This window comes from Ruminococcus sp. (assembly GCF_017549005.1).
In the GTDB taxonomy this organism is placed as follows: Bacteria; Bacillota; Clostridia; order Oscillospirales; family Ruminococcaceae; genus Ruminococcus.
In genome coordinates, this window is sequence record NZ_JAFYYT010000002.1 from 57,672 (window position 1) to 147,972 (window position 90,301).

The window sequence follows — 90,301 nt, forward strand, 5'->3', positions numbered from 1 at the left end:
CTCCTATCGTAATGGAAAAGGTCGAGATGATCGAGCCCGACGAGAGCGGCGAGCCGAGAGTAAAGATCACCATGAACGACTTCCTCGGCGGTAAAGAATAATATGTTTGATACATCGAAGCTGCCGACTCCCTGCTATATCGCAGACGAGCCGGCACTTGTTCACAATCTGGAGATACTGCGCGGCGTTTCACAGCGCACAGGCGCAAAGATACTCCTTGCACAGAAGGCTTTCTCATGCTATCATCTCTATCCCCTCATCGGGGAATACCTGGCAGGTACGGCTTGCAGCGGACTTTTCGAGGCAAAGCTGGGACACGATGAAATGGGAAAGGAAAATCACGTTTTTTCCGCAGCTTACCGCGAGAGTGAGATAGACGAGATAATATCATACTGCGGACATATCATATTCAACTCATTCACGCAGCTGGATAAGTACCGCGACCGTGTCCTTGCGGCAGGGAAGAAGATAGGTCTCCGCATAAATCCCGAGTGTTCCACACAGGAGGGGCATGAGATATACGACCCCTGCTCGCCGAAGTCGAGACTTGGCATAACACGCAGTAACTTCCGCACAGACGACCTCCGCGGAGTTACTGGCATACATTTCCACACTCTCTGCGAGCAGAACTCCGACGACCTTGAAACTACCCTTGACACAGTCGAGGAAAAGTTCGGAGATGTACTTCCGCAGCTTGAATGGATAAACTTCGGCGGCGGTCATCACATAACCCGTGAGGATTACGATATACCGCGTCTTGAAAGGTGTATACGCCGTATGCAGGAGAAGTACGGGCTGGAGGTCTTTCTCGAACCCGGAGAGGCAATAGCTCTCAATGCAGGCTGGCTCGTTACGGAGGTGCTCGACCTCACGGAGAACGATATGCCTATAGCTATCCTCGATACCTCGGCTGCCTGTCATATGCCCGATGTGCTGGAAATGCCCTATCGTCCGCCGCTTATGGGGGCCGGTGAAAAGGGGGAGAAGAAGTACAGCTACCGTCTCGGTTCGCAGACCTGTCTTGCAGGCGACGTTATAGGGGAGTACTCCTTCGACGAGCCGCTTCATATCGGCGACAGGCTCGTATTCGGCGATATGGCCATATACTCAATGGTCAAGAACAATACATTCAACGGTATGCCCCTGCCTGCGATACTGCTCCTGAAAAGGGACGGAAGCTTTGAAACGCTCCGCAGCTTCGGGTATGACGATTTTAAAGAGAGGCTGTGATAACGGTATGAGCAGTCAGCTTGCAAACGAGCTTTTTGAATACGGCAGGACTCTGTGTCAGATGGAAAGATACTCCGAAGCAAAGGAGCAGCTGCTGCTTTCTGAGGAGCTTGAACATCTTCAGTACACGTACTACTGGCTTTACCGCGCCTGCAAGGGACTCGGGCAGGAGGATGAGGCTTTGAAATATATGACTCTCTGCTACAATGAAAACGATATGGACAAACGGTGTTCCATGACCTATGCCGAAGAGCTCGCACAGCACGGAAAGCGCAGAGAGGCTTTGAAGGTGCTGAAAAAGCTCATGGATATCCACGGCTATGACGAGTATGCAGACGAGCTTATGGACGATATAAAGGAGAAAAGGATATGACAAACATATACTTTGTCCGTCATGCACAGCCCGATTACAGCTGTACAAACGCGGAGCTCAGGCCTCTTACTGAGGAGGGGCAGAGGGATACTCTCAGGGTAGTTGAAGCCATGAGGGATATACACCTTGATTTCGCTGTTTCAAGCCCTTACAAGCGCAGCTATGATACAATAAAGCAGACCGCCGACGAGCATGGGCTGACAATAGCCATAGACGAGCGGCTCCATGAGCGTATCAGCGGAGCGAACAGCAATAATCCCGAGATGTTCCGCAGACGCTGGGCAGACCTTGATTTCTGCGAGAGCGACGGCGAGTGCCTGCGCTCGGTAATGGACAGGAATATTGCGGCTCTTGGTGATATCCTCGATACACACAGGGACGAGAGCGTAATGGTGGGAACTCACGGAACGGCTCTCAGTACCATACTCCACTACTATGACAACAGCTTCGGAGCTGACGATTTCATGCGTATCATCGACTTCATGCCCTATATCATAAGGCTTGGCTTTGAAGGCAGGGAACTCGTTGAGAAAGAGGAGATACTTATAGTAAAGAAAGAGTTCAAGGGCGGAAATAATCATTAAAAAGCAAAAGGACAGCGAAAGCTGTCCTTTTTCAGTGTTCCTGTTATTCAGCAAACTCCGCAATATACGGCAGATTGCGGTAGAATTCGCCATAGTCGAGACCGTAGCCGATAACGAAATAATCTGGGATAGTAAAAAGTGAGTAGTCCGTTTTCAGCTCTACAACGCGGCGGTCGGGCTTGTCGAGAAGAGTCATTATCCTGAGAGAGAGGGGAGCTCTTACTCCGAGTATCTTCTTTATCTCATTGAGGGTTCGTCCCGTATCCACGATATCCTCGACGATAACGACATGATAATTGCTGATATCGTGCTTCAGGTCCATAGTTATCTCAACGTGTCCTGAGGATTCCGTGCCCTCAAAGTAGCTTTTTGCCGCCATAAAGGCTATCTCGCAGGGAACTGTGACTGCGCGGCAGAGGTCAGCCATAAAGACGAAAGCTCCCTTGAGTATGCTTACAAGGAGAATAGGAGAGCCGTCGTACAGGGAGTCGATATATGCTCCCGCTTTTTTTATTTCTGCGCGTATCTCATCTTCAGAGATGACTACGCGCTTTATTTTGCTTTTCCATTCTTCGGTGCTGCTGAATTTCATAAAAACTCCTCCAATGCTGATATCTGCGTAAAATAACGATACTTTTATTATACCATTCTCCGCCGCAATGTCAAGTTAAGGTACGTTCATTCAGTGCCGAAATGCGTTCAGGAGTTAAAATAAAGCGGAAAGCTTAAAAAATCGGGAGAAAATGGAAATATATCCAAAGAGAGGAAAACACCGTTGTATAATCTGCCAAATTAAAAAGCTCTTACCAAATAAATATTTACAACTATAACCAACCATGTTATAATTATGGTGTATAGGTGTATATTCTGACGTTTCTCTGCGCTGTGAGGAACAGGATATCCGCCGCGGAGGGAAAACGGCTTCGCTTTAGGCAGCGGAGTTACAAAATGAAAAGGAGTAAAATACAATGGTTAGTAAAACAAAAAAGCTTGCTCTGCAGCTTTTTGCCTTTGCAGCCGCTGTGTTTGTGCTGCTTGCGTATATGTCGGTATTCCCGACCATGAAGACATACGCCGCAGGCACAGACCTCTATGTGGGCTATTCGGGCAGAAACAACAACTTCTCGACAGTGCAGGCGGCTGTCGACAAGGCTGCATCTCTTAATCCGTCATCAGAATCCACAAGAGTAACGATACACATCGCTCCCGGTACATACCGTCAGCAGGTCATCGTTCAGACACCCTACATAACATTTGTTAACGACGAGCCCGAAAAGGGCGACGCAGTGCTCACATGGTACTACGGCATAGGCTATAAGTATTACAGCGCGAACTCAAAGGGCTATTACGACGCAAACCTTGCGGCTTCAAAGAGCAGCAAGAACGTAGCAAACTACCGCTGGGGCGCAACAGTCCAGCTCTGGCCGAAGGCTACCAACTTCAAGGCGAAGAATATCGTCTTTGAGAATTCATTCAACCGCTATATCACTCAGGAGGAGCTCAACGACGGCGTGGAGCTCACAGGTGATACCTCTGTTACAAAGATAACTCAGGTGAGAAACAACTGGACAGACGCAAAGTCCAAGGCTGCAACAGAGCGTGCGGCTGCTCTCTCGGTAGATACGGGCTATGCTGAGTTCCTGGGCTGCAAGTTCCTGTCAAGCCAGGATACTCTTTACACAGGCGGTTCGCCCCAGTACTACAAGAACTGTCTCATCGAGGGACAGACAGACTACATCTTCGGCGGCAGCAACGCTGTATTCGACAGCTGTGAGCTCCGCTGGAAGGGCTACAGCAGCGGCTCCGTCGGCGGTTACATCACAGCCGCAAGAGAACAGGGAAGCCCATACACAGGCTATCTCTTCAAGGACTGCAAGGTAACTGCAAGCTCAGACCTTACAGTAAGCGCAGGTTATCTCGGAAGACCCTGGGGTCAGACTGCAAAGGTGCTCTTCGTGAATACAACTCTCCAGAACGGCAATATGATAACTGCCGCAGGCTGGACATCCATGAGCGGAGTTGAGCCAGAGAGCGTTGACGGCTTCAAGGAGAACGGCACGAAGCTCTCAAACGGTCAGAGAGTCGACCTTTCACAGCGCAGGGGACATACTGTCTCCGACAGCGACGCTGCGAATATCAACATAAAGAACTATATGAACAACTGGACTCCTTCATACCTGAACGGAGACAGCAGCTCAGGCAGCAGCGGCGATAATAACGGTCAGACATCCTCAAACGTTGAGGGAGCTGTAAAGACCTGCGGCGGCTGGTTCGAGACAGCCTTTGTTGAGTGGGACAGCTCAAAGATAGGCAATAATGTTAAGGTAAGCTATGCCCTTGCAGGCACATCTGATTATACAGCTGTTGACTCTCAGCTCATACGCGGTTCGAGAGTGGATATCCCCGGACTCAAGGGAAATACGACTTATACTGTAAACATTCAGGGCTCGAACGGTTCTGCAAGCTGTGACGTAAAGCCTATGGCTTACGACAGGAGCGGTTACGCCCACTGGAACACAACAGAGGCAGTAGGCGCCTATAATAACGACGGTACGCTGAAATCAGGCATTACGGTCATCTATGTTACAAACTCCACTAAGGATACTGTAACATGGGGCGGAAAGACAGGCCTTTTCAATATCTTCAATGCGGGACCGAGCAATGTCTGCTTCAGACTTATCGGCACTATCGACGTTCCCTCGGGAGCAAAGGCAAATAACGGTCAGCAGAATGACGGTTCCAATATGCTCTATATGAACGGCGGAAAGAACGTGACCGTTGAGGGTATCGGCTATGACTGCAATCTCAACAAGTGGGGCTTTGATATGAAGCACAGCACAAGCTGTGAGGTAAGGAACCTCTGGCTCGGACAGTATCCCGACGACGGTATCTCGATGTCGGGCGGCAGTTCTTCAAAGTCATACCACATATGGGTACATAACAACACTATCGAAAAGGGCTACAACGCTTACGCAGGCAACGGTATCGTCGATGACGACAAGGCTGACGGCGACGGCTCCCTCGATATCAAGTGGGCTGAGTACGTAACAGTTTCCTACAACGTATTCAAGGACGCTCACAAGACCTCTCTCGTAGGCGGCGGAACGAGCCACGAGCAGGACTGGATAACCTACCACCACAACTGGTTCAATAATACCGAGTCACGTAACCCCCGTGCAAGAGTGGCACACGTTCACAGCTACAACAACTATTTCTACAACAACAAGCAGTACGGAATAGCTGCTTCACACAATTCAAAGATATTCTCAGAATGTAATTACTTCGAGAATACAAAGCTCCCTCTTGACGCTGTAAATATGGGAAGCGATCCGTATTCGGGAACTATCAAGTCCTACGGCGACAAGTTCGTAAGCTGCGATATGGGCAGCGGACTTGCTTATCAGATAGTAAATTCACGCAGTGACAAGGCTTATGTGAACAATCTCAAGGGCGGCGGCGACAGTTATGACAACTTCGACACCGACTCCTCAAAGATCTACGGAAGCTACAGCGTGACCTCAGCAGACGCTGCAAAGGCTGATGTAACAGCTTACGCAGGCAGAATGCAGAACAAGGCATACAACGCAGGAACAGTTTCCAGCGGCAGCGGCGATGTTCCGCAGATAATAAACGAGTACATGAGAAGCACTCTCATTGCACGCCTTGATATCAAGGACGCAAGCTACGGCGCACAGTGGTCTATCGTTGAGAACTACTCCGCAGGCGACAAGGCGTTCGGCGACCGCGATCACGTTATCGCTTCTGTTCCGTGGAGTACAAGCGGCAGCGAGCTTATCCGCACAGCCTGCAACTCAAAGAATACCGACTCCGACCTTGCCGTACTCACAGCGGCAAAGGATATCACGGTATATGTGGCTCTTGACCAGAGAGTTACCACACCGCCGTCATGGCTCGGCAGTTTCAAGCATATGAGTGAAGTTGTGGAGATAAACGACAGCGAGGCTGTAAGACCATTTGAGGTCTATGCAAAGGAAATAAAGGCAGGAGAAGCTCTTACTCTCGGTACAAACGGCATGAGCGGAGCCTGCATGAACTACATTGCATTCGTAAGGGAAACACCTGCGGTTACGACTACAACAACTACCACTACTACCACCACAACCACTACTACGACGACCACCACAACAACTACAACATCAGGCAAGCCTGTACAGGTCCGCCCGGGAGATGCCAACAACGACGGCGGAGTTGATCTTGCAGACGCAGTTCTTATCATGCAGAGCCTTGCAAATCCGAATAAGTACGGTGTGAACGGCACAGCTGAGACACACATCACAGAACAGGGCTTAGCCAACGGCGACGTAGAGGGGAACGGCAACGGTATAACTTCCAATGACGCTCTTGCTATCCAGCAGTATATGCTGAAGCTGATACCATCGCTTCCTGTATGATAAATACGATGAAAACTCCTGAAAGAGTAAGACAGATACAAACATAAAAGTTTTGCCCCGAAGCATTTTAAAGCGCTTCGGGGCATTGTATTTTATATAGCTGATAAGATAGATCAGAATCTGCAGATTTCAAATTAGATCTTTCTGACTAAATCTGTTTACCGCTTGATAGACTAATTCTTTTATTGACCCAGCCACCCGGTGGATCCATTTCACAAGATACAACAATTGAATCACCTTCAATTTCCTTTAAAATCACTCCATCGACTGCTATATCTTTACTTGTCCATTTTTCGTTCATGCATGAGTCAAACGCAGTAATGTTATTACACCCCAAAACATACAGGTTATCATCTATGATCTCAAAGTATCCAAAATAGCCTGAAATATCTTTATGTATTACTTTTAAATCAAGCATATTGATTATATATACACCTTCATAATAATTCCCGATAACAAAATGATCATGAAAGAAAACAGTATCCGAAAAACATTCAAACAAGCGTACCTCGATAATCACATATGGTTTATCATCCCGATATATATAATAAGAACGATCAGAGCCAAGTACTATACGTTTTATGTTCTCAAATTCCTCATTATATGTTTCTTCACATCTATAGTTCATATCATTGTCCCCTCATGATTTATGTTAATAAAAATTATAACACGACATCACTGTATTGGCAATAGAAACGCCATAGTACTTCTGAATGTATATCAGAAATACTATGGCTTAGATCTTCTATATAGGTATTCGTACTATTCTTTCGGGAGTTTTTTATCAGTAATCATAATAATTGTTCTTGCTTTTTGCGTGGACTTCGTTCACTACAAATCCAAGCAGATCGGCATTTGCAAATTTTATCCTTTCAACGCATTCCGAGACCTTGTCATATGTGGTGGAAGCATGGCGAACGACCAGTATGATACCGTCAACAGCGTCCTTCATGGCAGCTGCGTCGCTGACCACGCTGAGAGGCGGCGTATCAATGATGATGTGGTCGTAATCCTGCGATAAGCGTTCCATGACCTTTCTGAAGTTTTCGGAACCGAGGAGCTCCGAGGGATTTGGCGGTATAGGACCTGATGGGAGCAGATCGAGATTTTTCAGTACATCGGAGTGTATGGAGATTATATCCGATGAGCGCTTGATTATCAGAGTCGAAAGACCTGTATTGTTACTTACGTCGAAGGTCTTATGCAGAGTGGGAACTCTCATATCTCCGTCTACAAGAAGCACCTTGCTGCCTGCCTCTGCAAGGGCAATGGAAATATTTGCAGCTGTCATGGTTTTTCCCTCGCCGTGTTCAGCACTTGAAACTGCGATCACCTTTTTCCCGGAATCAGCAATGGTGAAGAGGAGATTTGCGCGCAGCAGCTTGTAGCTCTCAACGACCTCGAACGGTAATTTCTGTCCCGAAATGAGAGAGTCTGGCTTCAAGAAGCTGCCTGAGTCGGCCTTTTTGTCGCCGAAATGTTTTATTTCGCCGATAATGGGTGTGCTGAAAGCCTGTTCCAGCTCTTCTGTATTCTTTATGGAATTGTTGAGGTAGTCTCTTATGAGAATTATCATGAACATCGCAAGTACGGCAGATATCATTGCGATTATAGTATTCTTGGGAATATCAGGGCCAACAGGGTCGGGGTAAACCTTTGCGATATCAGTAACGCTGACCGAGCCTACTCCTACTGCACTCTGAACATAGGTGGAAGCTGACTTTGCTATAGCGTTGCATATATCGGCGGCTAAAAGAGCGTCATTGCAGTTGACCGTTATCTTTATTACCGAAGTAAGCGGCGAATACTTTATAGCCATGAGATTCCTTATAGTCGAAGCTGGTATTACGCCGTATTCATTGACATAAATCTTTTCTTTCAGGTCGCTGGCATCATACTTGCTGATAAGAGCATCTCCAACTGCGTTCAAGACAGCGTCATCGTTCAGCAGCTCTACGTAGGTGGTAACAAGCTGCTTTGATATCATGATATCGTTCACTTTTCGGCTGCTGCCCGAGCTTTCGGAGCAGTTCTTGACATAAAGTGATATATGTGAAGAATATTCCGGCGGAAGCATATACTTTGAAAAAGCGAATACTGCTATTCCGCTGAGCAGCGCAACCGCAGCTATCAGTCTGATATGTTCTCTCATAAGCCTGAGCAGTTCACTGACTGTGTATGTTTTCTTCATTTTTGGCTATTGTCCTTTCAGATTTCAATAGATAACCAGTGACGGGGGAGGATCAGCCTTTTTTCAACAGGCTTTCGGGGATGTTAAAGGTGAATAGCACCCAAACTGATATGTATGCTATCAGATATGCCCAGCTTGAAAGAAGGTCTCCTCTTAGCATAAAGAAGAACATCATGAGTGAAATTGCATATAATATGTCGAACTTTGTATTTACTGTCGATTTTTTTTCCCAGTAGAATTTGTCCATGATCTTTGATAAAAAGCCGAAGCCGGCACCGAACAGGATTATTCCGAAAGTGCCGAAGTTGATATATGCTTCCCCCGGTAGAGGACAGGATACATTGGTAAATGTCCAGCCCAGGCTCTGACCCATATAAGCTCCGCTTCCGATCGGCTTGTTCGGCCACATATCACGGGGAACGAAGAAAAAGAATACGCCTAATAATTGACGCCCCATAGTTGCTCCTGCTGCTTTCACGCTGTCAAAGGTAAGCGAAAAGGTGGCGTATGCGTCATAATCTCCGGCAAGCCAGCCTGTTTTTATGCCTTCTAAGGTGTTTGAAAGGGCTTTGATCGTATCAACGTCTGCGTAATCAGCGTGTCGGAAATTGTTGAGAAACGGAAACAATATCGTATAAGCAAGGACGAAAAACAGTATGAACACTCTGTTTTTCTTGAAGCTGTCAAACATAAGTATGAATATCGAGCCGTAAATTGTTGCCACTGCGTATCTTGAGATCATTCCCGGGGGATATGTACACGCGAGACAGCCTAAGCATATGATAAAGAATATTGATTTTTTGTAGTTCTTTTTTGCGGCCATAAGCGTTACAAGCGCCGCAATACTCTGTAAAGCCATAAGTAACTGCTTTACAAGCATGGTTATAGCTGAGCTTTCGCTGTATTCTACTGTTCCTCTTACGGTCAGTCGCGAGAAAAGGCCTGCAAATCCTACCATTCTTACCTTGTTTATGAAAACCGCGAGACTGATAAGAGTGATGATGACCAGTCTTGCATTGGTAATATTGAATTCTTTAAGAACGAGTCCCTTAGTGTTTAGTTTCATTTCAGAAACTATTTGCGAACCGAATTCATAACTTACAGTAAACAGGAAGAGAAGACAGTTTGCTTTCAGAACCGTTTCGTTGTCGCGGTAGACTATCCACGGGAACCTGCCTGCGATATATTGTATCAGTCCCGCAAAGTAAAAGAAGAACAGACTGAATGTATAGAAAATGATCTTCATTGAGTATGGGCGTTCCCATAACTCTTTTACCAGCAGGAAAAGCCATAAAGCACCGTTTATAAAAAATGTGAGGTAGATAAATATATTTTCGCGGTCAAATGTTCCGAAGGAAATGGTTATTCCGTGTAAAACGAGGAAAACGATTGCCAGGAGCCAAATGCCGACTATATTTTTAAAGGATAACTCCTTATTCACAAAGTTCACCACCTGTATGAAACTTGATAAGCGGAAAAGATCGCAGCGCTTTAGTTTTCAAGCGCAAGAGCAGAAAAAGAATGACCGTGATGTAACTGATCTTAACCGATAGGGGAATGATACGGTCTTGGGTGTATGCCTTTCGGATATAAGAAGCAAGGGTTAGTGAAGCTGCAGAACAGGATAAATACTGTAAAAATAGACAATACACTAAGTTTAATTATACTCCAAACAGCACGGAATTTCAAGAGCAATCGCCAAAGAAATCGGTAAATCGGCATTTTTGACAAAAAGCCGCAGGGGATATTTCACCTTGTGCAACACTTTCCATGAGATGGGAACGGTCTGAAAAAAGGCATATTTACGGGCAAAATAAAAAGGGCTGTACTTTAGTACAGCCCTTGATAATAACTGATTATTCAGCATCCTCAGCAGGAGTTTCCTCAGCGTCAGCTTCCTCGTCGGAATTCTCAAGAAGAGCACGCATAGAAATGCTGATTCTCTTTGACTCTTCGTCGATGTCGATGATCTTTACGTCAACAACGTCGCCTACGCTGAGTACGTCCTTAACGTTCTCAACCTTCTGATCTGCGATCTGTGAGATGTGGATAAGTCCGTCAACTCCGTCAACAATCTGAGCGAAAGCGCCGAAGCTTGTGATAGAAACGATAGTAGCCTTAACTACGTCGCCTACCTGATACTGAGACTTGAAGATCTCCCACGGATTGTCCTCAGCCTTCTTGAAGCCGAGTGAGATCCTGTTGGCCTCTCTGTCGAGATCCTTGATGTAGACCTCAAGAGTATCGCCAACGTTAACAACTTCGCTTGGGTGCTTGATCCTCTTCCATGAGAGCTCTGAGATATGTACCATACCGTCGATGCCGCCGAGGTCAACGAAAGCGCCGAAGCTTGTGAGTGACTTGACCTTACCTGTGTAAGTCTTGCCGACTTCTGCTGTTTCCCAGAATCTTGCCTTAGCTTCTTCCTTCTTAGCGTTCTGAACAGCCTTGATGGAACCAACGGCTCTCTTTCTGCCACCTTCTGAAACCTCGATGATGATGAACTCTACCTTCTTCTTGAGAAGCTGCTCGAGCTCAGCGCCTCTTGGGAGACCTGTGAGAGAAGCAGGGATAAATACTCTTACACCCATAACTGTGAGTGTGATACCCTTGTTAACAACGCTCTGAACAACGCCTTCGAGAACAGTGCCTTCTTCCTTAGCCTGTACGATCTTCTCGTAACCAGCCTGTTCGTCGACCTTTCTCTTAGAGAGAGCAGCTGTACCCTCTGCGTCATTTACCTTGATTACAACAAGATCGATCTCGTCGCCGACGCTGACGATGTCAGAAGGCTTCTTTGAAGGATCGTCTGTAAGGTCGTCGAGAGCAACATAGCCGGTGTGCTTTGTGCCGAGGTCTACGATAGCCTCTGTATTGTTTACGGCGATAACAATGCCTTTAACTTTCTCTCCTGTATGTATTTTTTTGAATGACTCGTCGATAGCCTGAGCGAAATCAAACTCCTCATTCTGATTAGCTGCAAGAATTTCATTTTCTGCCATTTTGGTTTGTACCTCCTTGATTATATAGGCGGGGGTTGATGCCCCAGCGGTAATGCCGATATTAGTGGCATTTGGAAGCTTTAATGACCGAAGCTCGTCCGAATTCTCGATATGATATGTTTTACAGTAACGGCTGCAAACCTCAAAAAGCTTAACGGTATTTGAACTGTGTCTTCCCCCGACCACAAGCATTATGTCAGAGTTCTTGGCAAGTTCGGCAGCGTCGGACTGACGCGCGTCGGTAGCGTTGCATATCGTATCGTATATAACAATATTTGGATCGTCCTTCGGGATCACGTTTAAACACTCACCCCATACTACTATATTATACGTCGTTTGCGCCACAATTGCAAGCTTTTTTTGCAAATTTTTATAATTTTTTTCAAAAAAGTCTTTTAGCTCAAAGTTGTCCTTGAAAACCATGCAATTTTCGTCACAATGACCAACTATCCCCTGCACCTCAGGATGATTTCGGTCACCTGCTATAAGGATATAGTACCCTTCTGCGGACTTTTCAGCTACTATCTTATGGATACGCGACACAAAAGGGCAGGTGGCGTCCAGCATTCTGTTTCCCTTTGCCTTTATCTGGTCGTAGATATCCCTGCCTACGCCGTGTGAGCGGATAACTACGGTCTCATCGGGCTTCAGCTCGTCAACGTTCTCGATTATCCTTGCGCCCTTTGCCTGCATATCGTTGACGACGTCCTGATTGTGTATGATAGGGCCGAGAGTAGCCACATGAGTGTTGTTTTCAAGCTCTCCGTAGACCATTTTTACGGCTCTGTCGACTCCGAAGCAGAAGCCTGCGGATTTTGCGACTGTGACCTTACTCATCGGCATTTTCCTCCTTTTTGTCCTCATTTGCCTGCGGCTCGCCCTCAACGAGTAGCTTTATATCCGCCATGTAGCGGTTCTTGAGCTTTACCAGCTGACGGGGATTGGGGTTGTCGCTTATTTCGCAGTATTCCTCGGGATATATAGGCTTGCCGTACTTTACCGTGAGGGGAGTGCGGAATTTCAGCTTTTCACCGTAGCAGATGCCGACCGGGATTATGGGCTTGTCAGACCTGACCGCAATGAGAGCGGCTCCCGTGTGACCTTTTCCCACCTTGCCGTCCTTTGAGCGCGTTCCCTCGGGGAATATCATAAGGCTTCTGCCGCTGTTCAGTCTTTCAACAGCGGTGTCGATAACTCCCGTATCGCCCTTTCCGCGGGCAACGGGGAAGGCTCCAAGTGAACGTATGAGCCATGCAAACAGCTTGTTGCGGAAGAGCTCTTCCTTTGCCATAAAGGCGAATTTGCCCCGTCCGCCAGCGCCGAGAAGCGGCGGGTCAGCGTTGCTGCGGTGGTTGCAGGCGTATATTACGGTTGTATCCTTGGGGATATTTTCCCTGCCCTCAAAGTGCAGGCCGTACAATATCTTAAAGAACACCTTTACAACAAATTTTGCGATATAATACATATCAGTCTCACCTCTGGATCTGTTTTTCCATTCTGGAGCGGTTCCCTCGTCATCACAAGCGGACCGCTTTCCTGCAGGTTATATCGGTCACTTTATCTTTTCGTTTATTATCTTTACGATAGCAGCAGCCGACTCCTCTAAGTTAAGCTTTGTGGTGTCCACAAGAACTGCGTCCTCAGCCTGTTTCAGCGGAGCTGTCTCGCGGTGCATATCCTGATAGTCGCGCTTGATTATATCGTCGAGTATCTCCTGGTATGTGGGACAGTCCGGCTTCTCAAGGAGCTCCTTGTAGCGGCGGTTTGCACGTTCCTCTGCGGAGGCTGTGAGGAATATCTTCACGTCTGCATTGGGGAGGACCACCGTGCCGATGTCTCTTCCGTCCATGAGAACGTTGTTCTCACGGGCTATCTTCTGCTGAGTTTCAAAGAGGTAGGCCCTTACCGCAGGGATAGCCGATGTGCGTGAAGCCGCCATGGATATCTCGGGAGTCCTGATAAGGTCGGAAACGTCCCTCTTACCGAGGAAAACTCTCTGTGCGCCGTCGATAAACCTGAGCGATACCTCCGCTTTTTCGAGAGAAGCCTCGATATCCTCGTCAGCTATCTTGTTTTCGGTTATGTAAAGGGCGATAGTACGGTACAGAGCTCCTGTATCAACGTAGATATAGCCCAGCTGTTTTGACACCATTTTTGCGATAGTGCTTTTTCCTGCGCCTGCAGGTCCGTCGATTGCGATGTTGATGGTCTTCATGTTAAAACTCCTTTATTTATGGGCGAAAGCCCTTTATTTGCCAAGATTTTCGGCAAAGGATATCACCGTATCGGTAAGTATCCCTGCCGTCAGGAAAAGTCCCGTGCCGAAGCATACTTCTTCGGGCAGTTTGTCGCTCAGCTTCTTTGACAGGGGGTGAAGCATATAGAAATATCCCACAGCCATAACGCCGAATATTGCGCTGGAAATGAGGCTCGACCTGTCAAGTATGGAAAAATACCATGTTCTGTACGTCCAGAACTGCTTGTGGAAGATGAATTCCAGCAGATATGAAGTTCCCAGCTCGAAAGCCGTGGTTATCACGGTCGCCGCTGCGAAAATAAAAAGAGGATCTCGCTTTTTACGCAGTATTGCAAGGAGCATGAATGCTCCGAACGAGTATATGGGGATTATGGGCAGGTGGAGCATTCCGCGGTTGTCAAAGCGGCAGAACATTATCCATACCGTTACTACCTCATATATCCAGCCAGCAAAGCCTGCGGCCGTGAATTCAAATACATAGCGGAAGAATGTCCGCGGAAAATTCTTTTTCATGGTACATATTCAGTATTACTTCACCTTTGCGCCGAAGGGCATGAGTGAGAGCTTTGCAAGCTTGAACATCTGCAGGCCGAATGGTATGCCTATTATGCTTATGCATAGCAGCAGACCGAATACTGCGAATTCCGCAGCCATTTCAATTCCGCCGAAGATGAGCCACAGTATATTTACCAGCAGACGGACAGGGCCGCCTCCGTATTCTACCGTCTTTCCGAACGGAGCAAAGGTCAGCTTTGCCATTTTGAAGCACTGCTTTCCTATTGGTATGCCGACTATGGTTATGCACCACAGCAGTCCGATGAGCAGCCAGCTGAGACCTGCGAAGAATCCGCCGAATATCAGCCATAATAAATTACCTAAACACCCCATATTTATACCTTCCTTATATCATATTTACAGCCATTGGCCCTTGGTTCTCAGAGCCTGGTCCTTAGCTCCTGATTCACATATTCAGTGCGGCTGTATAAGCCGTTGAGAATGCTATCTGCAGATTGAAGCCGCCTGTGTAGGCGTCAACGTCTATGACCTCTCCTGCAAAGAAAAGTCCGCTGACAAGCTTTGATTCCATAGTTTTCGGGTTTATCTCCTTCGTTGAGACTCCGCCGCTGGTGATTATCGCCTCGTCTATCGGACGGAAGCCCGATATCCTCACGGGAAATGCCTTCAGCAGCTCCCCGAATCTGCGGCGTTCTTCCTTGGTTATCCCGTTTATCTTCTGCTCGGGAGCGATCCCCGAAAGCCTTACCGCAACAGGTATGAGCTTTGCAGGAAGGAGCTTCCTTATGCCATTCTGAAAGTCGCGGTTGAGATTTTCTGCGAAGTCGCGCTGTATACGGGCGTCAAGCTGCTCGGGTGACAGTGCAGGCTTCAGGTCGATGAGGAGACTGTACCTGTTTGGCTGCATATCCCGTATGTGTGAGCTTGCGCTGAGGACGAGAGGTCCCGAAACGCCGAAGTGGGTGAAGAGCATTTCGCCCAGCTCGCTGTATATGCACTTGTTACCGTCCATGAGGTTGAGAGTTACATTCCGCAGGGAAAGCCCCATCATCTCAGCACAGTATTTATCGGGAGAAACAAGGGGCACAAGACTGGGTTTCAGCTCCGTGACCGTATGCCCGAGAGCCTGTGCGAGGGTATATCCGTCGCCCGTCGAACCCGTTGCAGGGTAGGACTTTCCGCCGCAGGCAATAAGCACCGACTGTGAACGGTATTCCTCACCGCCTGCGGAAACTCCGCAGACAGCGCCGTTTTCTGCAAGTATCTTCGTTACCCGCTTGTTTATGACCCTTACGCCAAGCTTTTTCATCTCCGCTGCAAGAGCGTCCGCGATGTCGTCCGCCTTGTCGCTTACGGGGAAAACTCTGTTTCCGCGCTCTGTTTTAAGCGGCACTCCCAGCTCTTCAAAGAAGCTCATGGTGCTCTCCGCGTCGAAGCCTGCAAAGGAGCTGTACATGAACCGCGGATTTACGGGGATATTCTTCATATGCTCCTCGGCGGAGCTGTTATTGGTGACGTTGCAGCGGCCTTTGCCAGTTATGCGGAGCTTTCTGCCGAGTTTTTCGTTCTTTTCAAAGAGCAGCACGGTCTTGCCGTACCTTGCCGCGTAGACTGCCGCAAAGCAGCCTGCAGCTCCGCCGCCAATTATAATAGTATCGGTCATCGTTTATCTTCCTTTATGAGCCTTTGCAGTCTTTCGCGTACCTGTTTCCGCTTTTTTTCGGTGGCTTTCCTGTCAGTGACATATCTGCCGCCTCTGAGCAGCACCACATCTCCCTCCGCTGCTTCGGGGGGGAGCTCGCTTTCCGGGACGCTGACTGAGCCCTTTTCGTTCACAAGGACGGCATATCCGTTCTCAAATCTGTCTATTACCGTCATTTTCCGTTCCTTTCGGTGCGTACCGACAGCTTGCTGCCATCGGACTCGAAAACTATATTTCCGCATATATCTGTGCGGTATATCTTGTCTGTGTATTCATGAAGCCTTTGCAGGGTGATATCCGAGGGGTGTCCGTATGGGTTATCGGCTCCGCAGGATATTACCGCGGTCTGCGGACGTATCATGTCAAGAAACTCCGCAGTCGATGAACGTGAGCTGCCGTGATGTCCTGCCTTGTACAGCGTGACTTTCTGCAGTCTGTCGCTGGTGAGCATGGCGTATTCGGCTTCTGACTCGGAGTCGCCCGTGAGGAGAAAGCTGTTATCGCCATGCCTTATGAGCAGGCTTACGGAGTAATTGTTCATGTCCTCGAAAACAGCGTCGTCAGGGGAGACTATCTCCGAAACGGCTTTGCCTATACTGAGCGTATCGCCTGTTCTGGCTGTGCGTATATTCAGCTTTTTCGCCTCGCAGCTCTCAAGAAACCTGTCAAAAAATACCGCTGTGGGGAGCTGCTCGTCGGGGATACTTGGTATCAGGACCTCCCCGATGTCGAATGTGTCGATGATACGCGCCATTCCGCCCATGTGGTCGGAATGGGGATGAGTTCCAATGAGGTAGTCCAGTCTTCCCACGCCGAGATCTTTCAGGTAGCTGACCACATCGGAGGATACAGCGTATTCGCCGCAGTCCACCAGCATTGTTACGCCGTTTGCGGCGATGAATGTGCAGTCGCCCTGTCCAACGTCGATGAAGTGCATGACCAGCTTGTCCTCATCTGGGAACGTATGGCGCGGCTTGCGGAAGAACCACCAGCCTGCAAAGATCATAACTGCCGCAATGAGCAGCAGACCAATGTTTTTCAGTGCTTTCTTTTTCCGTTCTGCCCGTTCTTTTTTCCGCTTTTCTGCGAGTTCCCGAAGGAGCTGCTTCTGGTATGAGGTGAGTTTGTATTTCTCTCCTGCGGCCTGAACGAAGCTTTCCGTGTCTTTGAAGTATTTTGACGTGACTTGTCACCGCCCTTTCGGGAAGTATTGCTCTGTCCGTGTGAGTCGCCCTCTATAAGGCATTTAGGCGACGAACCGATAAGGTCGCGCCGCCCTGCGGCTTTGAGGGCTTCAAGGACTATCTCCCTGTTCTGGGGACGGAAGTACTGGAGCAGAGCCCGCTGCATAGCCTTTTCTTTGGGAGTTTTCGGAACGTAGACCTTTTCAAGTGTATAGGGGTCGAGCTCTGTGTAGAACATAGCCGTGGAAATAGTTCCGGGGGTGGGATAGAAGTCCTGCACCTGTTCGGGGCGTATCTTGTTTTCTTTCAGGAAAACGGCAAGGTCTATAGCCTCGTTAAGGGTGCTGCCAGGGTGTGAGGACATAAGATAGGGAACGAGATACTGCTCTTTTCCCATGCCCTTGGTTATTTCGTAAAAGCGCTTCTGGAAACGCTTGTAGGCTTCGATATGGGGCTTGCCCATTTTGTCGAGGACTACCGCGGAGCAGTGCTCGGGGGCAACTTTCAGCTGACCGCTTACGTGGTGCATTATGAGCTCCTTCATGAATTCGTCGTCCTTGTCCTCGATGAGATAGTCGTATCGTATTCCCGAGCGTATGAAAACCTTTTTCACGCCCTTGACCTTGCGTATTCTGCGAAGCATGGACAGATACTCGGTATGATCGACTTTGAGGGCGGGGCAGGGGTTCGGAGCAAGACATTTCTTGCCCATACAAAGTCCCTTTGTGAGCTGCTTGTCGCAGGAGGGGCGGCGGAAGTCCGCCGTAGGACCGCCTACGTCGTGTATGTATCCCTTGAAATCGGGCATTTTCGTGATACGCTCCGCCTCGGCAAGCACCGACTCCACACTTCTGACGGTGATACGTCTGCCCTGATGAAGAGCTATTGAGCAGAAATTGCAGTAGCCGAAGCAGCCGCGGTTATGGGTTATGGAAAATCGTACTTCCTCGATACCGGGTACTCCCCCGAGAGCCTCATAGGACGGGTGTATCGCCCTTGTGTAGGGGAAGGAATAGATATGGTCGAGCTCCTCTGTGGTAAGGCTGTAGGCAGGGGGCAGCTGCACCAGCATGAGCTTGCCGTGGCGCTGTATTATGGTCTTTCCGTAGACCTCGTCCTGCCAGTCGTACTGTATCTTTACTGCCTTTGCGTACTCCACCTTGTTGTCGCGCACCTGTTCAAAGGAGGGGCACTGAGCGGCTCCTATAGGAGTGTTCACAGGCTCTGTGAGATAGCAGGTGCCGCGTATATCGTGGATATCACGTATATTCTCACCGTTTGCGAGCCGTGTGCATAGCTCCTGTACCTGATGCTCGCCCATGCCGTACATGAGGAGGTCGGCTCCGCTGTCGAGGAGCACCGAGGGGCGGACTGCGTCGTCCCAGTAGTCATAATGGGCGAAACGGCGCAGAGAAGCCTCCAGTCCGCCTATAGCTATGGGAACGTCACCGAAGTACTCGCGGAGCTTCTGACAGTAGACTATCACCGCGCGGTCGGGACGCTTGCCTGCAACACCGCCTGCTGTGTAGGCGTCGTCGGAGCGCTTGCGCTTTGCGGCTGTGTAGTGAGCCACCATTGAGTCGATATTGCCTGCGGTAACGAAAAAGGCGTACTTGGGAGCACCGAAGCGGCGGAAATCGCGGTCGGTATGCCAGTCGGGCTGTGAGATGATACCCACTGTGAAGCCCATACTCTCAATAAGACGGGTAACGATAGCCGCTCCGAAGCTTGGGTGGTCAACGTAGGCGTCGCCTGTTATGTATATGAAATCGAACTGCTCTATTCCCAGCTCGTCCATTTCTTTTTTTGTGGTAGGCAGAAAGCCTTCGTACATGGTAACACCTCTTTTTCAGCCCTTAGCCCTTAGCTGATGCAGGGATCGCCCCTGATGGTCACTATTCACTAATTACTTGTCACTGATTTTTATTCGTCCATACGGCGGAGTCTCCACTCGTCGTACTGCATTTTCGACATGAGCACCTTTCGTGGCTTTGCACCCTCGCTCTGTCCGATAACTCCGCGTTCTTCCAGCTCGTCCATTATTCTTGCGGCTCTAGCATAGCCAAGCTTGAGCTTTCTCTGGAGCATTGATGTGGAGAGCTGTCCTGCGTCCACGGCTACCTTTATAGCCGCTTCCACTATATCCTCGTCGCTGCCGCCTCCTGCTGAAGTGCTGCTGTCAGCTGCCGCGGAGCCGTTCTGCGACTGTGTGGAATAGATCTCCACGTCCTTTGTGATGTTCGGATCGTATTTTACTTCGCCCTGTGCCTTTATAAAGCGTACTGTCTCGGCGATATCCTCGTTTGAGGAGAAGCAGCCCTGTACGCGGACGGGTTTTCCTGCGCCTATGGGCATATACAGCATATCGCCGTTTCCCAGGAGCTTGTCAGCTCCGCCCATATCGATGATAGTACGGGAATCTATCTGCGATTTTACTGAAAGCGCGATACGGCTCGGTATATTGGCTTTGATAAGACCTGTGATAACATCGGTGGTAGGACGCTGAGTTGCAACTACCAGGTGCATACCTGCGGCACGTCCCATTTGTGCGAGACGGCAGATGTAGTCTTCGACGTCCTTGCCTGCGACTAACATCATATCCGCAAGCTCGTCGATGAATACCACTATCTGCGGCATGGGGGAGAGGTCGCCGTCAACGGCTGCAAGGTCGTTGTAGGAGCGAAGATCGTTGGCTCCTGCCTCTGCAAATAGGTTGTAGCGGCGCATCATTTCGTTCACTGCCCAGCAGAGCGCTCCTGCGGCACGCTTACAGTCGGTGACTATAGGGATGAGCAGGTGCGGTATGTTCTCGAATATCTTGAATTCGACTATCTTAGGGTCGATGAGTATGAGCTTGACCTCGTCGGGAGTCGCATTGTACAGGATACTCATTATAATGGAACGGGTGCAGACTGACTTACCCGAGCCGGTAGTACCTGCAATGATGACGTGGGGCATTTTTGCGATATCGCCGAGTATGATATTTCCGGTGATATCCTTTCCGACAGCAAAAGTCAGCTTGCTCTTTGAGTCCCTGAACTCGGGGGAGGCTATCATTTCGCGGAGAGTTACCATGTCCTTTGCAGTATTCGGTATCTCTATGCCTACAGCAGCTTTACCCGGTACGGGAGCTTCTATACGGACGCCCTGCGCCGCAAGACTGAGGGCGATATCGTCCTCGAGTCCCTTTATCTTCGAGACTTTTATTCCGGGACCGGGCTGTATCTCGTAACGTGTGATGGACGGTCCGCGGAAGATATCCTTTATCCTTACCTCAACGCCGAAGCTCTGGAGAGTATTCTTGATGACCTCTGCCTTTTCGCGCATTTCCTCAACGGCTTCCGCGCGGTTGGAGCGTATCTCGGGACGGGTGAGTATGTCGATAGGGGGGAGTATGTACACGGGCTTTTCCTCGGCAGGCTCTTCCTCCTCTTCCTCGGGGAGCTCTTCCTCGGGAGTATCGGGCTTGCCGTCGGCAGCCTTGCTTATGAGCTCCTCGAGTGCCTCGTCGGACATCTCTTCCTCTTCCGCAGTTTCGGTTTCAGCTTCGTTTTCCTCTATGATAGGAGCTTTTCTGCGTTCGGCTACAGGCTTGGGCGCAGGAGCTGCGGTCGGCTCTATGTCTATGTCAATAGCGCTGCCGTCGTCGTCGCCGTAGCTGTCATGAACTATAAGATGGTCTGTGGGGAGCGGTATATCGAGGAAAAATCCGTCGGGGAGCGACTCAACGGCTTTCTTGTTCTGAGCCTTGCGCTCCGATGGCTTCTGCGGAGACTTCCGTGTATTTGCGATATTTATAGCTTCAAGGTCTGCGTCAAAGTCGCGCTTTTCCTTGTCGTCGTCCAGGTCGTCGTCAAAGGCGTCAACGAATTCGCCTCCTACAAGCATATTCTGCAAGCCGTTCACACATCTGCCGATGAATACGAAGGGAGTTGCAAGGAGCTTGAGGAACTCCATAAGTCCGCGCCCCGAAAGGAGCATTCCGAATACGAAGAAAAGCACAAGTGAAATGAGCCTTGCACCAAGCTTGCCGAAGAATTTGAGGAGAGGTCCTGCGATGACCATGCTTGAAACACCGCCGCTTTTCAGCTTGGTTCCCTCCTCGTAGAGTATCCTGAAATGACCGCCTATGGTACTTCCCGGGATACGTCCCACAGCGAATATCTGATATGCAGCGCTTGCAAGGAATATCATGGCGATACACCATACGGTTCTGCCGCTGATGTCCTTTTTGCTCTGCTCGCTGCCCAGCTTGAGGGCTGTGTATATTAGGATAACGGGTATGAGAAATGCCGCTATGCCGAAGCAGCCCAGCAGCAGGTCGTGGAGCTTCAGCCAGCCCTTTGTTCCCTTGACAAGCACCATGAGGGCTGTGAGTATTCCTGCCGCAAAGAGCAGTATCGACCAGAGCTGATTGCTCTCGTTCTGTGGAGCTGCCTTTGCAGGCGCTTTTATGGGCTCCCTTTTGGGAGCTTCGGGCTTCTTTGCCTTAGAAGCCGTGGATTTTTTTCTGGTTTCTGCCATATATGCCTCCGTTTGTTCTTCACTGTAGCTGTACCATTATAATAGCAGATACTTCGCGCAAAAAAGCGCGTTTCGGCACAGCTGCGGTCAGTCCGCATATCTTTTTTCTGTATTTTCTATCATATTGTAAAGACAGTCCATAGCGTCGCCGAGACTGCCGATACTGTCGATGAGTCCGAGCTCCACGGCTTTTTCGCCCTCAACCACGCTGCCCACATCGAGTACGAGCTCCTCCGTGTTCATAAGCAGGGTGCGGAAGTCCTTCTCGGTGATGCTGCTGTTTTTCGTAACGAATCTCACTATCCTGTCCTGCATCTTGTCAAAGTAGGAGAGAGTCTGTGGTACTCCGAGGACTGTTCCGTTCATGCGGACGGGGTGTATCGTCATTGAGGCTGTGGGTACTATGAATGAGCGTTTCGCGCTTACCGCGAGGGGAACGCCTATGGAATGTCCGCCGCCGACTACCAGCGATACTGTGGGAGTCTTCATGCCTGCGATAAGCTCCGCAAGGGCAAGACCTGCCTCCACGTCGCCGCCGGCGGTGTTCAGTATGATGAGCAGTCCCTCAACGCTCCTGTCCTGTTCGATAGCCACGAGAGCGGGGATTATATGCTCGTATTTTGTGGTCTTGTTCTGCTCGGCGAGCACATAGTGCCCCTCTATCTGCCCGATCACTGAGAGACAGTGTATCAGGTGTTTGGAGTTACGCGTTACGGCACGTCCGCTCTCGCGGATAAGCTCGGCTTCGTCAAGCATTTCCTCGGCATTATTGCCGCCTTTGAGTTCATCCGACAATGTATACACCTCCGAAGCTATTCTGTGCAGCTTTCGCAAGCATATACATTTTTATTATATACCTTTGCCGCTCTAAAGTCAAGCAAATTAAGAACTAAGAGCTAAGAACTAAGAACTGAGAGCTGTGATCTTAGAATGGAGGCGGCGGCGTTTCCTGAACTGCTTACCCCTGCTGATAACTGTTCACTAATTGCTGATTACTAAAAACTTGAAAAAAGGGCTTGACTTTTATAATAATATGTGTTATAATATCAGTACCTCGTTGGGGGTTTATTTTTTTGTCCCCGTGCGAGGGAGGCAAACAACCTACCTTCGGTAACGAAGGAAGTAATAATTCAGGAGGTGCCGATATGAGAGTAAAGGTTACTTTAGCTTGTACAGAGTGCAAGCAGCGCAACTATGTTTCCAAGAAAAACAAGAAGAATGACCCTGACAGAATCGAAATGATGAAGCATTGCAAGTTCTGCAGAAAGCATACTCTTCATAAGGAAACAAAGTGATCGGAAGGAGTATTTTCTATGGCTAAGAATACGTCTTCTGAAAAGAAGTCCGAGAAAAAAGAAGTCGGAAAGATCCGCAAGTGGTTCAAGGACCTCAAAATCGAATTCAAAAAGGTGGTCTGGCCAACCAAGAAGACAGTTATGACTAATACCTCAGTCGTTCTGAGCGTTATCGTTGCTGCCGCTATTCTTGTTGGTTTGATAGATCAGGGCTTTTACGCAGCACTGCGTTCGATCTATAACGCAGGCTAATTCTATAGGAGATCAGGAGGAGCAATATGTCAGAAGCAGCTAAGTGGTATGTTATCCACACCTATTCAGGCTATGAAAATAAGGTAGCCCAGAATATTGAAAAGGTAGTAGAAAACCGCAAGCTTCATGAACTTATCCAAGAGGTCAGAGTTCCTACAGAAAAAGCTACTGAGATCACAGACGGAAAAACTAAGGAAGTAGAGCGTAAGACCTATCCGGGCTACGTTCTCGTAAAGATGATAATGAACGACGATTCATGGTATGTCGTAAGAAATACCAGAGGCTGTACAGGCTTCGTCGGTCCCGCTTCAGAGCCCACTCCTCTTTCTGATGAGGAAGTTCAGAAGCTCTTCGGCGTTGATACCGATACCGTTACCGTCAACTTCAAGGTGGGCGATAATGTTCGTATCTCGGGTACCGCTATGGACGGCTTTATCGGCGTTGTTCAGAGCATCAATCTCGACGACCGCACCGTTGATCTTCTTGTCTCGATGTTCGGTCGTGAAACCCCCACTACATTGCCTATCAATCAGGTAATAAAGGTGGAGGACTAATTCAGGTCAAAAAAGAATCCGCAGTATGGATTCAGTGGGAGAGGTAAAATAATTCTTGCCTCGCCATTTACCACATTTATGGAGGTGCGAATTACATGGCACAGAAAGTAGTTGGCTACATTAAGCTTCAGATCGCAGCAGGAAAGGCTACTCCTGCACCGCCTGTTGGACCGGCTCTCGGTCAGCACGGCGTTAATATCATGGCATTCACAAAGGAATTCAACGAGAGAACCAAGAACGACATCGGTATGATTATCCCTGTTGTTATCACTGTTTATGCAGACCGTTCATTCTCGTTCATCACTAAGACTCCCCCTGCAGCAGTTCTCATCAAGAAGGCTTGCAACATCAACAGCGGTTCGGGAGTTCCCAATAAGACTAAGGTCGCAAACATCACTAAGGAACAGGTACAGAAGATCGCTGAGACCAAGATGCCTGACCTCAACGCAGGTTCACTCGAGGCAGCTATGAGCATGATCGCTGGTACTGCTCGTTCAATGGGCGTTGTAGTTGTTGACTAATCAATTTTTTGAATGATGAAGTGGGATACAGATGATCCCGTTCAGAGTTCTATTGGTGGGAGGAAAATTCCGCTAATCGGGTAAGCTATAAGCTCCCCGGTATTACCACTTAAATAGGAGGAAATATAATGAAACACGGCAAAAAATATGTCGACAGCGCAAAGGCTGTTGATTATGCAAAGCAGTATGATTCCACAGAGGCTCTTGACCTCGTTTGCAAGAATGCAAAGGCTAAGTTCGATGAGACTATCGAGGCTCACATCCGTCTCGGCGTTGACTCAAGACACGCTGACCAGCAGGTAAGAGGCGCTGTTGTTCTCCCTAACGGTACAGGTAAGACTGTTCGTGTATGCGTATTCTGCAAGGAAGACAAGTATGAGGCAGCTCAGGGCGCAGGCGCTGAGTTCGTTGGCGGTCAGGATCTCGTTGACAAGATCATGAAGGAAAACTGGATGGACTTCGACGTTGTTATCGCTTCACCTGATATGATGGGACTCGTTGGTCGTCTCGGTAAGGTCCTCGGACCCCGTGGCCTTATGCCAAACCCGAAGGCAGGTACTGTAACTCCTGACGTTGCAAAGGCTGTTACAGAGGCTAAGGCTGGTAAGATCGAGTATCGTCTCGACAAGACAAACATCATTCACTGTCCTATCGGTAAGGCTTCATTCGGCGCTGCTAAGCTCGAAGAGAACTTCAATACACTTATGGAAGCTGTTGTTAAGGCAAAGCCTGCTGCTGCTAAGGGTACTTACCTCAAGAGCTGCACAGTTACTTCAACAATGGGCCCTGGTGTTCCTGTTGCTACAGCTAAGTACGGCGTTTGATCGTTAATAGTTAAATCAAAGGCTTCACGGTTATTCCGTGAAGCCTTTTTCGTTATGGCAAACGTCCGACAGCTGTCGGACGTTAATGGGATCATTTGAAAAATGCGCCCTTGCCGTTCTGGGCAATCTTTCGGAAAGCCTCTTTCATTACAGCCTGCTGTTCGGGCCTGAGCTTTGAGATCGCTTTAATTATGGACGGATATGAACGAAGCTTGTTCAGCTCCTTGAGAGTTTCCTTGTCGGGAGCCTGCAATATCTCAAACAGTGATTCCGTGAATATTTCACGTTCGCTATCGCTGAAATCGTCGAGCATTCCTGATATCGCCTTATTTATGACATCTCCCGATTTTTTCAGCTTGTCAGTGAGAAGAAAGCGGTTTCGCTTCAGCTCCCAGTTATAAGCGAAGTGCTGCTTGATGCCTATTGCGGAGTTCTTGACTATTTTCGGCTCTGAGCTGCTTCCAAGCAGCATTCCCACTATCGAAACCTGCGGTATGAAGCATTTTATCTTCGGCAGCATATTCTTGTAGACCTCCGACTCTATGACCTCATCCCTGAATCCGGGACCATCATAGGAGTAGATGTTTACTATTCTGTCGCGTATCGCCTCATTGCAGTAGAGAGAGCTGAATATAGCGAAGTTTCCGCCCTTTGAGTGCCCACCGAGCCTTATGGGCTGGTTGTCGCTGTCAAAAGCGGTGTTGAGATAGTTTATAGCGCGTTCCTGTCCTGCGGTCTGCTGCATAAAGCTGAGATTGAAGTCCTCTTTCCAGCCTACGACTGTACCGTCAGTGCCTCTGAAAGCGAGAAATCCGCTGCCGTCGCCAAGTCGGTAGGTGAGTGCTGAGAACTGCATATCTTCGTCGGATTCGACGCTGCATACAAATCCGCGCAGAGTGGTTCCGCGAAATCTTCTTGACTCGGCAAGCTTCCTGAAAAGGATATTGTCCTGTTCAAAAGTCAGGATACGCTTGTTCACGTCCACTTCGTCAGGTCTGTACCTACGGTAGGCGTCGGGGATAGATATCTCCTCGTCGAAGCTCTCGGGGACAACTCCGCCGAGATGAGCGTAGCAAAGCTGCGACAATACCATTCCGTCTATCTCGTTGAAGGGATCGGCAGAGAAGGGGACATCGCCGCGCCAGTCAAGATAATCAAGTATATTAGCCAGAATACCGCCTCCTGAAAAACAAAGCGACGCCGAAGCGCCGCTTTATTTTATTATAAATGTGTACTAAGAATTACTTAGTAGGATCAAGAGTAGAGATCTTCTTGAGGAGGAACTCCTGAATGCGGAGTGCGTCGTTAGAAGTAAGACCCTTGCTGCTCTGATCAACGTCAGCGTTAGCCTTGCCCTGCTCTGTGATAGCCTTGGAGTCTGTACCGCCAACACCGTACTTGTTCGGGTTAGCAAGTGACTGCATGATAAGAACAGCGTCAGCCATATCTACATCACCATCGCAGTTAGCGTCGCCCCACTTAGTAACCTTGACATCACCGTTACCCTTTGTGGTAGCAGTTGTTGTTGTCTCGACCTGCTTAGGAGCTGTTGTTGTGGTTGTTGTAGTTGTATTTTCGTTGCCGCTTGGAGTCTGCTCGAAATCATACTTAACGTCCTTATCCTGGAGGAACTCAGCGATCCAAGCAAGAGGAGCGTTCCAGTTGATTGTAACCTCGTTTGTAGACCATGCTTCGATAGAGTCAACGAAACATCTCTGTGACGGGTTGTCTTCCTTACCGGGAACGAATCCGAGAGCACGTACATATGGATCCTGGAGACCTGCGTTAGGACCGCCTGAGAGAACTCCGTCAGGAGCCATAGGCAGAGTCTTATCAAGCTCGTAAGACCAATATCTGTGGTGAGGATTCTTTTCCTTGTATGTACCGTAACCTGTTACATATGAGAATGAAAGCGGGTTGTTTCCGAGGAGGTAGTCCATACCTGTCAGAACACCGTTCATGTACTGATCATCGCCTGTCATGTCGTAAGCATAAGCCATAACCATGAGGTTGTTGATAACCATTGAGTTTGAACCCCACTCATAGCCGTGGATTACGATGCTCTCATCAAGGTTGTTAGGATCTGTGTATCCGGGTCCGTCATACTTGTACGGGATACCATAACCCTGCTTCTTCTCTTCCTTGATGTACTCGTCAGCAGCTTCAGTGATAGAATCGTTAAGGATCTTCTTCTGATCGTCTGAGAGATACTGCTTATTGAGAGCGAGTGAAAGTGAACCAGCAGAAGCTGTATTACCCCAGTTAAATGTGGTGAATGAGCCTTCGCCTGTTGCGTTCTCACCGCCAGTGATTCTTGTTGTTACCTTGAAAGCGTTCTTATAGTCAGAAAGCTTCTTGAGGTATGTATCAGCGTCTGAATCGCCGAGTGCACTTGCAGATACGAAAATTTCGCAAGCTGCCCAGTACATATCGTCCTTAACCTCGTTATCACCGTAAGGTCCGCCGCCCTTTGCCTGATACATAGGAGCGTAGAGTGACTTTTCGTTATCTTCTTCGTCCTTAGCAGCTTCATACCAGTTCTTCTCAGCAGCCTCATAAGCAGCCTTAGCTTCCTTGAGGTAGAATGCAGACTTCTCAGAATCGTATGGTTCGATAAGTCTTGCTGTCTGAGCAGCACAAGCAGCGTAGTTGAGTGTAGCAGCGAACGTAGGTGGCTTAACTATACGCTCTGTACCCCACTCTTCCTCGTAATCCCAAGGCTTTGTAGCAAGACCTGTCCACTTGTGGTCGTGGAGCTTGTGGTAAACCATTCCTGCATACTTGCCCCATGTAGGCTCTGAAGAATCAACCTTCATAGCTGTCATGAACTCGAGCTCATAGAGACACTCGTCGATGATATCAGGAATCTTCTTTGAGTCGCCGCTCTCAGGGATATTTACTGTGCCTGAACCGTCAGCGAACTTAGCCTTTGTATCTTCGTTGTGTAAAGCTCTCTCGTACATATTCTGGAGAGTCCATACAGAGATACCGCCGTTAACAACATACTTACCGTGGTCACCAGCATCGTACCAGCCCTTGTTAGCTGTGATGGATGATGAAGCGTATGTGCTTGTAGCCTCTGTCTTCTCTAAGTACTCGTTCTTCCAGATCTTCTGAACGTAAGCCTTATCTGTCTTATGACCGCCCTTATGAGCAAGAGTCTTTGTATCACCTGATGTGATGTACTGTGACTCGATATCGAGACCTGAACGGTTCTGATAGAAGTAGTTCAGAGCGTTCTTGAGGAGGTCGTGTGACTTATCTGTATAGATGTCGTCGCCGATATTGAACTCGAATGATCTCCAGTCCTTACCGTCGATCTGGAGGTAATATCTACCGGGTGTCTTGAAGCTTGAGAAGTCGATCTTAGCAACAGAGTCAGCTGAATCGGGATCCTTTGTTACTGCGCCTGTTGTACCTGTCTCAACAACCTTGCCTGACTTAGCGTCAACGAGGTTCCATGTATATGTACCTGAAAGGTCGATAGTTGTGGCACCGTAAAGGATATCGCCCTTGTTATCGCCGAGTGTAGCGACCTTAGCGTAATTTGTGAAGTAACCTATCTGGTTTACAGAAATGAAGTTAACGGTCTTGCCGCCCTTCTTGAGGTTCTCATCAAAGTTAGCAGCGTAGTCACGGTTTGTAGCACCGTATGACTCGTTAGGATCTGAGTTGCAGCAGCCTTCGCCGGCAGCCTTGTCGCCGCAGGTTACACAATCGATAACCATGTCGTCGAACCAGATCTCGTCGCCTTCCTCTGCATTACCCTGATACTTAGTACCCTTTGCATAGTGGAAGCACCACTCGCAAGCCTCGAGGTCCTGAGTAGGAGTGAATGTACCCTCGAATTCCTGCCAGTCGGTTGTGAGCTTTACAGCAGCATTCGGCCACTTACCACCCATGTGAGGACCCATGTGCATATCATTTGACTGACCGTCGAGCTCGAAGTACTCCTCGTCACCCTTGATATTACCGATCTTAGAGCAGAGCTCCATACCGTCTCTCTTAGCCTTAGCTCTGAAGCTAACCTTGTACTCGTGACCCTTCTTGAAGTTGAGGTTTCTGTGTCTTACCTGAAGGTCCCACTTTTCCTTGTCGGCACCCTGAGCAACCTTAACTACTACATGGAATGCGCCGTCAGAAATGTCGAAATCCTGCTTAGCCGGTGATGACTCACAAGTATGCCATGGCAGAGCTTTGTGATCGAATGTGCTCTCACCAACTACGAGACCAGCAGAAGCTGTCATAGGGGTGATCATAGCAACTGTTGAAGGAACAAGAGTTGCCATTGCCATAACGCTTGCAAGAATCTTCTTTGTTTTCTTGTGCATTTTAAATACCCTCCCTGATATTTTAAATATACTTTTTATAACGCAATGCCAGTGCAAACATTGCGGTTATACCTGTTGTAATCCGCGAAAAATAGGCTCTCCCAACGGGAGCTTGCACCGTTGCCCATTCATCAATCATATTATATTATATCGAAAAAAAAAAGTAAATAGTTTTCTGGAATTTCGTGTATTTTCCTAATGGGGTTCTTCATACTTTGTACACATTTCACAAAAAAGTAAAAAAAATAAGAGGGAACGATTTCCCTCTTATTTCTTAATTATGAATTAATTATTTATTTTTCAGGAAGCTCTTTAATGAGTTTCAGACAGTACTTCTGAATGGCAAGCGCGTCGTTGTTTGTGAGCTTTGTTCCGTTCTCATAAACGTCGCCGTTGAGAATGCCCTGGTTTGTGATGTGCTTCTCGTCAGTACCTGTGATTCCGTACTTATTCGGGTTTGCGAGGGACTGGAGAATGATTACTGCGTCTGCCATGTCAACGCCGCCGTCACAGTTAGCGTCACCCCATTTGGTAACACTATCAGAGGCCTCTCCTCCGTTGGTTGAAGTACTTGTTGTAGTCTGCTTATCATTTGTTGTAGTACTTGTAGTAGTTGTTGTTGATGTTGTTGTAGTTGTTGAAGTAGTTGTTGTAGTTGTAGTTGTAGTGGTTGTTGTTGCTGAAGTTGTTGTCGTTGTGGTTCCGGGAGTTGGTGTGACGCTACTCCCGTTCTTTGTGCAGGGCTTTACAACGAACTTTGTGCCGTCAGGCTCTTCGCCCCATGCGATCTCGCCGTCAACGTACATAGGCATATGCTCGTTGAGAGAATCAGCCTTCTTGAGGTCTGAAGCCTTGTCGAGTCCGCCGAGGTACGACCAGTCGTTTGAAGTATCCCATGCGCCTGCTGTGGACTTGCCGTCGATAGCGTCGGGGATAGAGATCCTGAACTGAACTTCATCTCTGTGCTCGCTCTGACCTGTAGGCTGGATAGCTCTTCCGTCGTCGAACTTTATGCTTGCATAGTATGTATTTCCTGTAGGATCGCCCTCATACTTGTGAGGACCGGTAACTGTAGCGTGGCCCTGTCCGCTCTCATACTGCTGTGACTTGCCCTCTACCTTGATATCGTCAACTGAGAGACCTGCATCAATGACTTCGGATACGTCGAAGAAGTATCTGTACTCAACGTCCTTTGCAACTCTTGCAGGCCATGCTGTGTGGTTCATAGCCCATGCCTTTATCTCGGTGTATGTCTTGGCCGGAGTTCCGTTGATGATAGCGGCAACTTCCCACTCAGCCCACTTAGGAGTCTCGGCAGGAGGGAATGCAGCGTCGATGTTTCCGCCGTAGTCGTCGATCATAGCACAGAGACAAGCTGTGTAGCCTGCGTTGTAGTCGATAGCGACTTCTGAATACTGATACTGTGAAACATCGTTTACGTACTTGCCCGACTTGTCAGGACCGCCTACGAGAGCGCCGTAGAGAGTATGAGCATACTCAGTCTGCCAGCCCTCGGAGCCGCCCGACTTCTGACCGAGGTCGTTCCAGTGGTCGTCGTGTATACCGGAAGCTGTTCTGTGGTGGAATGCGGTAGGCTGATTGTCGCCCATTCCGAGAACGTAGCTCATCTTTAAACCGTTATCGCCGAAGCAGTAGTCCATCTGACCCTTTGCCCACTCGTCGTACTTCTTGGAGAGCGAAGCGTCGTCCTTGAATAATGTATCGCTTGCGAGCTTAGCAAGGAAAGCGGTAGTTGTAGCGTGACGTGCGCTGCCCCAGTTGAAGAGCCATGCGAGACCGTCAGGAGTGTAGTCGACCTTCTTTCCGCCGTAACCCTGCGGGCTCCAGTAATCGAGGTGATGGGAAACGTGTTCCTTCCACTCAGCGCTGTCTGTGTTGAGAGCATAGAGGAAAGCTGCTGCCTGTGAAGTATCGTCCCAGCAGAGACCCCATGTGTACTTGCGGTCTGTGGACTGGTTCTCAAGCGGGAAGTCGGGGATATAGTCCTTCTCGATCTTGTCGAGGTAGCTCTTGTCGCCTGTAGCCATGTAGAGCCAGTTTGCTGCATACATACAGTCGTCTAGCCATGAAGATGAATCATACATTCCGCTCATGCCGCCGATATCCTTGCAGGCTCTTATCTTGTCAGCGCCCTCAAAAAGATCCTTTGCGTGCTTGAGGTACTGAGCAGCCTTGTCAGGCTGAGTATCCTTGAATATAATGTAGCCCTCTGCGAGACAAGCTGCGGAAAGAGCTGCAACGGAAGCATTCTTTATAGTATCGTAAGGTCTCTTCCAGTCCTTGTTGTTGAGGTGGTGCTTGCGGAGATATACTTCTGCGCTGCACCAGATGTTATGGTCTGTGGAGCCACCCTTGAAGTCGCCGATAGTACCGATCATCTCGCCGCCGCCCTTGTCGCAGGCCATAACGTAGTCCATACCCCACTGGATATTGTTGCGGTAAGTCTCGCCGAGACCTGCCTTGTCAACAGCGTCCTTGTACTGGATATAGCCCCATGCCATAATGGAAGCGGAATAAGCGTTCGTCAGTGTGAACTTGAAGTGGTCGCCTGCGTCGAACCAGCCGCCGGGAACTACATCTGTCTCGTTTCCGTCCTCGTCGACCATTGAGTCAGCACGCCATGCAACGCTGTTCCATTCAGGGAGCTTGCCCGACTGCTGCACCTCATAGAAGAACATCGACTTCTGGAGAGCTTCTGCGTAGTTATAGCCCGAAGCTGCCTTTGCAGTCGACACTGTATCCTGCTGAACTGCTGTGGGGGCGTAGGAAAGTACGCCTAACGACATAGCAAGAGCAGAAGCTGCTGCTGTGATTTTTTTGATTATCATTTTTAATACCCCTCTCGTATTAAATATTTTTTTCGGCGCGGAAGCGCTCCGTACCTACTCACCTTAAATATACAATAAAACCGCAGATTTGTCAAGCCAAAAAAGACATTTTTCATAAAAAGCCTGAGCTTTGCACTGCTGCGGCAGGGCGAAGGGGTATATAAAAATATTATTTAAGTTTCAACATGATTTATGATGATATATTATTTAAAGTGCTTATCATTTGTTGCTGAGAGTGTTGAGAGCCGATTGTGAACACAGTTTATATTTTTAACGTGTAATTTGCACAAAAAACAAGGTTGATAAATAGTTATTGAGAACATTTGTAGAAACTGTCCGAAAGAATTTATTTTCGCATTTTTTCAGATGTGGAATGTTGAAATAACGGTATACAGGGAATATATTTTTTTCAGAATATAAATGTAATTATTAAATATAGTATTAAAAGCTAAAAACTATTGACTGGTAGTAAAAAAAGTGGTATAATTTAGTCGAAAAGTGAACAGACCACAGGGGAAGGAAGTTCATAATGTCAAATAATATAACGGTCTCGATAGTCATTCCTGCACACAATGAAGAAAAGTACGTAGTACGGTGCATTGACAATGCAAAAATTGCTGCTTCAAAGGTCAGGTGCGGTGTCGAGATTATTGTTGTTTGCAACAGATGTACAGACCATACGGCAGAGCTTGCAGCTGCAAACGGTGCGAGAGTACTGACAGATGAGAGCAGATGCATAGCTGCTGTGAGGAATAAAGGGATAAAAGCCGCAAGGGGCAGAGTCGTTATCACCATTGACTGCGACAACCGCATGACCGAGGGCACTATCCGCGAAGTCCTGGGGAGACTCAACAGCGGAAAGTATATCGGCGGCGGAGCTCCGATAAGGTTTGAACGTTATTCGTTCCCCATATGGGCGAATGACGTATTGTGTCGTTTAGGATTTTGGATCACAGGAGCATACTGCGGTATTTTCTGGGCTGAAAAGTCGACATTTGACGCCATAGGCGGATTTGTGGACAAGAAAGCGGCAGAGGATATCGCTACTGCCATGAGATTACGCCGTTACGGCAAAAAGGAGGGAAAGAAATACGGCTGTCTGAAGAAGAACTGCCTTATCAATTCTACAAGGAAGTATGACAAACTTGGTGATTGGTTGTATTTCAGGCTCGCGTTCAGGAATGCGCGCGCACTGATAAAGGCTGCACTCGGAGACAGAGGCGACTATGATAAGCTCATAGATGAAATGTTTTACGACTACAATAATTGAGAAAAGGAAAGAATGATTCTGATAGATAGGTTCAGAGTTGAATCCGAACGTTCAGTTCAGAAATAATATTGATATAACATAACCGCATAAGTAAGATCAAATATTTTCAGCTCTCCACTGTCAACATTACATTATAGTATGGAGTGATGATGTGAAACTTGCAGAAGCACTACAAGAAAGAGCAGACCTAAACAAAAGCATAGAACAGCTCAGGAGCAGACTCGCCAACAATGTTATAGTACAGGAAAACGAGAAGCCTGCGGAGGATCCGCAGACCCTGATAAAAGAGCTCGACTCGGCTGTTTCACGGCTCGAGGAGCTTATGAAGCGTATCAATCAGACAAATTGTATGACTATTTCCGAAGGAAAAAGCATTACAGAGCTTATTGCCGCGAGGGATGCCCTCAAGGTAAAGATCGCTGTATATAAAGATATCGTTTCCAATGCCAGTCAGACGGCTCGGCGCGCGAGAATGAGCGAGATCAGGATACTCAGCGCCGTGGACGTCAGGAAGCTCCAGAAAAAGATCGACGATATGTCGAAGGAGTTTCGTGTAACCGACAATAAAATACAGGCACTCAACTGGTCCACCGAGCTTATGTGAGCTCATAATGGTGTAGTCATGGCAGGGCGAATGCAAAAAAAGTCTTTCCGCAAGGAAAGCATTTCGCTGGGAATGCCGGGAGCGGCAGAGGAGTTCAAATCTCTATGATCGTTATGCTCGGACACCGCACAAAAGCATCGTTATCGCTTACAGTTCTAACCGCGCATTGACTGAAATGACGAGGGCGTGGATCGAGGGAGAAAAAGGAAAAGAAGCTGTAATGATCTGCAGCGTGATCATTTTTATTTTTTATTTTTTCGGAGGTATTTATGAAAGCCACTAAAATTGCAGCTGTTTGTCTGTCTGCACTGATGTTATTCGGGAACCTTGCTTCGGTAGGGACATATGACGTCAGAGCAGCAGAAGAAGAAACAACAGCAGATTTTATCGAGATCACTGAAGGCACAAGAATTGCTGATAATAAAATAGTTTACGGTGACGTTACCTATGAGATAGTCGGCGGAAACCACCTTGAGGTATTGACAGGAAAAACAGCTCAGGGATTTGTTTATATCCCGCTGTTTATTTCTGGACTTCCCGTAACAGCTATAAAACCGAGCGCTTTCAAGAGCTCTGCTATAACAAGTGTTAAAATTGAAAGAAATGTAACATTCATAGGTGAATATGCCTTCAGAAACTGTAAGGATCTGAAGGAGATCCAGATAGAAAATCCCGATTGTGTTATCGAAGGCGGCAGGGATACAATATGCAACGTTAAGCTCGGTCCCGAATATAACGGTGTTATAAGCGGATACGAGGGCTCAACTGCAGAGAAGCTTGCTGTCGGCGATCCTTCAAAACCATATTGTGAATTCCATAGTCTCGGTCTGCCTTTTGAGGTAGATGAGAAGGATATACCCAAAAAGCCCGTTGTTACAACGACAGCAGCTCCTACAACAACAACTACTACCACCACCACCACAACAACTACCACTTCAACAAAGGCTGCTGCAACAACAACTTCTACAAAGGCGACCACTAAAACAACTAAGGCAACTACGACTACAAAAGCAGCAGTTCAGACAACCAGGACGACTGCTAAAGCTGCCACAACTTCTTCATCGTCTGCAGCCACAACTACAAAGGCTGCAACGACAGCCACCACCACCACAACATCAGCCGCTGTGACTATGTTCGGCGGAACAGGCAAGAACATGAGCAGGATCACTGTTCAGGCGCAGGAGGTCACAACTACTACCGTATCGTATCCCAGCGCTGTACAGGGCAAGCCTGTTTTCCACCTCAGCAGCACAGAGGTATGCCTTGATGACGCTCGTTCCAAGAACGTACACGTCGAGCTTATGGTAGACGGTGCAAACGGTCTTTACTGCAATACCCTCGTTTATCTCTACTTCGACAGCAGAATGAAGGTTGGCGAGGCTTACTGCGGTCCTGCTATCCAGAAGCTTGCAAACGGTCAGGCTACCGGCGATACAGGCGACTTCCTCGTACTTGTAACCGCAGGTCGTGATAACGACGGTAAGGACGGCGTAATGTGGGAGATCGAATTTACGCTTCCAAAGGACTGTCAGGTAGGCGATGAGTTCAAGTATGAGATAGGACCTACAAAGTACGGCGAAATGCCGCTCTTCACCAATATCCTTTATGATGAAAAGGGCGACGCAATGACAGAGCACATCTTTACAAAGGGTGTTGCAAGCGGTACTATAAAGGTAATTGACAATCCGCCATATGCACTTGGCGACGTTAACAATGACAAGTTCATCGACGCAGCTGACGCTTCAAGGATACTTGCCGAGTATGCAGCACGTTCAAGCGGAAACAACCGTATATTCAACAATTTCCAGCAGCAGATAGCAGCTGACGTAAATGTCAACGGTATAATTGACGCAGTTGACGCTTCACTTGTTCTCAGCTACTATGCATATGCTTCCGGAAGTGAGGGAGTAGGTTCGCTTACGGAATATTTAGCCGAAAGAATGCGAAGATAGAAAAACTCCCACGGAAACATACCTTGATACTTATATAGGAACTTATACTTTATATCGGGGAAGAACCTTTCTGAGGAAAGGTTCTTCCCCGAACTCTTTTCCAAAAGGATTTTCATCAATATAAGGTATAAAACTCCTGTATAAATAACAGTGTCAGTTTTTGTGGGAGTTTGTTTTACAGCAGCAGGCGCAGCGTACAGAGGCTGCTCCTGCCTTTTTTATTGCAGCAGTTATCTCACGGAGAGTGCTGCCTGTTGTGCAAATATCATCAACTAAAAGTACACGTTTGCCCCTGAGGTCATCGGAAGCTGCAAATGCGCTGCGAAGATTTACGGCTCTTCCGACTTTGCCGAGACCTTTCTGAGTATGGGTGTGCCGCGTCTTTGTGACCGACTTGTTATCTGTCGGGATATTGAGTATCCGACCGAGTTCTTTTGCAATGATCGCCGACTGGTTGAAGCCACGTCGTCTGACGTCCCTGCGGTGCATAGGTGCAGGAACTATAACATCTATATCCTTGACGATACCCTCGGCGTTCAGCCTGTCCGCAAGTTCGCCTCCGAGGGCGTAGCCGGCGTTTCCGCAGATGCCGTCCTTGAGCAGGAAGACTGCAGACTTTACCTTGTCGTCGTAGACAAAGGCAGCCGTGAAGCTCTCAGCGCCCTCGATACTGAAGCTGTCCTCATACCGCGTGAGCTTTTTCGCACATTCGCCGCAGAAGCGTTCCATAGCGCCGATATATCCGCCGCATACAGGACATCGCGTCGGGAAGAACAAGTGAAGCAGCTTCCTTTTTAATAAGTATGTCATATTCCACCGCCTTTTATATTAAAAGCTCCGTATAACTGTGATACTCGTATGGCAGTTTTGTGCCTTATATTGAGGGAAACCCTTTTGAAAAAAGGTTCCTCTGACGGAGGCGAGTCCCCTCTGTCACTGCGTGACATCTCCCCACACTGTGGGGAGTCACCCTCAAACTCCCTTCCTAAAACTTCCAGCTTAAATTTTCCTAAACGCCCACTGTAAGATGTACAGAACGTGTTATTTTTTCAGTGGGCGTCCTGTTTAGGAAAATTTGGGTTAAAAGTCTTTGGAAAGGGGTTCGGGGAAGAACCTTTCCTCAGAAATGTTTTCCCCGATATAAAGTATAAATTGCTATATAAATACCACGGTTATATGGAGCTTTTAATTTAAAAATACATATAAAGCTGACATTTTATCATGCCGTTATAGAGCTTTCTGCGTTTATGCGCCTCTGCGCCGAAGAACTTCTCGAACTCCTCATGAGGGGAGATGATATAGCTCTGTCTGCTGCCGCCCTTGCCGAGAACTTTGCCCATTTTACGGTAGATATCCTCAGCCTCCCTGAGCTCGAGAAGTCTCTCGCCATAGGGGGGATTGCAAATGACGATAGAATCTGCGGGCTGAACGAACTTTGTAATATCAGCCTGTTCGATAGTAAGACGGGACTTAATACCTGCCTTATGCGCGTTATCAAGAGTGAGAGCAACTGCGGCGTCGTCTATATCGGCGCCAATACCGTGAAATTCTGCGGACTTGTCCACATTGTCGATAGCTCTTTTGCGCTCCTCGCGCCATACCTTGTCGCTGAGGCTGCTCCATTTTTCAGCTGCAAATCTTCTGTTTATGCCGGGAGCTATCCTCAGAGCCTTGAGAGCAGCTTCGATAAGAAGAGTGCCGCTTCCGCAGAACGGGTCGCAGACTATTGAATCAGGACGTACACGGGCAAGGTCTATTATTCCTGCCGCAAGAGTTTCCTTTATAGGCGCTGCGTTGGAGTTTTTTCTGTAGCCGCGCTTGTGGAGGCCTACTCCGCTTGTATCGAGGTAAAGTGAAACAACGTCCTTGAATATGCTGAACTTTATCTGCACCGTAGGACCTGATTCGTCGAACCACTCTATACCGTACTTTGATTTCAGGCGTTCCACGGCAGCCTTTTTGACTATGGACTGACAGTCGGGAACGCTGTGAAGAGCGGAATTGAGGGAATTGCCCTTGACGGGAAATGCGTCGTTTGGACCGATGTACCTTTCAAGTTCCACAGCTCTTACTCCCTGGAAAAGCTCCTCGAAGGTAGTCGCCCTGAACTCGATGAGCTCGATAAGGACTCTTTCCGCAGTGGAGAGGCATATATTGGCACGGGCGAGGATATTCTCGTCGCCCGTGAAGCTTATTTTTCCGTCGCTGACCTTCAGGTCGGTTCCGCCGATTTTTTGTATTTCGTATTTAAGCACGCTTTCCAGACCGAAATGGCATGGACAGCATAATCTGATGTTATTGCTCAAAGTATCACCTTTTTATATTATTCAGCTGCGGGAGCGTCGCCGCCTGCCGGTGCTGCACCGCCGCCTGCGTCACCGCCTGCCGCTGCACCGCCGCCTGCGTCACCGCCTGCAACTGCACCGCCGCCTGCGTCACCGCCTGCCGCTGCACCGCCGCCGGCATCTCCACCTGCGACTGCACCGCCGCCTGCGTTTCCGCCTGCCGCTGCACCGCCGCCTGAAGCACCGCCGTCAGCTGCGGCTGTAGTAGCCTGTGTCGTAGACTGATATGAATGTGCTCCGCTGCAATACGGTGGCTTGTAATCTGCATTGTCCTTGCATATGGACTTCCAGTAGCCTATAGCCCCCCTCGCGCAGTTCGCACCTGCTATATTGCCTGTGTTTGAACATATGGGAGCTTCGATAACGGTGCTGACCTTTTCAAAGTCCGAAGGAGTATCGTTATAGTTGTTGATAATGTAATCGCCGATCACAGTACGCCAAACCTTTGCGGAAACGATCCTGTCCCAGGTAAGCTGTACATCGAATGATTTGTAACCTACAGTTATTCCGCTTGCAAAATCAGGAGTAAGACCTACGAAGCACTCATCAACGAAGTCCTGAGTTGTACCTGTCTTTCCGACAACGGTCTTATTGTAGATCTTAGCGTCGGTACCTGTACCGCTCTCGATAACAATTTTCATGAGACGGTTCATAACGTATGCAGTCTCGTCCTCCACAGCACGTTTCGGATTTCCGTCGCACTGATAGATTATCTGCTGATTGCTGTCCTTTATCATTGTGATGAGGTGAGCGTCGTAATGCATACCCTGATTGCCGTAAGGGATATAGGCGTTTACAAGGTTTTCCAGTGTAACGCCGTTTGTAAGAGCTCCGAGGGTAAGCGGAGATTCAAAGCCCTCTCCTCTTTCGCCCTTTGAAAGCTCAAGTCCGAGCTTGTCGTGAGCGTAGTCGAAAACATTTTCCTGACCGCCCTGAACGACGAGCTGTGCAGAGATAGTGTTCATCGAGTCTCTGAGACCCATCCAGAGCTGAACAGGACCGCCGTTGCCTGATACGCCGCCGTAGTTCTTTGGCCACCACTGACCGTCGTCAAGTCTTCTTACAGGTGAATTCTTTAGGACTGAGCCCCAGTGGAACTTACCGGAATCAATGCCATAGCCGTAGCCTGCAAGAGGCTTGATGGTCGAACCGACCTGACGGGGCTCCTTGACAGCATAGTTAGTTACGAGAGAGTCTTTCTTTTCGCCTACAGTACCTACTGCACAGAGGACTTCGCCTCTGTAGTTTATAGCGCAGAATGCAACGTGGGGGAGAGCTTCCTCCTCGTCAACTGTTCCGTCGCCGTTGATATCAACGTATCTTCTGTAGCTGTACTCAGGAAGAACGTACTGGAAGGTGCTGAAGTCACGGAGCTGATTCTCAACGTAGTCCTGCATCTTCTTGTCGTACTTGATATATACCTGATATCCGCCTCTCTGTATCTTGGAGAGAGCTTCTTCTTCGGTTATATCGTACATATCCATGAATACTTTTTCCGCCTCAAAGAAAGCGGCGTCGAGTATCCAGCTGTAGGTCTTTGCCTTTGCTTCGAGCTCCTTGAGCTCTTCCTCGGGGTGATTTCTCTTGTATTCCTCGGAATCCGTGTAAATTATAGGAGTTACAAGGTATTCCTGATATTCGTCGTAGGTGATATAGCCGTTTTCATAGAGCTTGTAGAGAACGTACTCCTGACGGGGCTTGTTGTTTGCCTTACCGTCCACGACTATGGGAGAATTGGGATCGGTGTCGTCCTGACGGTAGATAACGAATGGACCGTAGTCCTCAGGGCTCTTGGGGATAGCTGCAAGAACAGCCGCCTCGGGAGTGGTGAGCTCGGAAACGTCCTTTCCGAAATAGTCGATAGAAGCCTTCTGTATACCGTTTCTCGGGCCGCCGAATGCGATATAGTTGAGGTATTCTTCAAGTATCTCGTCCTTTGTGTAGCTCTTTTCGAGCTGCATAGCCGCAAAGATCTCGCGTATCTTACGCTCTGTGGTGTGCTGGTCGTTTCCTGACAGGTTCTTTACGAGCTGCTGAGTGATAGTCGAACCGCCCTGCTCGGTATTGTAGAAGTGCAGGAACATATTCAGGAATGCCGAGAATGTACGCTTGTAGTCGACACCCTCGTGAGCGTAGAAACGCTCGTCCTCGGTGCAGATGAAAGCCTGTCTTACGTGCTGGGGTATCTTGTCGATGGATACGGGGATACGCTGCACCTTATTCGGATTGTGGTACAGCTGCTCCAGCTCGGGATTGCCCTGCTCGTCCAGCACCAGTTCACCGTACTCGTTGATATGGTTGGCGTAGAAGAAAGTATCGCTTCCCGATTCAAGCTCCTGCAGCGTAACAGTTGTGGAGTCGTCCATGAATTTGAGGACGTAGACCGTGAGAGCGGTACTTACGATAGTACCGGTGATGATGATGACAAGGATAAGAGAAAGCAGGGTAGTCGCAATGACTGTCATCAGCTTTTTGAATATTTTAAAGACCTTGCTGTGCTTCTTCTTTTTCTTTTTATGGGGATTTTTATGCACTTCCATATCTGCGGCTTCAAGATGGCGGGAAGCGTGAAGATTTTTAGAATTCATTTTGTCAGAATAGCCGTCGGTGACGGCAAAGCTCCTTTCAAAGATTTTAGTTTCTATACATAAACATACATTATACATTATAGCACGTTTCAGCAGAAATGTTAAGACTTTTTAAGAAAAATCGGCAATTTGTATAATATAGAAAAATAGGGCAATAATATTTACGGATATTTCGGCAAGGGAGTGATAAAATGACGTACAGGAACGCAAAAAGGATATATTTCACACTTGTTGCGGCAGCTGCCGTATCGTGCTTTCTCATAGTCTGTACCCTCGGTCGGACAGTGCATGATAGCAGGGTTGAAACACGTCTTGCTGCGGCTTCCGTAAGTGAAAAAGTCCACGGATTTGTGGTCCGCGAAAGCGGAGGCAGGGCGGCAGTATTCAGGAATGGCGAGGAGAAGCCCTATCTCCTTATAGATATAGACCTTGCGCTCATGTCTGATTTTGACAGGAAAGAGCTTGCAAAGGGGATATATCTTGAAAACGACAGGGAGCTGAAACGCTTTATCGAGGATATATCGTCATGACTTCTGAGGCGGCTTGCGGTGCTTTTTCTTCTTTCTGACGGAGAAGCCGAAGTCGCCAAGCTTTCTGCCCAGAGCGAAGTACTCCCCGTGAGCGAAAGCCATTAGACCGCACTGCTGTAAATTGAGCTTGCCCTTGCTGTCTATGAACCTTTCGTCGGCGTCGATACCGACTATCTCCGCAAGGAACATGGTGTGCGAGCCGAGAATCTTTTCCTCTGTCACCCTGCATTCAAGACTGAGAGGACATTCCTCGATAAGGGGCGGAGCCACCTTCTGCGCGGGAGCTGTATGCAGTCCGCAAAGAGCGAATTTGTCCGTATCCCTGCCGCTTTTTACGCCGCAGATATCAGTTTCGCGGCACATGGCGGATGTGGTGAGGTTTATGACGAATTCCCCAGACTTCCTGATGATATCGTGGGAATAGCGCTCGGGGCGCACGGAAATATATGTCATAGGAGGACGGGTGCATACTATTCCTGTCCAGCCTATAGTGAGTACGTTCGGTTCGTCCATAGTGCCGCAGGTCACGAGGGCGGCAGGTACGGGAGCGAGCAGAGTGCTGCCCTTCCAGAATTGTTTAGCCATTTTTTCTCCTTTTTGCCGACTGTGCGGCAGAGCTGTTGTTTATGCCTGATGAAGCGGTATTTCCGCTGATGAGGTACTTGTAGTCCTTGAAGTTGTATTTGCCCTTTTCACGGGTGACGGTGCCGTATTCGATGGCTCCTGTGGGACAGTTGCCTATACACGCCATACAGTGTGTGCAGCTGTTGCCCCATACGGGCTTTCTGTCGCGTATGGAGATGTTGTTGAGGGGGCATACCTGTTCGCATTTTCCGCAGCTTACGCATTTGCTGTCCGCGAAGAACTCCTTTGCGGACATCTTGTACCTTGACCAGACGGGATTGAACGGTATGGTTATGAGCTTTTCAAACATAAAAACGTATCTTGCGCGGAGCTTTTCGCCTTTTTCTATAGTCCCGGCTATCTCGCCGAGCTGCTTGCAGGCGCTCATAAGACGTGACTTTATCTCGTCGTTCGTCTGAGGCGGATAGTGGCTTATGAAGTAGTTCCTCGGCATTACCACCTCGGAGTAGCCCATGAACTCCATTTTCTTTCTTCTGAACAGTTTTTTTGCGAGATATCCCGTAATACCGCCGTAGCCTGCGCTGTCGGCAATGAAGTAGACCTTCCTGCTGCCCGAGAGCTTCACGTTTTTCAGGTATTTGCTGAGAAACCTCGGCATTTCGCAGACATATACGGGAGTACATATTATGAACGGTCTTTCGGAGCGTATCTCCGAGAGATCATTTTTTTTGACCCTGCCGAGCAGATCAACGCATTCGTCGCCGAGCTTCTCAGCGAGCTCCGTAGCGAGAAAGCGGGTGTTGCCCGTTGCGGAAAAATAAAGTACCATAAGAATCTCCTTCCGGGTGATGTGAGCGTTACAAGAACAATTATACCATTATTACGCGGCTATTTCAATCATTATGCTGAAATTTCAGCGCGATTGCAGAATATGACATTTTTCACGGGAGCGGAGTGGTATAATCAGGCGTGAAAAAGCTTCACATGGCAAAGAAAAGGAGGAAAAGCAATGAAAATAGACATAAAAAACGAAAACGGCACAGCCGTGGCGACTCTCAGCGGAGATCTCGACCACCACAATGCAAAGGAGCTCCGCGCAGAGCTTGACCGCTTCATAGTAACTGCCCAGCCGAGGGAGCTTGCCATAGATTTCGGCGGCATCACCTTTATGGACAGCTCGGGCATAGGGCTGATCATGGGCAGGAGCAAGCTCATGAAGGAGTGCGGCGGCAGGCTTGAGGTCATCAATCCGCAGCCCTATATCAGGCGCGTGATGAAGCTTGCAGGCATAGAGCGAATAGTAAAAATACGGTAAAGGAGAATGAAAATGGAAATACTCAACGAGATAAAGTTTAAAATGCCGTCCCTCTCAGTGAACGAAGCGGCAGCCCGTGCAGTGGTATCGTCCTTTCTGATACAGGCAGACCCCACGGTGGAGGAGCTGTCCGATATACGCACGGCTGTTTCTGAAGCCGTAACAAACGCAGTAGTACACGGCTACAGGCACAAAAAGGGAGACATCGAGCTGACAGTGCGTCTGCTGCCCGAAAGGGAGGTCTACATAAGGATAAAGGACAAGGGCTGCGGCATTGCGGACATAGAACAGGCTATGGAGCCGCTTTTCACCACAGCTCCCGAGGAAGAGCGCTCGGGGCTCGGCTTTTCGGTCATGCAGTCCTTCATGGACAGGCTGAAAGTGAAGAGCGCTCCCGAAAAGGGCACGACAGTCACCATGAGAAAGAGGCTCTCAGAGCATGGCGTCTGATATCAGAAAGCCTGCCGCCGAGGAAAATCTCGGGCTTGTCCATCTTTGCGCCAACCGTTTCCGCGGACGGGGGATAGAGTACGACGACCTGTATTCCGCAGGCTGCATAGGGCTGCTGAAAGCTGTGAAAGCCTTTGACAGCGGCAGGGGAGTGAAGTTCTCCACCTACGCCGTCCCTGTCATACTCGGCGAGATAAAGCGCCTTTTCCGTGACGGCGGCTCGGTCCGCGTCAGCCGCAGCTTAAAGGAGCTCTCACTCCGTTTGCAGCGCTTGTGCGAGGAATTCAGGCAGCGTGAGATGAGAGAGCCGACAGTTGCAGAACTTGCAGCGCTTTCGGGCGAGAGCGAAGCTGCCGTTTCCGAAGCACTCTGCGTGAGTCAGCCTGTGATATCCCTCACCTCTGGCGACGATGATGAAGGACAGACGGATATCCCTGTGGAAGCTCCCGACGAGAGCATAACCGACCTCCTTGCCCTGCGGCAGATAATGGCAGAGCTTGACGAAAAAGACCGTGCATTGCTGAAACTTCGCTATTTCAGGGGGCTTACCCAGTCAAAGACAGCGGCGGTGCTGGGAATGACGCAGGTACAGGTATCGCGCCGTGAGAAGAAACTGCTCAAAGCTATGCGTGAAGAGCTCCTCAGCTGAACATCTTGGTAAAATGTATAATTTATTGCTGAAATCTTCCAACAGCGTTGACATTTCCGAAAAAAGGCGTTATAATGATAGTACCAATATTTTTGTTAAAAGAGAGGGATTTTAACATGGCAAAACATATTTTAACAAGGCTGCTGGCAGGTATGGCAGCGACGGTCATGCTTGTTCCCACACTGAACAACGGTATGACTGAGGAAAAAACTGTAAAGAAGGCGCTCGCTGCCGACACAAGCGGCGACGACTGGCTCCATGTCAACGATAAGGCACAGATCGTGGACAAAGACGGCAAAGAGGTCTGGCTGACAGGTGTAAACTGGTTCGGCTACAACGCAGGACGTCAGGTATTCGACGGCGTATGGTCGAAGAATATGCATAGTATGCTCAATCAGATCGCAGACCACGGCTTCAACCTTCTCCGTGTGCCTATGTCCACACAGATCATTCTCCAGTGGAAGAACAAGGGCTCTGACAAGGGCTCGGGCGTCGGTGAAGTAAACATGATGGTCAATGCTTATGAGAACCCCGAACTTACTGTTGAGGGCGGAGTAAGCGGCGAAGGTCAGTACACTCTCATGTACAGCTTCGACATCTGGAACAAGGCTGTAGAGTGGTGCAAGGAAAACGGTATGAAGATCATGATCGACATACACAGTGCCACATCAGCTTCCATGGGACATCAGAAGCCTCTCTGGTACGATGAGAACTTCTCAGAGGACGACTGGCTCGAGGCTCTGGAGTGGTTCACAGAGTACTACAAGGACGACGATACTATCATCGCTATCGACCTCAAGAACGAGCCTCACGGCAAGCCCGAGGAGGGTACCTTTGCCAAGTGGGACGACTCGAAGGACAAGAACAACTGGAAGTATGCAGCAGAAAAGGGCGCAATGGCTTGTCTCAAGCACAACCCGAACCTGCTTATCATGATTGAGGGCATCGAGTGCTACCCTGACTTTGAAAAGGGCGCAGACTGGACAACTCCTGCCGTTGACTATGCTCACTATGACGAGCCGTCAAAGATTTTCGGCGCATGGTGGGGCGGAAATCTCCGCGGCGTAAAGGATCACCCCGTTGATATCGGCGAGTACAAGAAGCAGATAGTTTATTCACCTCATGATTACGGTCCGCTGGTATGGTCACAGAAGTGGTTCTACATGGACGACGATTCCAAGACCTTCGACCGTCAGTCGCTCCTTGACGACTACTGGTACGATACATGGGCTTACCTTATCGAGGAGCAGCAGTATCCTCTCCTCATGGGCGAGTGGGGCGGCTTCATCGACAAGGAGCACGATCCGACAGGCGAGAACAAGCACTGGATGCAGGAGCTCCGCGACTATATGATCGACAAGCATATCCACCATACTTTCTGGTGCTTCAATGAGAATTCGGGCGATACAGGCGGACTTGTATACGACGATTTTGGCAAGTGGGACGAGGAAAAGTACGCTTTCGTAAAGGAAGCTCTCTGGCAGACAGACGGCGGCAAGTTCATCGGACTTGACCACTCTATCCCGCTGGGTCAGTCGGGCAACGGTATCTCGCTTTCCGATTACTATTCGGGCAATACGAATCCTACCCCCAAGACCACAACTACCACAACATCAGCTACAACAACAACTACTACTTCCGCAGCTACTACAACAACTTCATCTTCAACAACAACTACTACTTCAACAACAACTACAACCACAACAACTGCACCTGATCCTTCAGTGACAACTACTACATGGATTCCTCAGACTCCTGATCTTGTACTGACAGGACTGAGCGGTCAGAATACAAGCGTGTACTCATTCGATAAGGTTGAGACATATCCTACAAAGACAGTATATACACAGGGGGCTTCCCTTGATCTTAGCGGTATCAGCTTCAAGGCAGGAAGTAAAACCTTCGACGAAACATTCCTTTCAGAGATCTCAGATCAGGGAAGTTTCAACAAAACGTGCTATATAGTTGGCAAGGACGGCAAGGTTATTTCAGAAAACTCCGATATTTCTGATCTTCCTGAAGGCAAGTATACAGTAATGTTTGTTCCGAGACTTACTAACCTGAATAGACTTTCGATTATAACAAATGTCAAGATAGCGTATGAGATAACGATAGAAAAGAAATCGGACGTTGAGACTACTGAGATTGGAAACAATTCCGATAACTCAACAGCATGGGGCGACGCAAACTGCGACGGCAGTGTAGATATGGCGGACGCAGTTCTCATCATGCAGAGTCTTGCAAATCCTAACAAGTACGGCGTAGGCGGTACAGACGCAAAGGCTATCACGGTACAGGGCAAGGAGAATGCAGACGTTGATACAAGTACAAAGGGACTTACATCAAACGACGCTCTCCGCATACAGCTCTATCTTCTCAAAAAGATAGCAACTCTCGATCCTAACGGCTGAGAGAAAAACTGAATAACACTAAGGCACGGTACAGGAGACTGTACCGTGTTTTTTTGCGGCAGAGTTCATATGCCCTTGCCTTTTCCGTGAAGAAACCTCTTTACAAACAACGGACTTTCTGATATAATTATACTGAGTAAATATGTTTTGAAAAGAGGTAAAACTTTGGCTAACGATAAGATCAGAAACTTTTGTATCATAGCGCATATAGATCACGGCAAGTCCACACTTGCCGACCGTATCCTTGAAAAGACCGAAACAGTCGCTATCCGTGACATGGAGGATCAGCTCCTTGACAATATGGACATCGAGCGAGAGAGAGGAATAACCATAAAAGCCCGTGCAGTCCGCCTGAAGTATACGGCACAGGACGGTGAGGACTATATCTTCAACCTCATAGACACTCCGGGTCACGTTGACTTCAACTATGAGGTATCCCGTTCACTTGCAGCCTGCGAGGGAGCTATACTTGTAGTTGACGCTTCGCAGGGAATCGAGGCTCAGACCCTTGCAAACACCTACCTCGCCATCGAGCATGACCTTGAGGTGGTTCCTGTTGTGAACAAGATAGATCTCCCATCGGCAGACCCTGAGAGAGTTTGCAGCGAGGTGGAGAACGTAATAGGCATACCTGCAATGGACGCTCCCCGTATTTCGGCTAAAATGGGCACTAATATCGAGGCAGTCCTCGAAAAGATCGTCACTGATATCCCTGCACCTCAGGGTGATCCCGAAAAGCCACTGAAAGCTCTTATTTTCGACAGCTATTACGACTCATACAAGGGCGTTATCATCTATGTCCGCGTAAAAGAGGGAAGAGTAAAGGTCGGCGACAATATCCGCCTCATGGCTACGGGAGCTGTTTTCAATGTAGTTGAGGCAGGCTTTATGGACGCATCGAACCTTGTGAACAGCGGCAGCCTTGAAGCAGGAGAAGTTGGCTATATTGCAGCTTCTATCAAGAGCATAGGCGATACTCGCGTGGGCGATACGGTAACAAACGACGAATGCCCCTGTGATGAGCCGCTCCCCGGCTACCGCAAGGTAAATCCAATGGTATTCTCGGGTATATACCCTGCCGACGGAGCTAAATACGGCGATCTCCGCGACGCACTGGAAAAGCTCCAGCTCAATGACGCTTCGCTCTCATTCGAGCCCGAGACATCTATAGCTCTCGGATTCGGTTTCCGCTGCGGCTTTCTCGGACTTCTCCACATGGAGATAATACAGGAGAGACTGGAGCGCGAATACAACCTCGATCTTATCACAACTGCTCCCTCGGTCATATACAAGGTCACTATGACCAACGGCGAAGTGCAGTATATCGACAATCCTACCAACTACCCCGACCCTGCCCTCATTCAGACTGCCGAGGAGCCTATGGTCAAAGCGAGCATTCTTTCGCCCTCGGACTATGTCGGCAATATCATGGAGCTCTGTCAGGACAGGCGCGGCGTTTTCAAGGATATGAAGTATCTCGACGATACCCGTGTTGAGCTTCATTACGAGCTTCCGCTGAACGAGATAGTATACGACTTCTTTGACGTGCTGAAATCCCGTACAAAGGGCTATGCGTCCTTTGATTACGAAATGATGGGCTATGTTCCCAGCAAGCTCGTCAAGCTTGATATACTCCTCAACGGCGAAGTCGTTGACGCTCTGAGCTTCATAATCCATACTGACAAAGCCTATGCAAGAGCACGCAAGATAGCGGAAAAGCTCAAGGATAACATTCCGCGTCAGCTCTTCGAGGTGCCGATACAGGCAGCCATAGGCGGAAAGATAATCGCACGTGAGACCGTTAAGGCAATGCGTAAGGACGTACTTGCAAAGTGCTACGGCGGTGATATAACCCGAAAGAAGAAGCTGCTCGAAAAGCAGAAGGAAGGCAAGAAGCGTATGCGCCAGCTCGGTACCGTAGAGGTCCCGCAGGAGGCGTTCATGAGCGTTCTCAAGCTTGACAGCTGATAACGGAGGTCTTATGATAAACTACATCATTCTCGGAATACTTGCGGCAATATTTCTTTTAAGCGTAATCACAGTGGTCACTGAATACTTTCTGCCGAAGAATTCGGGTGCAGGACGGCTGTTCCGCGCAGTCAGGATAAGGCTTCGGGAGAAGTCACGTACAAGCTTCTGCGTGACCGCGATAGTCCTGCTCATATTCGGACTGGTTGTGCATGATAACTTCAGAATGCTTTTTGCGGCTCTGGGGATAATGCTCCTCACGCTGGCGGTGCTTCACCCCGAGGACTTCCTCAGTATCTTCCGCCACCGCAGAAAGGCTTCAAAGAAGAAGCGCCTGGGACTTACTCCGAAGCTTGCGGGGAATGCGCCTGTGGCAAGGCTTGCAAAGGAGCTCGAGCCCATTGAGGCTGAAGCTGAAACAGTGAAAGGAAATGAATGACGATGAGCATATATACCTGTCCGCATTGCGGCGAAAAGACCTTTACTCCAATAAAAAAGGCAGTATCGGGAACTATGAAATCAAAGGGCAAGCCCTGCCCGAAGTGCGGAAAGCTCTGCGTGAACGGCAAGGGTGCAACCATATTTGAAGCTGTCCTCTATCTGGTGGGATTTGCGTTTATAATATACGTATATCTCCACGGTCTTGACAACGTATGGATGTATACTCATGAAGTGCCTATAGTTATCGGGATAATCGCTCTGATGTTCGTGATACCGAAGATAGTGAACGCATTCTGCTTCAGGATGGTGCAGTCCATCCGGCTTGACGCATACAAATGAGAGACCTTGGTATTTACGTTCATGTGCCTTTCTGCGGAAGAAAGTGCGGTTACTGCGATTTTTACTCGGTAAAGTGGACAAAACAGGCGGCCGTGGACTATACAGCCGCAGTTTTACGCAATATAAGGCATTACTCGGAGCCTGACCGCATGGTAGATACGGTCTATTTCGGCGGCGGTACGCCGTCGCTGCTGACTTCAAAGCAGATAGGCGACATACTCGGCGTGATAAGGAGAAGCTTCACCCTTGACAGTCAGGCCGAGATAACTATCGAAGCCAACCCGTGTACTCTCAGCTCGGAAAAGCTTTCGGAGCTCCGGAATACAGGCATAAACCGCCTTTCCATAGGCGTTCAGTCCATGATAGACAGTGAGCTGAAAATACTGGGGCGGGTCCACAGCTCCGAAAGGGCAGTGCAGGCAGTTCTTGACGCGCAGAGTGCAGGCTTTGACAATATCTCCTGTGACCTGATGATAGCCCTGCCGGGACAGGATATCGAAAGTCTGCGGTATTCCGCGGAAAAGCTGGCAGATTTGCCAATACAGCATATTTCGGCGTACATTCTCAAGACCGAGGAGGGTACGCCTTTTGACTGCGACGATATAAAGCGCAGGCTTCCCGACGAGGACGGTACGGCGGAGCTTTATCTCGAAATGGTACGGCTTCTTGAGGAGCGCGGCTTTATGCAGTACGAGGTGTCGAATTTTGCAAAGAAGGGCTATGAGAGCCGCCACAACTGCCGCTACTGGAAATGCGGTGACTACCTCGGCATAGGTCCTGCGGCGCACTCCTGTCACAACGGCAGGCGTTTCGCCGTGGAGCGCGATATTACGGGATTTATCAGCAGCGAGACGCAGCAGGTCACAGTTACGGACGAAAGCCCCTGTGGCTTTGAGGAGTTCGCAATGCTACGTCTCAGGCTGAAAGAGGGACTGCGGCTGAGCGATACGGGTGAGCACAGAGCGGACATCGAAAGGAAGCTGCCGCCGCTTATCAGTGACGGCTACGCCGAAAGTGACGGTGAGCGCATATGGCTCACGCCAAAGGGCTTTCTCATGTCGAACTCGGTCATTGAATATCTTGTATTTTAGCCATAGGTTTTGCAGGGGCGCCCGATGGGCGTTTTTACGGTATTATTACAAACAAAGCAGCAAGGTTGCACACCTTGCTGCTTTGTTTTTATTTTACCTCTGACAAAGACTTTATTATCCTGTCAAACAACGGGAAGTCCTTGTCGTATGTCTTCTGTAATTTCTCGTTCACGCCGTTTATGGGATTAACGGGATTGCGTATGGCGAGGAACATATCAGCTGTTACGCTTTCGGGATCGATACCGAGCTCCTCTGCGAAATTTGTGTCCTTGAGGTAGTAGAAATAGTCCTTTACATGAGGATCGTCGGGATAGAGCGTACTGAGGTCAACAAGGTCGTCCTTCGGGACCATAAGGTCCTTGACAGTGAGATCGTTGCCTATTATAATGACCTGTTCCGTACCGCCGAGCATAGCGGAGATCTTTCCTGTTACTCCGTTATTGTAGTTCCTGTACTCGTCAGTGGAATAGGGGATATAGTACACAGATACGAGAATCTTGCCGTTGCCGTTGCAGTCATCACCGAACTGTGTGAAGTACTCATCTATATTAGTGGCAAGTCCCACATCGTTATTTTCGCATAGCATGAGGATAGCCGAGTCAGGACGGGGAGTTTTTATCAGATCGACAATGAGAAAGGTCATCATGACAGCGAAAAACGTTCCGAGACCAAGCCACCACTTGTTATGGTAGAAGAAGTTGCTTATCTTTTTACCGAAAGTGAGCTTTATCTCCTCTTCCTTTTCTTCGTGGATAGTAGCTTCTTCCTCCTCGATAATGCCCTGTTTCATACGCATTAGCTCGATCTTCTCATCGTGTATCTTTTTATCGTAGGCTTCCTGACGTTTCTTTTCGAGCTGAGCTTTTCTTTGCTCGACTTCAAGCTGCTGACGGGCAGTTTCCTCCTCGCGCTGCTTTTTGATATCCTTTCTGCTTTTCAGCAGACTTGTATTGATATCGAGCTTTTCATCGTTATCGTCAGGTCTTTTAGTATCTTTATTACTCATAATATATCCTTAATGATAACGGGCGGCAGTCAGCCGCCCGAATGGTTTGTTATTCACTGGTTAAGGCTCTTGAGAGTCGGGAAGAGAAGAACGTCTCTGATAGAAGAGCTGTTTGTGAGAAGCATTACCAGACGGTCGATACCGTAGCCGATACCGCCCGTAGGAGGCATACCGATTTCGAGAGCATTGAGGAAGTCCTCATCTGTGCGGTTTGCTTCTTCGTCACCCTGACTGAGAGCTTCTTCCTGTGCCTTGAAGCGCTCGCGCTGGTCGATAGGATCGTTCAGCTCGGAGTAAGCGTTGCACATTTCCCTTCCTGTGATGAAGAGCTCGAAACGCTCAACATACTCGGGAGCGTCGGGCTTTTTCTTTGTAAGAGGAGAAATCTCTATCGGGTGATCCATAATGAATGTAGGCTGAATGAGGTGTTCCTCAACGAAAGCCTCGAAGAAGAGGTTGAGGATATCACCGCGCTTGTGGCGGCTCTCGTACTCTACGCCCTTTTCGTCAGCTATCTTACGTGCTTCCTCGAGAGTCTTTATCTCATTGAAGTCAACGCCCGAATACTTCTTGACAGCGTCGATCATAGTAAGGCGCTCGAAAGGCTTGCCGAGGTCTATCATGTGCTCGCCGTAAGGTACGCAGGTAGTACCGCATACTTCCTGAGCAACGTGACGGAACATATTCTCGGTAAGGTCCATCATTCCGTAGTAGTCTGTATAAGCCTGATAGAGCTCCATAAGGGTGAACTCGGGGTTATGACGGGTGTCAACGCCCTCGTTGCGGAAAACTCTTCCTATTTCGTAAACTCTTTCAAGTCCGCCGACGATAAGTCTCTTGAGGTAGAGCTCAAGGCTGATACGGAGCTTTACGTCCTCATCGAGTGCATTGTAGTGAGTTTCAAACGGTCTTGCAGCAGCGCCGCCTGCGTTTGATACCAGCATAGGAGTTTCTACCTCCATGAAGCCCTGGTTATCGAGGTAGCGTCTGATAGAAGCGATTATCCTTGAGCGCTTTACGAAAGTATCCTTGACGTCGGGATTGATAACGAGGTCAAGGTAGCGCTGACGGTATCTTGTGTCAGTATCCTTGAGACCGTGCCACTTTTCGGGCAGGGGAAGGAGGGACTTTGTGAGGAGGGTAATGCTCTTGGCGTGGATAGATATCTCACCCTTCTTAGTTCTGAAAACATAGCCCTCGACGCCGATGATATCGCCGATATCCCACTTTTTCTTGAACTCCTTGAAGAGGTCTGCGCCGACGTCGTTTGAGCGGACGTAAACCTGTATACGGTCGGAAGCGTCGCGGACGTCGATGAAGTTAGCCTTGCCCATATCTCTCCAGCTCATGATACGGCCTGCGATACGGATGATATTCTCGTTGAGCTTTTCCAGCTCGGCAGCCTTCTTCTCCTCGTCGTCGCCGACAGCAGCGAGAATCTCTGCCTCTTTTGCCTCATACTCCTTCTTGTAGTCGGCAGCGTGACCTGTAACGTCGAACTTTGTGATAGTGAACGGGTCGTGACCCAGCTCGCGGAGATCTGCAAGCTTGTCAAGACGGTCCTTCTTGAGTATATTTATATCCTGAACGGGCTCTTCTTCTGCCTGAACAGGGCTGTTTACCTGATTTTCGCTCATTTCTGATATCCTTTCGATTACTTTGAGATCTCAATGACCTCGAACTTCAGCTCGCCTGCGGGAGCTTCAACGATGAATGTATCGCCGACTCTTTTCTTCATAGCAGCCTTGCCGATAGGTGACTCGTCCGAGATAAGGCCTTCTCTTACGTTAGCGTGGTTTGTACCGACGATAGTAAAGGTCTCGACCTTGCCTGTATCAAGTCTTTTTATAGTGATCTTGGAGCTCATACCGATCTCGTCGACGGAAATAGCTTCGTCGTCAACGATCTCAGCGTTGTCGATAGTGTACTGAAGTTCCTGGATGTGAGCCTCGAGGATTGCCTGTTCGTTTTTAGCTTCGTCGTACTCAGCGTTTTCCGAAAGGTCTCCGTATGAACGAGCGACCTTAAGTCTTTCAGCAACTTCCTTACGTTTATTGATCTTGAGGTCATCGAGCTCAGCGACGAGCTTTTCGTAGCTTTCTCTGGACATCTTCTTTGTAGCCATATCAATGCACTCCTTAATATTTAATAATAAATAGCATTACATATTATTATACTATATCGCGCCGAAAAAGTCAAGGGCGGAATTTAAGCCCTTAGCCTTTAGCCTTTAGCCCTTAGCCATTAGCCTGTAGGGGCGAGTTCCGCTCGCCTGTCCCAATGATAAAACTTGCTGCAAAAAGTCCACCTGAGGTATATCTTTTGCGATATTAAACGGTTTTCCGTTTAAAAAGTGCTGATTTCGACCCTCTTATAGAGAGCGTATCATTTTTCCCTCTTACAGAAGGCGTCGCTGCAAATAATAAGGGCGGATAAGATCCGCCCCGGGTGGTATAATAATATCGGAACGCCGAGGGCGGCGTTCCCTGCATATATGCTCACTGTATCAGATTATGCGCTATCTCCACAGCCTTATAGTACTGATCGTCCTGTTCCTCGGTCTCGTTTGCGATAGAGAAATCAGGTGCAAGACCGATACCGTCGTAGCATTTTGACACAGCGGTCTGATACTTTGCAACTGTGAGGACCACAGCTCCGTTTTTGCTGAACTCGGTGGTCTTCTGCATAACGCCCTTGCCGTAGGTGTTTTCGCCTATGAGGACTGCGTCCGAAAAATCACGGAGAGAAGCCGCAAACAGCTCCGCAGCGCTTGCAGTGTTCTTGTTTACCAGCACGACCATAGGTATTTCGAGCTTGTTCTCGTCGGAGTAAATGAGTGTCTCGCTGTGACCGTCCTTGTACTCGGCAGTAGCGATAACTCCCTCGGGCAGCAGCGGATCCACACAGTCAGAGAGGACTTCGATACTTCCTCCTGCGTTGTCGCGGACATCGAAGATAAGCGATTTTGCACCGTTTGAGGTAAGCCTTTCGAGAGTGTCAACGAACTTCTGCGGAGTATTCTTCTTGAAGCTCTTGACCTTGATATATCCCACATACTCGTCCAGCATTTCACCTGTTACGGATTCAACTTCGATCGAGCGGCGGGAGAAAGTGTAGTCCTTGTCGATACCTCCGCGGCGGACAGTCAGCCTTATCTCCGAGCCTTCGGTACCGCGCAGAGCCTCGACGGACTCGTCAAATCCCTCAGAAAGGACGCTGACGCCGTCGATAAGGGTAATGATATCGCCCGCCCTGATACCTGCGTCAGCAACAGGGGAGTCCTTCATGATCTCGGCAATGCGGATATAACCGCTTTCGTCCTCGCTGAGAGTAAGTCCGAGACCTATGAGCTGTCCCTGATCCTCGTTCTGCTCCGCAAGGTACTCCTCCTCTGTGAGAAATTTGGAGTATTTATCGTCAAGTCCCGAGATATAGCCCTTTAAAATGCCGTCGCTGAGCTTGTTCTCGTCGATGTCGCCGAGGTAGTTCTCGCGGACATACGAATCGAGAGTTTGCAGCGAGTTGTACTTCTTGCCCTTTTCGTTTACGTCCACTACCGTCTTGTTGAAGCTCTGGAGCGAGAAAAAGGAGGTAAGTATGAACGTTACCGCAGAAGCGATAGCTATAAGGCTCAAAGCAAGACCGAGACTGATTTTTCTGTTCATATTATCATCGCTTTCTGACAAAAATTCGGGCAGTTGCTTGAACTGCCCTTATTTGTGGTATGTTATTGTTTATACGCAGGAGCCCGTTATCAATACGGACTTACATAACCCATAGGGTCTACGCGTGAGCCGCCTACACGCACCTCGAAGTGGAGGTGAGGACCTGTTGACCAGCCTGTTGTACCTATATAACCTATAACAGTGCCCTGTTCAACGTACTGGCCTACTGAAACGCAGGCACTCTGAAGATGTGCATAAACAGTGGAGTATGTACCGTCGTGTGATATGATAACGTGGTTGCCGTAGTTCCCACAGCCGCCGCAGGGACAATAGCCGTCCTTAGCGTAGTCGCACGGACAGGAATTATATACCGTAATAACGGTTCCGGATCTTGAAGCAACTGCCGCGCCGCCGTGGATACCTGCGTCACCGACGTCGATACCGCCGTGGAAGCCCCCCCATCTCGAACCGTAATAGCTGGAGATGTAGCTGAATCCGGGTGCGGGCCATGCAAAGCCCGAAGCTCCAGCAGAAACGGGTACATATGAAGGCTGGTTTGAGTAATCATAGTTCTGGATAGCCTGAGCTCTCTGAGCTGCAAGGCGAGCCTGTTCTTCCTGATAGCGTCTTTCTGCCTCAGCAGCCTGACGTGCGATCTCAGCCTGTATCTGAGCGTCGAATTCCGCGTCTATTGCTGCGAGCTCGTCCTGATTGTCTCTTATCCTCTGCTGTTCGGCAGCGATACGGTCGATCTCAGCCTGAGTCTTCAACATCTGCTCATTGAGGACTTCCATTTCAGCTTTTTTCTCTTCCTTACGCTTTTCCTGCTCTTCCATTTTCATCTGGAGGGTGAGCTTTTCGGATTCCTGGTTCTTCTTGGACTGCTCCATTTCGTCGATATCAGCGAGGATATCGTTTATGAGCTGCTCGTCATATGAAGCGATGCGGTTTACCATTTCAACTCTCGATATCATATCGTAGAAGCTGGAGGTACCTACAACTACGGAAGCAAGGTTTTCGTTGCCCGAGATGTACATATTGCAGAGGCGCTGCTTGAAGATCTCAACGTTATGGTTGATCTCCTCCTCCTGATTTGCGATAGAGTTTTCCAGCATTTCGATGTTGAACTTAGCTGTGTCGATATCGGCGTTGATACTGTCGATCTCCTGATTGAGGAGATTGATGTTCTCATGTATCTTGTCGATCTGATCCATAAGGATAGCCTGATACTGCTGCTCCTCAGCCTTATTGCCCTCGAGGGCATCAAGCTGTCCCTGGAGCTCGGCTATCTTTGCCTTGTTATTGTTTATTTCCTCCTGCATTTCCGCGATAGTCAGCGCAGAAGCCTTTTTTTCGTTTCTGCCCTGCATTGACGGATAAGCTGCAAGAAGGGATACGGATAAAGCAGATGAGATAACAAAGGATACTCCCTTTTTGAATATACTGAGTTTTTTCATAATCAAGCTGCGTGTCAGACCTGATGAAGCAAAGAGGTACGGACTGACAGCACACTCCTTTCATAAAAAGATTTCATATTATTCGTTCGGACATCCATATCATACGTCGATATGCTTTCTTGTACTTATAACGCTTCCCACAGCGCCTATGAGGGCGCCCGATACGAGGTAGCCGATGACTATATAGAGTCTTATCTTGTCGAATGGGATAAGACTTCCTATACCGAAGGTCTTCATAAGCATACCCTGCTCTGTCAGCATATTATAAGCCGAGCGGTAGATCGCCCATGTGATGAAGTAAGCGCCTGCGCCTGCGAAGAAGCCCGTTACCATACCTTCTACGAAGAACGGCATACGGATAAATGCATTTGTAGCGCCGACATACTTCATTATCTGTATCTCCTCACGGCGGGCAAAAACGCTTGCCTTTGTGGTATTGGAGATGATTATCATTGCAACTACCGCCAGCGCCAGTATTACAGCGCCTGCGATAAGAGAGACCACCTTTCTGAGCTCTCTGAGGAACTCAGCCACCTGCGGTGAAGCGGAAGCGCTCTGTATATTCTCGAGCGCATTTATCTGTTCGATAGTCTCTGTGATCTTGTCGTTGTTCTTGACGGTCACGCTGAAGCCGTCAGGCATAAAGCTTGCGTCATCGCCGATGTAATCGTTGAAGATGACCTCAGCATTAGGAAGGCTTGCCTTCTGTCTTTCGAGAGCCTCTTCCTTTGACACGAACTTGATGGTAGCCACATTGGGGATAGCCTTTATGGCTTCCTCTGCGGCGGTATTCTGTTCATCGGTAGTGCCCTGGTCCATTATGACAACGACTTCGTTCTGACTTCCGAGACCCTTTATCATGGAATTGAGGTTTATATAGAAAAGGCCTGCGATTCCAACGAGAAGAAGGGAGATGAGCAGTACGCAGAATGTAGCGAAAGCCATCATTTTATTCTTCCATATGTTTTCCACGCCCTGATCGGCGAGGTATCTTAAACCACTGAGCTTCATACCTTACCTCCTTCCGTTTTATCGGAGAGTTTGGCAAGTATCTCCTCAGGTGATTCGCCCTCGGGTATCTTCGGGAGCTCCTGTGTGATCTCCACGTCGATGTTTTCCTTTACGGGCTTCATGAATTCCTTTTCGGGCTTTTCAGGCTCGGGAACTCCGCCTATAGCGGAAATGATATCGTCTGCGGTCATATTCTCTATGGGGAGCTCGATATTGTCCTCGGTATTGATATCCTCGCGGACATTATCGTTGATATGCTCGGCTTCGCTTACGGCAGCCGCCATAGCTTCGGCAGGCATTTCAGCGCTCATATCTGCAAGGAGCTCGTCGCCTGTACCTGTGATGACCTCGTCGAAAACGATCTCGCCCTCGGTGATATTGATTATACGTCCGCCGAAGTGTCTTACAAGATCGTGCTCATGAGTTACCATGAGAATAGTAGTACCCTGATCGTTTATGCCCTTGAGGAGTTCGACGATCTCGTATGAGAGCTCGGGGTCTATATTTCCCGTAGGCTCGTCAGCGATGATGAGCTGAGGGTCGTTTACCAGCGCTCTTGCAATAGCGACACGCTGTTTTTCGCCGCCCGAAAGCTCGTCGGGGTAAGAGTTCGTTTTAGCATGGAGCCCTACGAGACTTATAACGTAAGGGACTCTCTTTCTGATGTATTTGATCGGAGCGTCGATGACCCTGAGAACGAATGCGATGTTCTCGTATACTGTCATTGACGGGATCAGTCTGAAATCCTGAAATACAAAGCCGAGTGTACGGCGGAATTCAGGTATCTTTCTTTTCTTCAGCTTGTTCAGGTTGTAGCCGTTTACGGTGACAACACCGCTCGTAGCGTCTATTTCCTTGAGCAGAAGCTTTATCATAGTACTTTTGCCCGCACCTGATGAACCTACAACGAAAGCGAAATCGCCGTCGTTTATCTTGAGGCTGACGTTGTTGAGAGCGTCAACACCGCTGGAGTAGGTCACGGATACGTTTTTAAGTTCTACCAATGGGTCACACCTACCTTAATCTGTGAAAAGGGCGGACAGAGCCGCCCGAAGTTCCATATATGCCTCAGAGGCTTTTATCAGAACTTTACAGGATTAGCAGACAGGTACTTCTTTACCATGAGGGCGATCTTGAAGATGATAGCGTGATCGAACTCACGGAGATCAAGACCTGTAAGCTTTTTGATCTTTTCGAGTCTGTATACAAGTGTATTTCTGTGTACGAAGAGTTTTCTTGATGTTTCTGAAACGTTGAGGTTGTTTTCAAAGAACTTCTGGATAGTAAAGAGCGTTTCGTGATCGAGGGACTCGATGCTGCCTACCTTGAATACCTCATGGAGGAAAGTCTCGCAGAGAGTTGTGGGGAGGTGGTAGATAAGACGTGCGATACCGAGGTTATCGTAGCTTACGATCACCTTGTCGGTATCGAATACCTTGCCGACCTCGAGAGCCATCTGAGCTTCCTTGAATGAACGTGCGAGCTCCTTTACGCCGACAACGGCTGTACCGATACCAACGTTGACTCTTGTATAGAACTCACTGCTGAGAGTATCTGCGATAGAACGTGCGAGCTTTTCGAGATCCTTTGAATCCACAGTGCTCTTGAGCTCCTTGACGAGAACGATATCTGTCTCTGTGATATTGAAGACGAAATCCTTGTTCTTGTCAGGGAAGAGGTTCTGGATAACGTCATAAGCGGAAATGTCGTTAGCGGAGATGATCCTGATAAGGAACACGGCACGGCTGATCTCGGCATTGAAGTGGAGCTCTCTTGCCTTGATAACGATATCGCCGGGGAGAACGTTGTCGAGAATGACATTCTTTATGAAGTTGTTCCTGTCGTACTTTTCGTCGTAGTACTGCTTGATATTTGAAAGTGCGATAGCGAGGATGCTTGCATACTTTGCAGCAGCGTCGTCAACGCCCTCTACGAATACCGCATAATCGGGCTTTACTCTTGAGCCGAAGGGCTTGTAGGTGAAGCCGTCGCGGATGAAAATATCGTGTGAATCGCTGAGATCGAGTGATACGAACTCATTTGTTGTACCAACACGTGAAAGATCGCTGCAAGCGATGATAGTTGCAGTCTCGTCTACAACGCCGATTGTAGCGTCGATAGAATCACGCATCTGATGAACTAAACCCTGAAATAATCTGTTGGACATGATAGACATCCTTTCTCTTAATAAGATCTTATTTTGAGCGGACCTTCAGGAGTATGGAAAGGAGTGTGTCTCCTCAACATATTACAAATTGTAACACATTTTGAGCTGCAATTTGTTAACAAACTGTTAACTCTCGTCCGAAGGCTCACAAACTTGACTAATAAATATGCTTGATTTTGTTGAAATTCACCAATGAGGCTGAATTTTTTGTAACCGAATTGTAATTTTTCTGTCTCCGAATGTAATTTTTACATTTTCTCGGGACGGTCGATATTCAGTATCTCCAATGCATTCCTCAGCGTCTGACGGACTGCCACACAGAGGAGGATACGTGCGTTCATAAGCTCCTTTGTCTCAGCGTTCTTTACGCTGCAGGCGTCGTAGAAGCGATGGAACAGCGTTGCAAGGTCTACCGAGTACTTCGTGATCTTTGAAGGATCATAGCTCTTGGCCGCAAGGTCTATCTCTCCCGGGAGAGAAGCGAGGTGGCGGATAAGCTCAATCTCACGGGGATTGTCGAGGAGATCAAGGTCGGCGGACTGCGGTATCTCAACGCCCTCTTCACTGAGGTTTCTCAGGAGGCTGCAAATTCTTGCGTGGGCGTACTGAACATAGTAAACGGGGTTCTGCGACGACTTCTCAATTGCGAGGTCGAGGTCGAATTCAAACTGCGAATTTGCTTCGCGGAGATTGAAGAAGAAACGTGCTGCGTCTATTGGTATCTCATCGAGGAGAGTTACAAGGGTTATAGCCTTGCCGCTTCTCTTCGAGAGCTTTACGACTTCGCCGTTGCGGACAAGCATTACCATCTGCATGAGAACTACATCGAGCTTTGTCTCGTCAACTCCGAGAGCGTTGAGAGCAGCTTTAAGTCTCGGAACGTAGCCGTGGTGGTCTGCGCCGAGGACGTTGATGGCCTTGTCAAAGTTACGGGTAACGAGCTTGTTGTAATGGTAGGCGATATCGGGCACTATATAAGTATAGAGTCCGTTGCTTCTCCTGAGTACGAAGTCCTTGTCGAGACCGTATTCCGTAGCCCTGAACCATACAGCTCCGTCCTGCTCGTAAGCCTTTCCTGCCTCCATGAGCTTGTCTACGACCAGCTTGGTCTCATTCTTTTCGTGGACTGTGCTCTCGCGGAACCAGTTGTCGTACACGATACGGTACTTTTTGAGGTCGCGTTCGAGACCTGCTATATTTATAGGAAGGGCATAGTCAACGAGAGCTTTTCTGCGCTCTGTTTCGGAAACGCTCTCCATAGCCCTGCCGTTGATGTCGTAGAAGTTCTTTGCGTGCTCGATGATGTCTGTTCCGAGGTAAACGTCCTCGGGCATCTCGAAAGCGCCGCCTTCTCCGCTCTGTGAGTATATCTCCGAGCAGAGCTGCTCGTTATCGTCCTTGTACTTTGCAATGAGCTCCTGACCCTTATCGGAGCAGAGCTGAAGGTATCTGAGTTCAAGGGACTTGCCGAACTTTTCTATCTGGTTTCCTGCGTCGTTTACGTAGAACTCGCGCTCTGCGTGATAGCCTGCCCACTGGAGGACGCTGGCGAGACAGTCTCCGATAGCGCCGCCTCTTGCGTTTCCTATGTGCATTGGACCTGTTGGGTTTGCGGAAACGAACTCAACGAGAACTCTCTTGCCCTTGCCGAGGTCTGTTTTTCCGTAGTTTTCACCCTCTTCGAGAACGTTCTCCACAACGTCCGAGAACCACTTCCTGCTGAGGAAGAAATTGAGGAAGCCCGGACCTGCCACTTCGGCTCTCTCGAATATGGTACCCTCGAGGAAGAGCTTTTCGCATATGAGCTCCGCTATCTTTCTCGGCGGCATTTTCAGGGCCTTTGCACAGACCATAGCTGTGTTTGCGGCGAAATCGCCGTGGGATTTGTCCGCAGGTATCTCGATGTTGAAAGTCGGGAGAGGAACAGCAGGTATAGCCTCCTCAGCCACAAGAACTCCGAGAGCGTCCATGATTATCTCGCGTAATCGGAGCGACGCGGAATTGATAAGGTCTGACATTGTATCTATCCTTTCTTTCGGGCTCAGTTCTGAGCCTGTACTGTCATTATTATCTCGTTATCCGAAAGATACGAGGAATTGAGATCAAGAGTATATTTAAGGTAAAGCCTTCCGTTTTCTGCGATAGTATTCTCGATAGCGTGAGTATAAACGCCTATCTGCAGATTTCCGTAGGGAGTACCGTACTGACAGAAGTGCTTGCGTCCTATCTCGAGGGAAAGCACGGAATTCGCCGTACCCTCTCTGGTGATGGAGGCGTTTTTGCTGTCGTCCACTTTTATTGTGGTGACGGAGCCCTCAAATCCCGTAGCCGAGGTGTCCTCATAGGAGATTATATCCCAGCCGTCCTTACGGGTGAAGTAAGCCTTTGTGAGAAGCTCTGTCTCACTTCTTTCGTCGTCCTGCCATTGAATACTCGTAAGAGATATCATAACATTTTTTTTCAAAGCAGTCTCCTTATTTATATATCAATAGTTTCTGTCTGCGTTGTCCACAGCCTGTTCGAGAAGCTCCACTATAAGCTCCTCATGTGAGTAATCGAGTTCGCTCATGAGCTTGCAGAACACGCTGTTCTTTCTGAGCCCGGGCATGGTGCCGATCTTGTTGAGGAAGAGCTCGCCGTCATCTGTGAGGAAGAAGTCGAACCTTGCGAGTCCCTTGCAGCCCAGTGCCTTGAATGCGGCGATCGCGGTCTCCTGCACCTTTTTCTCGGTATCCTTTGAGATATCCGCAGGTACTTTCAGATCGTCGCCCGTGCTGACATTGAAGTTCATGGGATCGAATATTACCTGAGGCGTGGTTATCTCGCCCACAGGGGAGCATACCGGCATATCGCAGCCGAGTACCGCAGCCTCCAGCTTGCGTGCCTTTATGTACTTTTCAACGACGACCTTGTTGTCGCTTGAGAAAGCGAGCTTTACCGAAGCAACGAGCTCCTCAGGGGTCTCGGCGAGGCTGGTGCCTGCGTTGCTGCCGCTGTTTGCAGGCTTTACTATGAGCGGAAAGCCCATTTCGTCTGCAATAGTGCGGCATCTGCTGTCGAGGTCGTTTATCTCGCGCTGTGTTATGAGCCGCCATTCGGCGGTCTTTATGTTATAGTCGTCCATTACCATGTGGGTATGGGATTTGTCCATGCATGAGGCAGAAGCGAGAACTCCGCTGCCTACGTAGGGGATACCCGAGAGGTCGAGAAGTCCCTGTATCGTTCCGTCAATGCTCTTCTTGCCCATGAGTACGGGGAATACCACGTCAACACGTCTGATAGTTGTCTCGCCGTTCTCGATAGTGATAATGCCTCTGTAGAGCGGATCGGGTGATATAAATGCGGAAGCGCAGTCGGTGTCCTGTTCCCATGTGCCGTTGGCTATATCCTCAACGTCGCCTGGGAAGTAGAGCCAGCGTCCCTTACGGGTTATGCCGATGCATATCACTTCATATTTATCCTTTGGAATACTGCGGATCACTTCTGCTGCGGAAGCCAGAGAGAGTGCGTGCTCCCGTGCAGTACCGCCGAAAATAACGGCAGCTTTTATCCTTGCCATATATTTCTCCTTTTATATAGTATCATGTATTTTTTTATTGTCATTTTCAAGCATCACTATATTTTATCATATTCCACAAAAAACTGCAAGTATTTTTTGCGAAAATGAAGAATAAAACGGTCAATTTCGCAAGTATCGCGTACTGCGAACAATTTTCAACTGTTGATTTTGTGCAGAATGACAATAGAATTTTGCCTTCTTCATCAATTTGACGGAATACCCCTTAGTAAAAATGACGAAGCAAAATGCAAAAAGGACCGCTTTCGCAGTCCTTTTTGGGGTGAAAATGAGTATTAAGATGATGTCGTTGTTATCTTGTCCCGGGAGTATCGTCTCCGGGCTGGAGCTTGTCGTGCGCGAGGATATAATCGTATATCTCCTGCACCGTAGTAAATGCAGCTCCCACATAGCTGTCAGCACAGCCATAGTATAAAGCTATCCTGCCTGTAGCCGCGTCAGTCAGCGCAGCGCAGGGGAAGCAGACGTTCGGGACAAATCCGCGCTCCTCATACCACTCCTCGGGGGTGAGCACGTAGTTTTCGCAGCGGTGCAGCACCTTTGAGGGCTCACTGATATCGAGCATTGCTGCGCCGATACTGTAAACATAGCCGTTGCAGGTATTCACAACGCCGTGATAGAACAGCAGCCAGCCCTTATCAGTCTCGATAGGAGCAGCTCCTGCGCCGATTTTCAGGTTTTCCCACCAGTTGTCGGAGCTTCCCATGACATGGCGGTGACGTCCCCAGAACTCCATATCTGGACTTTCGGAGACGAATATATCGCCGAAAGCTGTGTGACCATTGTCACAGGGGCGCGAGAGCATGACGTAGTTGCCGTTTATTTTCCTCGGGAAGAGGACGGCATTGCGGTTGTAGGGAAGGTAGGGATTTTCGAGACGCGTGAATGTGCGGAAATCAGTAGTTTTCGCAATGCCGATGGTAGGACCGAATGCGTCCTGACACCACATTATATAATATGTGTCCCCGACTCTGACGAGCCGTGGGTCGTAAGCGTAGGGAGGCATGAATTCTTCGCCGTTTTTGTCGGTAAATCTTATCCTTTCGGGTTCAAACTGCCAGTTTATGGCGTCCTTGCTTCTGCCGAGGTAGATATGGGGGACTCCGTTGCGCTGTTCGCCGCGGAACACTCCGATAAAGCCGCCGTTATAAGGCATAACTGCGCTGTTGAATATCCTTGCTACGCCGGGCAGCGGATTTCTGCTGATTATTGGGTTCTCTGTATATCTCCACATGGGTGCGGTGCAGCCCGTGGGCTTGTCCTGCCACGGTATATTGTGAAGGACTTCACCGATAATTTTAATATCCGACATAAGTAAGCTCCTTTAATTAAGCTTTGCTTTATATTGTACTTAAATTATAACACACAGTTCTTAAAAAGTCAAGGGAAAATTTAATTAAAAATGTGGGATTTTTTATTATCTTTCATGTTCGCGAAAGAATTTACATAATATTATTGAAAGTTTTATCAAACTGTTGTATAATGGAATAAAATCATGGAAGAACGCAGTTCCGCAAGCGGAGGTCCATGCGGCTGAGCTCACGGCGGACTGTGCGTCAGGGAGGGGAGCTCCCGAAAACAGTGTATTATCGGTCTGTGTGGAGCTGCCTGCTTAAATTATTGCTTAAAGGAGTGACAACTATGAATCTGTCTGAATTTATAAACGGTATTTCCGCAGGGAAATTCGACGAACAGTTCCAAATGCTCTACGGCTCGGCGGACAAAGCTGTTCTGCGCGCAAGAGCCCGCTATCTCAGCGCTGCCGAGAACTTTTCGCGGCTCTATCCCGAAAGCGGCGAGATACGTATATTTACTGCTTCGGGGCGCACCGAGATAGGCGGAAACCACACGGATCATCAGCACGGCTGTGTGCTTGCGGCGGCTGTGAGCCTCGATATCATCGCAATGGTCTGTTTTAACGGGGAGGGGGTTATCCGCGTGAAGTCCGAGGGTTACGACGCCGTTGAGGTGAAGCTGAGTGATCTTAAACCGAAAAAGAAGGAAAAGGAGACTACTGCAGCCCTTATCCGCGGTATCGCTGCAAGTTTCAGGGAAAAAGGCGTGAAGATAGGCGGCTTTGACGCATATATGACCTCGGACGTCCTCAGCGGCAGCGGTCTTTCTTCATCGGCGGCCTTTGAGGTGCTTATGGGAACTGTCATAAACGCAGGCTTCGGCAATGAAAGTATAGAAGCTGCGGATATTGCGCGTATCGGACAGTTTGCGGAGAATACCTATTTTGGAAAGGCGAGCGGACTCATGGATCAGCTGGTATCGGCAGTAGGCGGCTTTGTATCCGTTGATTTTGCAGAGCCCGAAAATCCCGATATACGGCACATTGGCTTTGATTTCGAGCGTTCTGGCTATGCTGTCTGCATTACGGACACTAGGGGCAGTCACGCAGACTGTTCCGACGAGTACAGCGCGGTCACTGCTGAAATGAAGCACGTTGCGGAGGCTCTCGGCTGCGAGTTCCTGCGTGAAGCTGACGAGGACGAGTTTTATGCTAAACTTCCTGAACTCAGAAAGGTATGCAATGACAGGGAGCTTCTCAGAGCGGCACACTTTTTCGACGAAAACAGGAGAGCTGCTGCGGAAGCAGAGGCTCTTTCCGACGGTGATACGGAGTGGTTCTTCGAGCTGGTGAATGAGTCGGGGACTTCCTCGGCGGAGCTCCTGCAGAATCTGTATATCTGCACAGACCCGAAGGATCAGCAGATCCCCCTTGCTATAATGCTCAGCAAGCGTTTCCTCAAGGGAAACGGAGCTGTCCGCGTTCACGGAGGCGGCTTTGCAGGTACGATACAGGCTTTCGTGCCAAGTTACCTGACGGCGGACTATGCCGCGGAAATGGAGCGTGTCTTCGGCGAGGGCAGCTGCTATGTGCTCTCCGTAAGACCTGTGGGAGGGTATGAGCTCAGAATTATGAGTTAAGCTCTCAGGCATCAGCAGTCAGGTCTGAGTAAGTGAGCAGGACTTTTTCTGCCGATAACAAAACAGAAAGGATACAATGAATATGAAAAGCTTTCCTGAGTTTATGAAGAGAAATGCAAACAAAATACCAGCAGAACAGCAGAATACTCCCGATATCGAGGGGTATTACTATACAGCTCCCGACGGAAGTCAGATGGCTTTCTGGACCTGCAATGCGGACAGAGTCTCCAAGGAGCACGTCCACGATTACGACGAGTACATGATATGCGTCGAGGGAGAGTACACTGTTACTATCAACGGTGAAGCCACCGTTCTTCACGCAGGGGACGAGCTTTTCATACCCAAAGGCGCTCTGCAGGGCGGAAGCTGCAAGGCAGGCACGAGGACTATCCATGCTTTCGGCGGAAAGCGCATTGAATGAGGTGGGGATATGTTTGAGATAAGGGAATATTCGGCGGATATGAAGGATAAAGTCCTCGCTTTTCTGAGTAAGGTCTTTCCAGAGTCAGGCAAGACTTTTGAGCCTGAGGGCAGGCATTCCGCATTTTCCGATATTGAGCGGAATTTTATTGGCTTCTGGTGTCTGTACAAAAAAGATGATATCATCGGTACCGTGGCGGTAAAAAAGCTCAGCGATACAGACTGCGAGCTGAAAGGGCTCTATGTCTGTGAGAAGTTTCACGGCATGGGACTGGGTCACAGGCTTGCGGGAACTGCTGTGGACTTTGCGAAATACAGCGGTTTTAAAAGGATAGTTCTCGATACGATATCGACCTATGAGAAAGCTCTGAAACTTTATGAAAAAATGGGGTTCAGGCGTATCGACCGCTATAATGATAACGAAAAGGCGGATATTTTTATGATGAAGGAACTTAATGTGAAAGCGGTCGTCCGTGAGATCACAAATGATGACTTTGACGGGCTCATGCGCCTGTATATGGAGCTTCACGGAAATCCGTTCCCTGAAAGGGACAGCCGCGTTATGGCTATCTGGGAGCGTATCCTCGGGGACAGGGATCATCATATCATCGTTGCGGAGGCTGACGGCGTAATTGCGGCTTCATGTGTGTGTGTGATAATCCCGAATCTTACAAGGGGGCAGCGGCCTTATGCCTTTATCGAGAACGTTGTGACTTCCGCTCCGTACCGCAGAATGGGACTTGCTTCGGCTTGCCTTGGCTTCGCAAGGGAGCTTGCAAAAAAGGAGAACTGCTACAAGATGATGCTGCTTACAGGCTCAAAGGAGAGCGGAGTTCTTGATTTTTACGAAAAGGCAGGCTATAACAGCAGCGACAAGACTGCTTTTATACAGTGGCTTTGAGGTGTAAAATGATACTGAGAGAATTTAAGGCCAGCGACGCTGAAAAGATAGTGAAATGGACGAGGAGCGAAAGGGAGTTCCGCCTGTGGTGCGCGGACAGGTATGAGAATTACCCTATAAAGCCCGGGAATATGACAGCCATGTATTCCGGGTGTGGAAAATCTGGGACTTTCTTCCCGCTCACCGCTGTTGAGGAGGATGTTGTCGGACATCTTATACTGCGGTATACCGATGAAAAGCGCGAAACTGTACGTTTCGGATTCGTTATTGTGGACAATGCGGTACGCGGCAGGGGACTCGGCAGGAAAATGCTGGAGCTTGCAAAAGAATACGCGGTAAATGTGCTGAATGCGAAGAAGCTCACTCTCGGAGTTTTTGATGTTAATACGGCAGCTCTCAGGTGCTACAGGGCGGCAGGATTTACCGAGGCAGACAGCAGCGGCGAGGTCTTTGAGATACTTGGTGAAAGCTGGAAATGCACAGAGCTGGAATATTATCCCGGATTATAGACCGTGAGCGCTCAGAAAAATAAGAATTTGCTGAAAACAGCAAAAAACGACTTGCATTTCCGGAAATTTTCATTTTATAATGTAAATAAGATAATTGGCAATACCGTAGATATAAATAAGGACAAGCGATTTTGTGGGTGGATTACTGATCGGGCGACGTTTGCGGCTGTGCAGATGTACGTCTGGTTTTGTCCGCCCTGATTTGTCTTTTTACGGTGTTGCCTTTACTGTTAAGGAGGGAAAGAAAATGGAACTATCATGGAAAAAATACGCAGCTGCTGTAACTGCGGCTGTTTGCCTGCTGGTTCCCGTAACGGAAACGGGTATAGCAGGAGCTGAGGACAGCGCTCCCGGAGGTTGGGACAGCAACGAGATCTTTGGGACAATTTATACTCCTGATTACACTGATCCATGGGTCACCGGTCAGAACGGAGCTCTGGGCGGCTGGGGAGACCCGTATACTGAGGAAGTGGATGAGGTAAGCCTTTATGTTACGGAAACTCCCGATCCCACCGCAGAGGAGCTGAAGGCAGACCATATCAGCGGACAGAATGGCGCTATGTTCTATAATATAGATAAAAAGAGCGGCGAAAACGGTGAGTTTGATTTCAGCAGCGGCTTGCAGGACGGATTCAAGGCAAGCTGGTCCGATCTTGAGTCTCTCACTATCGAAAAGGGCAAAAGCTTCAAAAAGCCTGTAAGTGCGTCTTATTTCAGAGGCATCTCTGTGGATTACAGGGTGATCCTTGAGAACTTTACGGGGGAGCAGTTCGATATCGGAGCTAAATGCAGGATCGGCACAGGCGGCGACTCCCTTTATATCGTCAACCATTTCGGCGAATTTGTGCCCGGCGAGGATATGACCGAGCTTGTTCCATTTGAGCTGAACGGAATGAACTATCAGCTCTACAAGAAGAAAAGCATTGAAAAGATCGACGGTACAGGTGAGTATATCCACGAGGATTACTATATGGTATGCGTGAGGGATATCAAAGACCTCACCTCCGTACCTTCCATAATTTCGTCTGTAATGATCAAGGATTTGATAAATGCAGTAAGTATGTCGTACAGCATACCTCCGCTCAGCAGCTGCGGTTTCTATGTGGATACTCACGGCGGCAGCGGTGATATGGAAGTGCAGTACATTCAGGCAAACTGCAATATCATGTCGGGAAATCCGGGAATGTACCCCTGGAATACCAATGTGTGGGGTACTACCGAAAACGATGAAGACGCTCGATGTGTGCTCTATCCCGATGAGGACGGATATTATTATTACAACAGCGGCACACATCTTGCCGAGGATTTCAATTTTGTTAATATCGGAAGCGGTACTGAGATCACCTGCGTGAATGATTTCGGCAGCGGCGATAACAGTTCGCTGAATGTGAAATGCAGCAAGGATAATTTCCAGGTGGAGTCTGCCGAAAGGTTCTCTGCACTCGTCGGCAATGTGGGCGAACCGTTCAGAAAAGGCTCAACGTGGGGGGACGGCGGCTTCAGCTTTGGTCCTCTGTGGCCTGCTGACGAGGATTATGAGGAGTCGGAGATATCATACGATATAAGCGTTGATGTTTACAACTGCAGCGATGAGGAAGCCGAGTTCTCACTGGAAATAGGTATGCCGTGGTCAGGATTCGACACTTCCGAGGAAGTTTCGGCTAAGACTGAGAAATATGATAAGAATATCGTTTGCAAAAAAACTGTAAAGCCTCATGAGTGGGCAACTCTTTCAAATCCGAATTATGCTATGCCGAGAGCTCTGACGGGAGATCTTATCATGTATACGACTGACGAGATCGAGTATTACGCTGATAATATTTACGTCAAACAGACTGAGGAAGTTTCAAATGTAAAGGGCGACATAAACGGCGACGGAGTCCTTGACTCTCTCGACCTTGCAAAGTACAGAAAGTCTTTCTTCACAGGCAGTCAGAAGAGAATACTGCCGCGCCGCGCTGATATCGACGGCGACGGAAATGTCCTCATGAACGATCTCGTGCTCCTGAAGAGGTTCCTGATGGGTATTGACAAGGAGTTCGCAGTTGTGGAAAATACCAGTGCTGACAAGCGCGAAAGCGGCGAGACAAACGGCTTCTACTACGAGAGCTTTATCAAGGAAGGCGTGGGAGAGCTCGTTTACGATGTTAAGGAAAATGGCTGCTTCGACTGCAGCATATGCGTTTCCGATGAGGCGGCGTTTGAATGCGGAATGAAGCCCGAGGGCGGAGTCAAGCTTGATGAGGTCAGCTCGCTCTACCACGTTTATGAGGGCAATATAGCTTCAGAGGACGGATATCTCTTCGGTATCCACGGAACTTTTGCGGATTCGGACGACGAGTTCTACATAATCGAGGACAGCGGTCACGACAGCCGCTTTGCAGGTCTTGGCAATGCCACACATGCTAATATCGAAGGCTATAACTACAGATTCTACGTACTGAACAAGACGAGGGAAACTCCCGATGGCAAGGTGCGCTATAAAGAGTACTGGAGCGTTCTCGACGATTGCCACAATTACAGTAAGTGCTGCATCGACGTGGGTGGTCAGATAAACATCCTCAAGCACTTGGGCAATTATGAGAAATACTTCGGTGTTAAGCTCACTGACAGAACGCTGAGCAGTATCGGCGTTTATGTGGGCGGCAGCAGGCAGTACAGCCCGTCATTCAGCGTCACAAGGAATGAACTGTTTATCGGCAGGGAATAAGTCAAAAACAGTCATAAAGGAGAGCTGCTTCTTTATGACTGTTTATTTTTTGGGGTATAAAGCTAAAGACATTCACATAACCCAAAATCCATGAAAACAATATCTCTGTGAGGTGGAGTGACATGGTTTTTATCACGGTAAAACTGTTCAATGAAGATACTATTTATAACACATGAACCTTCATTCGGCATTTTCGCTGTTTATGTCAGAATTTTCCTGATATAAACACTTCTTTTTTGTTATTTACATATTGGCAAAACCCGGATTTGTGTTATAATAAATATCATTAAAGATTTTGAAAAGAGGAAAATATTTATGAATCACAAGAAGAAAGAGCTTCTCATAAAATAAAAACTTTGTATTCATGTACTTGCTGAATAAAAAAGCCTCTTTGCTGACGGTTATGCAGTTCGTTCTATGGTATGAAAAGGTAAATGTGAATATTTTGTAAATTCTACGTGAAATTATATCTTTTTTTACCCAAATATGCTATAATATTTATGCACACTGAAACAGTTGCACAACAAATAAACCAAAATAACAGCAAGGAGGCTCCATTTATGACAAACAAATGGAAAAAAACTGCCGCATTTGCGCTTTCATTAGCAATCGTGGCAGTAAATTCAGCAAGTGCATGGTCAAACACTAACGCAATTGTTGCAAAAGCAGCAGAAACAAACGACGTTGCTATCACAGCGGATAGTGAAGAAGGTGAAACACCTGTTCTCGTCGCTTCTGAAAAGGAGGAAAAGGACGAGACATATTATGATGAAGAGACAGCAACTCTCCACCTTAAGGGTTATATCCGCAACGCTGAGGACGGTTCGGGTCTTGTATTACCTGAGGGAATCGACAGATGGTACATCGAGAGTATCGTAGCAGATGAAGGAACCGTATTCCCTGAGAACTGCAGAAACTTATTCGGAAATCTGTCTTATGTATGGTCGATCGACCTGAAAAATGCCGACACCTCAAATGTTACCGATATGTCAATGATGTTCTGGGGATTAGGTACGGAGGAGCTTGACCTGAGCGGCTTTGATACAAGCAAGGTCACAAATATGCGCGAAATGTTCAGCTGCTCATTCATTTCTTCTCTTGATCTCAGCAGCTTTGATACAAGCAATGTAACCGATATGGCATTCATGTTCAGCTACGCTAACTTTAACAATACTGATCTCAGCGGCTTTGACACAAGCAAGGTTACTGATATGTCTGGAATGTTCATTTGTACAAATTCAAGCACTCTTGATCTTACAAGCTTTGACACTTCAAATGTTACAGAAATGTACGATATGTTTGCAGGCAGCCGACGCCTTGAAACAATTTATGTAAGCGACAAGTGGTCTGTTGAAAATGTTGACAGCGAGCAGTATTCCGATGAGGGTATGTTTTTTGACTGCATCTGCCTTAGCGGCGGTAACGGAACAGTTTACGATCCTGACTTTGTCGGTGCCGAGTATGCACGTATAGACGGCGGCGCAGCAGCTCCCGGATATCTCTCGGCTGTTGGCGATAAAAAGGATCTCAGCTATTTCGACAAGAAGACAAGCACTCTTCACCTCAAGGGCTATGTAAAGAACAGCGATACTTTTGAAGGAATCATTCTTCCCGAGGGAATCAATAAAGAAGACGTTCTTCACATCGTTGCCGATGAGGGAGCTATTCTTCCTGCATACAGCGGAGAGTTGTTCATTGATATGACAAATCTTGAAACAGTTGATCTGAAAAATGCTGTTACATCGATCGTTGTAAATATGAGCAGTCTGTTCAACAGATGTGAAAACCTTGTATCTATCGACTTCGGCGATTTTAATACAAGCAAAGTCAATGATATGTCTTTCATGTTCTTCGGCTGCGAAAAGCTGACTGATATTGACCTCAGCAGCTTCGATACATCAAATGTAAACTATATGTACAATATGTTTGATGGCTGCGTAAGCCTTGCATCACTTGATCTCAGCAGCTTTGATACAGGCAATGTATGGGATATGGGCAGTATGTTCAGCGGTTGTTCGTTTGAGTCCATCGATCTCAGCAATTTTGATACAAGAAATGTAAGCTATATGAACAATATGTTCGGCGGCTGCGCTGATCTTGAATCACTCGACCTCAGCAGCTTCGATACGACCTATGTTTGCAGCATGAGCTATATGTTCTCAGGTTGTTCTTCACTTTCATATGTTGACCTGAGCAGCTTCAGCACATCAAATGTTTTTGATATCTCTTATATGTTCGGCGGCTGCCAGAGCCTTGAAGTACTTGACCTGAGCAAGTTTGACCTGAGCAATGTTATGATGATCGACGGTATGTTCTACGACTGCTCTGAGCTCAGCACAATATATGCAGGCGTAAAGTGGACAACAAGAAACGTAGATACATCATGGGGCGTATACGACGTATTCGAGGGCTGCTATAACCTCGTAGGCGGCGCAGGAACAACATATGACCCGTATAATACAGGTATCTCATATGCACGTATCGACGGCGGAAGACTTCTTCCCGGTTACCTTACCGCAGATCCTGATATCGTAAAGAATACTGTTAAGGAAGGCGTGAAGGACATCAAGTCTATCGCTGATACAGTCAAGGATTTACTGGACAGATACAATCCATTCAAAAGATATTGATAACAGATCAGAATAATATTTTCGGAGCGGCTTATCCAAGCCGCTCTTTTTTCTTCTGTATGGGCTGTTGCGTTCAAATGTAAGCTGTGATATAATATATAGGCAGAGAAAACATCCGCACTTTTTTTGAAGAGACAAGTTTTATATAAAGGACAGTTGCAGATAATGGAAAACAAAGAGGACAGACGTATTTATACGCTTAGTCAGGAAGCTCCTTTCAAAGCAGTCATAAAGATGAGCATACCCCTGATATTCGGTATGTTCATCATGGTTCTTTACAATCTGGTGGATACGTACTTCATCGGGCTTACAAAAGATGACTATCAGATGGCAGCGGTGAATCTTGCTTATCCTGTTATGATGGTCACTGTTGCAATATCAAATATGATAGGCACGGGAGCTTCTTCGTTTATCGCCCGCTGTCTCGGAGCAAATGAAAAGGAAAAGGCGGCGCATACACTGACCGCCGCCTTTCTGCTGACGTTTATAAACAGCATGATCGTTATGTGCATCGGACTTGGCTTTCTGCCTGCTTTGGTACGGCTTCTCGGAGCAAAGGACAACACCTTTCTGTATACAAGGCAGTACGTTCAGGTCATACTGGCAGGCAGCTTCTTCACTATGGGAAGCTATACAACAGGGGCTCTGCTGAGAAGCGAGGGCTCTGTCCGGTATTCAATGACGGGAATGATAGTCGGGACGCTTATGAATATCGCCCTTGATCCGCTGTTTATTTTTACGCTGGATATGCAGATACGCGGAGCTGCTGTTGCTACTGTCATCAGTAATGCGGCAGGCTTCGGAGTATCGCTCCTGTATTACCTGCGCGGAAAAACTCTGCTTCGTCCGTCTGTCAGGCTGATAAAGCCGACAAAGGAGATCCTTTCGGAGATATACTGGATCGGAGTACCTGCGTCTTTGGAAACTCTCCTGACTTCGGCGGCTTATACGGTAAATAATAACCTTGCCGTGAATTACAGCGAACTTACAGTAACGGCTATGGGCATAGCTCAGAAGTTACTGTCTCTCGGAAACTATGTCTATCAGGGCTTTGCGTCGGGTACGCAGCCTGTCATGGGATATAATTACGGTGCGCGGAATGCGGACAGAATGCGTAAGGTGCTGAAAGCAGGAGTTATTACGGTAACGGGGACAGAGCTCGTTCTAATGCTGATATATTGCGTATCTGCACCGCAGCTGACAGACATTTTCACTGATTCCGAAGAGGTGATAAGAATCGGTTCTCACGTTATGCGCCGGCTGATGTTTATTCTTCCGTTCGTCGGAACGGTATCAATGTGCCGTATGTCGTTTCAGGCAATGGGAAAACCGCAGTATGCTTTCGGAATAACACTTATACGTCAGCTTATCCTGTATATACCGCTGCTTCTGCTTTTGAACGGCATTTTCGGCTTTGACGGTATGCTGTGGGCTCAGCCTGTCACAGAGGCGGTAATGATGGGAGTTTCACTTATACTGCTAACAAGTGTTATCGGGCGTATTTCTGACAATAAAGGCAGGTCTGTCTGAATAAGGAATGGAGTAGTAATGAGTATGGCAAAGGAAAAAAGATCGGCTTCTGAGCTTATAGGCAGGTATCTGCTGTTTCTTTCGGGACTTTTTATCGCATCAATGGGCGTAGCGTTCTCGACAAAAGCAGGACTTGGGACATCGCCTGTTGCTTCTGTACCGTATTCTGTTTCGCTTGTAAGTGATATGCTGTCTTTCGGAGGCTGGCTGAATATGCTCAGCGTGATACAGATCGCAGTACAGATCATCGTTATGAAAGGCAAGTGCGATTACATCGAGATAGCAGTCCAGACAGTGCTTGCATTCGTATACGGTTATCTTACAAACTTTTCTGTTTGGCTCATAAGGGATATAAGCGTAACAGCGTATGCTGCAAGGTTTGCTTTTATGCTCCTCGGCTGTGCGGTACTCGCGTTCGGGATATGGGTACAGTTCAGGGGGGCAGTTGCAATGCTGCCGGGAGAAGCAATGAATCGTGCCGTCAGCAGGGTCAGCGGGTTCAAATATGAGAATGTAAAGATATTCTTCGATATCCTTTACATCGCTGCCGCAGCTGTCATATGCCTGATCTTCATGGGAGAGCTTAAAGGAGTACGCGAGGGCAGTATCATTGCTGCGATTCTGGTCGGAAGTATAATAAAGCTGTATAACTTTATTTTCAACAGACTTAGAAAAGGCAGCGATCATAAGAATACAGCTCCGTTGAATAAATAATGGTCATAAAAACGGGATAAAAATGCTATGAATAATAAACTGAAAAGAATCGGAAAGAAAACAATGATAATAACTGCTGTAATCGCTGTGATACTATTCATTCTTATGCTTGCCGTATTTCCGCCAAGCAGGGGAAGGATAACAAATAAAAATCATGCCGAGGTATGCGAAAAAACATTCCTTGATGTGAACGGGACTAAACTCGGAATGGTTATAAAAGGAGCAAAAGCGGATAACCCGGTCTTGCTGTTTATGGGCGGAGGTCCGGGCATACCCGAATACTGGATGGAGTACGAATATCCGACAGGTATTGACGAGTATTTCAATGTGTGCTATTTATGCTACAGAGGCACTGCATTGTCTTATGATCCTGATCTGCCGCCTGAAACTTTGACCTCAGAGCAGATGAAGCTTGACGCGGTCGGAGTGACCGACTACCTCAGGGAACGTTTCGGTCAGGAAAAGATATACCTTATGGGACACTCCTTCGGCACTACTATCGCCTTGAAGCTGGCTGCGGAATATCCTGAAAAATACAAGGCTTACATAGCTATGAGCATGAGTGTTGATAAAGTCAGGTCTGAGAGAAAGGCTTATCACTATATGCTTGAACAGTACAAAAAAGACGGCAATAAAAAAATGGTTTCCGAAATGGAGCAGTATTATGATATGTTCAGCGACGAGAGCGTTGAACCTGATATGTCGTGTGAGAAAATGCACTTATATTTTGCAAAGACCCGTGATAAAGCTATGCACGAAAACGGAGTCGGAACTCTTCATAACATGGACTCTGTGATTACGGGAATATTTTTCCCTACACTGAAAATGACGGATTTTACTCAGAAGGAAAGACTGAACATATGGCGCGGCAAGTCCTTTGTATCAAAAGCTGAGGTTTCATCGGGGAATTTTAAAGCAGCCGATGTGACAAAACAGCTTGACATACCGTTTTACGTATTGGCAGGCAAATATGATATGACTACAGATTATGAGCTGCAGAAAGAGTATTTCCAGCTTGTTCAGGCTGATATAAAAGGATTTTACACGTTTGAAGATTCGGCGCACAGTCCTTTGTTTGAAGAACCTGAGAAAGCAGGTAAAATTCTTGCCGAAGACGTAATAAACAATAAAACCGGGCTTGCTGACAGCTTTTGATCAGCAGGGGAATGACAGAATCGTAAATTAGTGCATTTGAAAATGCTATAATAGCATAAAAATATCGGAGGAGCAAAAATGAAAGCAGTTATCGCTATGGATTCATTCAAAGGCAGCATTTCTTCCGTCGAAGCAGGGAATGCTGTGGCAGATGGGATACGACGGGCCATTCGTGACGCAGAAACGGTCATCAAGCCTGTTGCCGACGGCGGAGAGGGAACTGTTGAAGCTCTTGTTAAGGGGCTGAACGGGCGATCATGCAAAGCGGAGGTCTCCGATCCTCTCGGCAAAAAAATAACCGCAAGTTACGGCATTCTTCCCGACAATACTGCAGTGATTGAAATGGCTGCGGCTTCGGGAATTACTCTGATCGCCCCTTTTGCAGACGCTCCAATGTACACAACAACCTATGGCACAGGTGAACTCATACTTGACGCCATAAACCGCGGCTGCCGCAATTTCATTATCGGTATCGGCGGCAGCGCAACAAATGACGGCGGTATCGGCTTTTTGCAGGCTCTCGGTTTCGGTATGCTTGACAGTAATGGTCAGCAGGTCGGATTCGGTGCAAGAGGTCTTTCGCAGCTTGCGGAAATAACTGACAGGAATGTTATACCCGAACTGAAGGAGTGCAGCTTCAGGGTCGCCTGCGACGTTACAAATCCTCTCTGCGGTGAAAACGGGTGCAGTATGGTGTTCGGACCTCAGAAATCTGCCTGCGCTACATCTATAGCAATTATGGACATAGCCATGCAAAACTATGCCGAACTCACCAAAAACTATAATCCGGCAGCTTCTCCCGATACAAGCGGCGCAGGTGCAGCAGGCGGTCTTGGATTTGCGCTGATGTATTATCTCGATGCCGGGTTTGAACCGGGCATTGACCTGATAATCCGTGAAACAAAGCTTGAAGCTGCTATAAAGGACGCAGATATAGTCGTCACAGGGGAGGGATGTCTCGACAGTCAGACCGCTATGGGAAAAGCTCCTGTCGGAATTGCAAGGATAGCTAAGAAATATGACAAGCCCGTTATCGCGTTCAGCGGAGCAGTCAGAAACGGAGCAGAATTATGCAATCAGAACGGCATAGACGCATATTTCCCGATACTAAGGGCAGTCTCAACACTTGAGCAGGCTATGGACAGCTCCAATGCTTACCGCAATCTTGCTGATACAGCGGAACAGGTCTTCAGAACGATAAAACTATTTTCAAAGTGAGGTAACAGCTATGCAGTCATACAGAATAACTGCCGAAGAAGCAAAAAAACGTCTCATCAACGGCAATCAGAGATATATCGGGTCTGATGAGCTGAAAAGCGATGTTTCTCCCGATACTCTCCTCAGGTTCAGCCGCAGCGGTCAGCAGCCATATGCTATTATTATCACCTGTTCGGATTCAAGAGTGGTTCCTGAACTGATATTCTCGGCGGGCATTGGCGACCTTTTCGTTATCAGAGTTGCGGGCAATGTTATCGACTCACATCAGCTCGGAAGCATAGAATACGCCGCAGAGCACCTCGGCACAGGACTTATCGTGGTACTCGGACATGACCACTGCGGAGCAGTAGACGCCGCTATGAACCACGAGCCTGACGGGTATATCAGGTACATCACTGACGAGATAGTGAAAGCTATCGGTGATGAGAAGGACGAGGTACGTGCCTGCTGCCTTAATGTAAGGCACAGCTGCGATATTATCGAACACAGCCTGCAGATACAGAAGGACGAGGAAGAATACGGATTGAAAGTGCTCGGAGCTATCTATCACCTTGAAAGCGGCAAGGTCGAATTTCTGTGATAAAGATATACCGTTTTGTGCGGACTTGAAAACAGTTGTATACTGTAAAAAAAACCGGAGCGGCTTTTTTAGTCGCTCCGGTTTTATGCTTTCATCACGCTTCATGAATCTGCCGGGATTATTTCATAGAGCCTATTCAGCGCGGTCTGTGACAGTATATTCTGTCCAGTTCAGCTCAATATGTTCATAGGAGTTGTAAGTTTCGCAGAATTCACGCCATTTATCCCATTTCTTATCCGTATTGCTGTCATCTGAGTATTCAGCTGTTAATCTGCCGTTCGTATAGTATCCGTTCCATGTGTATTCATGCAATGAAGTTATAGTATTATCGGGAGCCATGTACAGGATAAACGATTGACTTCCGCCCTGATGACCGAACATACCTATAGTATTGCTTTCTGTGAATACGTCAACAGTTTCAAGTTCGACTTTCTGTACTTTCTCATTTCCGTCAATGTCATGTCCGAAGAAGCGAGCTGGTATATAGTCCTTTCCGTCAAATACGTACATATGGCACGTTTCGAGAACAAAGGAGTGACGGATAAACAGTTCGGGTACGGAATCACCGTTAACGTCATGGAAAGTATACTGAATTGTCAATTCAATGGAAGGACTCTGCTCCCAGAATTCTTTATTCTCACGCATCAGTTCTTCAATTGCTCTTACAGCTGCTGCGTCAAGCTCCTCCTGAGGGATATCCTTGCGGTCTGTACGCGGATTATTATATATAACAGGTTCAGGTCCGTTTGTCTGCGGAGCTGTTGTAGTTGTGGCAGCTGTTGATGTTGCTGCCGTCGTATCAGTTGAATCAGCTGAAACGGTTGAAACTGCAGAAGAAGCTGACACGGAAGAAGTTGATATGGCAGAAGCTGCAGAAACAATGCTTGTAACAGTTGATGCTTCAGTAGTTGTGGTCTCTGTAGTCAGGGGAGTATCATTTACAACGATATGATTTTCCTTTTTCAGCAGATATATGCTGCCGACTGCTATAGTAAGAGCAGCTGCCGTGCAAAGAACGGTATATATGATATGCGGTATCCTTTTGCGCTCATAGAGCTCAACACCTGTAACGGAATCCGCAGCTTCGTCGTCCGGGTATTCCTTAGCGGCTGAATCTGGTTTTTCTGCCTCATACTTACGCATGGTTATCTTCAGCATTCTGTTTCTGGCATTCTTATCGATATTCATTTTTTCGGTCCCGATTTTTTCAATTGTGTTTATATCCGAATCTTCGAGGACGTCGAAGCTTAAATCCTTGTTGCCTTTCATATATTTCCCTCCTTCATATCATAACCCTCACCGGCAAGGAGCTCCCTGAGCTTTTTCAAAGCTCTGCTGCACCTCATTCTGACCGAAGCAGGGGACATTGAATGCTTGTCTGCGATCTCGCTTGAATTCATATTGTAATAGAACTTTTGTATGATTATGTCCGAATCGGGTTCGCCGAGACTTTTTATCAGTCTGAGCAGAGTTTCTTTCATCGCATTACGTTCGGTATTTTCCTCGATCCGTTCACTGTCAGCGATTTCTGACGTTTCCTCGTCGATGTACACGGTATCCGGACGACGTACCAGCTTCCGGTACATCTGTATAGCCGCACGTTTTGCAACTGTGCCGATAAAGCCTTTGATCTCGCCGTTGAAGCTGCCGCTGCGGTCATAGCTTTTAAAGACTGCGGAAAAGGCATCTCCGACGCATTCTTCCATATCCTCGCGGCTGCCGCAGCTTCTGAGCTTATTGTAGACTATGGCGTAAACATAGTTCAGGTATTCGTCAAAAAGCGCAGTTTGAGCAGCTGTAGGATCTTTTTCATACATTTTTCTGTATTCGTTGTCTGTCATGGGACCACCCCTTTTGTTTTTGTTCAAGAGCCTGTCGACTTGAGTGCTTTCATAATATACACTTGCTGCGAGGTGCCGAAGTGTAACATACTTTTCCAAAACTTATTATATCAATGTCAGTTTGTTTTGCCCTACATGGCAAAAATAGCCTGACATTACAGCAGATTCACCCATGACAGCTGTCCCGCTATGGAAAACGACCATTCTTCCGGCAGTTGACCAAGGAAAAAAGTCCGCAATGTAGTGTACAACGTCGGACATAGTCCCATTACAAGCAAAGCGAGAAACATTCTTCCGTTGATATTTTTCAATGATCTCATTATCCTGTTCATATTACGTCTTCCTGAATCTATCAGGACTATTTTGTTTCAAGGTATTCTTCAAGGCTTAGCTTTGCCTGACTTGTTGAAGTATAGGCATAGTATGAAAGGATACTTGAAGCGTCAACGGCGTTTATTGCACCGTCATTATTCACATCGGCTGCCTTTTTCTGCTGTTGGTTGTAACCGCCGTCCTGATCTGTGGATATACGCGCATAATAAGCAAGAACAGAAGATGCGTCAACAGAATCTATCATTTTATCACCATTGACGTCACCGAGTAAATACTGATCGTCCACTGTATATACAGCCTTTATCGTTACATTCTTCTCATTCGGAACAAGTACAGTTTCCGGACTCGTTTCGTCACCTGATGAAAACTCCGCACCATTTATATCCCAGCGCACAAATTTATATCCCGCTCCAGGCACAGCCGCAAGTTTTACAGGCAATCCCTGAGGATAGTTTCCCTGCCATTTACCGTCAGCACAGTCAAGTTCAAGGGTATTGAACACTATACTTCCCTGATCCGCATTATTGTCAAGGGTGACATTGTAGGATCCGCTGCCTATCTTATCCCCGAGAAATTCTATAAGGTGCTGTTTTGCCCAGTAGTCACGTTCTGCCCAGAAATCGCGCAGTTTTTTTACCTCATAAACAAAGCCTTCCGCAGAGGTCAGCTCAACCTGCTTGCCTGACGCATAGCTTTTGTATGTAAAGCGTTCAAAAGTCTCAGCCATGGGAGCCATATATGCAGACTGCAATTCGTCAAGTCGGCGCAGTACATTATCAGCTCTGAAGTTTTCATTGCAGAGGTCAAAATATGTACGCACAAACTGCTCACGGAATCTTTCGCTTTTATTCAGCAATTCAAAAAGTACGCTGTAGCTCCATTCCATTGACAGGCTCTTTGGTATAAAAACGTTGTCTTCTTTGGCGCTTACATTATACAGTCCCTGCCCTGCCTCGGTATCATACATAAGAAAGCGCACTTTACCGTCCGCATACGGATTTGTGCTGTCAATGTTTCTGGTTTTCCAGAATCCCAGATTATTAGCGCCTGAATCACAGTTTGCACAGATTATCTCTACCGCCATATAGTCGGCAAAGCTTTGCATATCAACTAAACCTGCGACTTCGTCATACGCTTCTTCACCGTCAGTACAGAATACAGCATCGTCAATTGCATTATAAAGCGATGTGATCTCATTTGTAGCAGCGGTATCGCTTTTTACAAAAAACACATCTTTCTTTTTGACCTTATAATGATCTGAAACATATTCCTCACTGAGCTTTTCGTTTATATTATAAAGTCCCCAGAATTCACCGTCGATAAACACAACGCACTCGGTCTGTGCCTGTGTTCCGAAGCTTCTGTCTGCCGCCAGTTCCTGATTTAATCTGTCCCTTATCTTTGTCTTTACATCATTTCCACCGTTGCGTAGGGTAATGCAGTCAAATTTGTCAATGACCTTTCCTTTTGTATTTTTCAGCTTTCCGTCGAAGAAATCATACTCTATCTTTCTTGGACCGTATTTACTTCTTGCGTAAAGATTAAAGCTCTTTTGCGATTTCATTCGTGACGCAGCTCCGCGTATACGAATACCTATATCAGCGCTGTACTCAGCCTTGCCCTTCTCAAATATCGTCATATTTACAGGGCGCTCCCATTCCTTGCCTTGATTGAAATAATTTGGTGCATCCATTTCATTATCGTAATTGTTTCCTTTGACGTATATGCCCTTTTCAGCTCCAAAAAGGTTGTCAGGATCGGTCACAAGAGAAATAACACGCATATTCATTTCATAATCTTCTTCTGAATATGATACTTGTCTTTTTAATTCCGAACACTACCATTCTGACATCACTTGTCAGCTTTTTCTTCATTATATCATGCTATCGTGAAAGTTTCAAGGTATTATGCCTAAGCTTTACATAAAATGAATGGCAGCCCATATTGATATAATCCCCTTATCATAGAATGATTTTACACATTATTCAGAACAGATCCAGCATAATGTCGAGATAGATGACCATATAATACCGACGCCCGGATCTTCCCGAAGTACCTGTGAAACATGAAAAAAGACGGCTCATTCACTCAGAGTCGTCTTTGATTATTATGCTATTGAACTTATATTTACAACCTCGCCGGTATTATCATCAAATACAAAAATATGACATTCACAGTATTTCAGCTCTTTCCTTTATACTTAACCTGTTGTTTATATGCTAACCGATGCTGCATCTTGTTTACTTTAATCTGCTTCATCTTTGTGACGTGTAAAGCATTAATAAATCAAGATAGTTCCTTCAGGAAAAGGACCTCTCCATCCACAAGGGAAATGCCCCGCTTTGTAAATTTCAAGTAGTTCATTATAAAAATGTGGTTCATCATCTGACGAAAAACGGTTACTAATTGTAAGTTTCATAATTATCATTAATAATTCATAATGAAAACTGTCCAAAACCAGTTTCTGTTCATTTACAAATACTTTTTTTATTTTATCCTTAACTAATAAATCAAACTTCGGCATTTCTTCTTTTTTAATTTCGTCAACTGAACGATTCCAATCCATACAAATCGAACTTGTTCTAAACCAATCATATAGTTTATTAAATTCATCAATTTCTAAATTTTCCCATTTAATCCCCGAAAGAGATTTTATCATTTCTTTTTCAGTAACAAACTTATATTTATAGTTCAATGATATCTCTGTTCGGTTCCCACATTTCTCAAACCATGGAATTTCATTAATAATACTTAATATTTCGTTATCAATTCTCATTAACGTTACCTCTTTATTCCAATTTTAACAAACCTAAAAAGCATTTACAATTGCCCATACAATATCCGATTTAATTTATAGCAATATCAATCATATAATCCAATACTTCACAAAAAATATTAAAAATCATACACTCTTCTTTAATATGTTCATATTCTCCTTCTCTGTAAAAAACAAAAAATTCATCACGATAATCATAACATATATGCCTGTCACGGTAATAACATAATATTAATAATTGTTTTGGAACTTGCCCACCTGTAAAATCATGATTTATATGATATTTTACCTCTCCGCTGATTCCATATAAAAATGCATCACCGCCAAATAATATCGCGCCATTTGTCAGCATCAAAAATTCTTTGTATGATTTGGGAATAATGATGTCATTGCTTTTCTCAAAATCTGATATTTCTTTCTCATTAGCAGGAGGATATAAAATTGACTTCATAAAAGGCTCAGTTAAACTCTTTATTAATTCTATTCTTTCTTTCATTATACCTTCCTTTTTGTTGTCATAATATGATATTCAGAATAAATCCAGCATGCTGTCAAGGTAGATCTCTTCACGGACATTAAGCTGATATTCCGGCTTTGTGAGATAATAAAGCAGAAATTCAAGATTGACAGCACTTCCGAGTCCTCTGCCTTCTATTTTGAAATTGGAAAAACCGAGGGGCAGATATGTGCTGATTATGTCATCTGTACTGATAAATCCGGGATTTTTCATTGCCTTTGAAAAACGGTATCCTTCCTTGGCATCAGGTGCGGTACAGATATGCTCGGGACACTTTTCTCCGAGATTCTTCCGGCTTACATTTTCGTAGCAAGCTTTTCTGTCTTTACAGTAAAACGAACAGCATTCATTGCACAGAAATTCGACTTTATCTTTCTTGACCTGCGAGAGTGTATCAAGTTTATCGTACAGCTTATTCAGCCTGAAATCAGGAACAACATATTTAAAATCACTCCGCTCCGTTTCCTTTAAAAACTGATCGAAATCAGTCTGAACCTTTGTAGTCGAGGAAACGAAATAAAGGTCGGGATAATTATTTTTAATATGTTCAAGCAGCAGATCCGAGTGGATTATAACACCGTTCTGTACACCTTTGCTTCCTGCGAAAAGCTCACACAGGGCATTGCATTTCCTGTCGGTGAGATGTTCGGGTTTTAAAAGCGAATTGCTGAAAGTGAGCCTTGAAGAAATATCGTATTCATTCATCAGTGCGAGCACATCTTCAGCTTCACATTCGCCGGATCCGACACGTCCGCCGCCCCAGATACAGTCTGCCGGAGCACCATAGACAGATGCTATTTCGCACCATTCGTAGAAGTATTCCCGATGCTCACGGTACAGCGGCAGGAACGCACTGTACAGGTCATAGAACTCAAACAGCCCCGGAAGATGAAAATAAGCTTTATCAGTCATTGTTTTTCTTTACGCATTTATTCATTGTTTCATTAGCTTCTTCATCCCAGACCGTTCTCTCAGGGCCGAGAGTGCCATACATCGTGTTCTCAAAAGAATATACGCTCTTGCCTGTTTTGATAAGCCTCTCATTGTCGACATCATCGCTGAATGTACCGAGACGGGCGTAAATATCCTGAGTAATCTCATAGTCATACTGCTCACGCCCCTCACGGCTGGTGTACATTATTTCAGCAAAGTATCGTTTCGTATCATTATCATAGTAAGCTGTCCAGTTATTGCCTTGTTTTTTGTTTTTCATAACCTTTATCCTTTTCTGCCAAAAAGCTTTGATAAAAAGCCCTTATTCTTTTTGGTGCCAGGGTTATTCAGTTCATCACGGCTTATCTGCGGTATTTTTATTACCGTTTCTCTGTCAAGATGAACATTGAACATATCATAGTAGCCGAGTCCGTACTTATAGGCTAATTCTTCGATCTTATCAAAAGCTTCGTCCGATACCGAATATGCGATTCCCATATAAATCAGGTCATCATCTATGGTGTAGTCTATCAGCTTGCTTTCAAGCTCGGGATCGTTTTCAAATTCTTCATCATCAGGAGCATACTCTCCGTTCATTGAGGGATACTCCTTAACAAGCTCCATAAAGAAATCAACGAGAGGCTGTGATGTCCCTTTGATGTCGTTATAGTCTCTGTCTGAAGCCCATTCGCTCTTTTTATAGAACCATTTCAGGAACTCCATCGGCTCTGTCGGAGCTTTGCTTTTATCAAATACAAGTATATCTACGCTCATTTTTTCACCTCTGTAGCTTGTTATATATCTTATCACAGATAAACATCACTGGTACTTCCTCAGTACACCAGACCTCGTTCTCGGTAACTCCGAACCTGTATCCGTTCTTGTACATCTCCGCAGCTGCTATTTTCAGCACAACAGGAGTCTTGTGCCAGCGCTCTGCGGACTGCCATGCTTTGCTTATCTCAGCCTGCATATGTACGGCGTGTCGCTGCATCTTTTTTATTGCTCCGCTTTCTACAATGGCTTCGAGAGCCTTTTTAGTAGTTCCGTGATACAGGAACTCAGGCGGTTCGCAGTATTCAAGTTCTGGCTCAACCCAGGGAACAGAGTGTCCCTGACAGCACTTAATCTTTTCATGATTCTCGTCAAATCTGTATCGTCCCTTGTTGTCTTCGGCTACTATCTGTTCAAGCAATTCACGATCAAGCTTATAGCTTTTGTGGCGGTTAACGCCGTCAATAAGCTGTTCTACTGATACCCATCCGTGTTTATCCATATCAAGCTCTGCTTTCTCAGGCTGATGTCTAAGGAGTAAACACAGATATTTAGACAATTCGTTTATTTTATCACCACGCTGCTTGTTATTTCATTTATTATATACTAAGTATACCATAAAAACGACTTAAAATCAATAGAAATCTCATATTATAAGTCGCTCCCTGTGCTTAGAACACAGGGAGCTTTCTTCATATTCAATACATCATTTATATTGTCATGTTTTCAACCATAAATTATCTTTTGAAAGACATCAGGACTTACCAAATCATAATCAGTAAGATCTATTATCTCAAACGAATGTGGCAAGTCATACAGTAATTCGCCATTTTCCAGTTTGCCATGAAGTTCATAACATCCTTCCATTTCATTAATCGGGGTATCAACAATATGATTAAAATATTTTTCAAAGCAATCAATGCAATAACACTTTTTATCTCAATTCTTACGTAATTAAAAAGGACTATTTTTTCTCCCGACTCTTTAACTTACATTAGGACTCTCTATAAAACTGAGTATGATATTCAGTTTACCATATTGGTTGGATAATAAAACAATATGTTGTACTTGACATGTCAGTCAATTATGTGGTAATATACTTATATGCTACTTAATCTTGATTCACTTGTAATGTAGAATAGAATATGATTATTATATTAACAAGCTGACGATAAAAGAAAAATTATCTCAGAAAATGATGATATCACTGCTTTTATTCAGTTGCTGGTTTTAATAGTATTCTATTACAATAATACAAACATATAAATTATATGATTGAGGTTACAGCAGATTGATTTATCGTTATATTTGATGACTACGCATTTATCTAATAAAGAATTTAAGAATATAAAGAATGAGAAGAATTTGTGTTATAATTTTTAATACATTGATTGCTTTTGTGTTTCCTGTATTATATAATTGTATAGTTTGATCAACACAAAAATCTATAAAGGAGTTAAAATGAATAATACCATTCTTAGCGTAATTTCTGGTTACGCAGCTACAAAATCCAATCGAATTGCTGTTATATCAAATAAAGAACAGCTTACATATTCAGAATTCTGGAAAGAAATCTGCAGAGCAGCTCATTTTTTCAGAGAAAACGGCATAAATAAGGGGGATTTGGTCGCCATAAAAGCTGCACAGAGTTCGAGTTATTTAATCTGCTACTACGGATTACAGCTTGCAGGCGCTGTTCCATGTGCTCTTGAACAAAATATGCCATCAAGCTCAACAGTACAAGTTGCCTTAAAATTGAAAACAGTTGCTGTTATTTCCGAAAGAATTGCCATAAATGATTTACCTGATAATCTGAAATATTTCTCAATGCAGGAAATTCGTTCAAAAAGCAGCTCGCTTGCAGATGATCTGAGCGGTCTTGAATTTCCGTCTGAAAATGACACACAGATCATCATGTTTACAACAGGTACAACAGGCGCATCAAAGGGTGTTGAAATTTCATTCAAAGCAATGGGTGCATCTGAACAAAAAATCGCTGATTTCCTTGATATGAAGTACTACGCTGAGCATGGTGTGTTTATTACTCCTACTCCGCTTAATCACGCAAAGGGAATATGGGAAACAGGAGGAATGCTCCGCAGCGGAGGAACAGTTTATATCCTTCGTGGAATGGCTGATTTAAAGGCATACTTCAAGGCACTTGACTATCCGTGTGAAAAATTGGTCCTTTCACTTGTTCCCGCAAATCTCAGAATCCTTATAACTATGGTACCTGATGAATTCGCAAAATATGCTGACAAAATAGGTGACATCAAGCTCGGTACAGCACCATTGCTTGAGCATGATAAGGAGCTTTCAATGAAATTGCTCCCGAATACTAATTTTCACAACGCATACGGTTCATCTGAGGCAGGTATTCTCTCAAATCTTGTTTTCAATAAGCATAAAGGTCTTGAATACTGCATAGGACAGCTTTTGCCGAATAATGAAGCAATTGTTGTAGATGATGAGCGTAAGCCAATAAAATCATCTAAGGAAAACATGGGCAAACTTGCATTCAGAAGCAATTCAGTAATGAAAGGCTATTACAACGAGCCTGAGCTTACAGCTGAAATTCTTGAAGACGGAATAGTCTATACAAATGATTTCGGCTATGTTGATGAAAACGGCTTTGTATTTGTAAGAGGACGTGCTGATGATGTTATCAACACAGGCGGACTTAAGGTTGCGCCGGAGGAGGTCGAGTCAGCCGCTATCCGCATTGAAGGAATAAAGGATTGTATCTGTATCGCAGAAAAAAATGAGCTTTACGGCAATTCACTTAAACTTCTTGTTGTAATGAAAGAAAAGGGCACTATGGATGCATACGAAATCCGCCGTCAGCTTTCACACAGCCTTGAGCCTTACAAAACTCCTAATAAGATTGAAGAGGTTGATGAGGTTGCAAGAACCTACAACGGAAAGATGAACAGAAAATTTTACAGATAAGATAATTATATCCTGAATCCGTGAGACTGATTGCCTGAAATGGGCTAACCCCCACACGGATTCAGGCTTTTAAATGCGCTATTATCTGAACGAAGAAATACAGCAAATTTCATATTAATTCCGCCATCATAAACAGCCATTGCACAGTCAAAAGAAAACGGCATATAGCCATATTCCCCTATATTTACGGCTTTTACGGGCATAAAAAATAACCCTTATTTTGTATTAAAATAAGGGTTCCGATATGCCAAAGTACGCCAATTTTGATACAACCATGAGGGCGTATTCTTTTGGTACCTCGCGATTTCTTTTGCTATACTACGAATTCTTTTGGTTGTTGCGTTTTCTTTTGATCTATCATGATTCACACTTATATAGCTGTGTATCATAATGTATTAGTTATTTTTATAAACTATCATCAACTTATAATCATCTCATACTCAAAATTTTATTAATTCCTCATTATTAAGTAGAATTCCATAAACAATTTTTTGCTGTTCACGATTCTCAATACCGAGTTCAAATACGCGTTTTAACTTATCAGACAATATCTCATTTTTGTGTTCAACAAAATATTTCTGATATTTTTCAGAGTATACCAAATTAAACCACATATAATCATTAAAATCAACTTTTGAATAATCAAATGAATCCGGATCTAAAACAAAGCAATCCGTGAAGGGAAACCGAGCATATTGTATTAAGAAAATTCTACGATATTTCTTGATTTTTCGGCAGTTTTATGGTATAATATATATATCATAAAACGAAGGTCGGTGTGCAGTATGTCTGAGCAGAATACAGTAAATAATGATATCTCATTGGCTCAGGAAAATGCTGCGCTCCGTAATAAAG

At 47.1% G+C, this 90,301-nt stretch carries 78 protein-coding genes and 2 pseudogenes (1 of these 80 running past the window's edge); 35 read left to right on the top strand and 45 right to left on the bottom strand.

Annotation, left to right across the window (positions count from 1 at the left end; all coding sequences use genetic code 11):
- The 4 genes in view from IKW96_RS00990 to IKW96_RS01005 are tightly spaced (at most 1 nt apart) and all read left to right on the top strand, a layout consistent with a single transcriptional unit that may run on beyond the window.
- On the top strand, nucleotides 1–101 hold the final stretch of the coding sequence (locus IKW96_RS00990; RefSeq protein WP_367112938.1) for a peptidylprolyl isomerase. 559 nt of this gene lie to the left of the window's left edge; 101 of the gene's 660 nt are visible here — the last part of the coding sequence; its start codon lies off the left edge, out of view; its stop codon occupies nucleotides 99–101.
- A gap of 1 nt (nucleotide 102) precedes the next feature.
- A complete protein-coding gene (gene nspC / locus IKW96_RS00995) occupies nucleotides 103–1,230 on the top strand; it encodes a carboxynorspermidine decarboxylase (RefSeq protein ID WP_296569304.1) in 1,128 nt (375 codons plus the stop codon).
- Nucleotides 1,205–1,603, top strand: coding sequence for a hypothetical protein (locus tag IKW96_RS01000; RefSeq protein WP_296569307.1), 399 nt, complete (start codon nucleotides 1,205–1,207; stop codon nucleotides 1,601–1,603). The genes nspC and IKW96_RS01000 overlap by 26 nt, the downstream gene beginning before the upstream one ends.
- On the top strand, nucleotides 1,600–2,187 hold the full coding sequence (locus IKW96_RS01005; RefSeq protein ID WP_296569310.1) for a histidine phosphatase family protein: 588 nt from the start codon (nucleotides 1,600–1,602) through the stop codon (nucleotides 2,185–2,187). Before IKW96_RS01000 ends, IKW96_RS01005 begins: the two co-directional genes overlap by 4 nt.
- A 43-nt stretch (nucleotides 2,188–2,230) precedes the next feature.
- On the opposite strand, the gene hpt is transcribed toward IKW96_RS01005, so the two are convergent.
- A complete protein-coding gene (gene hpt, locus IKW96_RS01010) occupies nucleotides 2,231–2,779 on the bottom strand; it encodes a hypoxanthine phosphoribosyltransferase (protein WP_296569313.1) in 549 nt (182 codons plus the stop codon).
- Between the two features lie 376 nt (nucleotides 2,780–3,155).
- On the opposite strand from hpt, the gene IKW96_RS01015 reads away from it, so the two are divergent.
- Complete coding sequence (locus IKW96_RS01015) at nucleotides 3,156–6,599, top strand: pectinesterase family protein (protein ID WP_296569315.1); 3,444 nt, start codon at nucleotides 3,156–3,158, stop codon at nucleotides 6,597–6,599.
- Nucleotides 6,600–6,747: 148 nt separating this feature from the next.
- Here IKW96_RS01015 and IKW96_RS01020 read toward each other — a convergent pair whose 3' ends face one another.
- The 14 genes from IKW96_RS01020 to IKW96_RS01085 all read right to left on the bottom strand — a co-directional run bounded on the left by IKW96_RS01020 (nucleotide 6,748) and on the right by IKW96_RS01085 (nucleotide 22,731).
- A complete protein-coding gene (locus IKW96_RS01020) occupies nucleotides 6,748–7,227 on the bottom strand; it encodes a hypothetical protein (RefSeq protein ID WP_296569317.1) in 480 nt (159 codons plus the stop codon).
- 156 nt (nucleotides 7,228–7,383) lie between these two features.
- On the bottom strand, nucleotides 7,384–8,790 hold the full coding sequence (locus IKW96_RS01025; RefSeq protein ID WP_296569320.1) for a polysaccharide biosynthesis tyrosine autokinase: 1,407 nt from the start codon (nucleotides 8,788–8,790) through the stop codon (nucleotides 7,384–7,386).
- Between the two features lie 52 nt (nucleotides 8,791–8,842).
- Nucleotides 8,843–10,231 carry an O-antigen polymerase gene (locus IKW96_RS01030; protein WP_296569323.1) on the bottom strand — a complete coding sequence of 463 codons (1,389 nt, stop codon included), beginning with the start codon at nucleotides 10,229–10,231 and terminating at the stop codon, nucleotides 8,843–8,845.
- A 415-nt stretch (nucleotides 10,232–10,646) separates the two neighbouring features.
- Nucleotides 10,647–12,629 (bottom strand): bifunctional 4-hydroxy-3-methylbut-2-enyl diphosphate reductase/30S ribosomal protein S1, encoded by a 1,983-nt coding sequence (locus IKW96_RS01035; RefSeq protein WP_296569327.1) that lies wholly within the window; start codon nucleotides 12,627–12,629, stop codon nucleotides 10,647–10,649.
- Nucleotides 12,622–13,257, bottom strand: a complete 636-nt coding sequence (locus IKW96_RS01040; RefSeq protein ID WP_296569332.1) for a 1-acyl-sn-glycerol-3-phosphate acyltransferase — start codon at nucleotides 13,255–13,257, stop codon at nucleotides 12,622–12,624. The genes IKW96_RS01035 and IKW96_RS01040 overlap by 8 nt, the downstream gene beginning before the upstream one ends.
- 87 nt (nucleotides 13,258–13,344) lie before the next feature.
- The gene (gene cmk / locus IKW96_RS01045; protein ID WP_296569335.1) at nucleotides 13,345–14,007 is read right to left on the bottom strand and encodes a (d)CMP kinase; all 663 of its coding nucleotides are present in this window, start codon (nucleotides 14,005–14,007) and stop codon (nucleotides 13,345–13,347) included.
- A 33-nt stretch (nucleotides 14,008–14,040) separates the two neighbouring features.
- Nucleotides 14,041–14,562, bottom strand: coding sequence for a putative ABC transporter permease (locus IKW96_RS01050; RefSeq protein WP_296569338.1), 522 nt, complete (start codon nucleotides 14,560–14,562; stop codon nucleotides 14,041–14,043).
- 15 nt (nucleotides 14,563–14,577) lie between these two features.
- Complete coding sequence (locus IKW96_RS01055; protein WP_296569342.1) at nucleotides 14,578–14,937, bottom strand: YccF domain-containing protein; 360 nt, start codon at nucleotides 14,935–14,937, stop codon at nucleotides 14,578–14,580.
- A 73-nt stretch (nucleotides 14,938–15,010) separates the two neighbouring features.
- Nucleotides 15,011–16,228, bottom strand: a complete 1,218-nt coding sequence (locus IKW96_RS01060) for an NAD(P)/FAD-dependent oxidoreductase (protein ID WP_296569344.1) — start codon at nucleotides 16,226–16,228, stop codon at nucleotides 15,011–15,013.
- Nucleotides 16,225–16,443 (bottom strand): DUF3006 domain-containing protein, encoded by a 219-nt coding sequence (locus tag IKW96_RS01065; protein WP_296569347.1) that lies wholly within the window; start codon nucleotides 16,441–16,443, stop codon nucleotides 16,225–16,227. The genes IKW96_RS01060 and IKW96_RS01065 overlap by 4 nt, the downstream gene beginning before the upstream one ends.
- Nucleotides 16,440–17,273 carry a ComEC/Rec2 family competence protein gene (locus tag IKW96_RS01070; RefSeq protein WP_296569350.1) on the bottom strand — a complete coding sequence of 278 codons (834 nt, stop codon included), beginning with the start codon at nucleotides 17,271–17,273 and terminating at the stop codon, nucleotides 16,440–16,442. The genes IKW96_RS01065 and IKW96_RS01070 overlap by 4 nt, the downstream gene beginning before the upstream one ends.
- Before the next feature lie 32 nt (nucleotides 17,274–17,305).
- The gene (locus IKW96_RS01075; protein ID WP_296569353.1) at nucleotides 17,306–19,285 is read right to left on the bottom strand and encodes a YgiQ family radical SAM protein; all 1,980 of its coding nucleotides are present in this window, start codon (nucleotides 19,283–19,285) and stop codon (nucleotides 17,306–17,308) included.
- Between the two features lie 89 nt (nucleotides 19,286–19,374).
- Nucleotides 19,375–21,975, bottom strand: coding sequence for a DNA translocase FtsK (locus tag IKW96_RS01080; protein WP_296569358.1), 2,601 nt, complete (start codon nucleotides 21,973–21,975; stop codon nucleotides 19,375–19,377).
- Between the two features lie 87 nt (nucleotides 21,976–22,062).
- Nucleotides 22,063–22,731 carry an ATP-dependent Clp protease proteolytic subunit gene (locus IKW96_RS01085; RefSeq protein ID WP_296569487.1) on the bottom strand — a complete coding sequence of 223 codons (669 nt, stop codon included), beginning with the start codon at nucleotides 22,729–22,731 and terminating at the stop codon, nucleotides 22,063–22,065.
- A 389-nt stretch (nucleotides 22,732–23,120) separates the two neighbouring features.
- On the opposite strand from IKW96_RS01085, the gene rpmG reads away from it, so the two are divergent.
- From rpmG to rplA, 5 genes are all read left to right on the top strand, one after another.
- Nucleotides 23,121–23,270, top strand: coding sequence for a 50S ribosomal protein L33 (gene rpmG, locus IKW96_RS01090; RefSeq protein ID WP_009984160.1), 150 nt, complete (start codon nucleotides 23,121–23,123; stop codon nucleotides 23,268–23,270).
- Between the two features lie 18 nt (nucleotides 23,271–23,288).
- Nucleotides 23,289–23,522, top strand: coding sequence for a preprotein translocase subunit SecE (gene secE / locus IKW96_RS01095; RefSeq protein ID WP_296569365.1), 234 nt, complete (start codon nucleotides 23,289–23,291; stop codon nucleotides 23,520–23,522).
- Nucleotides 23,523–23,548: 26 nt separating this feature from the next.
- On the top strand, nucleotides 23,549–24,076 hold the full coding sequence (gene nusG / locus IKW96_RS01100) for a transcription termination/antitermination protein NusG (RefSeq protein ID WP_296569368.1): 528 nt from the start codon (nucleotides 23,549–23,551) through the stop codon (nucleotides 24,074–24,076).
- Nucleotides 24,077–24,171: 95 nt separating this feature from the next.
- Entirely contained in the window at nucleotides 24,172–24,597 is a 426-nt protein-coding gene (rplK, locus tag IKW96_RS01105) for a 50S ribosomal protein L11 (protein ID WP_019680811.1), read from the top strand.
- Between the two features lie 128 nt (nucleotides 24,598–24,725).
- Nucleotides 24,726–25,421 carry a 50S ribosomal protein L1 gene (rplA, locus tag IKW96_RS01110; protein ID WP_024861795.1) on the top strand — a complete coding sequence of 232 codons (696 nt, stop codon included), beginning with the start codon at nucleotides 24,726–24,728 and terminating at the stop codon, nucleotides 25,419–25,421.
- 91 nt (nucleotides 25,422–25,512) lie between these two features.
- Here rplA and IKW96_RS01115 read toward each other — a convergent pair whose 3' ends face one another.
- The 3 genes from IKW96_RS01115 to IKW96_RS01125 all read right to left on the bottom strand — a co-directional run bounded on the left by IKW96_RS01115 (nucleotide 25,513) and on the right by IKW96_RS01125 (nucleotide 32,601).
- Nucleotides 25,513–26,514: an Mbeg1-like protein gene (locus IKW96_RS01115; RefSeq protein WP_296569375.1), complete on the bottom strand. Its 1,002-nt coding sequence runs from the start codon at nucleotides 26,512–26,514 to the stop codon at nucleotides 25,513–25,515.
- Nucleotides 26,515–26,662: 148 nt separating this feature from the next.
- Complete coding sequence (locus tag IKW96_RS01120) at nucleotides 26,663–29,752, bottom strand: glycoside hydrolase family 9 protein (protein ID WP_296569378.1); 3,090 nt, start codon at nucleotides 29,750–29,752, stop codon at nucleotides 26,663–26,665.
- Nucleotides 29,753–30,045: 293 nt separating this feature from the next.
- Entirely contained in the window at nucleotides 30,046–32,601 is a 2,556-nt protein-coding gene (locus tag IKW96_RS01125) for a glycoside hydrolase family 9 protein (RefSeq protein WP_296569380.1), read from the bottom strand.
- A 529-nt stretch (nucleotides 32,602–33,130) separates the two neighbouring features.
- Between IKW96_RS01125 and IKW96_RS01130 the strand changes: the two genes are divergently transcribed.
- The 3 genes from IKW96_RS01130 (at nucleotide 33,131) to IKW96_RS01140 (ending at nucleotide 36,427) form a co-directional block, all read left to right on the top strand.
- Nucleotides 33,131–33,871 (top strand): glycosyltransferase, encoded by a 741-nt coding sequence (locus IKW96_RS01130; RefSeq protein ID WP_296569383.1) that lies wholly within the window; start codon nucleotides 33,131–33,133, stop codon nucleotides 33,869–33,871.
- A 151-nt stretch (nucleotides 33,872–34,022) separates the two neighbouring features.
- Nucleotides 34,023–34,475 (top strand): DIP1984 family protein, encoded by a 453-nt coding sequence (locus IKW96_RS01135; protein ID WP_296569386.1) that lies wholly within the window; start codon nucleotides 34,023–34,025, stop codon nucleotides 34,473–34,475.
- 269 nt (nucleotides 34,476–34,744) lie between these two features.
- Complete coding sequence (locus tag IKW96_RS01140; protein WP_296569390.1) at nucleotides 34,745–36,427, top strand: leucine-rich repeat protein; 1,683 nt, start codon at nucleotides 34,745–34,747, stop codon at nucleotides 36,425–36,427.
- 153 nt (nucleotides 36,428–36,580) lie between these two features.
- Here IKW96_RS01140 and IKW96_RS01145 read toward each other — a convergent pair whose 3' ends face one another.
- The 3 genes from IKW96_RS01145 to IKW96_RS01155 form a co-directional block, all read right to left on the bottom strand.
- Nucleotides 36,581–37,237 carry a ComF family protein gene (locus tag IKW96_RS01145; protein ID WP_296569392.1) on the bottom strand — a complete coding sequence of 219 codons (657 nt, stop codon included), beginning with the start codon at nucleotides 37,235–37,237 and terminating at the stop codon, nucleotides 36,581–36,583.
- A gap of 380 nt (nucleotides 37,238–37,617) precedes the next feature.
- Nucleotides 37,618–38,733 (bottom strand): class I SAM-dependent RNA methyltransferase, encoded by a 1,116-nt coding sequence (locus IKW96_RS01150; RefSeq protein WP_296569395.1) that lies wholly within the window; start codon nucleotides 38,731–38,733, stop codon nucleotides 37,618–37,620.
- A 17-nt stretch (nucleotides 38,734–38,750) separates the two neighbouring features.
- Complete coding sequence (locus IKW96_RS01155) at nucleotides 38,751–41,360, bottom strand: transglycosylase domain-containing protein (protein ID WP_296569397.1); 2,610 nt, start codon at nucleotides 41,358–41,360, stop codon at nucleotides 38,751–38,753.
- 191 nt (nucleotides 41,361–41,551) lie between these two features.
- Here IKW96_RS01155 and IKW96_RS01160 point away from each other — a divergent pair, with 191 nt between their 5' ends.
- Nucleotides 41,552–41,890: a hypothetical protein gene (locus IKW96_RS01160; protein ID WP_296569399.1), complete on the top strand. Its 339-nt coding sequence runs from the start codon at nucleotides 41,552–41,554 to the stop codon at nucleotides 41,888–41,890.
- Here the strand turns inward: IKW96_RS01160 and IKW96_RS01165 are convergent.
- Both IKW96_RS01165 and IKW96_RS01170 read right to left on the bottom strand, forming a co-directional pair.
- Nucleotides 41,885–42,475 (bottom strand): flavin reductase family protein, encoded by a 591-nt coding sequence (locus tag IKW96_RS01165; RefSeq protein WP_296569401.1) that lies wholly within the window; start codon nucleotides 42,473–42,475, stop codon nucleotides 41,885–41,887. The two genes, IKW96_RS01160 and IKW96_RS01165, sit on opposite strands and share 6 nt — an antisense overlap.
- Nucleotides 42,468–43,304, bottom strand: coding sequence for an EFR1 family ferrodoxin (locus tag IKW96_RS01170; RefSeq protein WP_296569404.1), 837 nt, complete (start codon nucleotides 43,302–43,304; stop codon nucleotides 42,468–42,470). Before IKW96_RS01170 ends, IKW96_RS01165 begins: the two co-directional genes overlap by 8 nt.
- A 180-nt stretch (nucleotides 43,305–43,484) precedes the next feature.
- On the opposite strand from IKW96_RS01170, the gene IKW96_RS01175 reads away from it, so the two are divergent.
- The 8 genes from IKW96_RS01175 (at nucleotide 43,485) to hemW (ending at nucleotide 51,139) form a co-directional block, all read left to right on the top strand.
- Nucleotides 43,485–43,790 (top strand): STAS domain-containing protein, encoded by a 306-nt coding sequence (locus IKW96_RS01175; protein ID WP_296569407.1) that lies wholly within the window; start codon nucleotides 43,485–43,487, stop codon nucleotides 43,788–43,790.
- Nucleotides 43,791–43,802: 12 nt separating this feature from the next.
- The gene (gene spoIIAB, locus IKW96_RS01180) at nucleotides 43,803–44,240 is read left to right on the top strand and encodes an anti-sigma F factor (protein ID WP_296569409.1); all 438 of its coding nucleotides are present in this window, start codon (nucleotides 43,803–43,805) and stop codon (nucleotides 44,238–44,240) included.
- Nucleotides 44,230–44,889, top strand: a complete 660-nt coding sequence (locus IKW96_RS01185) for a sigma-70 family RNA polymerase sigma factor (protein ID WP_296569411.1) — start codon at nucleotides 44,230–44,232, stop codon at nucleotides 44,887–44,889. Before spoIIAB ends, IKW96_RS01185 begins: the two co-directional genes overlap by 11 nt.
- Nucleotides 44,890–45,005: 116 nt before the next feature.
- Entirely contained in the window at nucleotides 45,006–47,300 is a 2,295-nt protein-coding gene (locus tag IKW96_RS01190; RefSeq protein ID WP_296569413.1) for a cellulase family glycosylhydrolase, read from the top strand.
- A 165-nt stretch (nucleotides 47,301–47,465) separates the two neighbouring features.
- Nucleotides 47,466–49,268, top strand: a complete 1,803-nt coding sequence (gene lepA, locus IKW96_RS01195) for a translation elongation factor 4 (protein WP_296569415.1) — start codon at nucleotides 47,466–47,468, stop codon at nucleotides 49,266–49,268.
- A 13-nt stretch (nucleotides 49,269–49,281) separates the two neighbouring features.
- Nucleotides 49,282–49,707, top strand: coding sequence for a hypothetical protein (locus IKW96_RS01200; RefSeq protein ID WP_296569417.1), 426 nt, complete (start codon nucleotides 49,282–49,284; stop codon nucleotides 49,705–49,707).
- Between the two features lie 2 nt (nucleotides 49,708–49,709).
- Entirely contained in the window at nucleotides 49,710–50,048 is a 339-nt protein-coding gene (locus IKW96_RS01205) for a hypothetical protein (protein WP_296569420.1), read from the top strand.
- Complete coding sequence (hemW, locus tag IKW96_RS01210; RefSeq protein WP_296569422.1) at nucleotides 50,045–51,139, top strand: radical SAM family heme chaperone HemW; 1,095 nt, start codon at nucleotides 50,045–50,047, stop codon at nucleotides 51,137–51,139. Before IKW96_RS01205 ends, hemW begins: the two co-directional genes overlap by 4 nt.
- Nucleotides 51,140–51,227: 88 nt before the next feature.
- On the opposite strand, the gene IKW96_RS01215 is transcribed toward hemW, so the two are convergent.
- From IKW96_RS01215 to IKW96_RS01270, 12 genes and pseudogenes are all read right to left on the bottom strand, one after another.
- Nucleotides 51,228–52,145, bottom strand: a complete 918-nt coding sequence (locus tag IKW96_RS01215; RefSeq protein WP_296569425.1) for a hypothetical protein — start codon at nucleotides 52,143–52,145, stop codon at nucleotides 51,228–51,230.
- 53 nt (nucleotides 52,146–52,198) lie between these two features.
- Nucleotides 52,199–53,782: a lysine--tRNA ligase gene (lysS, locus tag IKW96_RS01220; protein ID WP_296569428.1), complete on the bottom strand. Its 1,584-nt coding sequence runs from the start codon at nucleotides 53,780–53,782 to the stop codon at nucleotides 52,199–52,201.
- 17 nt (nucleotides 53,783–53,799) lie between these two features.
- Nucleotides 53,800–54,270, bottom strand: coding sequence for a transcription elongation factor GreA (gene greA, locus IKW96_RS01225; protein WP_296569430.1), 471 nt, complete (start codon nucleotides 54,268–54,270; stop codon nucleotides 53,800–53,802).
- A gap of 373 nt (nucleotides 54,271–54,643) precedes the next feature.
- The gene (locus IKW96_RS01230) at nucleotides 54,644–55,810 is read right to left on the bottom strand and encodes a S41 family peptidase (RefSeq protein ID WP_296569432.1); all 1,167 of its coding nucleotides are present in this window, start codon (nucleotides 55,808–55,810) and stop codon (nucleotides 54,644–54,646) included.
- Nucleotides 55,811–55,899: 89 nt separating this feature from the next.
- Nucleotides 55,900–57,267, bottom strand: a complete 1,368-nt coding sequence (locus tag IKW96_RS01235) for a M23 family metallopeptidase (protein WP_296569434.1) — start codon at nucleotides 57,265–57,267, stop codon at nucleotides 55,900–55,902.
- Between the two features lie 99 nt (nucleotides 57,268–57,366).
- Nucleotides 57,367–58,278 (bottom strand): permease-like cell division protein FtsX, encoded by a 912-nt coding sequence (gene ftsX, locus IKW96_RS01240; RefSeq protein WP_296569436.1) that lies wholly within the window; start codon nucleotides 58,276–58,278, stop codon nucleotides 57,367–57,369.
- Nucleotides 58,279–58,619: 341 nt separating this feature from the next.
- A pseudogene (ftsE, locus tag IKW96_RS01245) lies at nucleotides 58,620–59,282 on the bottom strand (cell division ATP-binding protein FtsE); the annotation flags it as partial.
- 77 nt (nucleotides 59,283–59,359) lie between these two features.
- The gene (locus IKW96_RS01250) at nucleotides 59,360–60,445 is read right to left on the bottom strand and encodes a helix-turn-helix domain-containing protein (protein ID WP_295087086.1); all 1,086 of its coding nucleotides are present in this window, start codon (nucleotides 60,443–60,445) and stop codon (nucleotides 59,360–59,362) included.
- A 248-nt stretch (nucleotides 60,446–60,693) separates the two neighbouring features.
- Nucleotides 60,694–62,463 (bottom strand): arginine--tRNA ligase, encoded by a 1,770-nt coding sequence (gene argS / locus IKW96_RS01255; RefSeq protein ID WP_296569438.1) that lies wholly within the window; start codon nucleotides 62,461–62,463, stop codon nucleotides 60,694–60,696.
- A gap of 23 nt (nucleotides 62,464–62,486) precedes the next feature.
- Nucleotides 62,487–62,909 (bottom strand): DUF1934 domain-containing protein, encoded by a 423-nt coding sequence (locus IKW96_RS01260; RefSeq protein WP_296569440.1) that lies wholly within the window; start codon nucleotides 62,907–62,909, stop codon nucleotides 62,487–62,489.
- A gap of 21 nt (nucleotides 62,910–62,930) precedes the next feature.
- Nucleotides 62,931–64,004, bottom strand: a complete 1,074-nt coding sequence (locus IKW96_RS01265; protein WP_296569442.1) for a D-alanine--D-alanine ligase family protein — start codon at nucleotides 64,002–64,004, stop codon at nucleotides 62,931–62,933.
- A 310-nt stretch (nucleotides 64,005–64,314) separates the two neighbouring features.
- Nucleotides 64,315–65,334: a glycoside hydrolase family 130 protein gene (locus tag IKW96_RS01270; protein ID WP_296569444.1), complete on the bottom strand. Its 1,020-nt coding sequence runs from the start codon at nucleotides 65,332–65,334 to the stop codon at nucleotides 64,315–64,317.
- Nucleotides 65,335–65,663: 329 nt separating this feature from the next.
- Between IKW96_RS01270 and IKW96_RS01275 the strand changes: the two genes are divergently transcribed.
- From IKW96_RS01275 to IKW96_RS01330, 12 genes and pseudogenes are all read left to right on the top strand, one after another.
- Entirely contained in the window at nucleotides 65,664–66,956 is a 1,293-nt protein-coding gene (locus tag IKW96_RS01275) for a galactokinase family protein (RefSeq protein ID WP_296569446.1), read from the top strand.
- 82 nt (nucleotides 66,957–67,038) lie between these two features.
- Nucleotides 67,039–67,377, top strand: coding sequence for a cupin domain-containing protein (locus IKW96_RS01280; RefSeq protein WP_296569448.1), 339 nt, complete (start codon nucleotides 67,039–67,041; stop codon nucleotides 67,375–67,377).
- 39 nt (nucleotides 67,378–67,416) lie between these two features.
- A pseudogene (locus IKW96_RS01285) lies at nucleotides 67,417–67,782 on the top strand (GNAT family N-acetyltransferase); the annotation flags it as partial.
- A gap of 36 nt (nucleotides 67,783–67,818) precedes the next feature.
- Nucleotides 67,819–68,277 carry a GNAT family N-acetyltransferase gene (locus IKW96_RS01290; RefSeq protein ID WP_296569490.1) on the top strand — a complete coding sequence of 153 codons (459 nt, stop codon included), beginning with the start codon at nucleotides 67,819–67,821 and terminating at the stop codon, nucleotides 68,275–68,277.
- Between the two features lie 8 nt (nucleotides 68,278–68,285).
- The gene (locus IKW96_RS01295; protein WP_296569450.1) at nucleotides 68,286–68,786 is read left to right on the top strand and encodes a GNAT family N-acetyltransferase; all 501 of its coding nucleotides are present in this window, start codon (nucleotides 68,286–68,288) and stop codon (nucleotides 68,784–68,786) included.
- A 247-nt stretch (nucleotides 68,787–69,033) separates the two neighbouring features.
- Complete coding sequence (locus IKW96_RS01300) at nucleotides 69,034–71,496, top strand: dockerin type I repeat-containing protein (protein ID WP_296569452.1); 2,463 nt, start codon at nucleotides 69,034–69,036, stop codon at nucleotides 71,494–71,496.
- Nucleotides 71,497–72,056: 560 nt separating this feature from the next.
- Nucleotides 72,057–74,126: a BspA family leucine-rich repeat surface protein gene (locus IKW96_RS01305; RefSeq protein WP_296569454.1), complete on the top strand. Its 2,070-nt coding sequence runs from the start codon at nucleotides 72,057–72,059 to the stop codon at nucleotides 74,124–74,126.
- A 165-nt stretch (nucleotides 74,127–74,291) separates the two neighbouring features.
- Complete coding sequence (locus IKW96_RS01310; protein WP_296569456.1) at nucleotides 74,292–75,656, top strand: MATE family efflux transporter; 1,365 nt, start codon at nucleotides 74,292–74,294, stop codon at nucleotides 75,654–75,656.
- 24 nt (nucleotides 75,657–75,680) lie between these two features.
- Nucleotides 75,681–76,370 (top strand): DUF6198 family protein, encoded by a 690-nt coding sequence (locus tag IKW96_RS01315; RefSeq protein WP_296569458.1) that lies wholly within the window; start codon nucleotides 75,681–75,683, stop codon nucleotides 76,368–76,370.
- A 27-nt stretch (nucleotides 76,371–76,397) separates the two neighbouring features.
- Entirely contained in the window at nucleotides 76,398–77,525 is a 1,128-nt protein-coding gene (locus IKW96_RS01320; protein WP_296569461.1) for an alpha/beta hydrolase, read from the top strand.
- Nucleotides 77,526–77,603: 78 nt separating this feature from the next.
- Nucleotides 77,604–78,743 (top strand): glycerate kinase, encoded by a 1,140-nt coding sequence (locus tag IKW96_RS01325; protein ID WP_296569463.1) that lies wholly within the window; start codon nucleotides 77,604–77,606, stop codon nucleotides 78,741–78,743.
- Nucleotides 78,744–78,753: 10 nt separating this feature from the next.
- Nucleotides 78,754–79,323 carry a carbonic anhydrase gene (locus IKW96_RS01330; protein WP_296569464.1) on the top strand — a complete coding sequence of 190 codons (570 nt, stop codon included), beginning with the start codon at nucleotides 78,754–78,756 and terminating at the stop codon, nucleotides 79,321–79,323.
- Between the two features lie 132 nt (nucleotides 79,324–79,455).
- Here the strand turns inward: IKW96_RS01330 and IKW96_RS01335 are convergent, their stop codons facing one another.
- The 10 genes from IKW96_RS01335 to IKW96_RS01380 all read right to left on the bottom strand — a co-directional run bounded on the left by IKW96_RS01335 (nucleotide 79,456) and on the right by IKW96_RS01380 (nucleotide 87,056).
- Complete coding sequence (locus IKW96_RS01335; protein ID WP_296569466.1) at nucleotides 79,456–80,592, bottom strand: hypothetical protein; 1,137 nt, start codon at nucleotides 80,590–80,592, stop codon at nucleotides 79,456–79,458.
- Nucleotides 80,589–81,164 carry a sigma-70 family RNA polymerase sigma factor gene (locus tag IKW96_RS01340; RefSeq protein ID WP_296569468.1) on the bottom strand — a complete coding sequence of 192 codons (576 nt, stop codon included), beginning with the start codon at nucleotides 81,162–81,164 and terminating at the stop codon, nucleotides 80,589–80,591. The genes IKW96_RS01335 and IKW96_RS01340 overlap by 4 nt, the downstream gene beginning before the upstream one ends.
- A gap of 155 nt (nucleotides 81,165–81,319) precedes the next feature.
- Nucleotides 81,320–81,496, bottom strand: coding sequence for a hypothetical protein (locus tag IKW96_RS01345; RefSeq protein WP_296569470.1), 177 nt, complete (start codon nucleotides 81,494–81,496; stop codon nucleotides 81,320–81,322).
- 26 nt (nucleotides 81,497–81,522) lie between these two features.
- On the bottom strand, nucleotides 81,523–83,286 hold the full coding sequence (locus IKW96_RS01350) for a CotH kinase family protein (protein WP_296569472.1): 1,764 nt from the start codon (nucleotides 83,284–83,286) through the stop codon (nucleotides 81,523–81,525).
- 489 nt (nucleotides 83,287–83,775) lie between these two features.
- On the bottom strand, nucleotides 83,776–84,273 hold the full coding sequence (locus IKW96_RS01355) for a hypothetical protein (protein ID WP_296569474.1): 498 nt from the start codon (nucleotides 84,271–84,273) through the stop codon (nucleotides 83,776–83,778).
- A gap of 70 nt (nucleotides 84,274–84,343) precedes the next feature.
- Nucleotides 84,344–84,769 carry an SMI1/KNR4 family protein gene (locus IKW96_RS01360; RefSeq protein ID WP_296569476.1) on the bottom strand — a complete coding sequence of 142 codons (426 nt, stop codon included), beginning with the start codon at nucleotides 84,767–84,769 and terminating at the stop codon, nucleotides 84,344–84,346.
- Nucleotides 84,770–84,802: 33 nt separating this feature from the next.
- Nucleotides 84,803–85,702: a hypothetical protein gene (locus IKW96_RS01365; protein ID WP_296569478.1), complete on the bottom strand. Its 900-nt coding sequence runs from the start codon at nucleotides 85,700–85,702 to the stop codon at nucleotides 84,803–84,805.
- Nucleotides 85,695–86,003 carry a hypothetical protein gene (locus tag IKW96_RS01370; protein WP_072299442.1) on the bottom strand — a complete coding sequence of 103 codons (309 nt, stop codon included), beginning with the start codon at nucleotides 86,001–86,003 and terminating at the stop codon, nucleotides 85,695–85,697. Before IKW96_RS01370 ends, IKW96_RS01365 begins: the two co-directional genes overlap by 8 nt.
- Nucleotides 86,004–86,008: 5 nt before the next feature.
- Complete coding sequence (locus tag IKW96_RS01375) at nucleotides 86,009–86,497, bottom strand: hypothetical protein (RefSeq protein WP_296569480.1); 489 nt, start codon at nucleotides 86,495–86,497, stop codon at nucleotides 86,009–86,011.
- A gap of 4 nt (nucleotides 86,498–86,501) precedes the next feature.
- Nucleotides 86,502–87,056, bottom strand: coding sequence for an RNA 2'-phosphotransferase (locus IKW96_RS01380; protein WP_296569481.1), 555 nt, complete (start codon nucleotides 87,054–87,056; stop codon nucleotides 86,502–86,504).
- A gap of 902 nt (nucleotides 87,057–87,958) precedes the next feature.
- On the opposite strand from IKW96_RS01380, the gene IKW96_RS01385 reads away from it, so the two are divergent.
- Complete coding sequence (locus IKW96_RS01385; RefSeq protein ID WP_296569484.1) at nucleotides 87,959–89,446, top strand: class I adenylate-forming enzyme family protein; 1,488 nt, start codon at nucleotides 87,959–87,961, stop codon at nucleotides 89,444–89,446.
- Nucleotides 89,447–90,301 lie beyond the last annotated feature (855 nt).

What these genes read in the sequence shown, in the direction of transcription:
- IKW96_RS01125 (WP_296569380.1), bottom strand. Translation starts at nt 32,601, where the DNA reads ATGATAATCAAAAAAATCACAGCAGCAGCTTCTGCTCTTGCTATGTCG.
- IKW96_RS01005 (WP_296569310.1), top strand. Translation starts at nt 1,600, where the DNA reads ATGACAAACATATACTTTGTCCGTCATGCACAGCCCGATTACAGCTGT.
- IKW96_RS01055 (WP_296569342.1), bottom strand. Translation starts at nt 14,937, where the DNA reads ATGGGGTGTTTAGGTAATTTATTATGGCTGATATTCGGCGGATTCTTC.
- IKW96_RS01215 (WP_296569425.1), bottom strand. Translation starts at nt 52,145, where the DNA reads ATGAGTAATAAAGATACTAAAAGACCTGACGATAACGATGAAAAGCTC.
- IKW96_RS01085 (WP_296569487.1), bottom strand. Translation starts at nt 22,731, where the DNA reads ATGCTTGACGAAGCCGAGCTTATCCGCGAGAGCGGACGTGCCGTAACG.
- IKW96_RS01200 (WP_296569417.1), top strand. Translation starts at nt 49,282, where the DNA reads ATGATAAACTACATCATTCTCGGAATACTTGCGGCAATATTTCTTTTA.
- IKW96_RS01160 (WP_296569399.1), top strand. Translation starts at nt 41,552, where the DNA reads ATGACGTACAGGAACGCAAAAAGGATATATTTCACACTTGTTGCGGCA.
- IKW96_RS01320 (WP_296569461.1), top strand. Translation starts at nt 76,398, where the DNA reads ATGAATAATAAACTGAAAAGAATCGGAAAGAAAACAATGATAATAACT.
- IKW96_RS01365 (WP_296569478.1), bottom strand. Translation starts at nt 85,702, where the DNA reads ATGACTGATAAAGCTTATTTTCATCTTCCGGGGCTGTTTGAGTTCTAT.
- IKW96_RS01175 (WP_296569407.1), top strand. Translation starts at nt 43,485, where the DNA reads ATGAAAATAGACATAAAAAACGAAAACGGCACAGCCGTGGCGACTCTC.
- IKW96_RS01280 (WP_296569448.1), top strand. Translation starts at nt 67,039, where the DNA reads ATGAAAAGCTTTCCTGAGTTTATGAAGAGAAATGCAAACAAAATACCA.
- IKW96_RS01035 (WP_296569327.1), bottom strand. Translation starts at nt 12,629, where the DNA reads ATGAGTAAGGTCACAGTCGCAAAATCCGCAGGCTTCTGCTTCGGAGTC.
- IKW96_RS01060 (WP_296569344.1), bottom strand. Translation starts at nt 16,228, where the DNA reads ATGACCGATACTATTATAATTGGCGGCGGAGCTGCAGGCTGCTTTGCG.
- IKW96_RS01350 (WP_296569472.1), bottom strand. Translation starts at nt 83,286, where the DNA reads ATGAATATGCGTGTTATTTCTCTTGTGACCGATCCTGACAACCTTTTT.
- IKW96_RS01025 (WP_296569320.1), bottom strand. Translation starts at nt 8,790, where the DNA reads ATGAAGAAAACATACACAGTCAGTGAACTGCTCAGGCTTATGAGAGAA.
- IKW96_RS01015 (WP_296569315.1), top strand. Translation starts at nt 3,156, where the DNA reads ATGGTTAGTAAAACAAAAAAGCTTGCTCTGCAGCTTTTTGCCTTTGCA.
- rpmG (WP_009984160.1), top strand. Translation starts at nt 23,121, where the DNA reads ATGAGAGTAAAGGTTACTTTAGCTTGTACAGAGTGCAAGCAGCGCAAC.
- hemW (WP_296569422.1), top strand. Translation starts at nt 50,045, where the DNA reads ATGAGAGACCTTGGTATTTACGTTCATGTGCCTTTCTGCGGAAGAAAG.
- IKW96_RS01340 (WP_296569468.1), bottom strand. Translation starts at nt 81,164, where the DNA reads ATGACAGACAACGAATACAGAAAAATGTATGAAAAAGATCCTACAGCT.
- secE (WP_296569365.1), top strand. Translation starts at nt 23,289, where the DNA reads ATGGCTAAGAATACGTCTTCTGAAAAGAAGTCCGAGAAAAAAGAAGTC.
- argS (WP_296569438.1), bottom strand. Translation starts at nt 62,463, where the DNA reads ATGTCAGACCTTATCAATTCCGCGTCGCTCCGATTACGCGAGATAATC.
- IKW96_RS01130 (WP_296569383.1), top strand. Translation starts at nt 33,131, where the DNA reads ATGTCAAATAATATAACGGTCTCGATAGTCATTCCTGCACACAATGAA.
- IKW96_RS01205 (WP_296569420.1), top strand. Translation starts at nt 49,710, where the DNA reads ATGAGCATATATACCTGTCCGCATTGCGGCGAAAAGACCTTTACTCCA.
- lysS (WP_296569428.1), bottom strand. Translation starts at nt 53,782, where the DNA reads ATGAGCGAAAATCAGGTAAACAGCCCTGTTCAGGCAGAAGAAGAGCCC.
- greA (WP_296569430.1), bottom strand. Translation starts at nt 54,270, where the DNA reads ATGGCTACAAAGAAGATGTCCAGAGAAAGCTACGAAAAGCTCGTCGCT.
- IKW96_RS01155 (WP_296569397.1), bottom strand. Translation starts at nt 41,360, where the DNA reads ATGAATTCTAAAAATCTTCACGCTTCCCGCCATCTTGAAGCCGCAGAT.
- IKW96_RS01300 (WP_296569452.1), top strand. Translation starts at nt 69,034, where the DNA reads ATGGAACTATCATGGAAAAAATACGCAGCTGCTGTAACTGCGGCTGTT.
- IKW96_RS01075 (WP_296569353.1), bottom strand. Translation starts at nt 19,285, where the DNA reads ATGTACGAAGGCTTTCTGCCTACCACAAAAAAAGAAATGGACGAGCTG.
- nusG (WP_296569368.1), top strand. Translation starts at nt 23,549, where the DNA reads ATGTCAGAAGCAGCTAAGTGGTATGTTATCCACACCTATTCAGGCTAT.
- IKW96_RS01370 (WP_072299442.1), bottom strand. Translation starts at nt 86,003, where the DNA reads ATGAAAAACAAAAAACAAGGCAATAACTGGACAGCTTACTATGATAAT.
- IKW96_RS01190 (WP_296569413.1), top strand. Translation starts at nt 45,006, where the DNA reads ATGGCAAAACATATTTTAACAAGGCTGCTGGCAGGTATGGCAGCGACG.
- IKW96_RS01345 (WP_296569470.1), bottom strand. Translation starts at nt 81,496, where the DNA reads ATGAACAGGATAATGAGATCATTGAAAAATATCAACGGAAGAATGTTT.
- cmk (WP_296569335.1), bottom strand. Translation starts at nt 14,007, where the DNA reads ATGAAGACCATCAACATCGCAATCGACGGACCTGCAGGCGCAGGAAAA.
- IKW96_RS01065 (WP_296569347.1), bottom strand. Translation starts at nt 16,443, where the DNA reads ATGACGGTAATAGACAGATTTGAGAACGGATATGCCGTCCTTGTGAAC.
- IKW96_RS01050 (WP_296569338.1), bottom strand. Translation starts at nt 14,562, where the DNA reads ATGAAAAAGAATTTTCCGCGGACATTCTTCCGCTATGTATTTGAATTC.
- IKW96_RS01165 (WP_296569401.1), bottom strand. Translation starts at nt 42,475, where the DNA reads ATGGCTAAACAATTCTGGAAGGGCAGCACTCTGCTCGCTCCCGTACCT.
- IKW96_RS01115 (WP_296569375.1), bottom strand. Translation starts at nt 26,514, where the DNA reads ATGGTATTGTCGCAGCTTTGCTACGCTCATCTCGGCGGAGTTGTCCCC.
- IKW96_RS01315 (WP_296569458.1), top strand. Translation starts at nt 75,681, where the DNA reads ATGGCAAAGGAAAAAAGATCGGCTTCTGAGCTTATAGGCAGGTATCTG.
- IKW96_RS01330 (WP_296569464.1), top strand. Translation starts at nt 78,754, where the DNA reads ATGCAGTCATACAGAATAACTGCCGAAGAAGCAAAAAAACGTCTCATC.
- rplK (WP_019680811.1), top strand. Translation starts at nt 24,172, where the DNA reads ATGGCACAGAAAGTAGTTGGCTACATTAAGCTTCAGATCGCAGCAGGA.
- IKW96_RS01235 (WP_296569434.1), bottom strand. Translation starts at nt 57,267, where the DNA reads ATGAAAAAACTCAGTATATTCAAAAAGGGAGTATCCTTTGTTATCTCA.
- IKW96_RS01275 (WP_296569446.1), top strand. Translation starts at nt 65,664, where the DNA reads ATGAATCTGTCTGAATTTATAAACGGTATTTCCGCAGGGAAATTCGAC.
- IKW96_RS01070 (WP_296569350.1), bottom strand. Translation starts at nt 17,273, where the DNA reads ATGATCTTTGCAGGCTGGTGGTTCTTCCGCAAGCCGCGCCATACGTTC.
- IKW96_RS01385 (WP_296569484.1), top strand. Translation starts at nt 87,959, where the DNA reads ATGAATAATACCATTCTTAGCGTAATTTCTGGTTACGCAGCTACAAAA.
- IKW96_RS01310 (WP_296569456.1), top strand. Translation starts at nt 74,292, where the DNA reads ATGGAAAACAAAGAGGACAGACGTATTTATACGCTTAGTCAGGAAGCT.
- IKW96_RS01120 (WP_296569378.1), bottom strand. Translation starts at nt 29,752, where the DNA reads ATGCACAAGAAAACAAAGAAGATTCTTGCAAGCGTTATGGCAATGGCA.
- spoIIAB (WP_296569409.1), top strand. Translation starts at nt 43,803, where the DNA reads ATGGAAATACTCAACGAGATAAAGTTTAAAATGCCGTCCCTCTCAGTG.
- IKW96_RS01360 (WP_296569476.1), bottom strand. Translation starts at nt 84,769, where the DNA reads ATGAAAGAAAGAATAGAATTAATAAAGAGTTTAACTGAGCCTTTTATG.
- IKW96_RS01040 (WP_296569332.1), bottom strand. Translation starts at nt 13,257, where the DNA reads ATGTATTATATCGCAAAATTTGTTGTAAAGGTGTTCTTTAAGATATTG.
- IKW96_RS01325 (WP_296569463.1), top strand. Translation starts at nt 77,604, where the DNA reads ATGAAAGCAGTTATCGCTATGGATTCATTCAAAGGCAGCATTTCTTCC.
- rplA (WP_024861795.1), top strand. Translation starts at nt 24,726, where the DNA reads ATGAAACACGGCAAAAAATATGTCGACAGCGCAAAGGCTGTTGATTAT.
- IKW96_RS01080 (WP_296569358.1), bottom strand. Translation starts at nt 21,975, where the DNA reads ATGGCAGAAACCAGAAAAAAATCCACGGCTTCTAAGGCAAAGAAGCCC.
- IKW96_RS01375 (WP_296569480.1), bottom strand. Translation starts at nt 86,497, where the DNA reads ATGAGCGTAGATATACTTGTATTTGATAAAAGCAAAGCTCCGACAGAG.
- IKW96_RS01140 (WP_296569390.1), top strand. Translation starts at nt 34,745, where the DNA reads ATGAAAGCCACTAAAATTGCAGCTGTTTGTCTGTCTGCACTGATGTTA.
- IKW96_RS01295 (WP_296569450.1), top strand. Translation starts at nt 68,286, where the DNA reads ATGATACTGAGAGAATTTAAGGCCAGCGACGCTGAAAAGATAGTGAAA.
- IKW96_RS01000 (WP_296569307.1), top strand. Translation starts at nt 1,205, where the DNA reads ATGACGATTTTAAAGAGAGGCTGTGATAACGGTATGAGCAGTCAGCTT.
- IKW96_RS01020 (WP_296569317.1), bottom strand. Translation starts at nt 7,227, where the DNA reads ATGAACTATAGATGTGAAGAAACATATAATGAGGAATTTGAGAACATA.
- ftsX (WP_296569436.1), bottom strand. Translation starts at nt 58,278, where the DNA reads ATGAAGCTCAGTGGTTTAAGATACCTCGCCGATCAGGGCGTGGAAAAC.
- IKW96_RS01170 (WP_296569404.1), bottom strand. Translation starts at nt 43,304, where the DNA reads ATGGTACTTTATTTTTCCGCAACGGGCAACACCCGCTTTCTCGCTACG.
- IKW96_RS01145 (WP_296569392.1), bottom strand. Translation starts at nt 37,237, where the DNA reads ATGACATACTTATTAAAAAGGAAGCTGCTTCACTTGTTCTTCCCGACG.
- IKW96_RS01335 (WP_296569466.1), bottom strand. Translation starts at nt 80,592, where the DNA reads ATGAAAGGCAACAAGGATTTAAGCTTCGACGTCCTCGAAGATTCGGAT.
- IKW96_RS01265 (WP_296569442.1), bottom strand. Translation starts at nt 64,004, where the DNA reads ATGGCAAGGATAAAAGCTGCCGTTATTTTCGGCGGTACTGCACGGGAG.
- IKW96_RS01230 (WP_296569432.1), bottom strand. Translation starts at nt 55,810, where the DNA reads ATGAACAGAAAAATCAGTCTCGGTCTTGCTTTGAGCCTTATAGCTATC.
- nspC (WP_296569304.1), top strand. Translation starts at nt 103, where the DNA reads ATGTTTGATACATCGAAGCTGCCGACTCCCTGCTATATCGCAGACGAG.
- IKW96_RS01250 (WP_295087086.1), bottom strand. Translation starts at nt 60,445, where the DNA reads ATGTCCAACAGATTATTTCAGGGTTTAGTTCATCAGATGCGTGATTCT.
- IKW96_RS01305 (WP_296569454.1), top strand. Translation starts at nt 72,057, where the DNA reads ATGACAAACAAATGGAAAAAAACTGCCGCATTTGCGCTTTCATTAGCA.
- IKW96_RS01290 (WP_296569490.1), top strand. Translation starts at nt 67,819, where the DNA reads ATGAAGGAACTTAATGTGAAAGCGGTCGTCCGTGAGATCACAAATGAT.
- hpt (WP_296569313.1), bottom strand. Translation starts at nt 2,779, where the DNA reads ATGAAATTCAGCAGCACCGAAGAATGGAAAAGCAAAATAAAGCGCGTA.
- IKW96_RS01270 (WP_296569444.1), bottom strand. Translation starts at nt 65,334, where the DNA reads ATGTCGGATATTAAAATTATCGGTGAAGTCCTTCACAATATACCGTGG.
- IKW96_RS01355 (WP_296569474.1), bottom strand. Translation starts at nt 84,273, where the DNA reads ATGAGAATTGATAACGAAATATTAAGTATTATTAATGAAATTCCATGG.
- IKW96_RS01185 (WP_296569411.1), top strand. Translation starts at nt 44,230, where the DNA reads ATGGCGTCTGATATCAGAAAGCCTGCCGCCGAGGAAAATCTCGGGCTT.